Raw genomic sequence first — 111,867 nt, forward strand, 5'->3', positions numbered from 1 at the left:
TGGTGGGTGGATCGAAAAATGCCGTGACTTCGGGTTTGAGCGTGAGATCGACAGGGTGCGGAATTGCAGCCATGGGAGCCTCCGGTAATGCAAAGACTGTCACGCCCGGCGCTTCCAATGAAATCGAAGCGACAGCGGTCTGTGACTAACCTGGATACTGATATAAGATTTTTCTTCTATTTTTCCAGCACTTTGAGGCATCCCAATCCTGCCTTAGCGCCGCACGGAGACGCCACGGCAGCCCCCGCACGCCGACCAGCCGCGGCTCTGGGTACAGCTTACGAGCTGACCTTGCCTTCCTTAATCCAATCGCTCCACGCTGGCCGATCCATCGAGAACAGGTCCGCTGTTCTCGTGTACCAACTTGTTCCGTGCATTCCGCCGATAAGGCGCATCGCAGGCGTGTCGATCAGCGGCGCTTTTGCATCCAACAGGAACTCGTCGCGGATGTGGGCGTGAACGATCCGCCCAAGGATGATCGACTGCTTGGCACCGAGCGGGACAATACTGTGCAGCACGCATTCCAGCGAGATCGGACTTTGCGCAATCCTCGGCGTCGCGATCTTGACCGACGGCGCAGACGCGAGTCCAGCAAGTTCCAACTCACTGACGCCAGCCGGAGCGTCGATGCACGTGACGTTCATCGCAGCGGCTAACTCTTCAGAGACAAGGTTCACGACGAACTCGTTCGTCTGCAGAATGTTCGCAGCAGTATCCTTCATGCGATTATCGGGTGCCGGAAAAACCGTCACCGAAACCACCGGCGGATCGGTACCGGCAAGACCAAAGAACGTGTAAGGCGCTGCGTTACAGTCGCCAGCCGGATTTAACGTGCTGATCAGCGCGATCGGCCTTGGAACCACTGCTCCGGTCAGAAACGCAAAACGCTGCGCCGGCGACATAAGATCAAAATCAAATTCCATAGAATTTCTTACCGGCTTACAAAATCATAGAGCCATCGGCATCGCCTAAACAGGCATCAATCCTCGTGCGCACGCTTCAGCATGCGCACGATAAGATCGTAGTCCTGCGATGTATGCACCGTAACTCTGGCTGCATTTCCAGCGCGGGAATCGAACATCACAATGAACATTCCTGGCTCAGAGCGCGCCGGTTGAATCTCAGCTTCACCGATCTGAACGTCATAGATCGCTTCCTTGATACGCTTTACGGCTTCTCGAGTTTCTGAATTGCGCTCGTTCACGGATCGGCTTCCTTCACATGCGGGAACGACGTCACAATATCGCATTCGTGGCGTCGCACGCGGCTGTGGATTTCACGGAATGGCATCGCAGAACTACGCGCTTTCTCAGCGTTCCGCGGATCGCATAGCGCTAATCGCGTTCCCTTCCGCTTTGAGTAGAACTACGCGGCAAGAGCGATATTAAACGGACTGCGGAAGCGGCACAGTTCTTCTAAAAAATATACAGCGAGACGCAGCGCTCCGCGCTCGCCTGCGATGCTCCAGTTCAACAATAATATAAAACGGAACAACCGATGTCTGATCGCTCATACTATTCACAAGCGTTCCACGGGCCTTTCGAGACCTTCGATCTCGGCCACATCGATCTTGAGTCTGGCTATCGCCTGAGAGGCGCAAAGATCGCGTACCGAACCATTGGCTCGCTCGGCGCCGCCAAAGATAACGCGATCCTGTTTCCGACTTGGTATTCCGGAACATCCGGCATTATCGAGCAAGCATACGTCGGAAGCGGCCGCGCCCTCGATCCAGGCAAATATTTCATCATCATCGCCAATCAAATCGGAAATGGCCTGTCCTCCTCACCGAGCAACACGGCGGCACCATTCGGAGCAGCCGGATTTCCGAGCATCTCGATCGGCGACGACGTCAACGCACAGCACGCACTCCTTACAAGACACTTCGGCATCTCGGAACTTCAGCTCGTTCTCGGCGGATCGATGGGCGCGCAGCAGACCTACGAATGGGCCGTGCGCTATCCCGACTTCGTCAAACGCGCCGCACCCATCGCGGGCACGGCGAGAGCCACCGCTCACAACAAGCTTCTCGTACATACATTTATCGATGCAATCACCAGCGATCCCAATTGGAATTCCGGATCGTATGCGCAGAGCAGCTCCGTGCATCGGGGCCTCAGCCGGCACGCCCGGGCATTCGCCGCATCCGGCTTCACGCCCAAGCTCTATGCGACCGAAGGCTGGCGCGGCATCGGATTTACATCATCCGACGATTTCATAACCGCATTCGTGGAAGCACATTTCGCGCCGCAGGATGCCAACAATTTGCTTGTCATGCTACGTAAATGGCAGAACGGCGACGCCAGCCGAAACACGGGCGGCTGCCTGAAAACGGCATTGTCGAAAATCACCGCGCGGGTGTCTGTGTTGGCGATCGAGGAAGATCACTTCTTCCCGCTCGCGGACATCGAAGCCGAGCAACAGATGATCGCAAGCAGCGAGCTTAAAAAGATTTCGTCGCCTTGGGGCCACCTCGCTCTGTTTGGGACGGATCCCGCATACAATCTCGCGATCGATACGCATCTCAGCGCACTACTGTCCGCCTAACGAAAGAGCCATCTACGTTCAATGCTACGAAAACTTCTCAACCGCCCAGCGCAACGCAAGGGCACAGACGATCCAGCGCAACCTCTTTTGCCAACGACTGAGGCTATCGAAGTCGACGGCTTGGCCGTGCGTTGGATCATGACCGACGGCAAGAAGAATATCGTATGCTGGGCGCGCGCCGCGGCGCTCGAAAAGCTTGAGGCAAACCCAGACCTCGAAAAGGCTTCGTATCTGGAAGCCTTCCATCGGCATCGGCCAAAATTCGAAGCCGCTGCTGCCGCGATCCACAAGCGAGGATTGCTCGACGGCAACGCAATTGTCGTACGGAAAGAAAACGTCTAGCCCGCGTTTGAGAAACCAATAGCGGCATTTGACTAGAACGCGTACCCACAAACAAAAATGGGAGCCCTTCGGCTCCCATTTCTTTAGCTCATGTTCCCTGTCGTTTCAGGCGAACAACGATCTCCACGCGGGAAATGACCATCCCCTCTGGAACCGCTGGCAACTTACCGATCGAGATCGAAGCGTCGTCGATATCATCGATATAGTTTTCGTCTTCGAAAAAGAGATGATGATGCTCGGAAATGTTGGTGTCGTACCAGGATTTCTGGCCTTCGATGCCGAGCTTGCGGATCAATCCAGCTGTCACGAACTGCTGCAGCGTATTGTAGACGGTCGCAAGCGAAACCGGAATCTTGCTTCCCATCGCTTCATCGTACAACGCATCCGCGGTGAAGTGGCGATCTCCGTTTCCGAATAGAAGCTGCGCCAGCTCGACGCGCTGCCTCGTAATCCGCATCCCGGCGTCTTGAAGCTTGCGGCTGACGTCCATCGACTTGCAAACATCAGAGCACGGAACGCAATTCTTGCAGGCTTCCTTCAACGAACACCCAAATGCACTTTCCACCCCCGAAGCCATCTTCTCGCTGTATGTCATGGCACAAATCCTAATTCTCGAGTGCGTGTAGACGTATGCTCAGGCTCGTCCGGCCGGCATGGATGAGGAATCGAGAAACTTATCGAAAAAGATCTGCGATTCCTTGAGACCCATCGCCTTCAGGCGATCAACGGCGGCGTCGATCATTACCGGCGGTCCACAAAGATATGCTTGACTGCTCTGCGGCTCGAGCATGTCGAGCTTGATGGCGTCCGGACAGTTGCCAACCGCGCCGTTCCAGCCGCTTTCGTTCGTCTCGACCGACAACACCGGGACAAACTGGAACTTGCCCTTGGCCTTCGATGCAAACTTTTCAATGTCGTCGAGGCAATACAGATCTTTCTGCGTCCGTGCGCCGAAGATCAACGTGATATCGATCGAACGCCCCTCGTTTTCGATTTGCTGAAGAAGCGCGCGAATGGGCGCAAGTCCGCTTCCGCCTGCGATGAGCAAGATGGGGCCCGACGATTGGCGCAGGTAGAACGCGCCGTGCGGCCCGTCGAGGACAACCTTTTCACCAACCCGATCCGCGGCGTGCAGCCATTCCGTCAACGCACCATTCTTCACGCGCCGGACGAAGAAGCTGACCTGGTTTGGACTCTCGTTGTTCGGAGCCTTCGAGAACGAATACGAACGCGCACGCTCGACGACGCCTGGCAGCAGCACATCCGCATACTGTCCTGCAAGGTAGTCTTTGAATTCGCCATCGAGCTCGATTTGCACCTCGAGGATATCGTGCGTCAGCGGACTGAGACGCGCGATCTTTCCGTTAAGCTTGCGGCTTTTGGCGAGATCAACGCCATCGGCACCGTCGAGCGTTTCGAGTTCGACCTCGATGTCGCTCTTCAACATCGTCTGGCAGGCGAGGATATAACCCGCGTCCAGATCTTCGCCGGAAAGAACGTAGCTGAAGTCGGCGAGCGGCTTGATCTGACCACTCGCCAGACGACATTTGCATGTGCCGCAGCTGCCGACGCGGCAGCTGTAGGGCCACTTAATTCCTGCCTCGAGAGCTGCCTTTAGAAGATTTTCCGACGATCCACTTTTGACAGTTATGACCTGTCCGGAAGGTTGAATCGTTGCAGAAAACGGTCCTTTATTTTTCTTGAAGAAGCCGAACATCAATGCAAGTCCCGATGGGAATTAAGAGGCGTGGATCAGAGATGGACAACGTCCGATTTCAGCGAGTAGAGGATCGCAAGAATTTCATCTCTCTCTCGTTTTCCGACATTGCACTTCTCAAGAGCGTCGAGCACGTCATCGCATGCAGCGACGAACTCTTCCGCGTTGATGTTCATGCCCTTGTGCGCGGCTTTCATTTCCTGGCCGCTGTAGGTTTCCGGCCCGCCAAACCCGGCGCAGCACATTTCCGTCACTAGCCGCTTCACCTTGACTGGATCGCTATTGACGTAGCGCTGCTTGATGGTCGGGTTCGATGTATGATTGCTCCAGATGACTTCGACGATACCTTCAATCCCGGAACGGCGGCCTAGACGATCATAGAGAGACGCATTGGCCCCCGCATCGTTGCTGGTTGCGACGGCTGCTTCACTGCCCATTTTTAATTTCCTCCCGAGTGACGACCCGCCGTGAAGCGGATCGTCGTTGGATGTTTTTTACAGGCGATAGTTAGGCGTAGGTGACTTCGAGGTACTTGCCATCGACCTTGTTCGGATCGAGGTCATAGCCAACCGCTTTGTTGATCTTGGCGGCAATCTTGCGCTCCTCGGGCGACGCGAAATCGCGATCCCAGATGGCAAGCTTGCGACGCATGATGTAGTGCCAAAGCGGAGGAACGAGTGCGATCATGAACTCCGTGTAGTAGCCGATGCGTGCGTTCGGAGCTCCGGTCGGAGGTCCACCAACGCCAGTCAGCTCCCAGAAGTGCGTCTCACCGCGATCGTGGTGGTCCGCCTGACGGCCGATTTCGATGAACGCCCAGCCCGTGAAGAGCGTGTCGTTATCCCACGAATGGCGATACTCGATCGGCTCGCCCTTCACGCGGATCAGACCGTAGTGCTCCATGTAGTTCAGCGCTTCGAGCTCGAAGTTCGAGATGATCCAGACGATGAGCATGATGCCGAGGCCGATCATGACGCCGTGGAGATCGCCGGTAGCTGCGTAACCTGCGTAACTGAACAGTGCGACTGTCGGCAGGCTCATCAGATAGCCGCGAATCCAGCGGTTGGAGAACGACAGGAACGACTTGCCCATACGCTTCAGGCGCTTGGCTTCGGTCATGATGCCGAAATATGACTGACCGACGTGCGAGACGAGGAAGTGCGTGTAGATCGAGCGTCCGCGCGGGGCCGTTGCCGGATCCGTGTCATCGCCCATCTTGTTGTTCTCCGGGCCAAGCCATGCGCGGCCGAGCTCGAGATGGTGATTGTAAACGTGAGCGAAGCAGAAGTGCGCCGTTCCCGAAAGCGCCATCATCCAGCGCGAGACCAGGAAGCCGAAGCCCTTGGTATGAGCAAGCTCATGGCCGAAAATGATGCCAAGACCCTGGTGCATACCCGCGCCGATCGTGGCGGCGATGAGCGTCAGACCGTCGATGCCATTGGTATATTCGATACCGTTCCAGGTCATCGTCTCGATCGGCACGCCAGCCGCGTACTGATAGACGCGCCAGGCAAGAGCCAGCTGCAAGCCGATGAAATTCAACAGCTGAAGGTACATCATGAAGTTGAGTACCGCCGGAACGCCGCTCGGCGAACCGTCGTCATTGGAAGCGGCGCCGCGCAGATGCAGACCCGACGTCAGCGTATCGAGCAGGATGTTCATGCCGAAGATCGCAAGACCCAGCCATGCCCAGTATCCGCCAAGCAAAAGACCTATCGTGCACGCCAACACACCTATAGGCGTGTAAAGATAGACAAGATGGCCGAATATCAGCTTTCTCATTTCCTTCTCCCTTTGAGATATGGACTTTATTATTGATAATCTTCGCCAATCACGAGCCGCTGACAGACTCGGAATTGATCAAACAGACTTCATATTTTTGAGTGTATCTTTGGGAATTTTAGAATCTATCCGTGAGATTACGCGCAATTAGGCGGTTTAATTACGCGGCGCGCGCGATGAACGAAAACGCGCGCGCCCGCTTTTTCTCACGCTGCCCTCAGCTCAGCCTTCCGGAAGATCGACGATGCGAAGATAGGGCTTCAGCTCTTTCCAGCCCTGCGGAAACATCGTTTTCGCCTTCTCGTTAGAGATGCTCGGCGGAATGATCGCCGGCTGTCCCTTTTCCCAGTTCACCGGCGTCGCGACGTGGAACTTGTCCGACGTTTGCAAGCTGTCGACGACGCGCAGGATTTCCTGGAAGTTCCTGCCGGCGCTCGGCGGATACGTCATCGTCAGACGGATCTTCTTGTTGGGATCGATAACGAAAACCGTGCGAACCGTGATCGTCGGATCGCACTCCGGATGAACCATATTGTAGAGGTTGCTCACCGTCTTATCTTCGTCGGCAAGAACCGGGAAATTCAAACATTGGCCCTGCGTTTCTTCGATATCTTTTTCCCAGCCGACGTGATTTTCGCCGCTATCCACCGAGAGGCCGATAACCTTTACGTTGCGCTTCTCCCACTCCGGCATTAACCGCGCAGCTTGCGCGAGTTCCGTCGTGCACACCGGCGTGTAGTCTTTCGGATGGCTGAACAAGATACCCCAGGAATCGCCCAGCCACTTGTGGAATTCGATTTTGCCCCTGCTGCTTTCCTGCGTGAAGTCCGGCGCTGTCTGGCCGAGCATGATCGTCATTTCGTACACTTAGCTCCCATAGTCACTGATGATTTCGCCGCCGAGCGAATCCAAGACACAACCGCCTCACCATCTGAGTGGCAGGCCCGTTTTGGATAGCATCGCCTACGAAGAAGCGACCATCCGTTAGACTACGCGGCATCAAGTAGTTGCACGCTCTCCCGCCTCCCAACGCCATATGCTTTCGTGGAACGGCACTAACTTGAAGTCGCGTGCCGCAGCTTCCGGGAAGGCAAACCAACAAACATTTGGGGAGAGAAATGACCCGAGTTCTTTACATTCAAGCTTCACCCAGGGGCGCGCGCTCCGCCTCCGCGCAAGTCGCGCAGGCCTACATCGATGCATTGAAGAAGAAAGGTGATGTGAACGTCGATCTACTCGACGTCTGGAAAGACGATTTGCCGGCTTTCGACGGCCCTGCTCTGGAAGCGAAATATGCTGGACTTTCCGGCCAAACTCTCGACGAGGCGCAGAAAGCGGCCTGGGTCGCGATAAGTTCGCTTGGTGCCCGTTTCCGCGACGCCGACGAGATCGTTCTGTCGGTTCCGATGTGGAATTTCGGCGTTCCCTATAAGCTGAAACAGCTTATCGACTTGGTCACGCAAAAAGACGTCACCTTTACCTTCGACGAGAACGGTTTCGGCGGAATGCTGAAGAAGCAAAAGGCCGTCGTCGTCTGCGCGCGAGGGCTCGAATATGTCGAGGGAACGCCGGTCTCTGAAGAAAACCTCGACTACCAGAAAGCCTACCTGATTTCCTGGCTCTCCTTCCTCGGCGTCGGCGAAATCAAAACCATCACGGTCGAGAAGACACTGATGGGCGCCGACGCAAGCTCGGCCGCATTGGCATCGGGCATCGCGGAAGCGACGGCTATGGCTGCCTGATTGATGTGCCATGCCTGTGGTCATGGCTCAGCAAGGGGCGGATCCCGCGCATTCAGGACGTACTTTTACGTATACCGCCTGCGCGCCGCCTAGATAAAACTCGCCTGATATCGACGGATCCCGATCTCAGAAAATGCATCTGCGCTTAACAGCGAATTTCGCGAACAAAGAAGATAGGGAGAGAAATACAATGTTGGAGAAGGCACTCCAGAGGGACGCGGAATCCCGGTACTTCGAAAAGGAAATCAAAAAGTTCGGTGAAGTGCTTATGGCAGAGCCGGCTCTTGTCGAGAAGCTTGATACGACGCCGACGAAAAGCGCATTCATCGACATGTACTGCGATCTCGCAAAGGAGCGCGGCATCAGCTTCTCCAAGTCTGATCTGCTCATTGCGGTCCAAGAGCAGAAGCAGGGTCAGGATTGGATCATCCCCAAGAAGGTCCTTCGGATGATCGCGGACCGGTTCTAATTGGAGAGATTGAGATGAGCGACGAAATCAAGACCAACACAGGCCGAACGGTAGGAACCTGGAACGGAGAGTCGGCACAAGACCTGCTGCGCGAATTGACCCGCATCAGACAGGCCCTTGCGACTGAAAAAAGCTCTGAAAAGATCGTACCGCGCGAAATGCCCCATCGCGATCAGCTGCCGGAAGATCTTAAAAATTTCAATGCCTACCCGCTATGGGGATGTGATAAGAAAGGTTCCTGCGTCGTCGGCGCCGGCGCCAACCGCATCGAACCAGTCGAAAAAGTTCTGTCGTTCTCGCTGGTCGAACATCACTGACGCCGATTGCGGCCTAAGCAAAACAATGGAGAGGGGCGGCGCTTCTCTCCTTTAATTGAGTCAACATTCCGAAAGCACTCTTGCATGAATCCCTGGCAAGGCGGCGGTTCAGCATTTCTGAAGAAGGCTGAAGAGATTGCGAAAGATGTTCTTGCAGCCGAAGCGCCAAGAATAGATCGCGATGCGACTTGGCCTGAGAAAGGCTTGAGGACGCTGCTCTCCGAAGGCTTTGGTGGCCTTGTCGTTCCAAGGCAATACGGCGGCAAGGGACAGGGCTTGCTGATGCTCGCCCGCGTCTGCGAAATCCTAAGCAAGGAATGTCCTTCGACCGGCATCTGCTTCGGGATGCATTGCGTTGCGACCTCCGTCATGTCCGTCAACGCCACGGACGCTCAGCGCGAGAACTTCCTCAACCCCATTTGCGAGGGCAAACACATTACCTCCCTCTCGCTGAGCGAGTTGGGAACCGGTATCCACTTCTACCTACCGCAGACGAGTTTGACTGCCGTTTCGCCGGATTGCTATTCGCTGACCGGCTCGAAGGTCTTCGTGACCAATGGCGCTCACGCCGACTCCTATGTGGTCTCCGCCGTCGCAGGCGATCGCGGAGCCCCGGCGGGTCAATTCTCGTGCGTCGTCATCCCGAATAATTCCGAAGGACTGACCTGGGGCAAGCCTTGGGACGGCATCGGCATGCGTGGCAACTCTTCCCGCACCATGACCTTGCAAGACGTCCGCATCCCGCGCGCCAATCTTCTCGGACGCGAAGGCGATCAGATCTGGTACATCTTCAACGTCATCACACCGTTCTTCCTTGTCGCCATGGCCGCCACGTATCTCGGCGTGTCCGACAGCGCCCTCAATGAAGCGCGGACGCATGTGATGCGACGCCAGCACGTGCATACCGGTGGGCTTTCGGGCGCGCCGGTCATACAGCATCGCTTCGGCAAGCTGTGGGGAATGCTCGATCGCACGCGTCGCCTTGTCTACGGGGCCGCGGCAAGCTTCGACAACGGCGATCCGGATGCGCTCATCTCGATCATGGCCAGCAAAGCCGAAGTAGCGGATAGCGCCGTCGAGATCGTCAATGAGGCCATGACGCTCACCGGCGGCCGCGGCTATTCCGAAGGATCGAAACTGTCGCGACACCTGCGCGACGTGCGAGCCGTCCATTTGATGTCGCCTACGACAGATCTCCTTCGAACCTGGATTGGAAGATCTCTCCTCGGCGTTCCACTCCTCGCGGACTGAGTCCTCATTGAACGGCCTGTCGATGGACCTCACAAACGACCGGCGGAGCACGGCGGATAAGCGGGCGAGACATGTCCTTCAATAATCTCGGCTCAGACGTTAATATTCGCCGCCTAGGAATTGGCTCCCGCAGCGACGTGTGCAACCTGCTTTTTGTGAGCGTTGCCCGCGACCTCGCCTTCAATCTCTCGAACAACCTTTCCAAACTCCATCGCATCGAATTCATCTCGGATGATAATCAGCTCGTCGCCAAAGTTCAGGCGCGACCCGAGACGATCGATGTGGTGCTCATCGGCGCGGAGCTCAATAACCCGCTCGGCTGGGCGCAGCGTATCCATACTATGGATAAGCATTTGCCGATCGTGATCCTGGGCTCGGCGGCGAAATGCGGGCAACTTCGCCGCGATCTGATGTTCAGTCCTTTCGTCGGACATGAAATCGTTGTCTGGCCGACAACCGATATCGATGGCCTCACGGACGTTCTGGTCGACGCCGCGCAACGGCGGCAACAGCGGCAGCTCTATCAAGAAGCGGTCATTGCCAACGCGCACGCCCAGATCGAAGTTCTGCCGCTACTGCAGCCCGAAACGGCCGAATACATCGAGGGTCTTTTCGACCACGAACCGATCGGCGTCCTCGCTACCGATCCCGACGGTACGACCATCACCATCAATCGCCAGGCGCGGCACATTCTGCAATTGCCCGAGGACAGCGCGCTCGGGACACCGCTCCCAAAGCTCTTTCCAAAAGAGGAACGCGCACGCGTTTCCAAACTGCTCGCTGCCGCAAACCAAGCGAACGGCAGGTTGCCTCCCGAGCTGTTCGAGTTCCCGATCGAAGGCGGGCGGTCATGCTTCGTCGAAGTAACGGCATCGTCTTTTTCTCATCCTCGCGGCAGGCGTGGCGCGATGTTTGTTTTGCAGGAGGTAACTCTCCGCATTCAGGCTGAAAAGCAGCGCACCGAAGCCGTCGTCGAACTGCGTCTGATCGCGACCGCACTCGCCGCGCTTCACGACATCAATGCCGGAAACGACAATCTTTCCGAGAAAATACGACACTCGCTTCACCTCGGATGCGAGCAATTTGGACTCCCGATCGGCTTGGTCTCGCGCGTCGAAGCCAACAGCTTCAACATTGTCGAATCCGTTTCCGACAATCCGCGATTTGCAGCTGGCCGCGTGCTTAAACTCAACCGCACATACTGCGCGACCGCAATCGACTCGAGCGAACCCATCGCATTCGGCCATGCTGGGTCCACGCCCTGGCGAGAGCACTCGTCGTACAAAGACTCGCGCTTGGAATCCTATATCGGCGTCCGAATTATCGTCGGAAACACGCTGTACGGCACCCTGTGCTTCATGGGCGAAGAACCTCGCCGCATCCCCTTCTCCGCCGCCGAACGCGAAATCGTGAAATTGATCGCGCGATGGATTGCTGGCGAGTTGCTTCGCGAACGCTCGGAAGCTCATATGCGCAAGTTATCGAGCGCAATAGAGCAGGCCGCCGACGCTGTCATCATCACCGATCCCGCCGGCAAGATCGAATACGTAAACCCGTCCTTCGAAGTCCTGACGGGCTACACGCGCGACGAAGTAACGGGCAATAAAGCCCACTTTTTACAGTGCGATGAGGAAGTCCAGGAAGAGTTATGGACGGCCATCCAAAACGGCAACATCTATCGGTTTCTGCTCAGTAATAAAACCAAGAATGGCCGTCTCTATCATGAGCAGATGACCGTCAGCCCCCTCAAGGACAACAAAGGAACGACGGCTCATCTCATCGCGACGGGACAGGACGTCACTGCGCTGATCGAAGCAAAAGAGCAGGACCGCAAACGCCAGGCGGAACTCGCGCACGCCGGTCGCCTCAGCACGCTCGGCGGCATGGTGTCCGGGCTTGCTCACGAACTCAACCAACCGCTTTGCGCAATCATGACGTATGCGCAGACCTGCGTACGCAAAATGCAGGCCGGCGACGCACGTCTCGAGGATCTCCAGCACGGACTTGACCAAATCGTCCGCCAGGCCCAGCGTGCCGACGAAATATTCATGCGCATCCGAAACTTTTCAAAGAAAAGTCAGATCCGCCGCCAGCGCGCGAGCATCCAGGAAATCATTGAGACGACGCTTGGCTTCATAAAATCAGAGATTGCTCACAATCAGATCAAGCTGCAGGTGAAATTTCTGAAGGAGAAGCGCCTTGTTTTCGCTGACAGCATTCAGATCCAGCAGGTCCTGCTGAATTTGGTGCGTAACAGCGTCGACGCACTCTCGACAGTGACCCGCAAGAAGAAAGAAATTTCGATCACGGTTACGTCGGAAGGATCGCACTTTACCAAAATTGTTATCGCCGACACCGGATGCGGCTGTCCCCCGCAGGAGCTGCAGCGCCTTTTCGACCCTTTTTTCACAACGAAAGAAGCCGGCCTCGGCGTCGGTTTGAGCATCAGCCAAGGCATTATAGAAGATCACGGCGGCAAGCTCTGGCTCGAAAATTCATCCGCAAAAGGCTCAACATTCTGCCTTACGATCCCCAACTGGAGAAACTCGGACAATGCAAACCGAGCATCCTAAGAAACCGGCACACACCGTTTTCATCGTCGACGATGACCCAGCCGTGCGCGACGCCATCCGTTGGCTCATGGAACAGGTCAAGCTAAAGACACAGGTCTATTCGTCAGCAGACGAATTTCTCGCGAGCTACGTTCCGGGAGTTCGAGGGTGCTTAATTCTCGATATTCGCATGCCCGGCATGAGCGGCTTGGAACTGCAAGAGAAGCTCAACGCCGCTGGCGCGCTCATTCCCATCATTATCGTCACCGGCCACGGCGACGTTTCCATCGCCGTCCGCGCGATGAAGGCCGGTGCTGTCGAGTTTCTGCAGAAGCCGTTCACCGATCAGCTGCTGCTGGATACGGTCCAATCGGCGCTCACGAAATACAGCGCAATCTGGGATCAGGAAGCCCGCCGCGAAAAATCCAATAAAAGCCTCGCGTCCCTGACCAGCCGCGAGCGCGAAGTTTTGGGATTGATGCGAGCAGGAAAGCCGAACAAAGTCATCGCTTCCATACTCAATATATCAGTCCGAACGGTGGAAGGTCACCGCGCAACGATCATGAGCAAGACGGGATCGCGATCGCTCGGAGAATTATTCGAGATGTTGCACTCGCATTCATAGCGTCAATATATGCAGGCGCACTGCAGCAAAAACGAGATGGACGTGCGGTCAGCCATGCATAGGCGCATAACACCGACGACTTAAAAGAAGCGCATATTTTTCAGTATACTGCACGAATATGGATTACCAGCGCACACGACTTAGGCGGCATTCTGCCCGACGTTGCGCCGCCCAGTACGTACGCGCCCGCGGGTTTTTCCGGGCTTTGACGTGCACATTTCATGACCCATGCTACAATACTTCTAAATTATTGCGGTCGTTCTTAGGCATTGCGGTTTCTCTTCGAGCCGCACACCCGATCGACGATCAAAGATCTGAGGAAAGCCGCTCACGGATTCATTGAACGCTACCAAAAATATCACCTGCGCATTTCCGATAATGAGCCGAATTTGCAAAGCAGACACACCCTCGACTCCAACAACAAGCCAGCTCTCCAAAATCAATAAGGCGGCACTTCACCCGAATGAGCGCAACAGCACAGATAGGAGTGACAACACTCATCGGCGCCGAGCGAGCAGAAGTGATATTTTCCCGCTTTAAAGCCAAGCATCCGGACGTGGCTCTAGAGTATCGCGAAGGGTGCGTCGAGGAGCTTCAAAACATGTTCAAGCTTCGACAAGCGGATCTTATCATTGTACCGCACGACACCGATTTTGAACTCGATGCCGACATCCTGCGCCTGCCGCTCATGCTTGAGCAATTGTTCTTTATTCCACGCTTTTCCGAACGCAGCCGATGGGAAGCCATGGAATGCGTGACGGTCAGCGACATCGCTGCGGAAGCCTTCGTATTGCTTCCGGATAATTGCGGCCTGACGCGAACGACGCGCCATCTTTTCCGCTCACAAGGCCATGCCATTAACGCCTACGAACACCGTGCCACAGGCTATCAATCAATGCTCGATTTTGTCGACGCGTCTCTTTGCTCCGTGACACTGCCCGAGTCAAAAATAAGGGACTACCCCGGCACTGTGATCCCGATTGTCGACAACGGCCGCCCCGTCGCGATCGAATACATTGTTTTTGGACAAGCATCGAATCTGCCACGCAAGAAATTCACGGAACTATGGGACTGCCTGCTCGAAAGCAAACTGACCGTCACGCGGCCGTCGCCGTGCAGCACCACCCGTGCTTTTTCTGGAATAAAGTCTGCAACGAACTAGACGTTCGCGTCTGCATTTCATTTCCAAAATTTTGAAACGCGCGCCACTCGGACGCAGAACTTCGCGCTTTCCGAGAACAGTATTTATACGCTGCATTCCGCGTGTTCTTCACGTGTGAACCTGGCTCTTTTTTTCGACTAACATTCGACGATGACCGCCGGGACGGACAGATTTTCCCGTCGTCGAAGGTCATGTCTGAAGCACGCAATAGCGAGCCCCTCCTCCCAAGATCGATACCTCTCGATTTCAATCGTGAGGGCTGAGGGAAAGCGCCAGCGGAACAAACAAATATTCGGAGGAGACAATTTGATGAAGCGTAGATTAGCACTCGCAATCGCCATCGGCATTGCGGCGCCGTCACTCGCTTTTGCCCATGGCCTCGTTCGCACCGATGAAGAGCTGATCAAAGTTCTGCAGACGGCCGCACCGGCAAAAATCGTCGCCAATGCTACGATTATGAATACCGCAGCCGACGGCACCATGAAGGTCATCCAAAAAGGCACCAACGGCTGGACATGCATGGATCCCGGTACGCATCACACGGGCGAACCGATGTGCGCTGACGCAGCCGCGATGGCCTGGGCCGACGCTTGGCAAAACAAAAAGCCGCCGACTGCCGCAGTCGGATTCATGTACATGCTCAATGGCGATAGCGGCGTGAGCAACACAGATCCGTATGACCACAACACCGAGGCGACGCCGACGAACAATTGGATTCAGACCGGTCCGCACGTCATGATCGTTGGAACGGACGCAAAGACGATGCTGGAAACCTATCCGCGCGATGCCAAGGCGGACCCAACCGTGCCTTATGTGATGTGGCCCGGCACGCCATACGAGCATCTGATGCTGCCGCTCAAATAATATCGGCTTTCAGGTAACTCCCGCTTCATCGCATTGCCGGCTTTGCTGCCGGCAGTGCGTTTTTATTTCAGCAATCAAAAATTGGTTGCACGACTCTCAAGCCGCGTAATTTTTAGTCAGCACACGTATTTATCGCACAGACGACAGTCATCAATTTATTCTCGGAATAAAGCCATTAGAACTTTCAATTTGCGCTTCGCCCCAACTCTTAAGTATTTGCGCTAGGTCAAACCGCCATTCCATCATCCCTCGCTTGTAATACGCAACGGGGCTTCCCGGACTCCGTAGTCAATGAATCTTCTGGTCGTCGAGAGCCATCCCATCATCGTGCTGGGATACCGAAGCATATTCGAGCAAAATCCCGCCGTGTCGCTCTACGACGCGCGAACGATCGTCGAAGCGCGCCCGATGATCGCAAAGCTCCGCCCAGACGTAATCATCATCAACGCCCAGCTTCCGGACGGCTCCGGATTTGATTTCGTTCGCAGGCTGACGAAGCAGAGGCCCAAGCTCAGATCGCTCATCTTTTCGATGCGCGACGATCCCTACTTGGTGATGCGCGCAATCGACTGCGGCGCAAAAGGCTTTTTCAGCAAACGCAGCTCCAACGACGAAATTCGCTCAGCGGTCGACGCTGTCGGCAACGGCAAGACCTGGATCGGCGAAGAATTGATCCAGCAGATCGCATTTACCAGAATAGCCCAGCAGAAATATCATTCTCACTTCACGCGCCGCGAGAAAAACGTACTCAGTCTTCTTCTCAACGGATGCAGTTCCACGCAGATCGCGGCGGAGCTGAACATTTCCTCGACGTTGGTTTCGGGAGATTGCGAAGCTATGCGGAAAAAGCTCAACGCGCGAACGACCGCTGAGATGCTGTCGATCGCTGTCCGCTCCGATCTTAATCTGTGAGTTTCTGAGCAGGACAAGTTGGCGCTGACTGCCTTGGCCAACCCAAATAACTGAGTGGCATTAGCCGCCCGCTCTCGCTCAACAAAGCTAGTGCGCAGTTCTATTTCGCGACCGGCCGCCGAAATTTATCAGCATATCGCGTCTGATCTTGCGATAGCCATCAGCGTCTTGACTATCCATCGCCTGCCGCTCAAGCCGATCCATGCTTGCGCGCCGTGGATTTGCCCCGAGATCGATCACCGACCCCAATCCAGCATACAGATATCGGCTTCCGAAGCTGCTCGAGAGAGCCGCGAACGCCGGCTCGCCCGTGCAGTGGCCGGGCGCGACCCATTGCACGCGATACTGTTCATGAAGCAAGAACGTCAGCCGCGCAATTTCCGCATCCGGCGCCGTCGCCAAATGCATTCCGCCCAAGATTATATGAATGCGTTTGTCGATCGAGACTGCCGCTTCAACGATCCGGTCAATCCCAGGGTGCGAACACCCGACAATGAGAGTCAAGCCCTCGGGTGTTCCGATCGCGAGCGATAACTCTCTCAGTTCCAGCGTTCCCGGCTTATCCGAAACGAGAGAAATCAGCGAAATATCTGGGATAATCTCAAGCGTGTCGTCAACGAGTTGAATATTCGCCTTGGGCCATGCTGTTCCGAACCGCATCGTCGTCGGAGGCGCGCCATTGTAATATCGTTGCTCTGGAGCGAGCGCCGGCGCCTTTCGGTAAAAGCTCGACGGCAAGGAAGAACCGAACACGCCGAACGCCTCCTTCGGCGCATAGATCTTCACTTCCGGATTGACTGACAGAACATACGACAGGCCACCCATGTGGTCACTGTGACGATGCGAAATGACTACGAAATCGAGCCGCGATAGGTCGACGCCTTTTGCCTTCACGTTCCGCTCGAGAACAGTCGGATCGTTGCCCGTATCGAACAGAATGCGCTTGCCGTTGATTTCGATGAGGGCCGCATAACCCCAATCCTTCTCAAGCAACGGATCTTTTCCGAAGGCGTCATAGAGCACCGTCAACCGTGGTGCTTTGACCGGATCGTTGGGGGATTGCGCGATGTTGATTTCGGCGTTCGCCTGCTCCGATGCGATACAGCAGATCGCGAGAAGTAAAGCCATCCTCACAATCTGCCAGAGCATCACATTCCTCCATCGCGAAGCTGGCGGCACTTCCTAACTGCCGAGATTCTGCCAGCCGCGCACAATAACGTAGCTTCCGACGACTGCGATAATGAAAGCGAAGACCTGTGTGAGGAGCGACTTATGAGGCGCCAGCGCGGTTGCCAAGCGCCGCCCGAAAACACCACCAACAATCCCGCCAACGATGAACCACGCGGCGAGCGGCCAATCCACCAAACCCGACAAAGCGTAATTGAAAGCCGTCGTCGTTCCAAAAGCCACGACGGAAACGAGGGACGACCCGATCGCAAAGATCAAAGGCATATCGGTCGCGGCCATCAAGCCGGGCACCACAAGAAACCCGCCGCCTATTCCGAAAAAGCCCGACATCAGGCCGACGCCGGAGCCGTTAAGAAGTAGCAGCGGAAGCAAGCTCTTCGCGCTGGTCTTGTTCAAGCATACGTCCGGATTGCCGTCGGCTCTCTTCTTGAACACCATGAAGGCGGCGATAACCACCATCAGGATTCCAAACAACAGGAGCAAATGCTGTCCGTTGAACGTCTTTCCCAACGACGATCCGATCGCAGCTCCCACCACACCAGCGCTCGCGAAAACCAACGCGCACGGCCATTTCACTTTGTTTTGCCGCGCATGCCCGATCAGTCCCGCGAGAGCACTGAGCGCGACAGCCACCGCGCTTGTACCTATGGCTATGTGAGGAGACTGCACGCCAACGACGTAGACGAGCAACGGTACCGCAAGAACGGATCCACCGCCGCCGATCAGACCAAGAACGAAACCTACCAAAGTGCCAGACAACGTCGCCAAAGGGTCGAAGGAAAAAAACATTTCCTAGCCTTCGACGTTTTGAGCGAGGCGCTGCGACGCGATCTCCTGCAATCGCGTCTCGATATTTTTCAGGTCGTATCCCGCGGCATTTGCCTGAGCCGCGATTTCTTCCAGCGGCCGGCTCGCCGCTTCCGATAGTGCCCACAAAAACGTCGATCTTGTGCCGGTACGGCAGTACGCGAGAATAGGCTTGGGGAGCGCAGCGAGGGCCAGCCGAAACGCCGAAACATCGTCGGGCGCAATCTTGCTTCCAACGACAGGGATGTAGCGAACCTCCATCCCGTTCCGATGCGCTTCCCGACTGATATCTGCGAACGAGGTTTGATCGGGAGCTTCGCCATCAGGTCGATTTGCTATGATCGATCGAAAACCGCGCGCCGCCAGCGTTTCGAGATCGCCCGGAGAAATTTGCGCCGATACGAATAAGTTTTCGCCGAGCTCTTTTATTTCCATCGGTCTAGCCTCACGTGCTCTTCATATGGTCGATGTTGTCGGTGATCTCGGCATCCGAAGCGCCCTTGTGAGACAAGAGCCGTTATGTCGAGAGACGGCGGAAGCGACGCAGATCGGGCGCAATCGAGCAGACATTGATTGCAAACGAGTGGTCGTCGCATTCGACGGTCAGCGGTTTGCGTCGCCCTACGGCCGGATCGCCGGCTTAGCCAGCCACTCATGCCCCTTCAGCATGCCATTCCAGTACACGGACGGCAGAACATGGGCTTTGAGCCACCAGGCCGTGCGCGTCGGCCGCGTGCCTTTGAGAAGCGAAGGAGGAAATGTCGGAGCGAGTTTGCCGCCGTAGCAGAATTCCGCGAGCACGATCTTGCCGCGCTCAACGGTAAGCGGGCACGCACCATAGCCGTCGTAAATCGCCGATCCGCGACCGATGCCCATGTCGGACAGCACATTGTAGGCAACGACTGGACCCTGCTTTCGCGCTGCCGCCACCGTCTTTGCATTCGGCGTATTGGTGACGTCGCCCAACCCATAAATGTTGGAGAACTTCTTGTGCCGAAGCGTTTGCTGATCGACATCCATCCATCCCGCCTGATCGGCGAGCGGACTCTCACGGATAAAATCGGGCGCCGTCTGCGGCGGCACGACATGCAGAAAATCAAACTTGGTTTCGACGACGGACTTCGACCCGTCTGCCGCGCTCTTTTGGAACCATGCGGTCTTCGCCGGTCCGTCCACGCGGATCAGCGTCTCGCCGAAACGAAGGTTGGAGCCGTAGCGCGACACGTATTCCATCAGCGCCGGCACGTAATCTGCTACGCCGAATAGCACGCCTCCGGCGTTGCAAAAATCGATCGAAACGTCTTTGAGGCGACCTTTGCGTCTCCAATGATCGGCAGATAGATACATCGCCTTCTGAGGGGCGCCCGCACATTTGATCGGCATGCCCGGCTGCGTGAAGACAGCGTGACCGGCCTTCATTTCCTGCACCAATCTCCAAGTATAAGGCGCAAGATCATACCGATAATTGGACGTCACACCGTTGCTGCCGAGAGAATCGCGCAGCCCGTCGACGCCATCCCAATTAAGCTTGAGCCCCGGCGACACGATCAGTCGATCGTATTGCACCTTCGAACCGGAACCGAGCACGACCGAATTGTTGGCCGGATCGAACGTAACAACCGTATCTTTGACCCACTTTACCCCTTTCGGAATCATGTTCGCCATCGACCGCCGCGTGTCGGCGATCGAAAAAATACCGCCGCCCACCATCGTCCAACCGGGTTGATAGTAGTGAACGTCTGTCGGCTCGATGATCGTGATTTCCAAGCTCCGCTGCCGCGCCAGCAAACTGGCGGCAACGGATATGCCTCCGGATCCTCCGCCCACAATAACAATACGGTTCGGAGTCGAGACGCGCGCGTTTTGCATGATAAAATTCCGGGTTCGTTAGATGTGAGCTGCGCCTTACAAATATCGTTGGCGCGATGATTTAAAGTGAAGCCCGAATTACTCCATGCCTCGAGCAGCGGACGCGCGCATAATAGGCGGGGATTCCGGAACGCGTAACTCAATCGAAAAAATATAGGCTTGATCTATTTCAGAAATAGATCACTCGCTCAAATGAGCTGCACTCCGGCACAATGAGCAAAGCGGAGCTGACACTACCGTTCACAGCATTCGCAGAGTCTGAATTTGGATTGTGGCGTTCGCGTTCTCTGCAATGAGACGGAACTTCACCCGCGCGCGTATCAAAAATGCGTGTTAAGAGCATACGCTCATACAATGGCGATTGCCGGAAACCTCAACATGCTTTCACCGCCGATCGCGCCGCCAGGTCCGCCACACATCTTCCGCTCGACAGTGAATCTCGTGGTCACAACGATGAGTAGCACATAAAACGCCCACAACTGAAAATGCGTGATCGCGACTTAGGGATACTCCTAAGTGACCACGTGAAAACACCTAGTCGTCTACATTTTGTTTGACTTCGCGGTCCATTTTCCGGCCCTATAAATCATAGATTTTTTGTCTGCGCCGGGCGACTTGCGACAGCGATTTCGACAACACGTGGTGTTGTGATTTTCATACCAGAGGGTTTTCCATGAATCTGCAGCAACTCAGGTATGTTCGCGCCCTCGTCGAAGAAAAATCCTTCGTCGCTGCTGCCGCGCGCTGTTCCGTGACGCAGCCCACATTATCGAACGGCATTGCTCAGCTCGAAACAGAGCTCGGCCAGAGAATTTTCCGGCGAACGACACGAAGCCTGTCGTTGACCCCGGTCGGCGAACGCCTCTTGCCGGCAGTGCTGGAAACGCTCAAGTCATTCGACAAAATCAAAGAACTCGCATCGCAGGCCAGACCGGGTCAACGTTGCGTGCACGTCGGCTTCTCGCCGGTCGTCGGCATAGCTCAAGCAGAAGAATCGCTGAGAGCATTCAGAAAGAAATGCCCGGACGTCGAGATCGTCTATCGCGAAGGCAATCTTCAAGCGATCAGTGAATCGCTCAAATCCGGCGATTTGGATTTGGTGATGGCTCCGCTGAATTTGGAGGCGTGTCAGCTTAGCAATTGCGTATATCGACTTCTCTGCAGCGAACCGCTGATGTTCGTTCCCAAGAAGTCCGATGCCACCCGCTGGCGGAGCCGGACGCAAGTTCGTCTGGAAGAGATCGCCGAGGATACGTTTGTCCTTGTTCCGAACGTGTGCGGACTGACCCAGGTCACGCGCCAGCACTTCGAAAAGGCATCTCTCAGACTCCGGCGCTATCCCGGCGAGGCAAGCAGCTATGCCACCGTTGAAGAATGGGCCGGCTTGAGCCTTGGATCAGCCATATTACCGGCATCGAAGGTCGCGAACGGCATGAACGGCGTCGATCCTATAGCGATCATGGAGAACGGAAAGCCGCTGACGATCGACTACTACGCACTCGGCAAGCCCAATACGGTTTCTCCCGCGGTGTTTACAGAGTTGTGGAGCATGCTTCAGCAGTTCAATCCAGTGGTCGCTGCAAAAGATCCCGAGGCCGATTACGTGCTCGATTGGGCAGTGTAAAATTTTAGCGGCTACCGCGCCCGATGTACTTTTCCCGCACAAATGCTTCGCCCGACGCTACTCCCGTGACAGTGAAAAAGCGTCAGTTGCGCCCATCTTCGTTTCTACCAAGGAGGTGTGGACGAAAACGATGGCAAGACAGGCGCAACTGACGAGGCGGTGGAGAGCGTGACGACGGGTGAAGCTTCGCCTCCAGCCACCAATTGTAGTGACGACGTCCGGTCGCCGGATAATGCGAATCCAATTCAAAAATTTCGGGTGACGTGCGCGACCGCGTCTTAGATCACTGATGCTGCCAACGAAATTTGCGCTCAGTTCGCTGGAATGGACGCGTACGCGGCAAAAATTGAAGCCAACATCGATGGCTCGTCGAGCTCGACTGTCGGTCCGCCGAACGGTGTCGAAAAAGCAATTAGTGAACCGCCTAATATAAGAAATTTTCTCAAGTTTCCTCGCATAATCCGATGCGTGAACGGCTCGCGCAAATTTTGTTTCATGCCATCGCATGCATGAACCAGCTGCGACACTCTAGCTCCGCATCGCCGGCGTCAGAAAATTTTCTTTGAGAATGTTTGTTATTTCACTGGCCTATAGGCCAGAACGACCGTGTACGCATCATCACGAGACATACGATGTTACGGTTGAGCGGAAATGCTTATTGCAACGAAGGAACGGCCGCCGTCGGCGCCGATCGAAAGAATTGCGAATAAGTCATGCGTCCGTCGGCAAATCAATCGAGCGGAAATGCTAAACTATCGATTGCCTGCTTCGCTGCTGGCCGGATGACGGAAGGATCCTTCAGCGCCCAGGCGACGAGACTGGCGCCCTGCAATGTACTCAACAGAACTGTCGCCGAACGCCGTGCCTTCAAGTTGTCCCTGAACTCGCCGGCCTCCAGTCCTTGCTCCAAAATCTCCTCGAGCCAATCGAGATGGATATTGAAGAACTTCTTCACGCGAGCTTGCATCGAAGGCGGCAACTGAGCCGCGTCGGCTGCAAGCGCGCCGCACAGAGGCATCAGGCCATCACGCAGCCCACCGGAAAAGAAATCCGAATAGGACAGCAGCTTGCTTTTTGCGCTCGCACGTTTCTCGGACAATGACTGCAGTTCAAGTTCAAATCGCGCAAGATAAGCATCGATTAGTGCCGCGCCCAACACCTCCTTCGTCGGAAAGTGATGATGAATGCTGGCCTTTCTGATCCCGACGCGTTCCGAAAGATCGGCATAACTGAACGCAGCATAGCCCCGCGTGCGGATAAGGACCTCCGCTTCCGCAAGCAGCGCTGATTTTGTATCCTGGGAAACCATGCATCTGCCTACCAACAGGTAGACAGCGGGTCAAGTTGTGCCAGCATTCAGGCGCGAGCCTCAAATCCCCAACAAGCTCGAAGCATCGAAACAAAAAAGGGAGGAGTTGGAACTCCTCCCTCAAGTTTGGACGTGGAACGAAGCCGTGGAGTGGTACGAGGAAACTTATTGCGTGAGTTTAGATAGAAAGCGTTCAGGGGAAGACAAGTAGGAGGCGTGCTGCAAATTGGCAGACTTGCAGCACGCCGATGGCATCAGAAGTTGATCATGCCGCCTGCAGTCACAACGCTAAGATTGTTGAGGTTATCGAGCTGGTTTCTAGCAACACCTGGGCCCGACACGCTGGGATCATAGTTCTTGTAGTTGACCCAGAGTGACATCGCGGCCGCGTCAATTTCCTGAACGGCACCAAGACCCCACTGCGTGAGACTGCTTCCGGTAACGCCGAAGCCGAGAAGAGCCTCATGGAACATATTGTTGCGCTCACCGTACTCGCCGTAGAGCACGGTATGACCGAGCGGATTCCACTTCTGGCGGATACCGCCTTTCAGATACCAGTTGTCGCCGCTCGGCTGGTTCGCTGTGATGAACGCGGCCGTTCCCGGTCCGCCAGCGCTAACGGTATCAAGCAGCGCTGGATTATAGATGTTGTTATTCCATTCCTTGCCGTAGGCACCGTAGACGAACAAGCCGGTTGCGACATGCTCGACGTAAGCACCGAGCTGCAGGTAGTTGGCATCGGTTTTGAGAGGCGTGAAGAAGCTCAGACCGACCGCATCGTTAAACCCCGGAGAGTTGTTTTCGTCTCCGTTATGAAGATACGAGACGACGCCAGCCACTTTGAAGCCGCCGACCTGGCCGCTGTAGTTTCCGGTCACATCCCAGAAGTCGTCCTCGCCCCAGCTTGCGGAGATCGAGAAGCCGGCAAGCGTCGGCGAGTCGTACCGCACCCCGTTCAGTGGGATCGCGTTACAATCGCCGGCGACGGGCAACTGCGTCGAGCCGCACCACATCAGAGCGCCGGTCGGCATACCAAAGTTGGCAGTCGGGCCCGAATTGCCGGTGCCAAAGTTGTTCGGCAACATAAGCTGCGTTTTACCTCTGGCGAGGTTCACAGCCATGCCGTCCAGCGGCACCCAGTTCGCTTGCACAAGCGAGCCTGAACCATCGACGAGCGCCGCTGCATGCGACGAGGACTGTGGAATGGCGCCGACGCTCACCTTACCAAGCTGCTCGCTCTTCAAGTACCAGAACGAATACAGGACATCGACCGAGTTCCGGACGAACTCGCCGTTGTTTTTGACAATATGCAAACCAGACGGACCGTCCGCACCAGTTGACGTATTTCCGACCGTCAGCGGATCAGAGGAACCGACTTCGAGCTGAAGAACGTATCCGGCGCTCCAATCTTTGGTGATCTGCGCTGCGCCGGTGAATGTAACATGGGAGTTCAACGTCGAGCCAACGCCAGTGATGTAAGCGTTGCTGGCCGCGCCGTTATCGACCCACATGATCTGATTCGCGACAGAGCCCGTTACCGTCAACGAGACCTTGCGATTGCCTTTGCGCGCCGTGGTTGCTTCAAGCTCCGCAATCCGCTCTTCGAGATCGGCGCAGCAATTCCCGCCGAGATCCGCAGCATTCGCTGACATCGAGCCGAGAACGCCGCCCGCAATTGCAAGCCCGGCAGCGGCGGCCACGCACCGCGTACTTAGAAGTTTCACCATTAAGTCCCCCTTTTTTTAGTTTGAGTTCTTGCATTTCGAAGTTCGCCTACAGAAAGGGAAACTCCGTGAGAATGAGGTTAGGGCGGCATAATCAATCGAAATACATAATCAGTACGCATTACATCGCACATATCACAGCAGCAACGATTTGTCGATATCCAAAAGTCGCCTTACGCCGCAATTTACCTCTGCATTGTCGACGATTGAGCACACAGATTTCTCAATGAAATAAGTCTGATAAGAAAAACGCATCGATCCGCGGCAATGTTGACATAAATCAACACGACTAATTCATTCAGAGAATGAATTTGATAGATTTTGAAAATATATCGCTGAAGCTATTGAGACTTGAGGAAGGCCTCAAAGGTGTCTGCAACGGGAGATTCGCTCTAGCGCATCGCCAAGGCTAAAAATGTCCAGCGCCTCGGGAAAAGCAGAACTCCCTGCGCTCCCACTTTCCGCAAAAAATGAGAGAACACAGACGCGACACTTCGCTGTCTGCGGAACGACCTACTCTTTCACCCGCACATACGAGGGCGAAGAAATATCGACGGTCTTCTTATCGGAGATGTAATTCGCGACGACATCCCATATCGCCGGACCCTCCGCATCCTGATTGATGCTTGCCCAGCCGCCAACCAGATAGTCTTTCGTTGCCTCTATCGGCTTACCCGTCTTGAGATGCGTGAGATTCGAAATTCTGCGTCCCATACCTTCAGACACGTCGATCGTGTAGCTGATACCACCACATCGCACCATATCGCCGCCCTGCTGATAGTAGGGATCGGGGTTGAAGATATTATCGGCGACGTCCTCGAGCACAGCCTTGAGGCGTTCGCCGCTCATCTTCATCCGATAGCACGCGGGATAAGTCATCGCCGTCGCGTTCGTGATGTCCTCGAATGTGATAGGCGATTCCGGAAGGATGCTCGGCCCCCACCTGAACCCCGGCGAAAGCGCGATCTCGACATCCCGCTGCGCAAGAATCGCGTCGCAGATCATGGCGTCGAGCGTTCCGTCGAAAGTTCCACGACGATAAAGCAGACTGTTGGCATGCCCCAGATTGCGCTCAAGCTCCGTCTTGTATGGCGCGCGCGATGTTTCAATCGCCGCGCGAACGGCGGGATCGGGAGTGATGGCATCAGAAAAAATCGGGATTAGACGATAGCTGAAGTTCGCGATCTTCTTATCCTGAACATCGAGATCCAACCGGGAAACGAACTTTCCGTTGGAACCGGACGCCACGATAAGCGTCTGACCTACCTTCGTGAGCTGCGGGATCGCATCATGCGTGTGACCCGCGAGAATGACATCAATTCCCGGAACCTTCTCAGCGAGCTTGCGATCGACGTCGAACCCGTTGTGAGACAGCATGACGATGAGGTCGGCGCCGCCCGAACGCAGAGCCTCGACCTCCGCGGCAATCTCTCTCTCACGAATTCCAAACGACCAATTCGGGAACATCCAGCGCGGGTTCGCGATCGGAGTGAACGGGAACGCCTGTCCCACGACGCCGATTCTAACGCCGTTACGCTCAAAAACGTGGGACGCTTCGAATACCTTTTCTTCAAACTCGGTGTCGCGAACATTCTGGGCAAGGAAGGGGAAGCCGAGCTTGTCAATGATCTCGCGAACCCGCTGCTCGCCGAGTGTGAATTCCCAATGCGCAGTCATCGCATCCGGCTTCAACAGGCTCATCGCGTCGATGACGTCCTGGCCCTGAGTTTTCAGCGACACCCAACTGTTGGTCCAGGTATCGCCGCCGTCAAGGAACAGCATCCGATCGCCGCGTTCGGCACGAATGGCATTGACGACTGTCGCAACCCGGTCGAGCCCGCCCATCGCGCCGTACGACTTCGCAAGCTCCTTGAAGTCATCGGACGTCAACGCGTAGGCGAGCGCCGAGTTTGCATCGATCCCGAATTGCTTGCGAAATTCCGCATCGACGATATGGGGCGGAATGCCCTTGGCGGCCCCGACCCCAATATTGAACGACGGCTCGCGGAAATATATCGGCATCACCTGCGCATGCAGGTCCGTCAGGTGAACGAGAGTGACATTTCCGACGCTGTCGAACTTCAGCAGCTCGTCCTGCGTCAGCTTCGCGCCGGCCGCGAGCGCCCGAACGGAAAGGCCCGCGCGTGACGCAACGACAGCAGCTACAGAAGCAGCCGCGATGAACTCCCGGCGCGAAACCATTCCCAATCCCCAATCTGCTACACCGCGACGACGCCGAGCCCGTCAGCTCACCGAAACCTGCTGCTCGGCTTTGTAAATCGTTCCGTCGTCGTCGATCCAAGCGAACTCGAAAAGTCCGCTTTCCGGCACGCGCACAAAAAACGACTGGTAAGGATTGGCCGAAATCGCGGGATACCAGTCGACGCTCAGGATTTCCTTGCCGTTGAAGGAGGCCGTGAACTTATTGATGATGTGCCTCGGCACCAATTTGCCGGCACTGTCCTTGCGCTGACCACTTTCCATCGGGTGACTGATCAACGTCTTCACTTCGATGATATCGCCGGCTTTCGCGGTCGCTGGCATACGCACGCGGGGCTTAACATTGGCTGCCATGATTATGGTCCCTGAAGAGTTTGCGAGTGAGAAGGAATCAGCCGCCGCAGCCGCCAATCGTCACCTTCACTTCCTTTTTCGCGATGTAGGCATCGCCATTCGACATCACCGCGAGCGCCGTTACATTTTGGGTCTGGGCAAGGCGGATCCGAAGCTGAGCGGCAGCCTTCGGCACAAGCGGCGTGAAGGAGAAGTCCGCGAGCTGGACATTCGGGTTCGCTTCAGCGAACAAGTGCACGGATTTCACATAGTCATCCGCGGTCATCGGGCTCTGGACTTCAAAATTCAACGGAACGACCAATCCGTTTTCCGCGATGCTCGGCAGATCGAGCGTTATGCGCCCTTCGCTCGGCTTCTTCCCGCCGGAAAATTTTTGAATGAGCGCATCGACGTCCGCGCTGCTCGCCAGCGAAGGAAGGCCGCTCGCAAGTACAAGGGCGCCGCCCGCCGCCAATTTAATGAAGGCACGGCGCGAGTGCGCGCCGTTTAAACTTTCCATCACGCCATCTCTCCCGGAAGCTGCGATAACGTTCATCCTATAACACATATGAAAATTATCATATGTGAATTATCTATTGCAACGTTACTTGTTTTTCGTCTAGCTGGAGCAGCCTCGCATTCGCATTGAGGCCTGCAGAATTTGGTGACCCATGAAGCGCCGTAGGCCTTATTTATTTTTCCTTGTAACGCTGCTGAGTTCGGTCATCACGATCGTAACACTACGTGCACAAGGCACGGACAATACGGACAAAGAACTCGAGCGATATCGCGAGATGCTCGATGATCCAATGGCCAACCCCGGCTACTTCAACGTCGACCGCGGTGAACAATTGTGGGCGACCGCGCGGGGCAAGAAATCGGTGTCATTGGAAACCTGTGATCTTGGGAAAGGTCCGGGCGTTCTCGAAGGCGCTTACGCGGAGTTGCCGCGGTATTTTGCTGACGCCAACAAGGTAATGGACCTGGAGCAGCGTCTCCTCTGGTGCATGCAGACGATCCAGGACCTTGATATCAAGGACGTTCTCGCACGTAAATTCGGCTCGGAAGGCCACACCTCCGACATGGAAGACCTGGTAACCTTCATCGCCAACAAATCCAATGGCATGAAATTCCATCTCGCCCTGTCGAATGCGCAAGAACAGCAGGCTTACGCGATCGGAAAGGAGCTGTTCTATCGGCGCTCCTCGCTGCTCGATTTCTCCTGCTCCACGTGCCACTCCGAAGATGGCAAGAGAATTCGGCTTCAGGAACTACCGAACCTTTCGAAGCCCGGTGTCGACGCGCAAAAGACGATCGCCTCCTGGCCCACCTACCGCAACTCGCAAAGCCAAACCCGAACGATGCAAAATCGGCTGTATGACTGCTATCGCCAGATGCGAATGCCGCCGCCCGACTATGCCTCCGACGGCATGACGGCGCTGATTACCTATCTCACGAAGCAGGCAGAGGGCGGAGAGATCAATGTCCCATCGATCAAACGCTAAGACCGTTCTACGCGCGTTCGCTGGAGCCGCCGCACTCGCAGTTACAATGACTTACGGCGGATTGTCCGCTGGACTGCTCGCTGACCCGCTGACGGAAAAAAACACCCCGAGCGCGGCCACCATGGAGGGCGTGCTCAAGGGCATGTGGACCGAGGTGAAGAGCGGCTGGGAAGACCGTCTCGTGCAAGACGCCACGCAGAAAACATGCTCGCAGTATCGCAATGATCCGCCCGCGGCCGAAGCCAACGCGATCGTCGAGCGCGAGACGGCCACGATCTTGATGCCGGCAGACGGCAATGTTCTCGGCGATTGGAAGCAAGGCGAGAAGATCGCCAGCAGCGGGCGCGGCGGCCAGTTCAGCGATCCGCCGAATACGGAAAACGGCGGCAACTGCTACGCCTGTCATCAGCTGAGCAAGACCGAATTGTCATACGGAACGCTCGGACCGAGCCTGACGAACTTCGGCAAGGATCGTGAGTTCAACCTTGAGGCCGCGAAAGCGGCCTATGCAAAAATCTATAATGCACAGTCGGTCAACGCCTGCTCGAACATGCCGCGATTCGGCGCGCACAAATTTCTGACTGAGCAACAGATCAAGGACGTGGTGGCGTTCCTGTTCGACAAGGACAGCCCTGTCAACAAATGACGTTCAGGGTGCGCCTGTTGCCTCAGCTTCAGCGAACCCTGTCTGCTGCCTTGATGCTGCTCCCCGTCCTGCTGCCAGTCCGCTCCGCTGACGCGGCCGAAGTGTTGATGTTCGTCCGACCCGGCTGCAGTTGGTGCGAACTCTGGCGCAAGGAGATCGGTCCGATCTATCCGAAAACGCCGGAGGGCCGATTGGCGCCCTTGCGCGAACTCGACATCGGCAGCGCCCCTGCGACGCTGAAATTGAAGTCGCCCCTCGTCTACACGCCGACCTTCGTCGTCGTTAGCAATAATCAAGAGGTCGGACGGGTCACCGGCTACCCCGGACCCGACTTTTTCTGGAGCCTCCTTTCGCGCGTTCTGCTAGACGTACCCCGAGACGAGCCTTGACTTATTCGGCAAAGCTCTGCCCCGTTGAACGACCACTAACGCGACCGAGGGATAGGAATGTCGGGCATCTTGCCAAACGAGGTGATTGCCGCGCTTGAAGCGGACGAGGAAGTATCTCCAGAGCTCAAGCGGCTCGTTCTAAGGGCGCGCAAAGCGAGCGATTTTTTGAAGGCCCTTGCTCACGAATCCCGCCTGCTGATCCTCTGCCTGCTCGCTGAAAAAGAGCGCTCTGCGGGAGAGCTTGAAAACCTTCTTTCCATCAACCAGCCCACCGTCTCGCAGCAGCTGGCGCGTCTGCGTCTGGACGGCCTGGTGCAAGCGCGCCGCGAGGGAAAGGCCGTCATCTACTCGCTGCCGGATGAAACTACGCGTCGCTTCATCGGCGCCATCTACGACAAGTTTTGCCGCGAGGAACCGAGCCGCAAGCGATAGAGAGCGATTCCGATGATCCTGACCGCCGGAGGATTCGTGTGCGGTCTCGTAGCAGGCGCCGCCGCCCGCTACGGACATCTCTGTTCCATGGGAGCCATCGAGGACGCAGAACTCGGCGGGAATTGGCGAGGGGTCAAAGCCTGGGGTCTGGCGCTTGCCACCGCAATCGTAGCTACACAAACGAGCTATTATTTTGGCCTCTTCGATCCGCTGAAAAGCATCTACGCCACCACGTCATTGGACTGGCCGGCGGCATTGCTCGGCGGAATCCTGTTCGGCGTTGGCATGGCGCTCATCGGCACGTGCAGCTTCGGCATGCTCGTGCGCCTCGGAAGCGGGGATCTGCGCGCGTTTTTCACTGCGGTGATCGCCGGCGTCGCTGCCGTCTCTGTAAACAACGGAGCGCTCTCCTCCCTTCGCCTTCAGTTTGAGGGATTATCCACGATCGCCCTCGACTCACCGGATCAGGCTTTTGCGCCGGGCCTTCTGGCGGCGTTCATTGGGACACAGCCCTCGACAATCATCTGCCGTCTTCTGCTTTGCGTCCTCTTCTTATGCGCTGCCTTCGATGAGAAGCTGCTGCGCAGACCTCGCCTTATGATTTCCGCAGCCCTTCTCGGCCTCGCCGTAGCGGGTGGTTGGGTCGTCACGGGTTTGGCCTATGAGGCGCTCGAAACCGCGCGTGTCGAAAGCTTATCCTTCGTCATGCCCGGCGGCCGCACGCTGCTTCAACTGATGAGCGAAAGCCTGCGTGATACCGGTTTCAGCGTTGCCTCACTCATTGGCGTCGTCTGCGGATCGTTTCTCGTCGCCAAGCTTCGGCAAGAAGTTCTTTGGGAAGCCTTTGACGACGTGCGCGAAATGCGCCGCCACATGCTCGGCGCGCTTTTCATGGCGTTTGGCGGCGTACTCGCGAAGGGCTGCACCATCGGCCAAGGCATGAGCGCCGGCAGCGTGCTGGCTCTATCCATGCCCATCGTGGTCCTTGGTATTTTCATCGGAGCCAAGATTGGCTTGGCGATCCTCATCGGCCGGCCCTTTTTAGGCCGGGAAAGATCTCAAAGCTGATAGGTATGCAGGCGATCGCTTGAGCGCTGAGAGCATCCCGCGAACGAACTCACTATGCGATGAGTTCAATCCCGTTGACACCCTTCCCGGCAGCATTTATGCAAAAATTCGAATATAACAATATAATCTCTTTGGAGGGACGACCAACCGTGGCCGATCTGACAATTGATGCCAAGGGCACCAACTGCCCTATTCCGATTTTGAAGGCCAAGAAAGCCATCACGACTCTTCCGAAAGGCGCCGTTCTCGAGATCCTGGCAACCGATCCAGGCGCGCTGCCGGATTTCCAGGCGTTCTGCCGCTCGACCGGCAATACCCTGCTTGAACATGAGGAAACGGCCGGCACGTACCGCTTCCTGATCAAGCACACGTCGGCCTGATCGACAGTTTGCGGAAATCCGCAATCGAGATCGAAATCATCGATCGTATTCGAATAGCACGTTCGACTTCTGCGGAAGCGAACAACGCAACCGGCGCCCAAAACTAGATCCACGTCGATCGTCGCGCCGGATGCGTTCACGTTGCCAAGGAATTCCCCAACGGCGGAGCCGCGGAATTGTCTTTGACATTGTCCCTATCCGAGTACGTCAGCACGGGACCGCGTCCACGTCCTGCTGCTCCGCGCCCGCCGGAAAGGCCGCAACAGCTTCTCTCGCTTTTGTGGACGCTCAATAAGAACCCTCTCGAGGCTTGGCCGCAAAGCCATTACGAAGAACCGATTGTCACCGGCAATACGGTTCTCGGGCGTTTTGCAATGGTCAGCAGCCCTGACGCAATCCGTCAGGTTCTCGTGGAAAAAACCGAAAACTACCGCAAGGACGACCTCCAGAATCTGCTGCTGCGACCCGCTCTGGGAAACGGGCTGCTGACGTCGTCAGGAAATGAATGGCGTATGCAGCGCCGCTCATTCGCGCCAGTTTTCTCCCCCCGCAAAGTCACCTCATATGCACCGCCAATGCTGAACGAAGCCGCTGCGCTGGCCTCGCGATGGCGATCGCTCGATGGAAAAATCGTCGACATCTGCGAGGAAATGGCGAGATCGATGCTCGACACCCTCGCAACGACACTATTTTCGCGCGGCATCGGACGCGATCCAGCCGAGTTCCGCCGCGCGGCGACGCGCTACTTCGAAACGCAGGGCCGTATCGACCCTCTCGATCTCATCGGCGCGCCCGCTTGGCTTCCGCGAATTGGCCGTCTTCTTTCACGCCCAGCTCTCAAGTTCTTTCCGCTTGTCGTGAATGCCATTCTGGAAGAGCGGCGACGTGCTGCTGACGCACCCACAAATCCCGAGGATTGGGATTTTGTCGACACGCTGCTGAATGCGCGCGACGAGGCAACCGGAACGCCGATTTCGGAAGAAGAAATCGCCGCAAACATCATCACCTTCATCGGTGCGGGCTTCGAAACGCCGGCAAACGCGCTGAGCTGGACGCTCTATCTTTTATCCATCGACGAAACCTGGCGCAGAAAAGTTGAGACAGAATCCGATCGGCTTCTGCCCGATTTACAGACGGGTAACGTCAAAACTGATGAATTCATCTACACGCGCGCACTCATTGAAGAGGCAATGCGGCTGTATCCGCCGGTCGCAATTCTAAGCCGGACGGCGTTGCACGATCATGTGCTTTCAGGGCGAAAAATAGTTGCAGGCACGACGGTCATCATCGCGCCGTGGATCCTGCATCGCCATCGCTTGTTGTGGAACGATCCCGATTGCTTCGATCCGGCGCGCTTTCTGCCGGAGAACCGCAGCAACATCGCACGCCTCAGTTACATCCCGTTCGGCGCTGGTCCAAGAGTGTGCATCGGAGCCGCCTACGCGATGCAGCAGATGATCATCACCATTGCGACGCTCGCGCGCCATTATCGGCTCGATCTGGTCCCGGGTCACGCGGTGCTTCCCGTCCACCGCGTGACACTTCGGCCGGAGCACGGCATGAAAATGTCGATCATGCGCCGGCGTTGAGTGAAGAGCAGACGTTGAAGCTCAGCCGCAACCTGCGAAACCTTCAGACGCCATCTTGGCTTCGTATTTGGCCGCAACCTCAGCGCCCGGCGTCAGGGTCGGCTTGACCGACTGCCAATCCGCAGGTTTCAGGATAATGAACCAGCCTATCCCGTAAGGATCCTGATTTGCGATCTGAGGATTGCTGACGAGGCTGTCGTTGATCTCCAAAACCGCACCCGCAGCAGCGGTTTTTGCCGGTCCGACCCATTTTCCGCTTTCGACCGTCGCGCAGCTTTTGCCGGCTTCGACCTGCCGTCCCGCCTTCTTCGGCGTGAACGCCACGAGCTGCCCAGCCATCGCCGTTGCGACCATGGTCATGCCGAGCTTTACATTTCCATCAGGCTGCTCTTGGAACCAGATATGGTTGTCGACGTCATAGAGAAGCTCGTCGGGTAGATTGCATCCCTTCACGACTGGCATAGTTCACTCCGATATTGATGATGAAACTCGGGCTTCATTCGAAACTCATGTTTTCGCGCAGCGGCTTGGACGCGCAGCAAAACTGACCGAGGCTGGCGACTCGCATTTTGCCCGAAACGAAGAGGCAAAGATGCTTGGCAACCATGATCATCAACCGAAGACGACCCGCCGTGTGCGGATGCTCCGGCTCTCCATGAATGAGGTTGTAGTGATACGCGAGTTCACGGCATGTCTCGCGACAAGCATTGAAACTTGGATCGCCGCGCGCGCCCTGACGATGGAGAGCCAGCAGGCGAAAACCCTCTCTCGCGTCCGACGTCGGCGTTTGCCCACGAGCCAATATCCAAACCTGAAGAACTTCCTCGCTCAAGCTCAGGAGATCGGCCGCGATCTGTGACGGCGCTTCTTGAGCCAGACACGACTCCATCTCCTCAATCCGCACCTCGATCTGAGCAAGATGCGCGATCATCTGGTCTTTGACCGCTTGCGCCGAACTCTCGCCCATCGCCGTCACGTCAGACGCTTGTCAATGATCAGATCAGTGCTATCCGAGATATTGGTGTGAATGCCGAGCCTGCGAGGACCGATGCCCAACGCCAGTCCAAGCAATTGCGTGAAATAGAGCATCGTAATGCGCGTCTTCTTGCCGAAGCGCTTTTCCGCACGTACCTGATGCATCTCGAGACCTGAGTGGCACGTCGGGCATTCCGTTGCGATCACGTCGGCGCCTGACGCTTCAGCCGCTTGCAGGATGTTGAGCACGAGCTTCGTCGACGTATCGGAATCCGACAGCGTATGGGCTCCGCCGCAGCACGCGGTCTTCAGCGGAAAATCGACATTCTCCGCGCCGGCTGCCGCCAGCAGATCATCCATGAAATGCGGCCGTGATGTGCTTTCGCTGCCCGGACCCTTGTCCTTCTCCGGGAAGATGTGCCTTGGGCGCACGTACATGCAGCCGTAGTAGTTCGCGACCTTGAGGCCAGCGAGCCGTCCCTTGGTGCGCTTGCGCAAACCCTCTTCGCCGATCGCCGCCTTGATCCAATCGAGAGCATGAATCGTTTCCGCTTGCCCGGCCTGATACGCCTCATGGCCGGCTTTCGCGGACAGCCTGTCGACTGTCTCTTTCGACTTCGGATCGTTCTTGAGATCGTACTCAGCTTTTTTCAGGTTGTGGTAGCAGCCGTTGCACGGCGCCATCACGACGTTGGCGTGATCGATATTGACAGCGTTCGATAGCACGCGCGACGACAGATAGGTTTGAAGCCCCGGGTCGACGTTCTTGACCTCCATCGCCCCGCAGCAGTTCCAATCCGTCACATCCTTGATGCGCAAGCCGAGAGATTTCGCGACAGCGCGCGTCGACACATCATAACCGTTGGCGGAGCCCTCGAGCGCGCAACCGGAATAGTAGGCCACGTCGCGGTACTTCATGATCTTGTCTGTCACGTCGACCATAGTTCCGATTACCTTTTGTTTTTCTTGTTTCCGATTTGCGCTGGATGCTTATTCCGCAGCTTCGAGATGCGTTTGAGGCTTTTGAGGTGTTCGAGCTGCAGCGATCGTCTGCAGCTTTTGCCGGCGCATCTCGTCTTCCTCGTAGATATAGTCGGAGATGGCAGAGCGAACGTTCTTCCAGCGGCGTGCTTTCGGTTTGAAGACCTGCGCCAGGGCCGTCTTGATCCCCCACTTGACGGGAAGCCTGCGCGCGATGCCCCACATGATCGCAACAAGCCAATCCTGGACGAGAGGCTGTTTGGTCTTGCTCAGGAACTTGTGAAGGACCTCTGTGTCCTCGATCTTGCCGCGCTCGATAACCTGGCGCGAAAACTCCTCGTCGAACACATGCGCCGGCGATTTCGGCACGTAGCCTTTATCTTCGAGCCAGAGCGCCGTCGCCTTCATGACGCCTTCGGGCTCGACGCTCCGCGGGCAGATGTTCGTACACTTGTGACACGAGACGCACTGCCAGATGATGTCCTTGTCGCGCAGCAACTCCTGCTCCATCCCCATGCGGATGAGATAGATCCAGTAGCGCGGATTGAAGCGCGGCTCGATTGCGTTGATCGTGCAGGCGTTCGTACACGAACCGCATTGGAAGCAACGATGAATTTTTGAACCGCCAGGAAAGGCCGCAATTTCGAGTTCCAGATTTTCGTTATAATCCGGAACAACGCGCGTCTCGATAAACGTCGACCAATGACCGGAGACGTCGATGCCGTCGATTGCGAGTGTCTCGTGAACCTTGAGGTTCTCGGGACGGATTAGCGATTTCTCATGGATCGGCATGCGGCCCAGTTCCTAATGAATATGCTTGATCGCGAGAGGATGCGTCACCGCATCAATGACGTTGCCACGGTCCGGCGAGCGCCCGACGCGATCGAGGCCCAGAATTCGACGGGTTTGCTCCAACGGATTCGGAGCACTCGAGAAATCGGATCGCAGATAAGACCCGCCCTGTGCGTTGATGTAATCGCCGTAAATTTGCGCGCACAGAAGATCGACATACCAAAGCATGTCGCGAAAAATTCCGTATCCAGAGAGAAACTGGCTGAGCTCTTCGCGTAGGCACAGAAACGTCGATTGGTTGTCCGGAATATCGATTACGACGTGATCGACATTCTCCGCATGCCATATCTCTCTGAGTACGCCCGTATTGACCTTGGCGTCCCACACCCAGCGGCTCATAAGCGGATAGAGTTCCGGATAAACGTTGTGCAACAGCTCCGAAGCAAAATCCCTCACGAAGCGCGTTTCTTTGCCGACCGGAAAATGCTTGCAAAATCGCGCGATGCGCGCGTCGCCCGTGTCCGGAACGTGCGCGTCCGCAAGAAGCTCCGCTATGGCGCTGCGGATCTTGGCCCACCCCTGCTGCTCGATCTGCTTTCCGATGCGCGTCCGCACGGTCGCCATCAACGGCGTCAATTCATCGAATACCGTCAGCTCCAAACGCTCGGCAGCGCCCGCCGCCAGACGCTCACGAAACACATCCGACTTCAATTGCACGGCGGCTGCGAAGCGTTCGATGCCACCAATCTCCTCGCAGGCATGGACAAGAGCATCCACCGCCAAGCGCAGCTTCTCACCCGACAGTTCAAGCGACGGGCGAGATGGGATTTCCGGAGTATTGGTTGCTACGCTGAGCACCATAGCCCTACTCGGCTGCCTCCCTCGGGATGCTGCGACCGAGCGAGAGCGCGCTCATCGCGGCCGCGTTGGCCTGCGCGATAGAGTCATCAATTGTTTCCGGGCCGATAGCGGAGCCTGCAACAAACACGCCGGGCCGCGACGTCGCGCCCATCAGGCCGTAAGTGTCTTTTCTCGCGATATATCCATGCTTGTGCAGTTCGACGCCGAAAATGGCGGAGATCGTCATGTTGTCGACGTTGGGGTCCATACCGATCGCATGCACCACCATATCGAACGGAATGGTGATCGGCCGCTTGACGAGCGTGTCCTCGCCTTTGACGATCAGCTGCTTGCCGTCGCTCGTCACCTCGGCGATACGCGCCTTGATATACTTGACTTTGAATTCCTCTTGCGAGCGCCAGTAATAGTCCGACTCGTAGTGCCCGAACGTGCGGATATCCATGTAGTAGATGTAGACATGGCAATCGGGCAGCTCTTCGCGAATTTCCATCGCAAGATTGGCCGAAACCGTACAGCAGATCTTGGAGCACCATTCCCGGCCGATCTGCCGATCACGCGAGCCGACGCACAATAGGATTGCAACGCGCTTGGGCTTGCGGCCATCCGAAAGACAGCGAACGCCCTTTCCCGAAGAAATCATCTGCTCGACCTGCGTCGTCGTCACGACGTCCGGGAACATACCGAAGCCCCACTCCGGCTTGTTCACGCTATCGAAGTGTGAAAAGCCCGTCGTCAGGATCGCGGATGCACAGTCGATCGACGAGCCGTCCGACAACTTCGCTGTGAAGTTGTTCGGCTGCCCATCGAATGACGCAACTGTCGTGTTCGTCTTGATGCTGATGAGGCTGTCGGTTTCAATGCGCGAAACCATCCCTCCGATCGCCTCATTCGCCCACCGGCCCGAAGGCACGAGCTTGGCGTATCCCGAAAAAATCGGCGCGCCGCCCAGGCGATCTCTCTTTTCAACCAGCACGGAAGGCTGGCCTACATTGGCAAGCGCATGAGTCGCGGCGAGGCCGGCAGGGCCACCGCCAACCACCAGGATCGGCTTCATATCATCCTCTTACACAATCGGCATGCTGACGAAGCGCGCCCACGCGCACTCCGCGTTTCGCGAGCTACTCCGCCGGCGGGGGCGGAATGACTTCACGGCGAATAGGCTGGAAGCCCGGACCCGACGTAATTCTCAATCGCGGATCGTAGAGCTGCTCAGGAGTAGCGCCTTGCTTGATACCCTCGACATAGGCTTCGAAATCAGCCTTTTTCGCCCGCCAATCGACCCCGAGCTTTTCGAGTAATTGTTCGATCGGGCTTGCATGCCAGTGCGTCTGAACGATCCGATAAGGATCGGCGCCGCAAACGAGAGCAGCGAACTGACAGTCCGCCATGACAGGCAGTTCGTAGCCTGCTCCACCCTTGGCTTTCGAAATCCACTGGTTCTTATCGAGCGTCGTGATGCAGCCCGTGTCGTGCCCGATCATGACGTCGGACTTCGCCTCTTGAACCGCGACTTTGATCTTGCGGTCAATCGCGAACGAACGAGTGAATTCACGTTCCGAGATGATGTGGCGGAAGCCAAATCCGCAGCAATCGTACCACGTCTTATAGTCGATCACGTTGGCGCCGAGCGCCTGCACGATTCCGGTCGAAACGGCGACACGATTGCCGTCCAGAACCTCGTCGTCATAAATCACGTCCTGCGGTACCATTTTATAAACATGGCAGGCAGGATGAATCGTCGCCCGAATATTCGAACAGTCGAGCACCTGATGGTTTTGCACATCACGGCGCATGACATGCAGCCATTCCGAATAGTGAACAACCTCTTCCGGAATGAGCAGCTTGCCGTCAACGAGACGCCCGAGTTTGCCGAGAATCTTCGTCACGCTCTCGCGCAGCTTCGACGACAGCAGAAGATACTGGCGCACTTCCTTGTAGTTGCCGAAGCTCGTGCCGCAGTGAACGAGCGGATAGAAGTGCCCGGGATCCAGGCCAAGTGCTTTCGCCGAAACATAAGCCTGATGGAAATTTCGCAGGAATACGGCCGCAAGGCTCTCGATGTTTCCGATGCCGGAACCATGATAGTTCCAGGCCGTGCAGCTCGTTTGGTCCGTCTCATCGAGATAGGATATGCCGAGCTTGTTCTGCAGCCACAGCAGCGAAACCGGATAGCCCGGGATGTTACCACACTGCCCGCAGCTCTTGTGATGCCAAAGCTGGTTGGTCGGAATTTTCTTATCCCAACCGTAAAGCGTCTTCGCCATGCGCGGCTTGTGCGCGTCGGTGATGCGATGAACAACGATCTGTCCATCTTTTTCGAGTTCCCACATCGCATCGCGAACATCTTGCACGCGATCCTTCGAGGTCAGCATCGAACGCCGATCGATCTTCTGCTCTACCCAGCTTGTCGCCAGCTGCGCTTCTGTCGGGGACAGCTGTGTCGGCCGCCACTCGGACCCATGTCCCGTAAAGCGTTCGCCATTCTCGCCGACTACACCGGGTTCGCCAGTTGATTTCATCTGTTTCGGCTCCTTAAATTCTTTCACATAATATTGTGAGGGTCGTCAGTCGTCCTGATCCTCGAGGAAGTCTTTCCAGTCTTCCCGCTTTTCACTCATGATATCGCTGATCACATCGAATAGATTTTCGTCGATACCCTCGAGCTGATTGACGACGCCGCTCATTTCCCAAATCGTGTAGAGCTCGACGGAGGTCTTCAGATTGACTTCCCAGGCGGTGTCTGTCGTGTTGAGCGTCGCCATCGGGATCGCCTTACGCAGCACCTTCAGCGGCGCATCAACCTTCGAAATATTCGGCCCCCAATCCGCGAAGTGCTGCGGATTGATCATGTCCGGCGACAGCTGATTGCCTGTCGAAATCAGCTTGAGCATCACGCGCGAGAACGGACGCAGCACGTCCTTTGCCGACTGCATCTGGTGTTTGATCGCGACTTCGCGCATCAACATGACCAACCCACCCGGCGAATTCCCGAACGGACAGCGCGCCGCGCACGTGTAACACTGCGCGCACGACCAGATCTTTTCCTGCATCGCATCGTAGATGCCTTCGAGATTTTCCGTCCAAAGCAATTGGACGATCTCGCGCGGGGAAAAATCATAGTAGTGTGCCGCAGGGCAGGTCGCGGTGCAGATCCCGCAGTTCAAACAGCCGTTCAACTCGTGGTCGAACCGCATATCGGTCTGAATGTCGTTGAAGATAGACTCGAGCTCAGCCCTATCGACCGCAGGCTTTTCGCTGATCGGATCTCCGATAAAATCCTGAACGCGCGATGTTTCGCTATGCGCCATTTTCCCAGCCGTTCGAAAAATTCAATCAGTATGAAAGTACTTTGCAGCCGCCTTCCATGACTTCTTCGATCATGTAGGCACCTCCGACGATCCCCGCGCATTCGGGAATGAGGTCATCCTTGGTCATGTCGAAGAGATCGAGATTGGGAGAGCAGCAGAAAAATTTTACGCCAGCTTCGTGGGCGTCCTTGATGAATTCATAGACCGACTTCGGCGAGCCTTGCTTCACCACCAGGGCTTCGGCTTCGCCCTTCTTCATCAGGCGTCCGGCAGTCGCTGTGCAAATAACCTCGACATCGTAGCCCATCGCGGCAGCGACAGAGGCTTGAAACAGCGGCGCGCCCAACTCCTCGCCGTTCCGCGGATCGGTATTCGCCATAACAATCAGAAGTTTTTCGGCCAATGCCATCTCCCCGATAAGCGCGGCTTTTTTGTTTTGCCACTTCGTATCTTGTGTAACTTTCTCTTTAGAACCAGTCAATATTACATTCGCATGTTTGAATATTCCATTTTTCTATATGTTCGTCGGATTGGAAAACTTATTCAAATATATCGCGATCGATAGATCAGCGAAGTCATGTCATCCAACCGGTGTGGCGTACGAGGCCGGTCATGATTGGCACGAGTGCATCTTCAATGCGTACATTCCACGCGCCAAGAGTCTCGAGATTGGCAGCGACGCCGTCCGGAACATCGTCCATTTCCATGACAAGATCTTCCATCATCGCGCGCCGAAGTCCGGGATGACCGGAGAAGCCGAACGCATTGCGTCCAATTTGAAATGCAGCGACCGCACCGTCTTCATCGACAGCCAGCGTTTTTGCGTAATTCGGCGGCAACGGACGATCCCGCATGAATACGATGTTGGGAAATGTTGCCGGCATAAAGCCTTCGAGCGCATCCTCACACACGCGCGTGGCCGTCCCGACTTTGAAGGAGAGTGGAGCAGCCTCAACTTGGCCGTCTCCGGCGAGGCTCAGAATTTGTGAACCGACTCCCATCGCAAGCACAGGTTTGTCGAGCATCAAACACGCGCGAACGAGACGAACTTCCTCCTCGAGTGTCGGCAGAATATGCCCCGCGCTCGAAGCGCCCCATCTTCCGCCGCCAACAAGAATGAGACCGTCTCCGAGTACCGTTGGGCTCGGAAATTTGCCGCCATTGACGAACGGCCGAATATAGCTGAAGCGAACGCCGCGGGCTTCGAGATGATCTTCAATATGGCCCAACCACTCCGACTGCGTGTGCTGAATGACCGAGACGTGCTTCATGGCCTCAGTGTCCGCAAGGCCGCGTGAACCACGGTTTTGAAGTCGCCTGGCGCCAACGAAAGCAGTTCCGGCCTGGTCGCGGCAAAAAATTCGTCGATCGCGCCGCTGATGCTATCCAACGGAACGCCACGCAGATTAGCTTCCAGATCCAAGAGTATGCGCGGCGGCGCAACGAAGAAGTCTCCCGTCAGGAGAACCGTCTGAATCCGCAGCGCCTGCTCTTTCCCTTCGAGCCGCACAAGCGCGGTGATGCTGCCCCCAGGCCCGCTCAGCGTTGCCGCACCACAATCCGCCTGAGCTGGCCTCTCGTCGATCGAATAGACAAACTCGTCGGTACCAGTCTCATCATCGTGAATTTTCGCCGCCAACTTTTCTTCGTCGTCGCTCGGATGCTCCAATGAGAAATCAATACCGAATCGCTCCGACAGGCCGCGCAGAATAGCTTCGTGAATACTCTCAATTTCCGGCGCGACACCGCCCATAAGATGTTTGAGGGTAACGAGCCGGTTGGACGCGTTATCGAGATTCCGTTTGCGGAGTTTCTCTTCCGGCACATTCAGGCAAGCCAGAACGCGTTCCGGGTCCGCGTCCACGAGCACCGTGCCCTGATAGAAAAGCGTATCACCATCGAAGAAGCCGCCGGTGCCGCAAAGCTTGCGGCCATCGACCTCGATATCGTTACGCGGACGAAAGCGAGCATCGATCGAAAACGCCTGCGAAAGCCCGCTCGCAACCGCTTCGCAGATTTCCTTCGTGTAATCCTGGAGCGTCGGCAACGGGACGCGCTTTCGCGAAATGACCAGCTCCCAACCCACCTGACCCGGATCGAGATAAATGGCACCGCCGCCCGTGATACGTCGCACGATCCCGATGCCGTTTTCGCGGCAGTAGTCGAGCTTCAGTTCCTTGCCGATCGACTGATGCCGCCCGACGAGAGCGCTCGGCTGAAAGCGCAAAAAACGCACGCTATCGCGAACCATACCGTCCCGGTGCAAATCGATCATGGCCTGATCGAATGCGATCTGCCGCCGCCCCTCTCGAACGCCTGTATCGATCACGCGGAATGCGCGCCGCCCTTTACTCACGAAAGCTCACCCGTCTCGAGTTCTTCTCCAGGAATGTAGGTTTCGCCGGGCTTTTCCATCGCCAGCTGATGACGGATCTTGCGCAGATCCGCGTCCTTCGGATGAAACGGATAGCTTGCAATGTTCGATGGCGGCGAGTCGCCGTACGGCCGATCACAGGCGGAAATATCCGTTCTGAACTTGCCCGGGCAGCCCGACGTCCGGAACGCCGTTCCGTCATCGATGATTGAGTTGACTTCGCTTAGCGGAATACCGAAATCGATCACGCGTCCTTCGTCGTCGAAGCGCATATGCTCGACGCGCACGCCGCGATAGTCGATGAGATAACGCGCAAGTTGCACCCTGCGCCACTGATCGCGCGGAGTCGCTGGCAGATGATCCATCAGCGAGCCTTTTTCCGGGAAGAAGCAGAATAGGTGACTGTGGCCGCCCATATCGACAAGCTGCTGGATGAGCGTCAGAGCTTCATGCTCTGTTTCGCCCATACCGATGATGATGTGCGCCCCAAACTTCTGATCGCCGAAAATATCGCGCGCATCCTGAAGCCTGTCCCAGTACGTCGCCCAACTATGCGGCGACTGAACGCCTTTACCTCGCGTTCGATCGAAAATCTCCGGTGTTGCCCCATCGATTGCGACGGTGAAGATGTCAGCACCCAGCTCGTGCAATCGCTTGACGTCATCGCGCGTCATCGTCGTTGGGTTCGACAGAATCGAAACGGGGACCGTTGAAGGATCGATCTTGTCCGTCCACTGCTTGAGCACCGTGATCGTATCCGCATCCGAATTCGGATGCGTGATCATCGAGATGCACATTCTATGGAACGGCGTGTTTTCGCCGTCCCGGTGGACTTTCTCGATAATCTCCGCCATCGGCACCGCCGGCCAATCGACGCGGATGAAGTTTCGGTCCGCATAATCGCGATCGCCTTCGCGGTGACGCGCCAATCCGCAATAGGCGCAATTGGCCCGGCAGCCTTCAGGATATGTCAGCAGCAGATTGAGACACCGCGTACACCCGCATCCGTGCATCTTGCCCGGCATGACGCCAAGCGTAATCGCCGCGGCCGTCGACATCTGAACGTACTCAGGACTGCGCATATGGGGCGCGAGCCGATTATTGTTCGGCAGATAAACGCCTTCCGGCGGAACGTTCGCGAGCTTGACGCGCGCGCCGTTCTTCGCCTCGCGCGGAATGAGCGGCGCCGCGCGTGGCTGCATCGCTTCTGCTGCGTTGAAATCCGCCCCGCCCGCGCCGACGCGAGATGGCAGAGCAAGTTCTCGCTTTAAACACGTCATCTGACCTCTTCCCGACCGATCTCACGATCTCCAATAGGCGTCGTATGCAATCCACGTCTCTCGAAGCGTGGTCGGGCACGGACGCAAACCCGCCGCGTAAAATGTTTGCAATCGATTGCGCCGCGCCAGCGCGCGGTCGATCGCAGGCTTGAAAAGATCCTCAATCCCGTCGCGATAATCGTTCAGCGCAAACTTATCGCCGTCCAGGAATCTCAGCGCGGCCTCGCCTGCCAGCGCTCCGGAAATAACCGCGGCGTTGATGCCCGCACCCGTAATCGGATTGGTAAGCCCGGCGGCGTCACCCGCCAGCAGCACCGGCGTTGAACCGAGCTGTCCGACTGGGCCCTGGATGCCGCCCACCGGGATTGCGCCGCCTGTAACTTTCAAGACGCTTCGGCCGACACGCTTCTGCTCGATGAGCCTGTCATGAAGGGCACTGAGAAGCGGCTTCAAACGATCCTTGCATCCCGCGGCAACGCCGACGCCAAGGTTCGCGATGTCGTCCTTCGGAAACAGCCAACCGTATCCACCCGCGATCTCGGCCGACAAAAATATATCCGTCGCCGCATACGATCCGCACAGCTTGACGGTGATCTGCCGTGTTTCCGCAAACTCTGTGTTGGTGAAGCCAGCAGCGCGCCCAACCAGCGAGCGCGGGCCGTCCGCCGCGATGATGACGCGGGATTTCAAACGATCTTTCGAACTCGTGATCATGAGCCCGGCATCGTCGATCGCCCGCACCATCGTCTTGAAGCGACACGTCGCACCAGCAGCGATCGCATCCTCGACCAGCTTGGCGTCAAAGTCGGCGCGATCAATCATCTGCCCGGGAAAATTCGGAACGCGATCGCCGCCTTCGTCTTCCACGAACGTCAGCATCTCCGCGACGCGCTGACGAAGCGATCGGCGCACGTCGCCGGCTTCCGATGCGATCAGCTGCGGGATGAGCTCGGCGCACTGCACCGGCGTTCCAGCGGCTTCCTTGCGATCCAAAGCAAGAACCGACGCGCCGCCCTTGGCAATCGCTTGCGCTGCGGAAGCGCCAGCGGGCCCGAGGCCGACGACAATGACGTCGAATGTGTTCATTTCGGTGTCGCCAGCAGTCATCGAATTAACCGGCGCACGCAGCCAAACGAGTATTGGCGGTTTCGCCAATCTTGATCGAGCAGCATGCGTGTTCTTGAAAATACGTTCGGCCGAGAGCCTGGCAGGCTTGAACCGCTCCATCAGCGGGAAACGCGATGCCATCGAGACCCGCCATCACGGCGTAGGCATCGACCACGCGCCGGTGCATGCCCGCAGGGCGAGCACAACCGAGCAGCACCTGTTTATGCGGCAGCCGTTGACGCGCCTCCGAAAAGATTCGCCCGACGTCGTGCGAACTCGGCGTGATGAATTTCCCTTCTTTGCCGAAGAAGGGCATGAGCACGACGAGCACGAGCGATTCGATGTCATGCCGCGCACAAATCTCGAGCGCCGTTTGCTCTCCGAGGATGCGGCCGTAATGCAATCCGATCACGATATGCGGCACGATTTTCATGCTCGTACTGCAGAGCGCGGCAAGTGTGTTTTCAAAATCCGCGACCGGGCGATCGAGGTGATACACCTCACTGATCGTGTCGGCTGAACCGATCACGTCCATCATCGCCGTATCGACGCCCGCGCTTTCCATGAGCTTGGCACGGCGCTCGTCAAGGAGCGCCGAATGGATCGCAACCTTCAAATAGGGATAGTCGCGCTTAAGACCTTCGATGATCGGATAGTACTTTTCGTATTTGATTTCATTTCGGCGGTTCGATCCGCCTGATAGCAGAAACCCGCGCAGATCTTGCAGCAAAATCAGATCCCGCACCTTGCGGTCGAGCATCTCTGGCGTCGTCGCCGGGATCATCGGCTCAAGAATTTTAGCCTGACAATGATCGCAGTCGAGCGCACACGCGCCCGCTGTCACCGAGAACGCTGGAAACGAATTCTTGCCGCAGCCTTTCACGTCCTCGCTGTTGTAGGACTTGAACGTGGGCGTTGAGAATCGGATCGGCCGCAGAAGCGTCGCCGCCGCGTGATGCTCGAGTTCCTCGACAAGCTCACCGTCGAACTCAGCATCTTCGAACGCTTCGATCTCGTGCAGCAGCCCCGCCCAGCGCATGCCCCGCCCTCTGAGAAATGACGCGCACGTCGCGTCAAAAACATATGAACATTCGCATGATGGAATATAACAGCCCTGCCGATCGCACAAGGCTCGCTTTAAACGCGAACGCGTCTTCGCAGCGCACACGCATGCGCTGGACATCCGATCATGTGAAAATTGGGCTGAAGACTCGCTCTAATTCGAGCGTTTTCCCGCACTCGTTGCGCAATAATACTTATGCAGCGTTGCGATGATCTCTTGCGCAGGCGCGCTCGTCAGCGAATACGAAACGAAATAGCCGTTGCGATCGGCCTTGACCAACCCATCGAGCCGAAGTCGCGTGAGATGCTGCGATACGAGGCTCTGTCGCGCACCGATCTTGTCGCAGATTTCGGAAACGGTTCTTTCTCCCTCGAGCAGGAGACACAAAATAGCGAGACGATGCGGACTTCCCAACGCACGCAGCAATGCCGTCGCCTGTTCGATCGACGCGTCGGTAGAGTGCAGCGCCGGTTGCCGCGTCCGCGCTTTACGTACAGCAGGTCGATTGGTGCGTGACTTCACGACAGCCATAGGAGTTGCATCCAAAAAAGCGTGAATATTCGCTCATCACCTACCGATGCAGCAGCGAGCTTGCAACTCAAATCTAAGCATCAACATATTCATATCTTTATATATTTCCGCACTAAGCAGCGTTCTCAAGCGTACGCTGCAATGCGTACCGCACCACAGAGGCCGGCCTTGACGATGCGCTTCCGTTGCGATTTATATTTTCATATAGGAATATTCATATCTGATAGCTGGCGCCGTCATCCAGGCGTGCGCTGAACAATCGACACGAACCCTCGCCGGAAGAGATCGAGCGCCTCAAGGGCACTTCGCTCAATACGTATTTCGGTAGGCAAGCAACAAAAAACCAGGACGGGGCGGGCAATGCGGGAATACGTTGTTGAGAATGCTGCGACGGCACTGTCGGTCGGCGGACTAGTGATTGGGCTCATCTTCGGCTGGATCGTCTACCGCACGAACTTCTGCACGATGGGCTCGATTTCTGACTTCATGTCATTCGGCGACTATCGCCGCTTTCGCGCCTGGATACTTGCAGCTGCGACCGCGCTGATCGGAGCCCAGATTCTCGATGCCTATGGCATCGTAGACCTCAGCCGGTCGATGTACCCGGCCGCCCGCTTCGAATGGTTCGGCAATATCGTTGGCGGGTTCCTTTTCGGGTGGGGAATGGTGTTCGCGGGCGGCTGCGCCAGCCGCAATCTCGTCCGCGCGGGCGGTGGCGATCTGAGATCGCTGATCGTCCTGCTCGTCATCGGACTGTTCGCCTACATGTCCATCGGAGGCATAATCGGACCGATCCGCGCCGAGCTTTCGGATCGGACCGCAATCACGTTGTCGGGCGTGGGCTCGACAGGCATCGACGACATCCTCGCATATCTCACGGGCCTGGGCGCCGCCGACGCCCGTATGGTCGCGACAACGATCATTGCAGGAATCGCGCTGATCTATTGCTTCGTCGATCCGGCGTTTCGCTCGTCTCCGGTGCACATTTTTGCAGGTCTCGGCATTGGCCTCTGCGCAGTCGCCGGCTGGGCGTTGACCGGCCTTGCTTACGACGACATGGCGGCGCAAACGCTCGCGCCAATCTCTCTCACGTTCGTTCGCCCGACGGGCGATGCCGTCGAATGGCTGCAACGCTTCACTGCAGGTCCCGTCCCCGGTTTCGGCGTGACGACGACGCTCGGAGCGCTCTTCGGCGCCTTTATCGCTGCCGTCTCCAGCGGACGCTTCAAGCTCACGTCCTTCGCAAGCCCGAGCGATACGGTTCGCAATCTTTACGGCGCAGCACTCATGGGCATCGGCGGCGTGATGGCGCTCGGATGCACCATCGGCCAAGGTGTGACCGGCGTTTCGACGCTCGCTGTTGGATCGTTCCTCACCTTGGCCGCGATCATCACCGGCGGCATTTTCGGCATCAAGCGCATGGAAGCCATTCTTATGGCGGAAATTTAAGAACGACAGGCGGCCACCGATGAGTCAAGAAACCTGCAGTCTTCCGAAGCCGACAGAGCCGGTCGAGCTTTCGACTTCGGTATGGGTCGGCCCCGCGCCGAACCCTGGCTCGTTGCGTCAGCTTACCGAGGCAGGCTTCCGGTCCATCATCAACAATCAGCCGGAGACCGACGAAGATCTATTGATGACCCCCGACGAGGTCGCAACGGAAGCTGCATCGGTCGGACTGAGCTACGTGCATATTCCCGTCGAAGGACGAAATCCTCTCGAAAAGGATGTCCGCCGCTTCCACGACGCGCTGACCAGCCTGCCCCCGCCAATCTTTGCATTCTGCAAAACCGGCGGGCGGTCGGCCTCCTTGTGGGCGATGGCGAGCGTCGCTGACCTCGATACCGAAACTTTGATTTCGCGATGCCACCACATCGGCTTCGATATCTCCGGCATTCGCCAGAAGATGGATATGCGCCGCGAAATGCTGAAAGATGACGACGAGTGAGTCCGTCGCCTCGTTGGAATTCCAACGGCAGAACGCAAAGGCGACGGAGCCGCACTAACACATCAGGAAGCGAGTGTTCGCGATGCTGGCGCGCCACCTATTCATTGCGATAGTCGCAGCCTGCGCGATCGGCTCGCCGCACAGCGCCTCCTTTAGCGCCGATGGCGATGCCGTCGCAAAGTTCAGAGCGGAAGAGCAGCTCGCTTGGGACAAGTGGAGACTGCAAAAGCAAAAATCCGCTCTTTACGACGCCAACTCTCTGACGCTCGGTGCAACGCAGCCGAAAGTCAGGATCGTCGAATTTTTCGATTACAACTGCCCATTTTGCCGAAGAGCGCAGCCGCGCTTGATGGAGTTTTTAAACAAGAATCCGGACGTGCAGATCATTCTCAAAGATGTGGCTTTCCTGGGCAAGAATTCGCTCGCAGTCGCCAGGATCATGCTCGCCGCCCGCAAGCAGAAAAATACCGCAGAGCTCCATAACGCTTTGATGGACCAGAAAGGCCTGACGACTGAAACGATCGCCCTCGATATCGCGGGCATCCTGGGCTTCGATATTCAGCGGCTTAAGAAAGACGCTGAAGGCGGTGACATACAGGCCGCGATCGAGGAAACGCAAAACCTGGCGCACGAATTGCGTTTCACAAGCGTGCCGATTTTCGTTGGCGGACACACGATCATCTCAGGCGCTCCGGAAGATCTGACCGAAATGCTTTCGAGCATCGCCGAGGACATCCGGAAAAACGGCTGCTATGTGTGCTGAACTAACACCGTAATTCCACGCAGACATCCCGCCGCACTGCCGTTGAAATAGACCTCGAATGAAACTGCTCCGGCCACTGATGCCAAGCCACGGATCGAGGAACCGCCACATGCGGTTTACACATATATTTCTATATTCAAATATACTGTTTCAATTGATTGAACTATGAAGCATTGAAACGCGCCGCAAGCGCGCACTCAATGAAGGTTCAACGAGATGCCTCAGCCCAAGCAAGGCATGCCGATCGCCGTTCGCCTGCTCATTATTTCGGCGGCCACGTTCTTGTACGTTTATTTCAGCCTCGTGCTACTGGCGCCGAGAGTATCTCCGCCGGCGTCCGACAACGCCGCGTCGGTGACGGCGCCCAATAACGCGAATACCGATTAGTTCGACAAGTCTGCGGTCGAACCAATTGATACCGCCCGGCCATATAGAGCTGCAAAGCCAGCAAATGCCGCGATCCAAGCGATGCCGGATATCGGCAACAGCGGCAGCGTCCATTGCGGATAAAGACCTCCTGCCGTCGCCGCCAATCCTGAAACGACCGCCAGGACGTAAAGCGCGATGGTCCCGAACGCGGTCGGCGACCGCCGCGCACGCGAGGCCCACGTTGCGATCGCCAGAGCCAGCGTTCCGATCGAACCCACGGTCCAGGCGTTCAACCCGGCACTCGCAAAATCATAGTCGTCCCAAAGAACGCCGACGGCGGCCAGCACAGAGCCAAGCACGACGAACCCGCACGCAGCATAGAATATCGTCGGTCGCCTCTTTGGCGATGACACCACGCGCCCCGCGATGATCACCAGCAACAGAAGGGCAAATGCCAACGCGATGTCGGCGGCTGACTTCGTTCGACCGAATTCAAACATCTCGTAGTGAAACAGTGCATCGGCTGCTCCGAGACCCAACAGCAGCGCGACGATCGCCAGGCCGCGCCACCCGCCGCTCGGCGGCTGCACACGCGCGGTCAGCACGGCTAGAGCGATCGGAAACGCGACGGAAAGTGCCGCTATCGTCCAAGGGGCCAGATGCGCGGACAGGCCCATGCCGATACGCCCGGCGAGCCAAAGCAAAAAAATCGACCCAAGGATCGCACCGCTCACCGGCTTGCGTGAGGTGTCCCCAGCACTCGCCGTCAGCAACGCTCCGGCAACGATGATCGGCGCAAATCCGAAAGCAAGTTCGTGCAAGAACCACGCTTGCACAGGCCACGCGCTCGGCACTTGGATGAAGCCGAGGAACCACGGCACCCAAAGCGCCATCATCAGAACCGCATACAGTGCACCAGCCAGAAAAAGCGGCTGAACGGCAACCTTGGCGCCAGGGAGCGGACGTTCGGCAACGGCTGCGCTCATCTTGCTTCGACCTCGACAGAGGACGCATTCGTTCGCGGCAGTTCACGGAAGAACGGCCAGTAAACTTTGAGCCACAGCAAAAACGCCGCCGCCCAGACAAGCGACACCGCATAGTATGGCGGCGAAGGCAGTAACTCCGTTGGCCAGACCTCCGGGACGACACGCAGCAGAGTTGCAGCTACGAGCAGTAGCATCGCAAAGCGCGTCTGCCGGACAAGCCCGAGAGCCCTGCCCGTGTGCCGCAAACCCGCGATGGCGAAAATGCTGAGCACGCCAAGGCCAAGGCCACCCATGAACGCCAGATGCAGCCCGGCATAATCCGAGATCGGCGCACCGAGCTGCGCAACGCCGATCAAAATGAGGCCCAGCCCGGCAAACGCGCTCGAGCCGACCAGCGCGAGAATTTCGGCCCGAATGATTTTTTTGCCAATGAATGCTTCCGCGATGCGGTCCATGAATGCAGCACCGGCCGCAACGAACAGGTACCCGGTCGTCGCATCCGACAGCCCAAGCGCCTCGGCCAATACGAGCAAGCCGACAAGGCCCGGTGCCAGATTGAGGCGCCCAGGATGCGGACGGAACGGCGACGTCTCCTCGCTCGGATCAAGCACCAGATTGGTCACCGGCACCGTTACGCGCGCCAACGCGATGCCAAGAATGCCGAGGAAGACGAAGCCTGAGAGCCGCGCTGCACGCTGAGCAAGATCGGCATGCGTTGCGATATCAAGAAACGCATAGCGCGTGACGATCTCAGTCAGAAGCAACGCCGTTATCCAGAACACGAACGCGGATAGCCGTGTGCTTCGCTTTTCGATCGAGATCGAAACAAGATAGGCGACGAGCGCCCCAAGCCAAAGGATATCGCAAACGGCGCTCAGGGCATCCAAGGCCGTAACGCCGATCAAACCAAGCACGCGCGCCGCGGCCCATAGCGCCGCCAGCGCCAGCAACGCGTTACCCTGCAAGCGTTTGGTGTCGGTCCATTCCGGAACGGATGTCGTAATAAACCCAATCAGCGCAGCTCCGAACGTGCCGATGATCATTTCGTGCATGTGCCAGATGCCGGGCGGGATCGAGCTTGCAAGCGGCAGGTTAAAATTGAAAACGATCACCCACAGCAACGGCCAGAGCGCCGCGTGAATGGCGGCCATAGGGAAGAAAAGGCGAAACCCCTCGCGGCTCAAAGATGAGAGCGTCTGAGCAATCGTTCCGGATCGGGCGGTCTGGGTCATCGTCATGGCCTTCGCCGCTCGTCGGTATCGTGGATATGACTGAACAGCGGATCGTCTTTCAGATAGCTCTGCACGGTCGCGAAGACGGACGAGTCGTCTCTCTCGCCGCGTTCGAGCGGAACGAAGCGCTCGCCCGAGATACCGCGCACGCGCTCGTCCAGGACGACGATGCGATCGGCGACGCGCACGGCCTCCGCGAGGTCGTGCGTCACGAAAAGACCGGCGAAGCGGGATTGCACGGCTGATGAAATAACGAGATCCTGCATGCGCCGCTTCAAAGCCACGTCGAGCGCCGTGAACGGCTCGTCGAAGAAAACGAAATCCGGTTCTAGAACCAGCGCGCGCGCAATGGCGGTGCGCTGCCGCATACCGCCAGAGAGCTCGATCGGATATTTTTCAAGATCGCGGCGATCGAGCGAAACGACATCGGCCGCATGCCGGGCGCGCTCCTGCCGCTCCCGCTTTGGAGCACCCGAAAGACGCAGCGGATACGCGATATTATCTTCAACCGTCGCCCATGGCAGCAGGCGAGGTTCCTGAAAGATCATGCCGTGTCTGCGGTAGCCGCTGACGACGCGGCCGCGTTGTGGTTCGATCAATCCCGCCGCGATGTGCACGAGGGTGCTCTTTCCGCAGCCCGACGGACCGACGAGCGCCACGAGCTGCCCCGCAAGCACGTCGAGCTTGACGCGATCGAGAATGGTCCGGCCGAAATAGGCATGCGAAACACCGGCGAGTGTCAGAGCCGTCATCGCTTGACACCCCACGGCCGTGCCGCATCGCGCCAACGCTCAAGCTCGGCGCGGATCGGCTGCACCAGACCATACTCGACGATGAAAATCGCGGCGACCGTCAGCACGATCCAAGCAATCGATTGCGCGACATCGAGATTTGATCGCGCCATCGCCAGCGCGATGCCGATGCCGTTGATGTTGGCGAGAAGCTCCGCCATCACCGCGACTTTGAATGCCGACCCGAGCGAAATCGCCAAAGCCGGAAAATATTGACCCGCGACGGATCGAATGACGATCGTCGAAAGCCGTTGCAAAGGTCCGGCGCCGAAAGCGCGCGCCATGTCCTCGAGCGCACGATCGCGCGTCGCCGTCGCCTCGGCGACAGTCGCGAAGACCAGCGGAAAGCACGCCACGACGACAGTCGCGAGCACAGTTCCCGATGTCGAGCCGAACCAGATCATGGCGAGAACAATCCACGCGATCGGCGGCACGCCCATGATGATCGTCAAAAGCGGACGCGCGAGCCGCATCGCAGCGGCGGAATAGCCGACCGCCAAACCCATCGCACCACCGAGCACGGCAACGAGAAAGAACCCTTCGACCGCGCGCGAAGATGTCGCCCACGCAAGCCGCCACGTTTCCGGCGCACGCACGAGTTCGAGCGTCGCCTGCGCCGTCGCGATCGGAGACGGCAGAATGAAATCGCCGTACGCTTCGTGACCCTGTTGCCAGAGCGCGCAGAATACCGCCATCCCGGCGACGCCGACCCACCCCGACCACAGAAATCGGCCGAGGCGTCCAATCCGATCGAGCACGAGATCAGCCACCGCACCTCACAGGTAGAAGGCGGCATCAGGCAAACGGCCGCCGATGTATCCCGGATTGACGTCCGCCATTGCCTTGAGCACAGCCTCGATTGCGGGCCGTTCTTGCCGCGAAGGCCTCGCCACGAGATTGCAGTATGGAATCGATTTCTCGATGACCGGCCACGGCATCTGCAAAGCGCCTGCGGCGTTGTTCGCAGCCCGCGCCGGGTGCGCATTGACGTCGGCTGCAGCCGCCGACAACCCCTCTTGCATAGCTTCGACAATGCCTGCGTTAGCATCCCGAAAACGATCGGTGACAATGAGGCCCGCCTGCGGCACGGTTTTGTGCTCGCCCGTCATCTTGCCCCACTCAACTTGGAGATCGATGGTCCGATGGATCGTCTTGCCGGCCACGCTGCCCTTGACGACGGCGGCCGACGCGGCAGGCTCCGGAATGAGCGCAGCATCGACGCGCCCGAAAACGAGGAGCTGCATCGCTTCCAGCGGCGTCGCCGTCGGAACAAGCGTGATATCTTTTGCCGCATCGATGCCCGCATGCCGAAACAGCCGCTCGAGCAGCAGGCTTGGCATTTCATTTGGAAACAGCACCGCAAGTTTACGCCCCTTGAGCGACTCGAACGTCGTCAACGCCGGATCAGAGGACATGATGTACAGGATGCCGTTCGTCATGACATTGACGAGGCGCACACCGAGACCGCGATTGTAAAGATTTGCGGCGACCGGAACCGGCACGATGCCGACGTCGAAACTCTTTGACGTAAGCCCGGCCCGAACCTCATCGACCTGACGCCACACGCGCAACGATGGCTTCCGTACGGCGGCATCGAGCCGTCCGGTCGCAATCGCATGCAGCACGACGATCGAAGGACCGGCGGGCGGCCCCCAGATTTCGAGACTCGCAAGCGGCGAGGCTTGCGCCGCACGCCCGAATATCGACGCCGAAAGGGCGGACGTGCCGAGAACCGACACGCCGCCCATCAATGCGCTGCGACGAGATACGAAACCAGAATTCGATCGGCCTAAATCAGCCTTTTCGATCATTAGAACCTTGCCTTCATGCCACCGATGAATGCCCGGCCATCTCCAGGGAGGAAAACAGCTTGGGCGGGATTGGGAGCCTGCTCAACGATCAATGTCGCCGACGCATAAGTCTCGTCGAACACGTTCAACACTTCGCCGTAAAGGCTGAGATTGTCGTTGAGCGCATACTGCGAGCGCAGATTGACGACGACGTACGGATTATTGAAGAGCAGGTTGGCGTTATCGACAGGTGTCCAGCCCGGCACCCAGTTGACTTCGCTCTCGACCCAGAAGCCAGGTGTCAGCGTGTAGCGCAGCGCCGCGTTCACGACATGATTGGGCGCACCCGCGAGGCGGTTATCGCCATACAGCACGTCATCGTCGAAGCGGAAATCCTGATACGTGTAGGCGAGCCGCACGTTGATATCTCTCGTGACGTCGACGGCGCCGCCGATTTCCACGCCAAAATGCGTCGTACGATCGGCGTTGACCGCGCCGAGCGCAACACCGGAAGCATCACGCAGGTTGACGAGTTCATCGTGAACCCACGAGTAGTACGCAATCGCTGACCAGGCCAAAAGGCCGTTGCGACCCTTCCATCCGCCCTCGAGCGTGGTTGCCGTCTGCGCCTTGAGATCGGGCGTTGCGAAGACGGCCGCCCCGGTCGCGCCTGCGCTGCCATTCGGATTGCCGTTGATCGTCGCGATCAGGTCATCCTGCGTCGGCGGCTCGAAGCTGCGGCTTGCCGCCACGAACACGGACTGATCGCGTGTGAGTTCGTAGCTGAGCGCGACGCTGGGGCTCCATCCGGAATAGGAGCGGTCATAACTCGTATCGACGAACGGGCGCGTCCCGGTCACGACGTTCGCCCCCGAAAACATCATGTAGGGACGCGTCGGGTCGGTATACAGGTCGTCATTATCCCGCGTCGCATACGAGTAGGCGACGGAGGGTGACAGCGTCAGGCGGTCAGTCAGCGGAATATTGAATCCGGCGTTGATCGAAAGCGTGCTGGAATCGAACTCGTTGTCTCCAACCAGCGCGCCCTTCTTTCCGCGATTATTAAGGTAATAATGCCGATCGGCGCTGCCGATCGCATACTGCCCGGTGATCTCGAACAGAGGCAGCGCACGGCTGGCATCTGGCGCATACGCATAACGCAAGACGGTCGTGAAATCGCCGCCATCCGTATCGCGAACGCCGCCGGAAATCGGGAAACGGAAACTATCGTCGGTGTACGTGTAGCCGAGCGCTACGTCGAACAGGTTTGCACCATAACGTGCGGACGTCCTCGACCCGATGCGGAACTGATCGGCATCGCGCCGCGGATCGTCGCGTTTCACGTTCGGCCCGGTGCAGCTTGGCGGCCCGAAGCAAATCTGTGTCGGGTCTTTCTCCATCATCGCGCGCGAGATCGGCCCGACGACATCGAACCCGAGATCGGTGTAGCCGAAGAAGAGTCGCGTATTGATGTTCTCGTTTACGCGGGCGCCGACATTGATGTTGACGTTGGTCCGTTCCGATTCATTGTGCTCGCGATAGCCATCGCGCTGCGCAAAGCTGACGCTCGCGTGCGCGTCGACATTACCTTGCTGCGCCCCGGCCGCCGCGCTGGTCGCGAAATGACCGAAGCTCCCGCCCTCGACGCTGACCTCAGCGCCGGGCGACGTAACGCCCGTCGGCGAGACGAAGTTGATCGCGCCGCCAAGCACTGTCGCCCCGAGCCGGTTCGCCGTGTAGCCGCGATAAATTTCGATGAACTCCGCACTCTTCGGATCGGCAAAGCCGACGATATAGGAGCCATCGGCGCGGTTGATGGGCAGGCCATCCTGAAGCACGAGCGTGCCACGTTCCGAGGGGTTCTGCTGCAGTCCCGACCCGCGAATTTGAAGCCGCGGCTGGTCGTTGCTGCCGAAAAAGCTCTGCACGACGACGCCCGGAACATAGGCCAGCGCCTGCTGAAGCGACGCGTTGACGCCAACCGGCATGTCCTGGCGCCCAACGACATCGGTACCGCCGGGAATTTTTTCGAGCCTCTTCGTTGCCTGCTCTGTAGCGGTGAGCCCGCTCTGCGTTTCATCGCCGCCCGAGATTAATTCGGGATCAGCAGCCGCCTCCGCCTGAGACGGGCCCGCCGATTTCTTGGTCGCGGCCTTCTTCTTCGTCTTCGCCTGCGGCGCCTTCTGCGTCGTCGTTACCACGATCGGCGGCAAATCCACAGTTGCACCCGGCGCCGCGGACTGAGCCGAGGCCGGATTTGGAAGCAACGCGAAAATGGCCAGAACAGCGAGACTCGCCCGCACCTCGTTGAGCTTCACACGTTCAATAGAACCCGGTGCAAATTCGGGTTTAGTGACGATCAACTCACCGCGCCGGGCCGCTCGAATTGCTCGCGCCATCGCTCACACTCTCCTCGTTATTTGTGTACCTAATTAATAAACTTTGAGAAGGTGCATTTGCGCCGTATCAAATAGACGGCCACGGAATAACTTCTGTTGCCCGAAAGGCACGCCGACGACATCGCCGGCTTAATCCGGCACAGAATCGCATGACGATAGAAACGCGGTCGACCTCCAATACGCGGGCCGCCGATCGATCCAGACTAAGAATGCTTATAAAAAACGATGCCGGTCGGCCGGATCCCGTCGCACACTGACGAACGAGAGCGCGCTTACGTTAAGCGTGTCCGGCGAGAGCGGCTTCGAGACGCGGCAACATCGTCTCGCTCGGAATGCCAAAACGCAACCAGGTTCGATGATCGGGGAATTGACGCACGTGAATCCCCGCCAGCGCCAGCCGATGCGCAATGTTTTCCGCCTGCGGATGATCCACCAAATGGAACAGAGGCGTCGCACCCGCGATGCGTCCGCCGGCAGCCGCCAGCATCCTATCTAGTTGCTCGGCCGAATTTGCCAGACGATCACGCGTTTGCATGAGCCACACGGAATCCTCGAGTGCGCGACACCCGATCGCGATCGCCGGACCCGACACAGCCCACGGACCGAGCCATGATCGCAAAACTTCCGCTATGCGCCGCTCCGCAATCGCAAATCCGAGACGCACTCCTGCGAGCCCATAGGTCTTCCCGAACGATCTCAGAATAATGCTGGATGGCGGCTGCAGCGGAACCAGACTTTGCTCGGCTCCGAGCAGGTCAGCAAACGCTTCGTCAACGACAAGCAGACCTTGACGGCGCGCCATATCCTCCGCAAGCGCGAGCAATCGACTTGGCTCATAATGGCGTCCCGTTGGATTGTTCGGGTTGACCACGACGACGGCTTTCGCATCGCCGATCTCATCCAGATCCGCGATAACGCGGACAGAATGCCCAAGTCTTTGCCAGCAGCGCGCGTGCTCGCGATAGGTCGGGCCGACAATCGCAACCTCGGACGGCGCGATAAGGCGTGGAACGATCTGGATGAGCGCTTGCGTGCCCGGCGCAGCCACGATCCGCTCGAGATCGAATGTGCCATAGCGCTGCCCAGCAATGCGCCGAAGCTCGTGATCTTCCTCGCGCAACGGAAGCCGCGACCAAAGCTCAGCGGACAACGGCGGGATCGGATACGCAAACGGATTGATGCCCGTCGAGAGATCGATCCACGGCTGCGGCGCGCTCGGATACTTTTTGGCGATGGCATCGATGTCGCCGCCGTGCGTTTCGACATCCTGATGTCCGCCCTCTTGAACGGCAGAAAACAACTTCGCTGCGCCGGGAATGGTCATGAACCTCGAACTCGTATCGGTCGGCCTTGTGGATGGTGGCCACGTCCCCCGTATAAGCCGCGCTTAGCCCCTTGATAAGCACGCGCGGCCAGCCACGACTGCAGACGGACAGACCCAGTCCAATCAGAGAACATCGTAGGGATCGGCCTACGTCTTTGAGCGTTCAGATGGCCGCAACAGGGAAGTTTTGCATTTTCTGAGGTTATTGGCCACTCGCGGCGCGATTACGCCAAAGTTCTGCTTGTTGCGGCTTCAGCCGGCTTCATGATTTATTTCGCTGATCTTCTCGTGGACAAAGGAACGGCATGTCATGCTTGAGGAATTCAAGAAATTCGTGCTTCGCGGAAATGTCGTCGACCTCGCTGTCGGCGTCGTCATTGGCGTTGCGTTCGGCGCAATCGTATCGTCGCTCGTGGCCGACTTGATTATGCCGATCATCGGCGCAGTGACCGGCGGCCTCGACTTCTCGAACTACTATCTGCCGCTGTCCGACAAGGTGCACACCGGCGTTGCCTATGCGGATGCCAAGAAGGAAGGAGCCGTTCTCGGCTACGGCGCATTCATCACCGCACTTCTGAATTTCCTCATCATCGCGGCGGTGCTGTTCATGGTCATCCAGGCGATGAACAGGCTGACGAGAAAAGAAAAGGCGGTCGAAAAGCCTGCAGAACCCAGCGCGGAGTTGAAAATCTTGACCGACATCCGCGATCTGCTCGCAAGAAAATAGTCGGCAAAGCTATCAAAATGGCGGACCCGAACCGGTGTCCGCCACCATCACTTTCCGGCTCTTCCGAAGCGGGCAACATCCTTTTTGGGATACGGCATCGCGCGCGAAAGGAAACTCAGGGCGGACCCTGTGTAAGGAAATAGATACGGGACAGCAACTCCTTCCAATCAGTAAGGATCACGCGAACGAGTTCGTCTGATACGTTCGTGAAATCACATGGTTTGAAATTCACAAGGTCAGAGTGAATAGCCAGGGCTTTGTGCTTAGGGGGCCGAATTTAGGTACAGCGGGCATTGGGCGCTGTTAACGGATTTCGATCCTGTCGGATGGCTGCAGCTGAAGCTCGCGGCGCGCCTGTTCGCAATCTGCGAGCTCGCACCGAACCTTCACGGCCAGACGTTCTGCTTCGTAGAGCTTGCGCATGCCCTTGAACGGCGTGCAAACGCCGATGACGAGCGCGAGAACCGCAAGGTTGACGAGATCTTCAATACCCATTTGGCCCTCGGTTGAAACGTTCGAGGGCAACCTACGCACAAGAGAAACCCATGTAGGTGCGAGGTCGTCCTCGATCCAAAGTTTCATTATCGAATTTGCTGACACTCATTAGAGGGAAACGAATTCTATCGAGGGGAAATCAACACGCAAAATTACCTGCTACGCATTGCGTCAGACTCGTACCGTTGCGAGATATTCTTAATGATTTTTTTAGGCAAAGGAGGAAACCTGAATGGCGTGAATTCCGTGTGCGAGCGTTGTCTCAGCGAATGCGGATTACAAGCCATGACAAAAAGAACGACTGCGATCTTGGGATTGCTGGGCAGCTTTGCCTGCAGCAGCAGCGCGTTCGCGCAAGCGGCGCAACAGGAAATTCAGATATCTGCGACGGTGCCAAAGTCATGCACGATCAACGGCACCTCGAGCGGCGTCGACACGGCGACGATCGGTATTGACGCGTCCGGCGATGTTATCGTCGCTCCCGTAACGCCCACGAATGCGCCTTATCTCAATGTTATTTGCAATACGCCTTCTACGCTTCAGCTCCGATCCGACCAGGGCGCCGTCAAAACCGGAGCGACAGCGAGCGGTTTCGCAAGCATCATTGACTATCAGGCTTCGGCAACCTGGAATGGCCAAACCGCAACACTAGATACGGCCACGATCGCCACGGCGGCCGGCCAGGAGACCGGCTCGGCTAAACCTGTGGCGGCCGGCTCGGGCCAGCTCGATGTTACAATTACGCCGGAAGCTAACATTCAGCCGCTGATCGGCGGCTATTATGCGGATTCGCTTTTCGTCCTGCTGACACCGCAGTAACCGCGTCCGAGACACATTTTTTTCAACGCATTTTTACTCGGTGAGGCATGTCATGCCGCTTCTTCGAACGGTTTTGCTCGCTCTGCTTTGCTGGGATTTACTTACACCGCGCGATGCCTTTGCAATGACGGTGACGCCTACGCAAATCGAGATGACGTCGGCGGGACGGACCAGCCGCGGAGCAATCACCGTTGTCAACAATAGCGTCGCGCCGCTTGCCGTCGAACTCGTTGCCAAGCTCGCGACACTCGACGAGAGCGGCGTTCCAAAAACCACGGCTGCCGACGACGAATTTCTGATCATGCCGCCGCAGGCGATGATCCCACCCGGAGCAACGCAGAATTTTCGCATTCAGTGGCTCGGCGATCCACTGATCGAGGCCAGCAGGACGTTTCTTATTTACGTCAACCAGATCCCCGTGAAGATGACGAAGAAGACCAGTGCTGTGCAGGTCGTCTTTGGCATGGGGGTGATGGTCAACGTCGCTCCGCCCCGCGGTCAAGCCGCGCTCGAAGTTGCTAAGACTGACATAACGACGGACGCGCGCGGTCGGCGACGTCCCGTTTTGACCGTATTCAATCCGAGCAACGTTCACGCGCTGTTTCCTCGCGCAACGGTGCGAGTCTCGGACGGCAGCTGGTCAGAGACCATCGCAAGCGGTGAGCTCGGGCAGAGCATCGGCATCGGGCTTGTTCAGCCGGGCCATCGGCGGCGCTTCGTTCTGCCTGTCGTCGTGCCGCCGGACGTCAAGTCCGTGAGTGCTAGCATTCAGTTTAACGCCAAGCCTTAAGGCGACGTGCTTTGTCTACGATGGCACGGTGCAGAAGCGACCATTATCTGTTTCAGTCTCGCGCCGACATGTTGTCTCCGGACTCGGCAAGGCGAACGCCTCAAGCGCGTTACACGATATTTGCACTTCAAGCTCTGATTGCAGCTTTCGCCGGCCTGCCAAACGGCACAGCTATCGCTGCTGGCATCGAGTACCAGGTGCCGGTCTCCTCTAAGTTAAATACCACGGGCAAGCCGATCGGCATGGACGTCCCAGTGAAAGATGGAGACCGCGATCTCGGCGATGTTGCGATCCGCATCAATGCCGACGATTCAATTCTGGTCAGCCGTACGGGAATTATCCGGCTGATAGAAGCGAGCTTGGGGCCTTCAGCTCGCAAGAGCTTGGCGGCGATCGATGGCGACGCGACGTTCCTTCCGATCGCCGCTTTGGCGTCTGCCGAAATCGGGCTTCGATTTGACCGGGCGGCGCAGGAACTCATTCTGAGCGTTGCGCCCGAGCAGCGCGCGACATCGGACCTTTCGCTTTCGGGCAACCGCCAAGCTCCGCCGAGTTCCGTCTTGGCATCTCCGGCAAAACTGTCCGGATACGTCAATCTTTTCGCCAGCGTCGATCATCAATGGGCAATGCGGTCAGCCGGAGAAAATTTCGCCGAAGAGACGAGCGGCCGCCTCGAGTTCGACTCCGCCGTCCGAGCCGGAAATTTTGTCTTCGAGAATGCGGGTGTTCTCGCCGGAGACGTCGACATCAACGTTTGCCCGACGGCTGCGGTCTGCGCGTATACGCATACTCCGGGCATCAAGCGGTACATGTCTCGCCTCGTCTACGATATGCCGGAGGACCGCATTCGCATGGAAGCCGGCGATGTCGAGCCTCTGGGAACGAGCTTTCAGAATACGCCTAGCCTGCTCGGCGTCTCGGTTGAAAAATCGGGCCGTAAGCTGAGCCCCGGCGATACGTTCGCGCCGACCGGCGGCGGAACGTTTGTGGTCAACAGGCCTTCCGACGTCGAAATCCGCATCAACGGCATCACGCAACGACGCATCCAGCTGCGCCCTGGAACTTACAACATTCGCGACTTGCCGCTGGTCACAGGAGCCAACAACGTGGACATCGTCATCATCGACGATGTCGGGCGTGAGCAGCACGTTTCCTTCACGTCATTCTTCGATACGAATCTTCTTGCTGCCGGCGCGAGCGAATGGGGCATCACCGCGGGCGTGCCGTCGTATCTGCGCGACGAGTCGCGCGAGTACCTCTCCGATTCCTATATGGCGAGCGCCTTTTATCGTTATGGGTTGCGAGACACCCTGGCAGGCGAGGCCGACATTCAGGCCGACACGCACGTCATCATGGCCGGAGCCGGAGTTTTGACCGACTTTGCGTCTGGACTTGCCGGCGTTCGAGGCGCCGCATCAGTAGGAGATGCGGGCTCCGGCTTTGCGGCTGGGGTAGATTGGACGGTATTAAATTTTCGCGGCCTGACGCAGGACAACGCCGAGAGCTTCCATCTTTCAGCCGAATACAGAAGCCGCCGCTTTCAAACCGCGGGCGATATCGATGCTGCGCTCACCGGCATTATCTACCCGCAGTGGAACTATTGGCTGAACTTGGCCGCAACGTACTCGGCCCCCATCGGATATCAAACGACCGCATCGGTGTCCGGACGTTACCAGGTCGCCAACGACGAGGATTTCGCTAGCGCATTGTTCGCCTCGGATAATCGCTACGGCCTCGATCTCACGCTTTCTCGACCCTTGAATGCAGACTGGTCGGGAAGCCTGACGCTTGGCGTCTCAAATGAATCCTATCTCACGGGCATTTCTCCGCGCGCGCCGAGCGGCACCGAATTTCGCGCTGCCGTCCGCTTGTTCGGAAGACCCGATGCGGCGACGAATGTCAGCGTCGGCTATGACACATTGAACCAGCAATCGGACTTGTCCGCTTATCGTTCTGCGGGCAACGGTATTGGACGCTGGGACACGAGCGTCAACGTTCAGCAAAACGCCTTCGATGAGCGAGCATCCGTGAATGGCGTGGTCGGCTATTACGGTAATCGCGCGCAGGTTCGACTTATTCACAACTCCGGCTTCGACGGCGTTTCCATATCGGATTTCCGTGTGCAGCCCGGCCAACAGCGAACATCGCTGCAAGTGGGAACATCGCTCGCATTTGCCGACGGCCACTTTGCGATCGGCGCTCCGATAACGGGAGATGCCTTTGCGCTCGTCTACCCACATGAAAGCATCGCAGACAAAACAGTCGTTGTCGGCAACCCCGACGACGTTCGCGCGATTGCTGATGGATGGGGCCCGGCCGTCGTTACGAACTTACCCGCCTATGCGCCATCAAACATTCCCGTCGATGTGGCAGATATACCTGTCGGCTACAGCTTAGGCGCGGCAACATTCGACACGTTCGCGCCGATGAAAGGCGGCTATGCGTTGGAAGTCGGATCATCGTACTCCGTCTCCGCATACGGCACGCTGCAATCTCGCGCCGGCGCACCGATCAGTCTGCTAACCGGCACCGCCTATCAGGTCGATCACCCCGACAGAACCGCCACCGTTTTTACGAATGCGTCCGGACGGTTCGGCGTCGAAGGATTGGCCCCAGGGCGATGGATAATCGAAATGGAGACGGACGGCACTCCGACGCGCTTCATACTGAACATTCCGGAGACCGTCGACGGCCTGTTCAAAGCCGGCATCCTGCACCCGGTGGACGCGCCATGATGATCAGACAATATCAGATGGTGCTTTTTCTGGTCCTGCTGTTTGGGTGCTCGCACGCCCAACCAGCCAATGCCCTTTGCGCAATTCTATCGGCATCCGCTACGCCGCTGACAGCAAATACCGGGACGTTCGCACCGGGATCCACGCCGTCCGCGCAGCCGGTCGTCATCAACGTCAAAGGAACGTTCATTGCCGCGTTGGGCGATCTCGCCGGCGGATGCGCCGCGGCGATTTCCTTCAACCGCTCGTCGTTGCCCGCATCAATGCTGATCTCTGGAGGCGGTACAGCAACGATGCCCTATCAGCTGAGAGATTCAAGCAACGGCGGCAAATCTTTGCTTTATACGGGCGGCGGCGTTCCAAGCTCGGCAAATGCATTGATGTTCACTTTTCCCGCAGCGATTCTTTCAATTGATAATTTCAACATCAACGTCACGGTATGGGCGCAGGCTCAGCCGAGCGTCACACAACAAGCGGGAAGCTACCTCGACAATATTACAATCGACATTTTCACAAGCACGCTCGCCGGCATCCTGCAGGGGCGAGTTTCGACTCAGGGCTTCACCGTAACGGGAACGGTTCTGAAGTCCTGTACGATCGGCGGCGTCAATACCCCGGCAACAGATACGGCGATCATCCCCATCACCGCGAGCGGCAACGTCAATACTGCGCCGATCAATCGTTCCTACTCGAACGTGTTCTGCAATTCGCCGGCCAACGTGCAGCTGACGTCGGACAATGGCGCGGTTACGACGGGCGGCTCCGGCGGGGGGCTGCAAAGGCTTATCAATTATTCCGCATCGGCGTCGTTCTCCGGCGCGGCAGCATCTCTCAATACGGCCACCTCGCCGGGAGCAACCGGCATCGAGTCCGGCGCCGTATCGCCGACGTCAGGCGCGTCGCCAACGGGAATCCTTGGGGTAACGATCACGCCGCAAGTCAACGCCCAGCCGCTCGCCGCCGGCAACTATGCGGATACTCTGCGGATCACGATCACACCGCAATAGAGCGTCTTTGTATTGAGTTCCGATTATTGTGCTCGGCGTCGAGCGACCTAACCCGCAGTGGCGGTTGGTCGATGATAATACGGCGGGCAAATCGTTACCGTCGCGGTTCGCTTCCGGCATGCCCATTGGCCAGCATGGCTCATGGGACCGCAGCACGCCGAGCGGCTACAAAGTCAACTTTATCCTGTTTGCCAATGGAATGCCGTCCGGCGATCCGGAAGACGTGCTGACCGGATTTCTCGATGCCAATGGAAGCGCGCGCGGCCGCCCAGTTGGTGTGGCGATCGGAGGAGACGGTGAATTGTGGACCTGTTTGTGGACTGAAAGAGAAATGTGCCAGAAAGTTCTTGTATATCAAATGGTCATGGCGGGCCGCGACCGATAGTGATGATCACTACATTTACGCTATAGTCCTATGATTTCCGCTTAACTCTGACACACCTTCGGCGTTCCGGTCGATCCTGCATCGCTAGATCGCGTCTCGCCACCGTGGATCATTACGGCAACCGACATGAATCAAGTTGTCGAGTGTCGATTATCACTATAGCGTTCCTTTCACGAAGGCTTGGTGAGAATCACTGACGATGCACCCAGGAATGACAGTCCGGCAGGATTGCCTTGAAAAGAACGGATTGAGCGTCACCGACGCCGCTCGGGTTCTTGGGGTGGATCGACAGACTCTCAGCAATCTGCTGAACGCCCGGTCTGGCATCTCGCCGGAGATGGCCGTGCGGCTGGAAAAGGCGTTCGGCACACCTGCCCGCGAGTGGCTGATGCGGCAGCTCGATTACGAGTTGGCCGAGGTCATGCGCCGGGCCAAGAAGATCAAGGTCGAGCCTTTCCGTGCATCGACCACGGAAAGCGGAGGAACGCATGAACGCCGTCGAGATTGAAGAGGCCATATCCGCGCTCGCCGAGCAGCCGTTCGACGCGACAGAGTTCCCGTTCGCTTTCCTCGAAGCCTTCGGCAACAAGGCCACGACCATCAAGCGGCTGCGTTCGGGCGCATCGAACAAGTCCGACGTGGGCGGCGTTCTTCAGACCAACAACATCCATATTGCCACCGCCGACGCTGGTAGCGTGACGGAAAAGCTTGCCGCGCTACGAGCCAGCCCGGCCACGACGCGCGGCAAGGCCAAGTTCATCCTCTCTACCGATGGCATCACCTTCGAGGCCGAAGACCTCGAAACCGGCGAAACCGTTGCGTGCGCCTATGCCGATTTCCCGAACCATTTCGGATTTTTCTTGCCTCTTGCCGGGATCACCACCGTCAAACAAGTGCGGGATAGTTCATTCGACATCCGCGCCACAAGCCGTCTCAACAAGCTCTATGTCGAACTGCTAAACGACAATCCCGATTGGGGTAGCGCGGCGCGTCGCCCGGACATGAACCATTTCATGGCGCGGCTGATCTTCTGCTTCTTCGCGGAGGATACCGACATCTTCAACGGCACCGGCCTGTTCACCGCCACCATCGACCAGATGAGCGCACGGAATTCAGCGAACACCCATGAGGTGATCGGCGAGATTTTCCGCGCCATGAACACGCCGATCAAGGACCGGGCGAGCGCCGCGTTATCCCGCTGGGCCGACGTGTTTCCTTATGTCAACGGCGGGCTGTTTTCGGGCAGTCTGGACGTGCCGCGTTTCAGCAAGATCGCGCGAACCTATCTGCTCCACATCGGCAGTCTCGATTGGCGGAAGATTAACCCGGATATTTTCGGGTCCATGATTCAGGCCGTCGCCGACGACGATGAGCGCGGGGCCTTGGGGATGCACTACACATCCGTCCCCAACATCCTGAAGGTTCTGAATCCGCTCTTTTTGGATGATTTGCGCGAGAAGCTGGAGGAAGCAGGCGATAATCCCCGCAAGCTCCTCAATCTCCGCAACCGCATGGCCCGCATCCGGGTTTTCGATCCCGCCTGCGGCAGTGGCAACTTCCTTGTTATCGCCTACAAGGAGATGCGGGCCATTGAGGCCGTCGTCAATGAACGTCGAGGCGAGGAAGGGTGGAAATCGGATATTCCGCTGACCAACTTCCGGGGCATCGAGCTTCGTGACTTCCCCGCCGAGATCGCCCGTCTGGCGCTAATTATCGCTGAGTATCAGTGTGACGTGCTCTATCGGGGCCAGAAAGACGCTCTACAGGATTTTCTGCCGCTCGATGCTCAGAACTGGATCACTTGCGGCAATGCCCTGCGGTTGGACTGGCTGAGTATCTGCCCTCCCACCGGGACCGGCGTGAAGTATCAGGCCGAAGACCTGTTTCATACGCCGCTGGATCAAGCCCAGATCGACTTCGAGAACGAGGGCGGCGAAACCTATATCTGTGGGAATCCCCCATATAAGGGCAGCCAGTGGCAGGACGATGAACAGAAGTCCGACCTAAAAGTCATCTTTGACGGGCGCACGACGAACTGGAAATCGCTCGATTATGTGGCGGGCTGGTTCATGAAGGCCGCAGACTATGGCACCAAAACCACTAGCGTTGCAGCGTTCGTGTCTACAAATTCCATCTGTCAAGGCCGACAAGTGGAAACCCTATGGTCGCTGATACTCGCAACCGGGCATGAAATCGCATTCGCCCATACATCATTCAAATGGGCAAACCTTGCCAGCTACAATGCCGGTGTAACTGTCGTCATTGTTGGAATTTCCAACCACGTTGGGCGAGACCGTCTCTTGTTTTCCGACGCGAGCGGCAATGGCACAACGGTTAGAACTGCCGACAATATCAACGCCTATCTTGTGCCGGGGCCGAGCGTAGCAGTAGGGCAACTCTCTCGCCCATTGAGCAACCAGCATGAGATGACCTTTGGCAATATGCCGAACGATGGCGGACACCTGTTGCTATCTGTTCAAGAGGCCGCGGCCGCCATCGGTGCTGGCGTTAATCCGGCATTTTTGCGCTCCTTCCTCGGCTCTCAAGAGTTCATCAACGGCATTGAGCGCCGATGTGTCTGGATAAACGTTGCCGAATACGACAGTGCTTCAAGCAATCCTTGGCTTCATAATCGCTTCGAGGCGGTGAGAAAGCAACGCGCTACGAGCAGTCGGGCTACAACAGCGAAACTTAGCAGTGTGCCCTTCAGATTCGGCGAGGTGCGTCAGAAGGGTGACGAGACTGTCATTATCGTTCCGAGCGTTTCATCCGAGTCCAGAGCATATCTACCCGTTGGCTATTTGCCGCGTGGGACTATTGTATCTAACCTTGCCTTCGCTCTTTACGATGCCCCGCTTTGGAATCTATCTCTTATCGCTTCACGTCTGCACCTTGTCTGGATTGCGACGGTCTGCGGTAAGTTGGAAACTCGTTACCGCTATTCCAACACGCTCGGCTGGAATACTTTCCCGGTTCCGCCGCTAACCGACAAGATGAAGACCGACCTAACCCATTGCGCCGAGGACATTTTATTGGCGCGAGAGGCACATTTCCCGGCGACCATCGCCGACCTTTACGACCCGGAGAAGATGCCCGCCGATTTACGGGAGGCACATGAGCGCAACGATGAGGTGCTGGAGCGCATCTATATCGGACGACGATTCCGCAACGATACCGAGCGGCTTGAGAAGCTGTTTGATCTTTATACCAAGATGACCGCATCGGCGGGAACAGCGAAGAAACGGAAGGCGGGGGCAACAGCATGACTATCGAAAAGAAATCAGTTCCCTCCGTCTCGGTGTCCTATGCCCGCAATGGCAGCACCAACAAGGCCAATGCGCTTGGCATGAGGCCGATGCAGGAACGCGCTTATGAAAAGCGCGGCGAGCAATATCTTCTTATCAAGTCGCCTCCGGCGTCCGGCAAGAGCCGTGCCCTCATGTTCATCGCGCTCGACAAGCTGGCGAACCAAGGGCTGAAACAGACCATCATCGTAGTGCCGGAGAAAAGTATCGGCTCCAGCTTCGCCGACGAGCCACTGACCAAGTTCGGCTTTTGGGCCGACTGGACCGTGACCCCTAAATGGAATCTCTGCAACGCGCCGGGTGAGGACGGCGGCAAGGTCAACAGCGTCGGGGCCTTCCTTGAGAGCGATGACAAGGTGCTGGTCTGCACCCATGCCACCTTCCGCTTCGCGGTGGACAGGTTCGGCACGGAGGCGTTCGACAACCGGCTGATCGCCGTTGATGAGTTTCACCATGTTTCGGCGAACCCGGACAACAAGCTGGGCCTGCACCTGGGCCAGTTCATCGCCCGGAACAAGGTGCATATCGTCGCCATGACCGGCAGCTATTTCCGGGGCGATGCCGAAGCCGTCCTTGCTCCGCAGGACGAGGCCAATTTCGATACCGTCACCTACACCTATTACGAGCAGCTAAACGGCTATGAGTATCTGAAATCTCTCGACATCGGCTATTTCTTCTACTCCGGCGCTTATTCCGACGACATCCTTGCAGTGCTGGACCCAGCCGAGAAAACCATCATCCACATCCCCAATGTCAATTCGCGGGAAAGCACCGGGCAGAAGATCAAGGAAGTCGAACACATCATCGAGGAGCTTGGCGAATGGCAGGGCATCGACCCGGCCACCGGCTTCCAACTGGTCAAGACGCCGGAAGGCCGCGTCCTTCGCATTGCCGACCTTGTGGACGATGATGCAGCCAAGCGGGATCGTGTGTCCGCCGCGCTCAAAGATCCCGCGCAGAAGAACAACCGCGATCATGTGGACATTATCATCGCGCTCGGCATGGCGAAGGAAGGCTTCGACTGGATTTGGTGCGAACACGCGCTGACCGTCGGCTATCGGTCCAGCCTGACCGAGATCGTGCAGATCATCGGTCGCGCCACCCGCGACGCGCCGGGCAAGACCCGCGCCCGCTTTACCAACCTGATCGCCGAACCTGATGCGGCGGAATCCGCCGTGACGGAGGCTGTCAACGACACCTTGAAGGCCATCGCCGCCAGCTTGCTCATGGAGCAGGTGCTTGCGCCCCGCTTCGAGTTCAAGCCGAAGAATCCCGCGACCAGCACCGCCGAACCCGGCTTTGACTACGGCGACGGTGGCTATCAGCCGGACAGGTGCAATGTCGGCTTCAACGAGGAGCGCGGCGTCTTCCAGATCGAGATCAAGGGTCTTGCCGAGCCCAAAACCCCCGAGGCCGCCCGCATCTGCCGCGAGGATTTGAACGAGGTGATCGCCAGCTTCGTGCAGGACAAGCCTTCTATCGAGCGCGGCCTGTTCGATGAGGAGCTTGTTCCAGAGGAACTGACCCAGCTTCGTTTGGGCAAGATCATCAAGGACAAATATCCCGAGCTGGACGAGGAGGACCAAGAGGCCGTGCGCCAGCACGCCATCGCGGCCCTCAATCTCACCCAGCAGGCCAAGAAGATCGCCCTTGGCGACGACGGTTCCGGCGACGAGCCGGGCGCGAACACGGCGCTGATCGACGGCGTGCGCAAATTCGCAATGGACGTGCGCGAACTCGACATTGACCTGATCGACCGGATCAATCCGTTTCAGGAAGCCTATGCCATCCTCGCCAAGACCATGAGCGAGGAAAGCCTGAAACAAGTCGCCGCCGCCATTTCCGCCCGCCGCACCAGCCTCACCCCGGAAGAAGCCAAGCAGCTTGCCGTTCGGGCAGTCCAGTTCAAGAAGGAGCGCGGACGGCTTCCGTCTATCAGTTCGACCGACGCATGGGAGAAGCGCATGGCCGAGGGTGCCGCCGCTTTCGTGCGGTTCAAGGATGAGGGCCGCTATGAGTGACCTTGACCTTGACGGACTGCGCGACGAGCTGGCCGACTTCGCCCAGCCGGAAAAGAAAGTAGGGCGCGGCCCCCGCGAGGAACGCATCATCGCCGGGTTCGAGGAAATCCAGCGGTTCACCGATGAAAATGGTCGCGCGCCGCAGCATGGTGAGGACCGCGATATATTCGAGCGGCTTTATGCCGTGCGTCTGGACCGACTTCGCACCTTGGAGGAGTGCCGTTCGCTTCTAGCGCCCCTCGACCGTCAGGGGCTTTTGTCCGGTGCGGAAATCGCCGCGCCCGCGATACCCGAGGAAATGGACGCCGACGCTCTCATGGCCGAGCTTGCGGGGGCCGCAGGCGCTTCCGAGATTACCGAACTACGCCATGTCCGTTCCACCGCCGAGAAACGCGCCGCCGAGGAGATCGCCAACCGCGAGCCATGCTCCGATTTCGAGAGGTTCAAGCCCCTGTTCGAGCAGGTGCGGATTGACCTTGATTCAGGTGTTCGCGCCACCCGGCAGTTTGTGAAGGATGCCGGTTTCCTGAAAGCCGACATCACCGAGGGACAGTTTTTCATCCTTGGCGGTCAGGTCGCCTATGTCGCCGAAGTTGGCGAAACCTTCCGTGCCCCGAACGGCGAAACCGATGCCCGCTTGCGCGTGGTTTATTCCAACGGGACGGAAAGCAACCTCCTACGCCGTTCGCTACAACGGGCGCTCTACAAGGACGAGGCCGGACGGCGCATCACCGAGCCGAGCGCTGGCCCGCTGTTCGCCGGGGAAAGCGACGACGAGGATATTGCGAGCGGGACTATCTATGTACTTCGCAGCAAATCCGACCATCCGCTTGTCGCCGCCAACCGCGACGTGCTGCACAAGATCGGCGTGACCGGCGGTGACATTACCCGCCGTCTTGCCAATGCTAGACTTGATCCAACCTTCCTCATGGCCGAGGTCGAGGTGGTCGCTACCTACACGCTCTACAACATCAACCGCGTAAAGCTCGAAAACCTGATCCACCGCATATTCGCTCCCGCCCAACTGGACATCGAGATCAAGGACCGTTTCGGCAATCCTGTAGTGCCTCGTGAATGGTTCCTTGTGCCGCGCTTCATTGTGGACGACGCCGTGGAGCGGATCAAGGACGGCACGATCACGGATTATATCTACGACCCGGCAGCGGCGCGGCTGGTGCGGATGGGGAACTTGGCATGACATTTTTCGCTATTCGGGGAAGCCGACAGCTAACGTCCGAGGAGTTCTTGGCTCACCTAGCCCTCGCGATCCGGCTGGAGAATGTCGGTGTTTTGCTTGGGGCTGGTGCGTCTAAAGGCGTCGGCGGCATGGTCATGACCGATGTCTGGGCGCTCCTAGAGAATGAATATCCCGATCAGGTTCAATTCCTTCGAGACAGTAAGTTTTTAGCGGATGACGAACAGGGCAATGTCGAATTGTTGCTCGACAAGCTGGAAATCGCTTGTCTGGATGGCGAACGGGTTGACGCTGATCTTACTGGCCTCAAAGCAGCCCGCCACGCTTTGCGGAAGGCTGTTCTACGAGCGGCCATTCTTGACGAAAAGCTATGGTCGGAGCCGGATCAGGCGATTTTGCATCCCAAGCTATCGAGCCACATAAGGCTTGTGTCGCGCCTTGCTGGGAATCGTCAGCCGGGACAGGCCGCCCCGTGGGCGTTCACTACCAACTATGATCTTGCGCTGGAATGGTCGGCGGAGGCGCTTGGCCTTCATTGTGTCAACGGGTTTTCAGGAACGCATGACCGCACCTTTCGTCCGAGCAGCTTTGATCTTGGCCTTCGTAATGTGCAGGCACGTGGTGAAGCGCGTTTCGGCACATACAATCTCTATCTTGGGAAGCTACACGGCTCGATTTCATGGACGGCGAGCAAGTCGGGCAGCGTATGCGAGTTGCCCAGTGCCAGTGTGAAACCGCTAGTGGATCAATTCATCGCGTCTGATGAATCTGATGACTGGCCGGGCTTCATGATTTTCCCCGGCGCGTCGAAGTTCGTCCAGACCACCGCATTCGTGTATGGCGAGGTCATTCGCCGTTTCACCGAGTTTCTCTCGCGTCCGAACGCCTGCCTCATCGTCAATGGCTATGGCTTCACGGACGATCATATCAATCGCCTTCTTGTTTCGGCGCTACAGAATCCGACTCTGCAACTCATCATCTACCTTCCCGAAATCGACCGTTTGGGCATCTATGATTCGCTTGCCGCGACGGGCGATGCGATCAAGCCCAACGAACAGCTTAAGCGCCTGCTTTTGGCTCAACTCCCCCAAGTAACGGTGCGGGGTTTTGGGCCGGGTGGCTTTTTTGACGCATTGGCGAACGACTTGCCCGAACCAGCCATGCTGGACGAGGTGTCCGAACGCGCGCGTCAGCTTGAAGCCCTACTCAAACAGGCAACGAATATCCAAGTGGCGAAGAAGCCCGCTGTGGCGGTCAAGGAGGAGGCGGGTGCGGCCCCTCCCGAGGCAGCGCCCGCACCAGGCGACGATCTCAAGGATTTGTTTTGATAAGTTCTCGTCGCCCCATAGGCTATGTGGTCGAAATCGACGGGCCGCAGCTTCTGGTAAATTTGCTTGAGGATTCCCGTGGGCATGTTGCTGGGCACCGGGATGGCTTGTCGACAGTAGAGCAGCCGGGCGATCTGGTCGGGATCGACGCCGGTGCAGAAACCATCATCCTTCGGATCATGACCGTTGCGTTCGCCGAGCCGCGCGAAGTTCATGCAGGACGTGGCCGATCATCGAATATCCCGCAAGAGCCGCTGCGTCAGCTTCGCGGCCGGGTTGTTGGCTTTCTGGCCAAGCGCGAGGGTAGTCTAACCTTTTCGCCGCAGGAATGGCGGTTGCCCGTTCTCGGGGCCAGCGTCTATCCGCTTTCCGACATCGAAACCGTGGCGACAATCGGCGCGAACGGCCTAGCTGCCGAACAGATCAGGCTAGGCGCAGATTCCCGTAATCGCGCCGTTGAGGTTTGCGCCAACATCGACCAAGTGCTGGGGCGCCATATGGCGATCTTAGGCTCGACAGGTCAGGGCAAAACCCACTTTGTTGCGGCGGTGCTGCAACAACTTGTACGCCTGCCCAAGTCGCGGATCGTCGTATTCGACGTGAACGGCGAATACACACCCGCCTTCGCCCATCTTGGACAGCGCGTGAAAGTCACGCAGCTAGGTGGCCCAAATGGCGGGCTTCGGATTCCGTACTACGCCCTTGGTCGGCACGGGTTGTCCCGGTTGCTGATACCGAGCGAGAAAGCGCAAATGCCGACATTGCGTTTTGCGATTGAGCATCTTCGTTTTGTGGAAGCCGATGTGCATGGCGCGAAGCTGGTAGGCGGTCAGGGTAACGTCCTTTTCGATGACTGTCACACAGGCAACGCCGCACATGCCAATCAGGCGATGGCTGCGCTAAGGGCAGGAACAGCTCCCTCGGCGAATGTGTGGCCGCATATGCGCGCACTGTCGTGCCTCGCCACCGAATGGTATGTCCTTAAGCCAAACAACCAAGGCTGGACCCGCGACACCTTTCAATATGGCCATATCCAGTCGATGATTAACCGCATACGCGGTTTGATCGAGGACCCGCAATTTACGTCTATTGTCGAAATCGCAGGCGGTGCTGGGCTAGCAAATCCCTTGAGTATGCAGGACGAATGCGCTGCGCTCGTTAGGGAGGTTTTTGGCCCGCCAGTGTTTGGTCAGAATGATTGGTCAGTTCACGTAGTTGATCTTAGCCGCCTGACCCAAGACTTAATGCCATTTGTCTTGGGGTCGCTCCTCGAAATGTTCGCCGCCGAGATATTCAAGCGCGGCCCCGGTCATACCCATCCGACCATGCTCGCATTGGAGGAAGCACACCATTATTTGCGCCAGCTACCTGGCGAATCGGACGGCGGACAGCAGGCGCTTGCTTATGAGCGCCTAGCTAAAGAGGGTCGAAAATTTGGCCTGTCCCTGCTAATCAGCACCCAACGCCCGTCTGAGGTTTCCCCGACCGTGCTTTCGCAATGCGGAACATGGGCCGTGTTTCGCCTCAACAACGAAGCCGATCAGCGGGCGGTCGCGTCCGCAGCAGAAACAGCGGGGGTGAATGTATCGCGGCAGCTTGCGGGGCTAGGGAGAGGGGAAGCTATCATTTTTGGTGCGGCGCTGCCTGTGCCTACGCGCCTTTCCGTCAGCAGGCCAAATCCCGAACCAGATTCTAAAGACCCGCCTTTCCTTCAAGAGTGGTCATAGCTGCTACGTCAATCAGGTGAAATCACCCCTGCATTGTTTGCGCGGCGTTGCCGCGCGATGGCGGGCGGCGCTGCGATATGTGAGGTCTCCGCACCGCCCGCCATCGGTCACGCCCGATTCAGCAACGGTTATCTCCTGTCTTGCAAGCCTGCTGCACGTTCCGCAGCGAATGCCTCTTTCCCCTTTCCGGCCCACAGTTCCCGCGCCCGTTCGCCGTCCTCGCTGTTGAGCTTTTCAACCATCCAGATCAGCGCGCCGTAGATCATGGCGCGGTCGTCGCTGGTCAAGTCCACGACGCCAGATTTGATGACGAGGCCGCCGAGTTCGATGAGATGCCGGGTGCGCTTGCGGCGCTCGATCTGCCATGTGCGCATGTCATGCCGCGCCTGTGCTGCCCGATGCCGGTTGTGCGCCGCCCGGTTGCGCCGGAGCGCCGCCGTTGTCGCGGTCAGGCGCTGGCGCAGATCGGCGCGACCGGCCCTGAAAGAACACAGCGCCGCGCTTGGCCCATGCCTCCCTCTTTCCGGCCTCGGTCGTTTCCGCCAGCACGATCAGCGCACCGGCCAACTCGTCGGCGGTGAGCGCATCCGCCCCGGTGGCGATCACCAGTTCGCCGAGTTGCTGCACCTTTCGAGTTTTCAGTTCCCGCGCCTTGTCCTCAAGGGCCTTCAGTTCCGCATCATAGTCTCGTGGTTTGCGCATTGCGGTGTCCTTTCCCGATCGCAAGTGGTTGATGCGGTAAGGATAGTTGCGCAGGTGGCAGAACGCAGTATTGTTGCCGGGACGGTCTGGCACGGCCCGGTCCATCCCGAGATTTTTTCGAGGGAGGGCGCGCTTATACGTCGTTCCGACGTGCGCTTTGCCGTGCGAATGCTTGGATCGCGATGGCGATCTATCATCTTCACGTCAAGGTCATTTCCCGCAAGAGCGGATCGAGCGCGGTGGCGTCCGCCGCTTACCGCTCGGCCTCGCGAATGCGCGACGAGCGCCTCGACCGCGATCAGGACTTTTCCAACAAGCGCGGCGTCGTCCATTCCGAAGTGCTATTGCCCGATCATGCGCCCGAGCATTGGACCGACCGTGAACGGCTGTGGAACGATGTCGAAGCCGCCGAGTTGCGCAAGGACGCCCAGTTTGCCCGCGAGGTGGAATTCGCCATTCCCCGCGAGATGACGCAGGCGCAGGGCATCGAACTCGCCCGCGACTTCGCGCAGGCCGAATTTGTCGATCAGGGCATGATTGCCGATCTCAATGTGCATTGGGATATTGGCGAGGATGGACAGCCCAAGCCCCATGCCCATGTCATGCTCACCATGCGCGAAGTCGATGAAGACGGCTTCGGCAAGAAGCAGCGCGACTGGAACCGCACGGAGATGGTCGAGCGCTGGCGCGAGCGTTGGGCAGATCATGTCAACGAGCGGCTGGCCGAACTCGACATAGACGCCCGCATCGACCATCGCAGCCTTGAGGCGCAGGGCATCGGGCTGGAACCGCAAACACAGATCGGCGCACCCGCGCAGCGCATAGAGGGGGAAGGCATCGAGGCCGCCGACCGCGCCGACATGCACCGCGAGATCGCCCGCAACAATGGCGAGCGTATCATCGCCGATCCATCGGTTGCGCTGGACGCGATCACGCATCAGCAATCGACCTTCACGCGCCGAGAGATGGCGATGTTCGCGCATCGGCACAGCGACGGCATCGAGCAGTTCAACGAGGTGATGGGCGCGATGCGCAATTCGCCCGATCTGGTCGAGCTTGGACAGGACGGACGCGGTGAAGATCGCTTCACCACCCGCGACATGATCGAGACCGAACAGCGCCTGCATCGCGCCGCCGAGATGATGGCGGAACGCGAACGCCATGAAGTGAACGAAGCCGACAGAGAGGCAGCACTTACCCGCGCCGAACAGCGCGGCCTTGTCCTTTCCGGCGAGCAGGCCGACGCTCTGGCGCATGTCACCGATGGGCGCGATCTCGGCATCGTGGTCGGCTATGCCGGAACGGGAAAGAGTGCCATGCTTGGCGTGGCGCGCGAGGCGTGGGAAGCGGCAGGTTACGAGGTTCGTGGCGTAGCGCTCTCCGGCATTGCAGCGGAAAATCTGGAAGGCGGTTCGGGCATTGCGTCCCGCACCATCGCCAGCATGGAACACGGCTGGAAACAGGGCCGTGACATGCTGACTTCCCGCGATGTGCTTGTCATCGATGAGGCGGGCATGGTCGGCACCCGGCAGTTGGAAAGGGTTCTGTCCCATGCGCAGGAAGCAGGCGCGAAGGTGGTGCTGGTCGGCGACCCGCAGCAACTCCAATCCATCGAGGCGGGAGCCGCCTTCCGTTCAATCCATGAGCGTCATGGCGGTGTCGAGATCGAAACCGTTCGTCGCCAGCGTGAGGACTGGCAGCGGGACGCCACACGCGATCTGGCGACCGGCAGGACCGGCGCGGCGATCCATGCCTATGACAGTCACGGCATGGTGCATCAGGCACAGACGCGCGAGCAGGCCCGCGACGACCTGATTGACCGCTGGGACCGCGACCGGCAGGCGGCCCCGGACAGCAGCCGTATCATCCTCACCCATACCAATGCCGAAGTGCGGCAACTCAACGAGGCCGCCCGCGACCGGATGCGAAAAGCTGGCGATCTGGGCGAGGACGTGCGTGTCACTGTCGAGCGTGGCGAACGACGCTTTGCCAGCGGCGACCGCGTCATGTTCTTGCAAAACGAACGCGGGCTTGGCGTGAAGAACGGCACGCTCGGGACTATCGAGGACGTCAGTGCGCAGAGCATGACCGTGCGTACCGACGATGGCCGATCCATTGCCTTCGACCTGAAGGACTACGACCGCATCGACCACGGCTACGCGGCGACCATCCACAAGTCGCAGGGCATGACGGTGGACCGCACCCATGTTCTGACAACGCCGGGACTGGATGCTCACGGCAGCTATGTCGCGCTCTCCCGTCACCGTGACGGTATAGACCTGCATTATGGTCGCGACGACTTCGCCAGTCAGGACAGGCTCATCAACACCCTGTCGCGTAACCGGTCCAAGGACATGGCGACCGATTACGACCAGCAGATCGACCCGGCGCAGGATTATGCCGAGCGGCGCGGCATCACTTTCCGCGCCCGTGTCGCCGAGATCATGCGCAAGCTCGTGCCGGAGAATGTCCGCGACAAGATCGAGGAGATCATCGACGGGTTGCGCTCCCCCGGCGACGGCGTGCCTGGCACAGATGCCGTGCAGCACGCGGAAAGGGAGATGGCTGGGAAGGGCGCGGACCGCGAAGTCGCAATAAGGATGCGGGAAACGGAGATCGACCCGGAACAGGCGATACGCCGCGCCCGTGGACAGGCGTTCGTTCGCCATGCCCGTGCCGTGGATGCGATCTTCAAGGCACAGGCGCAGGACATCGCCGCAACGCCCGAGCAGATCGAGGAACTGCAAGAGGCTCGCACGGGCTTCGACAAACTCCGGCCTCATGGCTCCCACGACGCCGAGACCGTTTACAAGAGGAACCCCGAACTTGCGACTGAGGCCGCTTCGGGCGATCCCGACCGTGCCGCGCCTGCAAGACGCGCCCTGCAACTGGAAACCGAGATGCGTAAGAACCCCGACCTGCGCGCGGATCATTTCGTTGAGCGGTTTCAGGAACTCAAGCAGGCAGGGGAGCGCCAATATGCGGCGGGCGATTATTCCGGGTACAAATCCATCCGCGCTGAAATGGGCAACATGGTCATGGGGCTCGAACGCGACCCGCAGCTTGAATCCATCCTCGAAGGCCGCAAGCGTGATCTCGGCATCTCGTTCGACTCAGGCATGGGTATCAGCCGGGACCTTGCCCTCAGTCATGGTCTCGGCAGAGGAAGGGGACGGGATCTCGGCTTGTAGAACAAGCACACCTCAGGTCTATCTGTGGCAACGCATCCAAAGCCTTTTCTTCGTTGCGGTTTAGCGGATATCGTCAAGAACCGTAACGGACATTCCCGCAGGGTCTCTATATTGTGTGATTTATGGCGTCGTCAGGAGATCGCCACGCTTGAACTGGATTGTTTTGCCCGATGCCTACAATGAGAAATCTTGATCTGACCGATATTCATAGAGGCGATTGGGTCGATCGCTTATTGCCGCAGCCGATACGGCCTTATACGCGCCTCGCGCGGCTGGACAGACCGGTTGGTATCTGGCTCACGCTATTTCCCTGCTGGGCTGCGCTGTTTCAGGCAGCGCATGGCCTACCTGATTTGCGCGATCTTATAGTGTTCACGCTTGGCGCATTCCTGATGCGCAGCGCGGGTTCCACCATTAATGATATGGCGGATCGCAATTTCGACGGTCATGTCGAACGCACCCGGTTCCGACCACTGGCGAATGGCGAAATCAGTGTGAACCGGGCAATGATCTTTCTGGCCGTGCAGCTTGCGTTCGCCGCATCGCTACTCATCTTCCTCACGCCCTATGCTCGTCTTCTGGCCGTAAGCGTCTTGCCACTGGTTGTGCTCTATCCGTTCTGCAAGCGCTTTACCCATTGGCCTCAGGCAGTTTTGGGGGCTGCCTTCAATTGGGGGATGCTGGTGGCATGGGCGCAGATCGTTGGACATGTGCCCCCGGGTGCGGTGCTGATGTGGGCCGGAGCCATCGCTTGGCAGATCGGCTACGACACCACTTATGGTTATGTTGATGTGAAGGACGACAAGCGCCTTGGTCTCAAATCAACGGCGATCCTTTTCGGAACTCATGGCAAAGCGCTGATCGGTCTGTTTTACGTGTTGACGGTGTTGGCTTGGTCGCTTGGTGGCTGGATGCTGAATATGTCAGCCCCATACGCAATCGGCATGTTATTGATTGCGGCGCATCTCGGTTGGCAAGCTTGGCGGTTCGACCTCGACCGGCCCGAGATTAGTTTCCGTCTTTTCCTTGCCAATATCTTGACGGGGGCGATTCTTGCGATGGCCGCCCTTGCGGGAACTCATTGAAGTGATGCTAACGGCTGGTATGTCCCGCATGGCTGACACAGCTCGTAGCAAGACGACTATCCTTGCCGACCGCAAGGGCGAACCGGGCAACATTTTGGCGAATCAGGCCGCCGCCTCGGCCGTGAATTCACCTGCAATCATGAATCTCGGCTGAGGTAGAGGCCGAAGTGTTGGACTGTAGAACCGTCCTATTTACCGCCGATAGTACGCCATAGCCCTACGACGGCTAAATCTTTCTTGTGCAACGATAATTCCTTGCTCTGACTGGTCTCAGAAACCGTCAGGAACAACCAGCAGGAGGCATTGTTGCCATGCGCCAGCCAGACCGTATCATCCGCCTTAACACCGTCCGCGACCGCACCGGCCTGTCCCGGTCCACCATCTACCGCAAGATCGCCGAGGGCACGTTTCCGGCCCAACTCAAGATCAGCACCAACGGCGCGGGATGGCGGGAATCCGACATCGACCGTTGGGTCGCCGATCCGGTCAGGTGGCGACCGGAAGGGGCAACCAATGAAGCCCGCTAAGTCCGGCGGGCCTGCTGATCCGGGATATGACCGCGCGGATAATGATGACGGCCCGGACAACGCATCCCGTTCCCGCCGCCCCAAGCGACCGCCCACGGCGTCGGAACAGCTTGAGGAATTGCTGGGCTATCCGTGGCCGTTTCCCGGCAGGCCGCCCAAGCACGACCTCAGCACATGGACCGTCACCGACGACTGGCCCGATCCCGTTCCGGTGACGGAAGCCGAGATCGCGGTGTTCGAGCAATGGTTCGGCGACCTGTTCGATGAACTGTTCGGCCAGGATATGTGAGCCGTTTTCTGTTGCTGCGTGAGCTATTGTGTGGTACATAAACTCATATATGGAGTGAACGATGAACGTAGGCTTTCGGGATGACTGGCTTCGCGCCTTCTTCGTGGACGATGCCCGTTCCCGCAACATCCCGCCCGATCTGGAAGCCCGATTGTTCAGAAAGCTCCAGATGATTGACGACGCTGTGACCGATCAGGACTTGCGTGTGCCGCCCAGTAATCACTTCGAGAAGTTGCGCGGCAATCTCGCAGGTTTCCATTCAATCCGCGTCAACCAGCAATGGCGGTTGATCTTCCGCTGGGATGGCGAACGCGGTGAGGCGGACGGGATTTATCTGGACGATCACAGCTACCGATGAAAGCGAGGCAAACATGCTGACCACCAAGCGCAAGCCGGCGACAGTCGGCGAGATACTGACCGAAGAGTTCATGCAGCCGATGGGGCTGACGCAGGGCGCGCTCGCCGAGGCGATGGGCGTCCAGCGCAAGCACGTCAACGAATTGTGCGGCAACCGCAGGAACGTGACGGCAGCGACGGCGCTGATCCTCGCCCGCGTGTTCGGCAATAGCCCGGACTTCTGGCTCAACGTGCAGCGGCGCAATGATCTTTGGGAGGTGATGAACACGCCCAAGGAGCGCGAGCGCGTCGAGCGCGCCCGCCCGTTGCAGAACGCCGCCTGAACGCGCTTCGGGCCGGAACTGCCATTCGAGAAGGAGACATTGCCCCATGACCGTTCCCTTGCGCGCCGCGCTTTATCTCCGTGTCTCGACGGCGCGACAGGCCGAGCATGATGTTTCCATTCCCGACCAGAAGCGGCAGGGCGAAGCCTATTGCGAGTCGCGCGGCCTGCAACTGGTCGAGACCTTCATCGAGCCGGGCGCATCGGCGACCAACGACCGCCGCCCCGAGTTCCAGCGCATGATCGAGGCCGGGACCAGCAAGCCCGCGCCGTTCGATGTGGTCGTGGTCCATTCGTTCAGCCGCTTCTTCCGCGATCACTTCGAGCTTGAGTTCTATGTCCGCAAGCTGGCGAAGAACGGCGTGAAGCTGGTTTCGATCACACAGGAAATGGGGGATGACCCCATGCACGTCATGATGCGGCAGATCATGGCGCTGTTCGATGAATACCAGTCCAAGGAAAACGCCAAGCACGTCATGCGGGCCTTGAAGGAGAACGCGCGGCAAGGCTTCTGGAACGGCTCGCTTCCTCCTATCGGCTATCGCACCGTCGCCGCCGAGCAGCGCGGAGCCAAGACCAAGAAGAAGCTGGAAATCGATCCGCTGCACGCCGACACGGTGCGGCTGATCTATCGCCTCGCACTGGAGGGCGACGGCACCACCGGCCAGATGGGCGTCAAGAACATCGTCTCCTATCTCAACAGCCGCCGCATCTTCACCCGCGACGGCGGGCGCTGGGGCATCGGCCAGGTTCACCGCATCCTGACCCGGCGCACCTATATGGGCGAGCATGAGTTCAACAAGCGCAGCAAGAGCAAGGAACTCAAGCCCAAGACCGAAATCGTTGTCGTGCCGGTCCCGCCGATCATCGACAAGGAGACGTTCGAGGCGGTTCAGAAGCTGCTCAAGGCTCGCAACCCCAAGGTCATGCCGTCCCGCGTCATCAGCGGCCCGACCATGCTCACCGGCATGATCCATTGCGCCAAGTGCGGCGGGGCCATGACCATCCGCACCGGCAAGGGCGGGCGCTACCGCTATTATGCCTGTTCGATCAAGGCGCGGCAGGGACCGACCGCCTGCGAGGGCATGGCCGTGCCGATGGACAAGCTGGACGATCTGGTCGCCAGTCATCTGGAGGAACAGTTGCTCCAGCCCGAGCGGCTGGAAACGATCCTTGCCAGCGTTCTCGACCGCAGGCAGGAGCAATCGGAGCGCCGCCGCGATCATATCGCCGAACTCAACAAGCGCTCCGCCGAATCGGAACTGCGCCTCAAGCGGCTCTATGACGCCATCGAGGCGGGCGTGGCCGACATCAACGATCCGGCGCTGAAAGATCGCATCGACGGCCTCAAGGCCATCCGCGATCAGGCCAAGGCCGATGCCGAGCGGGCACAGGCTATGCTCCAGAACTCCGGCAGCAAAGCCGTCACGCCGCAGATGCTGCGCAAGTTCGCCTCAACGGCCCGCCAGCGCATCCGCCTCGACGGTGGCGGCTATCGCCGCGATCACCTGCGCGCGTTGACGCAGCGTGTCGAGGTCGCAGACGGCGAGGTTCGCATCATGGGATCGAAGTCCCGGCTGCTTCAGACGCTGGTGGCGAATAATGGAGTAAACTCAGTGCCCACTCAGGGACTGAAGTGGCGGAGACGGAGGGATTCGAACCCTCGATACGCCTTTAAAGCGTATGACGATTTAGCAAACCGTTGCCTTCAGCCACTCGGCCACGTCTCCCCAAACCAGTGGGTCGCAACCCTATAGAGGCGCGCCCGCTGCAATGCAAGCAACCCTCCCTCGTTTCCCTGACCTTTCCCCGAAACAGAAGAGTTGTCCTGTTCGTCGCCGTAAAGTCGTCCTACTGTGCTGAAATCAGTGTCGCTCTCAGCCGGATGGAAGGCGCCGTGTCGACCGCATTGAAATTACAAACTTGCGTCGTTTCGCTGATGCTGGTGACCGGCCCGGCAGGCGCGGCAGACATTTGCGTCAAATGCACCGGCCCCGATGCAAGCTATGATTGCGTCGTCAACGGCTCGGCGTCGGCCGATACGGTCACGAAGCTCTATTGCATCACGGCGCTGGCGAAAGTCGGACCCCACGCAAGTTGCGCCATTGACCGCGCCAGCGTGTCCCCCTGCCAGGGAGAGCGCAAGGAATTCACGCTTCCGGCGAGTGTTGACGGAGCATTCGGAGCCCCGCTCGAGCAAAACGCCGGCAATCCCGCGCTCCCTGCCAACGGCGTCGCACCGGTCGCGGGTCAAGAGCAGGTCGGCGAACAGCCACCACCGCAAGCGGCGAACGACGCGCCGCCAAAAACCGTGAAGGACATGGTCGAGAAGAGCCAGGTCTCCGCGAGCCTTGCGGAGACGCAGAAGTCAGCCGGTGACGCTGCCAAATCGGCCGGAACGGCTCTCGAGAAAGCAGGGTCCGCCGTCGGATCCGCCGCCAAGACATCGTGGAAATGTCTCTCGTCGTTTTTCTCGAACTGCTGAAGGCCGCCAACGTCCGCCGTCGATCGCTGACGCGTGCAATCACTCAGTGGACGGTCGACAGCCATTCGCGCGCGCGCTTCTGCGCCCGCATGATTTCCGCCTTGCTCATATCGCGTGCGAGTTCGAGGCGATAACGCTTGGCCTCGTCATTGCCGCGCATCGCAGCGATATTGAACCACTTGTGAGCTTCGACGAGATCGAGCGTTCCATCGCGGCCCGTGCAAAAGCTGAGGCCCAGTTCGAAAAGCGCGTCGTGGTGACCGCCGCCTTGGGCTGCGTATCCTCCGATCTCACGCGATAACATGTCCATACGCGACATTTTTTTCAGTCTCCATTGAGCGCCACAACGCTGGTGAAGGGTTGCGAAGACTTCGAGCCGTAAGCCGGCGTCGCGCCCTCGCGGCGCGCAATCAGAATTGCAGCGGATGGATGAAATCTCGTAAAAAGCTTCGAAAAATTGCTGTAATACCTAGAGAATCTTCGTTTCCGCACTGACAAGCTTTGGCGGAAATCGGCACATTTCGCCCGAAATGCGGCATACCGTTACGACTGCTTAACGACGGTTGTCATCTTTAGCTAACCATGTTTTGAATCGGGTTATGGGGCAGCCTGTCGGTCGCGCAGGGCAGCGCGACATTCAGCGATGGTTCAGCCTCGGTTCGCTAACCATGATCGCGTTGACGGAGAACGTCTTCGCCGAGGGGGTTCGGAGGGCCGGGACAGAATGTTCCGGACGAGGGATGATGAAGCAGACATTCGTTTGCCGTGCGCTCGCGCTTGCGAGTTTCCTGGCGCTTGCGGGCTGCGCTCAAGATGGTGCATCCCGGCCGTCCTATATCGGCCTCATAGATCTGACGCCGGCTGAAGCCAGCGCTCAGACAGTCGCGGCCGAGCCGCCGTCTGAAGCAACGCGGTACGTGCAATCAAACAAGGTGCTCGGCGCGATGGCATTCCAGCGCATCACCGGACGCACCGTCGATCCGGAACGCCTCAGCAGCAATTGATCGACGTCGTCGCAAAATAACGCCCGCGCCGGATCAACCGGCTTCGGGCTTCTTGAGCGCCAGACCACGTACGACCGCGGGACGTTCCGCAACGCGTGCGAGCCAGGCTTCGATATTCGGAAACTTGCGAACATCCTGGCCGATATCTGCCCAGACGCGGGTCCATGTGAAATTCGCGATATCCGCGATCGAGTAGGCGCCCGCGATGTACTCGCGGCCCTGCAAGCGCTTTTCAAGGACGCCGAACAGCCGCTCGACCTCTTTCCCATAGCGATCGATGGCGTAGGGTATCTTGTCGGGCGCCACATTCTTGAAGTGCTTGTACTGCCCGGCCATCGGCCCGAGGCCACCGACCTGCCAGAACAGCCACTGATCGATCTCCGCCTTCGTACGTTCATTCGACGGATAGAACGCGCCGAACTTGCGCCCGAGGTATTGCAGGATGGCGCCCGATTCAAAAATCGAAAGCGGCTGCCCATCGGGGCCATCGGGATCGACGATCGCCGGGATGCGGTTATTCGGTGAGACCGCAAGAAACTCCGGCGCGAATTGCTCGCCCTTCGTGATATCGACGAACTGCGTACGATAAGGTGTACCAAGCTCCTCGAGCATGATCGCGATTTTGTATCCGTTTGGGGTCGTCCAGAAATAGAACTTGATCGGCTCGTCGAGTCCGTCGTCCTGCATGTCTGCCCTTATGGAACAAGAATGATGGAGCCGGTCGTGCGGCGTCCGGCTAAATCGCGATGAGCTTCGTCAGCTGCCTTCAACGCGTAACGATGGTTGACCGCGATCTTGATTTTTCCCGCCAGCACCATCGCAAACAGATCGGCAGCATTTTGCTCGAGATCTTGTCGTTTCGCGGTATAGGCGAAAAGCGACGGACGCGTGGCGAACAGCGAGCCCTTCAACGCCGTCAGCTCAAACGGCGGAACAGGACCCGAAGAGTTGCCGAACGAAACCCACAGTCCCATCGGCTTCAGACAGTCGAGCGATTTCGGAAACGTGTCCTTGCCGACGGAATCATAAACGACGTCGCAACCAGCGCCGTTCGTCAGCTCCGCCACGCGAGCCACGAAATCTTCGCGCTTGGTATTGATCGTGTGCGTGCAGCCATAGGCTTTCGCCAGTTCGGCTTTCTCATCCGTGCTGACCGTGCCGATGATTGTCGCGCCAAGCGCGCGCGCCCATTGACACGCGATCAGCCCGACTCCGCCTGCCGCGGCGTGAAACAGCATGACCGTCCCCGGACCGACCTTGAACGTCTCGCGCAACAGATAGCGCGCCGTCATGCCCTGCAGCATCATGGCTGCGGCTGTGTCGTAGGTGATGCCGTCCGGAAGCTTGATCAGCTTGTCCGCCGGAACCCGCCGCGTGTCGACGTAAGCTCCCGGAACGCTTCCGTAGGCTGCTCTGTCGCCGACCTTGAAACCTTCGACATCCGGCCCGACCGCCAGCACCTCTCCCGCGCCCTCCGAGCCCAGAATCGCCGGCAGACTCGGCAGCTTGTAGAGACCATCACGCTGATAGATATCGATGAAGTTGACACCGATGGCGTGCTGCTTGAGCAGAATCTCGCCCGGACCCGGATGTCCGGCGTCGACCTGCTCGTATTTCAAAACCTCTGGCCCGCCATAGGCGTGAACTCGCACCGCATACGCCATAATCACGGCTCCTTTTTTCCAGGATTTTCGGTCACATACAGCCTGACGGCGAATCCTTCGTCACGCCAACAGGCAATTCGCCGCTTCATGGCGCGTCCGCCACGAGTCTGCCATGCTCACTTTCTACGGCCCATAAAACTATAAATCGGGATTCGCTTTGACCATTTTGGGATTTACGTCCGACCTCAAAGGACTTCGATTGATCGCAGCGCTCGCGACGTGCTTCGAACTTGCGGGCTGCGCCGGTGTTCCGGACCCGGCATTCGCGCAGCAGCGCGGCCTCAAATGTGTCGACGACAGCAATGTCTGCATCAGCCAGCGCAAGATGGTGTTCGACTCCTACATGGCCGACAAATCCCGCGCCTGGATCAAGCAGCCCGCCGGCCCGCACGAATATGCCTCCGGCGTCCGCCTGATGGCCTACAGCAAGATGCGAAAGGACCTGTCGTGTGAACAGCTTGCCCACGCCAAGGAGGAAGCCGACCGCGGTCCTGCCTCGCTCAGCGGCGGCTCCTATGTCGGGCTCACGACAGCGCAGGTGGCGCGCGGCGCAATGCTCGCCCGCGAGGTATCGCGCGAGCTTGCCAACGAAATGGCGCGCCGCTGCAGATAAGGCCGTCGATCCTTGAAGAAGCGCTTCCGTTTCCTTATGTCGCCGGGACAGCGCTCGACCCGGCCACCCGTCATCGCGGACGTTCGCACCTCGCCCGCCTCAACGCGAAAGCACATTCATGAACGTTCAGGACTTCGTCGATGCCATCGTTACGTTCGTCCGGGCCAACGAAGGCTGGACGGGACCGGTAGCGTTCCTCGTCGCCTTTCTCGAAAGCTTTTGCTTTCTCTCGATCCTTTGGCCGGGAACCGCAATTCTGATCGGCATATCGGCGCTTCTCGCCAAGAGCGGCGTCGAGATGAGCATCATGGGTCCGGCGATCATCTGGGCGGCCGTCGGCGGCTCGCTCGGCTATGCCGTATCGTATTGGATCGGGCTCTATTACAAAGACGGCATCCGCGAGATTTGGCCGTTTAACCGGAACCCGGCGATGGTCGAACGCGGCCAGGAGTTTTTCCAGAAATGGGGAGCGATCGGCGTCTTCTTCGGGCACTTCTTTGGACCCGTCCGCGCCGTAATCCCCGTTGTTGCCGGCATGTACGCTGTGCCGCAGTGGCAGTTTCAACTCGCCAATGTGACATCGGCGTTCATTTGGGCCGCAGGCATCATTGCGCCGACCTACTTCGGGCTGAGCTATTTGCTGAAGTGAGGCGGTAGGACGCTGCGGAAGCTTGCGTCGGCAAGGCCAATCCCTTAGAGGAGCGGTTCGATTTGGCGTCGTACCGGCGCTTTCGCAACCCGCTATGGCCGAGGCCTTTCCATGTCCAAGACATCTCTCAAGAACATTCAGAAGCAGAAGAAGAAGGCGAGCCGCACCATTCCGCGTCCGGCACAATCGCGCATTCAAGGCAATACCGCAGGCGTCCGGAATCGTCTGAAGAAGCTTGCTGGCAAGGCCCGCGCCGCTAAGGCATCGGCCTAAGCGACTGATACAGAAGACCTGGATCAGGCTCAGCTATTCATCGGCTGTGCCTGACCAGTCGCCCCGGCCGGATCGGCATGGTTGGTTGGCGTTCGCAACGTGAACACGATACCACCTCCCGAGAAACTCTACCCCCCGACGGTTCAGCCGCCCGAGCGAGCGCTGCCGTTACCGCGGTTCATTGCTCGCTTCATTCGCAATCCTCTTCAGGCGCTCCCGCGCGCTGTCTATACCGAGCCCGTCGTCACCTACGGCTCGAAGCGCCCGCTGGTCACCTGGGTTACCGATCCGGCGCTGATCGAGCGCATCCTCCTCAAAGACGCTGAGCACTTTCCGAAGACGCCGCTCGACCGCCGCGTGCTCACCCCAATGCTCGGCAACGGCATCCTGACCGCCGAAGGCGAGAGCTGGCGCTGGCAGCGAAAAATCGCGAGCCCGATGTTTCGCTACGCCGAGATCCTGGCTTACGTGCCGGCGATGGTGGAAGCGACCGAGCAACTCCTCGACACCTGGAAGCAGCGCGGGCACGAGTTCACGACCGATGTCGAAGACGCGATGACGGAAACGACGTTCTCGGTCATCGCACGCACGGTGCTGGCAGGCATCGACGAGACCGAAGCGAGCGCAGTCAAACACGCGGCGCGCACGTATCTGGATCGCATTTCGTGGGAAGTCGCAGCCGCGATTTTGCGTCTGCCTCCGACGATGTGGCACCCCGGAAAAGCCAACATGTGCACCTCCGCAAAGGAGGTGCGCACGATCGTCGAGCACCTGCTCGCACAGCGCCGCGCACAGCCCGGATCAGGCAACGATCTCGTTGCTCGCTTGATCAGCGCACACGATCCCGCGACCGGCGAGCAGATGTCCGACGCCACGATCGTCGACAATCTGGCGACGTTCCTGTTTGCGGGTCACGAAACGACAGCCAAGGCTTTGACCTGGACGCTCTATCTGCTCGCACGCGCTCCGCAATGGCAGGACCGCCTTAGGGACGAGGTGCAGCACGCCTTGCGCACTTCGCCACGCGTCGGCCCCGGAACCATCGAACGCTTGCCGTTGACGTTACGCGTCCTGAAAGAGTCGCTGCGCCTCTACCCTCCGGCGCCAGTCATGACGCGGCTCGCGAACCAGGATCTCGACCTCGAAGGCACGCACGTGCCGAAAGGTTCGTTGATCGTCATTCCGATTTTCGTTCTGCATCGCCACCAGCGCTTATGGGACGATCCCGGCCGCTTCGATCCGGACCGCTTTCTCCCCGAGAACGAAGCCAAATATCCGCGCACTCAGTTCATGCCGTTCGGCTTCGGCCCTCGCATTTGCATCGGATCGTCGTTCGCGCTGATCGAGGCGACTGCAATCCTCGCGACGCTATTGCAAGGCGCACGGTTCGAATGGGACGGCCGCCATGCTCCGGAGCCCGTGAGCCGCGTAACGCTCAGGCCCAAGGGCGGCATGCCGCTGATCGTCAAGCCGCTCTGACGCCCGCGCAGGCGCGCTTCGCGCCGTTAGTGTTTCGTTTACCGAAATTACCGCTCCGCGAATTTTCATTTCGCATTTCACGCAATCCCGTGAGCGGGATCGCAATCACTTGCTGCTATGTTTTGTCGCACAAGCAAAAGCTGCCTCCAAAGGAGAGGCTAACGACAATGGCAAAGATCTTTTATGCCCTAGCTGCAATCGCACCAGGCGGATTCATCCTTCTCGCAGCCATCGGAATTCTTCACGTCGTCCGCGTAGGGCTCCGTGAACGCCGGCAGCGTCAGACGGCTGGATTGCCCGCCTGACGTCATCGCCGACGCGCCGCGCTTCAAATGCCGAGCTTGGCCTTCAGGATGTCATTGACCGCGGCAGGATTGGCTTTTCCGCCTGTCGCCTTCATGACCTGACCGACGAACCATCCGAGCATGGACGGCTTGGCTTTCGCCTGCTCGACCTTGTCGGGATTGGAAGCGATGATCGCATCGACGGCCTTTTCGATCGCGCCGGTATCGGTCACCTGCTTCATGCCGCGCTTTTCGACGATCTCGGCCGGGTCTCCGCCTTCCGTCCAGACGATCTCGAAAAGATCCTTCGCGATCTTTCCCGAGATCGCATTCGACGCGATGAGGTCGACGATCGCTCCGAGTTGCTGCGCCGACACCGGGCACGTCTCGATGTCCTTGCCCTCTTTGTTCAGGCGGCCGAACAGTTCGTTAATCACCCAGTTCGCGGCGAGCTTGCCGTCGCGGCCGTTCGCGACACTCTCGAAGTAGTCGGCCGACGAGCGCTCGGCGACGAGCACGTCCGCGTCGTAAGCTGAAAGGCCGAACGACTTGATGAAGCGCGCGCGCTTTTCGTCCGGAAGCTCCGGCAGCTTCGACTTGAGATCGTCCACGTAGTCTTGCGTCAGTTCAAGCGGCAGCAAGTCGGGATCGGGGAAGTAGCGGTAATCGTGCGCCTCTTCCTTCGACCGCATCGAACGCGTCTCGCCTTTGACCGAGTCGAACAGCCGCGTCTCCTGGTCGATCTTGCCACCATCCTCGATGATGTCGATCTGGCGCCGCGCTTCCACTTCGATCGCCTGACCGATGAAGCGAATGGAGTTGACGTTCTTGATCTCGCAGCGCGTACCGAGCTCGTCGCCCGGCTTGCGGACCGACACGTTGACGTCGGCGCGCAGGTTGCCCTTCTCCATGTCGCCGTCGCACGTCCCGAGATAGCGCAGGATGGTGCGCAGCTTCGTGACGTACGCCTGAGCCTGCTTCGACGATCGCAAATCCGGCTTCGACACGATCTCCATCAGCGCCACGCCGGAGCGATTGAGATCGACGTAGGAATAATCCGGATGCTGGTCGTGCAGCGACTTGCCCGCATCCTGCTCGAGATGCAGGCGCTCGATGCCGACCTTGAGCGTCTCGCCATCGGCGTCGATCTCGACCTCGCCTTCGCCGACCACAGGCTGCTTGTACTGCGAGATCTGATAGCCCTGCGGCAGATCGGGATAGAAGTAGTTCTTGCGATCGAACACGCTTTTGAGATTGATCTCAGCCTTGAGGCCGAGGCCCGTGCGGATCGCCTGCGCCACGCATTCCTTGTTGATGACCGGCAGCATGCCCGGCATCGCCGCGTCGACCAGCGACACATGGCTGTTGGGCTCTGCGCCGAACGCCGTCGAAGCTCCCGAAAACAGCTTCGCATTCGACGCGACCTGAGCATGAACTTCCATGCCGATAATGACTTCCCAATCGCCGGTTGCGCCCGCGATCAGGTTGTTCGGCTTGGATTTCACTGCGACTTTCTGAGAGCTCATTCGTCATCTCCAGCCTGCGCCGCCTTCATCCCAAGGCTAAGCGCGAGACAATTCCTAGTTACGATTGCGCTTCGTGAGATAGCCCACGCCGGCATAGACGAAGCCGGCCACCAGCGAGACGATGAAGACGCCCGCGACCGAGCGCCCAAGGGTCGGCGCGTCCCAGATACGAAGCAGCGTTGCGACGTAGAGCACCGCGACGCCCGCGATCGCACCCGCAAAAGCCGCGATCAGTAGCTTGCTCTTTTCATTGGCCTTCTGCCCCAGCATGAACGCGACGACGATCGTTGCCGGGTTGAGAATTCCGTAAAGCAGAACCTCGACCAGAGGCACGGTCTGTTCGAAGTCAGGCACTGCCGTTGTCTCCGCTTTTCACTTTGGCGTCCTGCGCCTGCCGAAGCTTCTCTTCCTCGTACTGCACGAACCAGCCGATCATGTTGCGCCATTGCGCGCCGACCATATCGACCATTTCCGGCGGCATGTTTTTCTCGCTCGCACGCGCCTTCACGCGATCGATGACCTGCTGGATGCGCCACTGAACGACGGCGCCTTCTTGCGTCGTCATTTTAAGCTGCCAGGCGCGATCGACGTAGCCGTAGCGCTCGGCGATGAGGTCGACGAGCGCCGCGTCGATGCGGTCGATCTCGCTGCGCACTTGGGACATGTCTGCGCATTCCCACGGCCGTTTCGGATCCATCGTCTAACCCTTCATCCACCATTTGGCAGGCACCGCGAACCGGCCTGCCGAATCCTCAATCACCTGCGCCGTCCGGAATAGCGTTTCCTCATCGAACGGCTTGCCGATCAGCTGCAGCCCGAGCGGCGTTCCCTGCGAGGAAAGCCCCGCCGGAACCGACATGCCGGGCAGCCCCGCCATGTTCACCGTCACGGTGAAAATATCCTCGAGATACATCGCCAGCGGATCGCCCGACTTTTCGCCGAACGCGAATGCGGGCGACGGCGTCGTCGGCGTCAGCACGACATCGACCTTGTCCCAGGCGAGATCGAAATCACGCTTGATCAGCGTGCGCACCTTCTGCGCCTTGAGATAGTACGCATCGTAATATCCGGCCGACAGCACGTAGGTGCCGATCAGGATACGGCGGCGCACTTCCTTGCCGAACCCGGCCGCGCGCGTTTTTTCGTAGGTGTCCGTCAGATTGTCGCCGCTGACGCGAAGGCCGTAGCGCATGCCGTCGTAACGCGCGAGGTTCGAGGAACACTCCGCCGGCGCGACGATGTAATAGGCAGGCAGCGCGTACTTCGTATGCGGCAGCGAGATTTCATGGATCGTGGCACCGGCCGCCTTCAGCCACGCGATGCCCTCGTCCCAGAGCTTCTGAATTTCGGCCGACATGCCGTCGACGCGGTACTCCTTCGGAATGCCGATGCGCAGGCCTTTGACGCCTTTGCCGACCGCCGCTTCGTAATCGGGAACCGGCGCATCGACCGACGTCGTATCCTTCGGATCGTGGCTCGCCATTGCGCGCAGCATGATCGCACTGTCGCGGACGGTTTTCGAGATCGGCCCCGCCTGATCGAGCGACGACGCGAACGCGACGATGCCCCAGCGCGAGCAGCGGCCGTAGGTCGGCTTCATACCGACCGTACCGGTCAGCGCCGCAGGCTGCCGGATCGACCCGCCTGTGTCGGTTGCCGTCGCCGCGAGACAGAGATCGGCCGCAACCGCCGCCGACGATCCGCCGGACGAACCGCCCGGCACCAGCTTGTCTTCCGAAAGCTTGCCGTCCGCGCCTTTGCGGCGCCACGGGCTGACGACGTTGCCGAAGGCGCTCGTCTCGTTCGACGAGCCCATCGCGAACTCGTCGTTATTGAGCTTGCCGAGCATGATCGCCCCGGCATCCCAAAGATTCTGCCCGACCGTCGATTCATACGGCGGTTTGAAATCGTCGAGGATCTTCGAGCACGCGGTCGTCCGGATGCCCTTCGTGCAGAACAGATCCTTGTTGCCGATCGGCAGCCCTTCGAGCGATCGCGCCTGGCCGGCCGCGATCCGCTTGTCGCTGTCCTTGGCCTGAGCGCGCGCATGCTCCGGCGTCTGCAGAACATAAGCATTGATTGCCGGGTTCGCGGTATCGATCGCCGCGAGAAATGCGTCCGTCAATTCCAAGGCAGAAAAGGACTTGTTCTTGAGGCCGTCGCGAGCCTCGGCCATCGTCAGTTTCGTGAGATCCGTCACTCAACAGTCCCTTTCAGTCCTTTGCAGCGCTCATAAACGAGAGCCTCGCCGTCGCTGGCAACCTTGATGCGGTCGGCATCGAGACGCGTGAACGTCACCGTCTCCTCGTACTCCTCGGCGCCCTCGGAACATTGCATTTTCGTTTCGAAGGTGTTGGCCGAAGTCTCGCGGATCGATTCAAATTTACAGCCGCCTTCCCAACTGCGCGTGCCCTCTTGCGTGAGCGTCAAAGGATACGTCGCGATGTTGGGCGTCGCCTTGCCGCTCTCGATGTCCTTGAGCTTCTTGCATCCGGTTGTCGGCGAGTAGATGCCTTCGCCGACGAATGCGCCCGAAGTCTTTTCTTCGGCGCAATAACCCGCCGTCGAAATCAGACTGAGCCCTGCCGCCAGAACTGCGCTGCGAAGCATTCGCTACTCCACGATTTTCGGTACGACGAAATAATGATCTTCGGTCAGCGGCGCGTTGGCCGTCACCGCGTCGGCGATTTCGCCGTCGTTGACCACGTCGTCACGCATCGCCAGCTCTTGGGTGACGACACGCGTCATCGGCTCGACCGCAGACGTATCGACCTCGTCGAGTTGCTGCGCCCAATCGAGAATGCCGGAAAGTTCTTTTTCCAGGCCCTTGGCCTCAGCATCGCTGATCCGGATCCGGGCGAGGCGCGCGATCCGGCGAACGGTCGCTTCGTCGACCTGCATTTGGAATTCCTTCGAAAAGCTCGGAGAAAGGTCTTCGCTGCTCTCTTACCCGTCCCGGTGCCTCCGAGGCAACCTGCCCGGCGCGTTCTTGCACGGCGACGCCGTGACTGGGACCAAACGTCTTGTTTCCGCTTGCATTTGCGGTGTCGCTGGGCGCGCGGCGCTGCTACTTCCTTGGCAAGCATCAATTCAGAGCGAATGGCGACCCGCATGAGCCAGCCGGCTTCCCCGGAAATAACCGGGCGCACCACGGAAGACCCACAGGAATTTATTGCCGCCGCGACCGCGTCGGGCCGCCTGATCGGCATCGACGGCGGCACGAAGACGCTCGGGCTCGCGCTTTCGGACGTGACTCGTACCATCGCCTCGGCGCTCGAAACCATCCGGCGGACGAAGTTCACAGCTGACGCCGCACGCCTTCTGGCGCTCGCCACCGAGCACGCCGTCACCGGCCTGGTTCTCGGCCTGCCGCGCAACCTCGACGGCACCGAGGGCCCCCGCGCGCAAGCGACGCGGGCCCTGGCGCGCAATCTCAACAAGCTGAGCCCCCTGCCGATCCTGCTCTGGGATGAGCGCCTGACGACGGCGGAGGCCGAGCGCATGCTGATCGACGCCGACCAGAGCCGCAAACGCCGTGGCGAGGTCATCGATAAGCTCGCGGCTACGATTATCCTGCAAAGCGCTCTTGACCGTCTCGGACGCCAGCGCTGAAAAGCCTCGCGAACTTTCTCTTCACGGAACCTTCTACCAGCCGTTAAGGGATTTCCACTACGCCGACGCACCGCGCTTGCGGGCACGCCAGACTCCGCCTATAGACACGGCTTTAATGACATCAAAACCGAACTCGAACGCGCTGAAAGTTTTTCCGCGCCGCCATTTGCTGACCTGCGAGGGGCTGTCAGCGAATGAGATCAATTTTGTGCTCGATCTTGCCGACAAGGCCGCTGATCACATCCGGCAGAACGGCAAGAAGCGCGACGTCCTCGACGGGCGCACGCTGATCAATCTCTTCTTTGAATCCTCGACCAGAACGCAGGCCTCCTTCGAAATGGCGGGCAAGCGTCTCGGCGCCGACGTCATGAACATGAACGTCGCGACCTCCTCGGTCACCAAAGGCGAAACGCTGGTCGATACGGCCGTGACGCTCAACGCGATGCGCCCCGACATCATCGTCGTCCGTCATCATGCCGCCGGCGCGGTCGAGCTGTTGTCGCAAAAGGTCGATTGCTCGGTCATCAACGCCGGGGACGGCGCCCACCAGCATCCGACCCAGGCCCTGCTCGACGCCCTGACGATCCGCCGCGCCAAGGGCCGGGTCGCCGGACTGACCGTCGCGATCTGCGGCGACATCCTGCATTCGCGCGTCGCACGCTCCAATATCAATGTTCTGAACGCGCTCGGCGCGCAGGTGCGCCTCGTCGCACCCTCGACGCTTCTTCCTTCGTCGCCCGAACGGCTCGGGACCGAGGTTTACACCGACATGTGGAAAGGCATCGACGGCGTCGACGTCGTCATGATGCTGCGTCTTCAGCGCGAGCGCATGGACGCATCGTACGTTCCCTCCAGCCGCGAGTTCTTCCACTTCTTCGGGCTCGATCACGAGAAGCTCGCGCGCGCCAAGCCTGACGCGCTTGTGATGCATCCCGGCCCGATGAATCGCGGCGTCGAGATCGCATCCACCGTCGCCGATCATTCCCGCAGCGTCATTCGCGAACAGGTCGAAATGGGGGTTGCCGTGCGTATGGCCGTGCTCGAAGCGCTCTCGGCGCATCTGCCAAGCTTCAAGGACGTCGCCTGATGAGCAAGGCAGCAAGCAAAACCATCGAGAAACCGAAGAACGCCGGGCCGGCAACCGTTTTCATCAACGCGCGCCTGCTTGATCCCGCGTCCAGCCGCGACGAGCCGGGCGGCCTGCTCGTCAAGGACGGCATCATCGCCGACCTCGGCAGCCATCTGCGCCGCAACGCGCCCGAAGGCGCAACGGTCATCGACTGCAAAGGTCACGTTCTGGCGCCCGGCCTGATCGACGCGCAGGTCTTCACCGGCGAACCGGGTTACGAGCACCGCGAAACACTGAAAACCGCCAGCCACGCCGCTGCTGCCGGTGGCGTCACGACCATCGTCGTCATGCCGGACACCAATCCGGTGATCGACCAAGTCTCGCTCGTCGACTTCATCCAGCGCCGCGCCCGCGACAACGCCCTCGTCCACGTTCACACGATGGCGGCGATGACGAAGGGCCTCAAAGGCGAAGAGATGACCGAGATCGGCCTCCTGAAACGGGCCGGAGCGATCGCATTCTCGAACGGAAAGTCGAGCGTCGTGAACACGCGCGTCATGCGCAACGTGCTGAGCTACGCCAAAGACTTCAACGCCCTCGTCGTGCACCACACCGAAGACCCCTACCTCTCGGGCAGCGGCGCAATGAATTCCGGCGAAGTCGCCTCGCGCCTCGGACTTCCGGGCATCTCGAAGATCGCCGAGACGATCACCCTGGAACGCGATGTGCGCATCGTCGAAATGACCGGCGGCCGCTATCACGCCGCGACGATCAGCTGCCAGGAAAGCCTCGACGTCGTGAAGGCCGCGAAGGCGAAAAAGCTGCCCGTCACGTGCGGCGTCTCGATCAATCACTTGACGCTCAACGAAAACGACATCGGCCCGTATCGCACCTTCTTCAAGGTCCGCCCGCCGCTCCGCCGCGAAGAAGACCGCGCGGCGATGGTGCAAGGGCTCGCAAACGGCGACATCGACGTGATCGTGTCGAGCCACGATCCGCAGGACGCCGACACCAAGCGGCGACCCTTCGCGGAAGCGGCCGACGGCGCCGTCGGACTTGAAACACTGCTCTCGGCGGCCTTGCGTCTGGTGCATTCCGGCGACGTCACGCTTCCCGCGATGCTGAAGGCGCTGACCATCAATCCGGCGCGTCTGCTCGGGCTGCACAGCGGCCGTCTTGCAAAGGGCGCGATCGCCGATCTCGTGCTGTTCGATCCCGGCGAGCCCTGGGTCGTCAACAAGGACTTGCTGCGCTCGCGCTCCAAGAACACGCCCTTCGACGAGGCCAAGATGCAAGGTCGCGTGCTCAGAACGGTTGTTGCCGGAGAAACCGTCTACGAATACGCTGGCGTCGAACGCACCTGAGCCTTTCGGCAATTCAACGGAATTCGCTTCGAACATGGACCCCTCGTCCCTCCCCACGCTGCTGCTCGCATTCGGCGTCGGATACGCTTTGGGCTCCATCCCATTCGGACTGCTGCTGACGCGTCTTGCTGGCCTCGGCGACGTTCGCCAGATCGGATCGGGAAATATCGGCGCGACCAACGTGCTGCGCACAGGGCGCAAAGGTCTCGCTGCCGCGACGCTCCTTCTCGATGCTGCCAAAGGCGCAGCCGCAGTGCTGATCGCGCACGCCGCGTTCGGACCGACAGCCGCGACCGTCGCGGGCTTCGGAGCGCTGCTCGGACATATCTTTCCGGTCTGGCTGAAATTCAAAGGCGGAAAGGGCGTCGCGACGTTCCTTGGCGTGATGGCCGCGCTGGCCTGGCACCTGGCGGCGGTCTTTGCGATCGTCTGGCTGGCCGTCGCGGCGACCACGCGAATTTCATCGCTTTCGGCCCTCGTCGCGACCTTCGCCGTTCCGGTCGCGGCGTTCCTGATGGGCTACGAGCAAATTGCTATTGCGGCCGCGCTGATGGGCACGATCATCCTGGTCAAGCACCGCGCAAACATCCGCAGGCTTCTGGCGGGCGAGGAGCCGAAGATCGGTGCCAAAGCCTGAGCAATCCGAGCTTTTCAGTCCCGCACCCTTGCCGATAGCAGCGCTTTCGGACGCCGAACGGCTCGCCTGTTTGCGCTTGATCCGCTCCGAGAACGTCGGGCCAGTTACGTTTCGCGAACTGATCAATCATTTCGGCGGCGCCCAGAACGCGCTTGACGCATTGCCAGAGTTATCGCGGCGCGGCGGCTTCGGCCGTCCCGTTCGCGTTTGCCCGGCGCCCGACGCCGAGCGAGAACTCGAAAACGCCCGCCGCTGCGGCGCTATTTCCTTGTTCACGATCGAGCCGGGCTACCCTGCCATGCTCGCGCGCATCGATGCGCCGCCGCCGATGCTCTACGTAAAAGGCCGCCTCGAGCTTTTGAATAAGCCGGCCGTCGCGATCGTCGGATCACGCCAATGCTCGGCCGCGGGAACACAACTCGCCCAGCGCTTCGGGCATGACTTGGGAAAGTCCGGCCTCGTCGTGGTATCCGGCCTCGCACGCGGCATCGACCGCGCCGCGCACGAGGCTTCGCTCGCGTCCGGCACGATCGCCGTCCTTGCTGGCGGACTGGATTGGATCTACCCGCGCGAACACGCCGACCTGCAACGCGTCATCGGCGAACAGGGGTGCCTTCTCACAGACCGCCCTCCTGGCTTCAATCCGCGCGAAAAGGATTTCCCAAGACGTAACCGCTTCATCGCTGGGCTCTCTTATGGCGTCGTCATCGTCGAGGCGGCGTTGCGCTCCGGAACCCTGACGACAGCCCGCTACGCCAACGATCTCGGTCGCGAAGTATTTGCTGTGCCGGGTCACCCGCTCGACCCGCGCGCGGAAGGCACCAATCGCCTGATCAAACAGGGTGCCACCCTCGTCACCGACGCCGAAGACGTCATTGAAACGCTGCAACCGATTATCGGCCGCCAAGCATTTCGCGAGGCTGTTGATGAAACGGACTTCGCATCGGCGTCAGAAACGCCCCGCACGTCGCTGCAACCAATTTCGCCGACCGTCGCCGTGCGCCGTCAACCGGACGGACCAGAAGACATAAGCGCCGTCCTCGAAGCCCTAAGTCCCGCGCCTATCGCGATCGATGTCATCGCACGCAGCACCGGGCTCACCATTCAGAGCGTCCAGATAGCGCTTTTGGAACTCGATCTGGCAGGTCGCGTCGAACGTCACGGACTTAGCCTCGTGTCGTTGAAAGCCCCCTGACCGAACTCTTCGGCGAAATTTATCGTTAAGAAATTTAGCCCTTCAGCGATTCCGCAATCGCTTCTTCCCGGGACTGCGCGATCAACGCCGGAAGCTTCTCGCAACGTTCGCGTTCGGCGAGCGTCTTGAGTTCGCTCAGGAGATCTGCAAGGTATTCAAGGCGCTCACGCCTTTCCAGGTCGGGCGCTAGAGCGCGCGCTTGAGCCTCGGGCATTCCCATTTCCTCACGTTGAGCATCGTCAGCGTAATGAACGTGTGTTATCTCATTCTTCCTTAGGTTGCAACACGCAAGTTAAATTATCTCTGGTAGCATCCGTGCGGTATTTGACACCGCTGCGGCGATCAACCATGTTCCCCGCCCGCCGCATGGACACCGATGTAAGCGGCAGATTCTCGACCTGGCTCTGAGGCCAGGCGGGCCAGGAGCGAAAACACCACATGAACGTCGTTATCGTCGAATCCGCCGCTAAGGCCAAGACGATCAACAAGTATTTGGGGTCTGGCTACAAAGTCATTGCGTCTTACGGGCACGTCCGTGACCTTCCTGCGAAGGATGGCTCGGTGGAGCCGGACCACGATTTCGCGATGCAGTGGGAAGTCGACAGCAAGTCCCAGAAGATCATGCGCGAGATCGCCGACGCGCTCAAGAACGCCGACAAGCTGATCCTCGCGACCGACCCTGATCGCGAAGGCGAGGCGATCTCCTGGCACATCCTGGAGATCCTCAATAATAAGAAGGCGCTGAAGAAGGGCACCGAAGTCGAACGCGTCGCCTTCAACGCCATCACCAAGCAGTCGATCCTCGCCGCGCTGAAAGAGCCGCGCAAGATCGACGAACCGCTCGTCGAAGCATACCTCGCCCGTCGCGCGCTCGATTATCTCGTCGGCTTCACGCTCTCGCCGGTTCTCTGGCGCAAGCTGCCGGGCGCGCGCTCGGCCGGCCGCGTGCAGTCGGTGGCGCTCCGTCTCGTCTGCGATCGCGAAGCCGAGATCGAAGCCTTCAAGACCGACGAATACTGGACGATCGAAGCACTGCTGACGACGAGCAAAGGCGAAGACGTCAAGACGCGCCTCGTTGCCATTGAGGGCACCGCGCTCAAAAAGCTCGACATCAAGGATGAGGCATCCGCGACCGCGATCAAAGCCGCCCTTGAAGGCCGCGATTTCCGCGTCGCGTCGATCGAGAAGAAGGCGGCAAAGCGCAACCCCTATCCGCCGTTCACGACCTCGACCCTGCAGATGGACGCGTCACGCAAGCTCGGCTTCTCGGCCAAGCAGACGATGCAGATCGCGCAGCGTCTTTATGAAGGCGTCGACATCGGCGGCGAGACGGTCGGCCTCATTACTTATATGCGAACCGACGGCGTTCAGATCGTCCCTGAAGCCGTGAGCCAGATCCGCGACGTCATCTCGGCCGAATACGGCAAGCAGTACACGCCGTTCGCGCGCGAATACAAAACGAAGGCGAAAAACGCGCAGGAAGCGCACGAAGCCATTCGTCCGACCGATCCGCGCCGCAAACCCGATCAGGTTCGCAAGTACCTCGAAAAGGATCAGGCGGCGCTTTACGACCTGATCTGGAAGCGCGCGATCGCGAGCCAAATGGCCCCCGCCGACATGGAACAAACCGCCGTCGAGATCGAGGCCAAAGGCAGCGACGGCAAGAATTACGGCCTGCGCGCCAACGGCTCGGTGCTCCTGTTCGACGGCTTCCTCAAGGTCTACGAGGAAGGCCGCGACGACCGCTTCCGCTACATCGAGAAGGGTAAGGACGATCCGGAAGGCGAAGACGAGGATCGCCGCCTGCCGGCGCTCGCCCAGGGCGATCATCTGAAAGACAAGGAAATCAGCGCGGACCAGCACTTCACGCAGCCACCCCCGCGCTTTTCCGAAGCGACGCTCGTCAAGCGCATGGAAGAACTCGGCATCGGCCGGCCTTCCACCTATGCCTCAACGATGGCCGTGCTCGTCGACCGCGACTATGTCCGCATCGAGAAGAAGCGCCTCGTTCCTGAGGACAAGGGCCGCCTCGTCATCGCGTTCCTCGAAAGCTTCTTCAAGCGCTACGTCGAATACGACTTCACGGCGGAGCTGGAAGAAAAGCTCGACCTCATCTCCAACAACGAGCTGGCCTATAAAGAAGTGCTGCGCGATTTCTGGCGGCAGTTCATCGCCTCTGTCGGCGAGATCAAGGATCTGCGCGTCGGCGACGTTCTCGAAGCCCTGAATGAAATGCTCGGGCCGCACGTCTTCCCCGACAAGGGCGACGGCAGCGATCCGCGCCTGTGCCCGAAGTGCAATCAGGGACGCCTCAGCCTCAAGATTTCAGGCAAATACGGCGCCTTCATCGGCTGCGGCAACTATCCCGAATGCAACTACACGCGCCAGCTTTCTCAGAGCGCCAACAATGGCGAGGCGGCGCTCGACGGCAAGGTGCTCGGATATAACGACGATGGCATCGCCGTCACGCTGCGCACCGGCCGCTTCGGTCCCTACATCCAGCTCGGCGAAGCCGCAGGCGACGAAAAGCCGAAACGCTCGAGCATTCCCAAGGGCATCGACGCGGCGACGCTCGACTTCGAAAAGGCGATGCAGCTTCTCTCGCTGCCGCGCGACGTCGGTGTGCATCCGACCGAAGGCGGCATGATCACCGCGAGCCTTGGCCGCTTCGGGCCGTTCATCCTGCACGAGCACGACGGTGCGAAAACCTACGTCAATCTCGGCAACGTCGAAGACGTGTTCACGATCGGCATCAATCACGCCGTGACTCTGCTTGCCGAAAAGCGCGCGGGCGGCGGCAAGAGCCGCTTCCAGCGGAATGCTCCCAAGGTTCTGAAAGACCTCGGCGCGCATCCGAGCGAAGGCGGCCCCGTGCAGGTGCTCGAAGGCCGCTACGGTCCTTACGTCACGCACAATAAGGTCAACGCCACCGTACCTCGCGGCAAGGACCCTTCTGCGCTGACGATGGATGAAGCCGTGGCACTCATCGCCGAACGCATCGCTAACGGCGGCGGCAAGAAATCGAAAGCATCGCGTTCGTCCGCCAAGCCGAAAGCCGCGAAGGCTGCAAAGCCCGCAAAGAACGAAGCAGCACCCGCCGCAAAACGGACTGCCAAACCGGCAGCGGCGAAGAAAGCGGCTCCCGCCAAGAAGTCAGCAGCCAAACCCGCCGCTAAAAAACTCGCAAAGGCCAAAGCCTGAAGCAGAAGCTACGAGGGAAGACACCGCGCGGCAAACCGCAGGGCGCAGCGCGCGTTGCCACCGATCGCGGTCTGCCGAGCAAAGAACAGATCCTCGAATTTCTGAACTCTGCGCAAGGCAAAGCAGGCAAGCGCGAGATCGCGCGCGCATTCGGCGTCTCGGGCGGCGCGCGCATCGCGCTGAAACGCATCCTCGCCGAGATGGCCGCCGACGGCACGCTCACCGGCGACAAGAAGCACCTCAAGGAAAAGGGCAAGCTTCCGCCCGTCACGACGCTCGAAGTCACCGGCCGTGACGACGACGGCGATCTGATCGCCAAGCCATTGCAATGGGACGAAGACGAGGGCAAGCGCCCCACCGTGCGCCTGTCGCTTTCGGCGCGTTCCGCAGATAGCGAGATTGGCATCGGCGACCGCGTTCTGGCGAAGCTCACCAGACTCCCTCGCGGAACCGGAAGCGGCGCGATCTATGAAGCGACGCCGATCAAAAAACTGCCGAAAGAGAAACGCCGCCTGCTCGGCGTCTTCCGCGCGTCGAAGCGTGGCGGCGGAACGATCGAGCCGATCGACCGCAAGGAGCTGAAAAGCTGGCCGATACTGCCCGACGACATGGGCGAAGCCAGCGACGGCGATCTTGTGCGCTTCGAACTCGTCCGGCGCGGCCGCTTTGCGACGCCGCGTGCGGAAATCGTCGAAAGCCTCGGCAATCCCGACGACCAGCGCCAGATTTCCCTGATCGCCATCCACGCGCACGGCATTCCGGAGGACTTTCCGGAAAGCGTGCTGAAGGAATGCGAAACGCTTTCCGCCCCGACGATGGATCGCCGCGAAGACCTGCGCGCAGTCCCGCTTCTGACGATCGATCCTGTCGATGCGCGCGACCATGACGACGCCGTGCATGCCGAGTTCGACAGCGATCCGAAGAACGAGGGCGGCTTTATCGTGACCGTCGCAATCGCCGACGTCGCGCATTACATCCGCCCCGGCTCGAAAATCGATCGCGAAGCGCAACTGCGCGGCAACTCGGTCTACTTTCCGGATCGCGTCGTGCCGATGTTGCCGGAAAAGATTTCGAACGACCTCTGCTCACTGCGCGAAGGCGAAGAGCGCGCCTGCCTCGCCGTGCATCTTGTATTCGATCGTCACGGCGAGAAGCGTCGCCACAAGTTCGTTCGCGCGATGATGCGCTCGGCTGCCAAACTCTCTTATCAGGAAGCGCAGGCGGCGATCGACGGGCAGCCTTCGGAAAAATGCGAACCGCTGATGGAGCGCGCTCTGAAGCCGCTCTGGGCTGCGTATCGCGCCGTTGCCATCGCACGCGACAAGCGCGGGCCTCTCGATCTCGATCTACCGGAGCGCCGGATTGTTCTCGATGACAAAGGCCGCGTCGCACGCGTTGTCACGCCGGAACGTCTCGACGCACATCGCCTCATCGAAGAATTCATGATCCAGGCGAACGTCGCGGCCGCCGAGACGCTCGAAGAAAAGCGCTTGCCGCTCGTCTATCGCGTGCACGATGCGCCGAGCGCCGAGAAGCTGAAAGGCCTGCGCGACTTCCTCGAAACGCTCGACATGAAGGTTCCGCACGCGGGCGCGCTTCGGCCCGAAGCCTTCAACAAAGTTCTCGAACAGGCGAAAAACCTGCCGGTTCCCGATCTCATCAGCGAGGTGATCCTGCGTTCGCAATCGCAGGCGGAATACACGCCGAAGAACATCGGACACTTCGGCCTGAACCTCGTGCGCTACGCGCACTTCACGTCACCTATCCGCCGTTACGCCGACCTCATCGTGCACCGCGCGCTGATCCGCGCGTTGGACCTCGGCCCCGACGGACTGACGGACGAAGAAATCCCGCACCTCGCGAGCGTCGCCAAGGCGATCTCCGACACGGAACGGCGCGCCATGTCGGCCGAGCGCGAAACGACCGACCGTCTCGTCGCCGCTCACCTCGCCGATCGCATCGGCGCAACGTTCCCAGCGCGCATCGCGGGCGTGACGCGCTCCGGCCTGTTCGTGCGCCTGAAAGACACCGGCGCGGACGGATACATCCCCATCTCGAGCCTCGGCGACGATTATTATCACCACATTGAAGCCTCCCACGCGCTGGTGGGCGCGCGCACGGGCGCCGGCTATCGCCTCGGAGACACGGTCGAAGTGCGGTTACTGGAAGCCATCCCGTCCGCCGGAGCACTGCGATTTGAAATGCTGACGCCCGCCTCGCGCGGGAATTTTGCGGCGCTCAAGGCGGGCGCGCGCGGGGCTCCGAGAAAAAAATTCGGCAAATTCCAGCGTCGTCGATAACGTCGCAGAAACCGCCTACGTATTGACCATGCCGCTTGGACAGCCCATCACCATGAGCATGCATGACTTAAATCAAATGGCAGCACCAGCCGACGATAGCCTGCCGCCTCGTGATGTATGGCAATCGTTGAGGCGCGGATGGCGTCAGAAGTGCCCGTGCTGCGGCAACGGCCGCATCTACGGAAAATACCTCAAGGTCAACGACGTATGCTCGTCGTGCGGCACCGAACTGTTTCATCATCGCGCCGACGATGCGCCGCCCTATTTCGTGATGACGATCACCGGGCACGTCATCGTGGGCGGTATTCTGATGACCGAAAAAATGTTCGCGCCGCCTGTGTGGGTCGAGCTTGCAATCTGGCTGCCCGTCACCGTGCTGCTCAGCCTCTGGCTGCTGCCGCGCGTGAAAGGTGCGCTCATCGGATATCAGTGGGCGCTGCGCATGCACGGCTTCGGCAATCCCGCTTTCGATAACGAAGACCTTTCACGCCTTCCGCCAGCCGAGCCGGAAGCAGCAAAGTAAGCCGAAAGCGATCACGCAATGATCGAGGCGTCGTCATCTCTCGCCGCAGCAGGCCATGTCGAGATTCGCGACGCGGCCTGCGTGGTCGTCATCGATGACGCGAGGCCGGACCCGAGGCTGCTGATGGGCCGGCGCCACGCCGATCAGGTCTTTTTGCCCGATAAATGGGTCTTCCCCGGTGGCCGCGTCGACGATGCCGACCGTGCGCTCGCCCGTTCGTTCGACACGCCTTACCTGCCGCGCGACCTCGTCGCCGAAATTCGTCCCTTCGCATTGGCAGCCGTGCGCGAACTCTACGAGGAAGCCGGAATGCTCATCGGCGCGGAAGCGGCCAGCCATCTGCGGAATGATCTCTGGCCGTCATTCTCGGCTGCAGGCTACGCACCGGCCCCGGTTCATCTTTCGCCGCTGGCGCGCGCCATAACCCCGCCAGGACGCGTCCGCCGCTACGATACGTGGTTTTTTACTGCCTCACGTTCGAAGATCGCGAACGCGCAGTCGACGCCGGACGGCGAATTGCTCGATCTCGATTGGTTTACGCTCGATGAAGCACGCAAGCTCGATCTGCCGAACATCACGCGACTGGTGCTGGACGACGTTTCGCAGCGGCTGGAATGCGCGAACCGGGGAGATTTCACCGGCTCGGACTTGCCGTTCTACTTCGAGGATGCCTGCGGCTTTCAGCGCACCTTGGTCTCGTGCACCATGCCGCAGCCTACACCTTGACATAGAAAATCCCGCGCGTATGTTGCGCGCTCTGCGGCTGACCTGGGTCAGCCCTTTTTCTTTCTAAGCGTGAATCATGGCAAAGCCGGTTACACAAAAGATCAAGTTGTTGTCGTCCGCTGGAACGGGCTTCTTCTACGTCACGAAGAAGAACCCGCGCACGTCGACCGAGAAGCTTGTTTTCAAGAAGTACGATCCCGTCGCGCGCAAGCACGTCGAGTTCAAGGAAACAAAGATTAAGTAATTAGACGCAGGGATTTAACCCGCGTCCGTTTACTCGGAATTCCGTATTTTGAGATTGGTGGGAGCGCTGGCCGCATAAGTGGCCAGGGCTGAAAGCAAACTCGGCAGCGGGGTAAATCGTTCCGAGACAGCTTCACGACCCTGGCCACAACCGGGCGAAGTTCAAAGAGGGCGTTGTTCCTCACCCAGCTTCACGATCGACCCTCTGCAACCGTTCGAGGAGGCCACTCGCGTGGTCACTCGGATCGATCCATCCCCGTCCTACCAGGCTATGCGGCGGGCCCGGCAGATCGGGAACTAAGGACGCCACGAACCCCAACTGGGCATCGTGACGCAAAGGCTCTTCGATTTCTCGTGGCCCCCCTTTGTCAACCGGGTAGTTGGTGCCAGATAACGGTGCAGAAATCAAGAACTGCTTTACCTGTTGCTCTGCAGTCACGATTCGCTTGCGCTGATCGCTCCCGCCCCGACTAATATTCTGGAAATGTGAGCCTTTTCCTTGGCAGCTCTGCGGCCTGAGCAAGGATATATGGCGCCGTCAATCCGAACAGCTGTGCTCTGCGGATGACTATGCGGCGTCTGAAACGACCCGGTTCCGGCCCCGGCGCTTGGCCTTATAGAGCGCGTTGTCGGCCCGCTTGAACATGGACTCGGGTGTGTCTTGCGGGCTTTCGAGCGTCGCGATCCCGACGCTGGCCGTCACGCGGACGGTCTGTCCGCCCTCTATGGTGAACTCATCGGCGGCCACGCACGCCCGCAGCCGCTCTCCGATTTGATACGCGCGTTCAAGATCGGTATCCGGCATGATGATGACGAACTCTTCGCCGCCGAGACGGCAGGCGAGATCAACGCCGCGCGTATTACGCTTCAGCCGGACCGAAAACTCCTTCAGCACCGCATCGCCCGCATCGTGGCCGTGGGTATCGTTGACATCCTTGAAGTGATCAATGTCCGCCACGAGCATCGACAGGCTGCGCCCCGTGCGAATGGCTTCGGAAACCAGGGTCCTGAGATGCCCTTCCATGTAGCGCCGGTTGTGCAGCCCGGTCAGAGAATCCGTAACCGAAAGCTCGACGCTCTCCGCCAGCCGGTGCCGCAGGAAATCCGAATGACGCTTGCGCTTGATCTGCGTTTTGACGCGAGCGAGAAGCTCATGCCGGTCGATGGGACGCATCAGGTAATCGTTGACGCCCATATCGAGCCCGCGCAGCAGCCGCGCTTCGTCGCCCGGTGCGACCAACATGATGATCGGCAAATGCCGCGTGCGTTCGAGCGACCGCACCTGCGAGCACAAACGCAATCCATCGGCTCCGTCCAGCGATAGGCTGACAACCAGCAGGTCGAAATTGCTTTCGGTAAGCTTCGCCAGCGCCGCGTGCATGTCGCGTTCAGCGAAGGCGTCATTGCCTTTCGAAAGAACATCCAATAGGCGCGCCGCCGAACGCTCGTTGTCGTCGACGAGCAACACACGCCCGGAACGAGCCGACAAAGCCCGCGCATACGAACCGTCGTCGGGAATGCCCATGTCGCGGCCTGTCGAGGCCCGCATCATCATTTCATCGTTGAGCATTTTCAGGCGCGCGAGGTTTTTCACGCGCGTCACCAATGCGATATCGTCGACGGGTTTCGTCAGAAAATCATCGGCTCCGCTTTCCAGCCCCTGCACCTTGTCGGAGGGCTGATCCAGCGCAGTCACCATGACGACCGGGATATGATGCGTTGCGTGGCTTGCCTTGATGTGGCGGCAGGTTTCAAACCCGTCCATTCCCGGCATCATGACGTCGAGCAGCACGACGTCGACGCTTTCGCGCTCCAGCAGGTCGAGCGCCTGTCGGCCGCTGTTCGCGGTCAGCACCTCGAAATACTCGGCCTGCAGCCGCGCCTCGAGAAGCTTCACATTGGCGAGAATATCATCGACGACGAGTACGCGGGCGGTCATGGAGCTTTACGATTTCGAGGGACCTATGAATTTGCGAACGGTCTCAAGAAAGGTCATCACCGAAATCGGCTTGGAGACATACGCCTCGCAGCCACCTGATCTGATGCGCTCCTCGTCGCCTTTCATCGCGAACGCGGTAACGGCGACGACCGGAATCCGGCACAGTTCGTCATCGTCCTTGAGCCATTTCGTGACCTCGAGCCCAGAGACCTCGGGCAACTGAATGTCCATGAGGATGAGATCGGGGCGATGCTTCCGCGCCAGTTCCAGGGCTTCGAACCCGTTGCGCGTCTGGATCGTCTTATAGCCGTGGGCCGCAAGCAGATCGTTGAAGAGCTTCATATTGAGCTCGTTGTCCTCGACGATCAGGACCGATTGCGTCGCCACGCGCGGCTCCGCGCCGCGACGCTCGACGTTGGTTCGGGTTTCCTGATACGTCATGGCAACCGCCCACACTCCCTACGGCAGTTTCTGCACCGATTCTCGGCTAAACCATTGACCTACTTTGACGCCAAAAGCCGTAACCAACAGTTAACAGCAGGACGCGCATGCCTCGGTTAAGACCTGATCGAATCACTCCCGACGACGCTGAGACGATCGCATTGCAGGCCTTGGGATTCCTGGCTGACGACCCGCAACGCGTGTCGCGCTTTCTGTCGCTGACCGGGACCGATCCGAGACAGCTACGCGCCGAAGCAAAAAACCGGGATTTTCAGGTGGCAACGCTGGATTACATGCTCAGCGACGAGAGCTTGCTGCTCGCGTTCTGCCAGGAGGCGGGGATTGATCCGATCGCGATAGGCCCGGCGCACGCCCTGCTCAGCGGGCAGACCTGAACCAGGTTACCGCCTCGGAGTTGCATCAGCCGGAGGCTTCAGCCTGTGCTAACGATGATCGAATTTAGCGAGCGCTGGCCGACGCCGGGCACTTACCCGGTTCGAGGAACGTCAGCTCCTTAAGCTCGCCTTTGATCGCGAACTCGCCGTAGTCGATCTTCAGATCGCTGGTCACGCCGTCCTCGAAATACCGGAACGAAAGCTCGTAGGCCGGAAGCTGATCTTCCTGATCCTTGCCGGCATCGAAATAGCTGATCGACATCGGCCACGAGGCAACGCCGGCGAGTTTCTCACCGCCCTTGGCAGCGGCCGAAAGCGGCTTGGCGCCCGGCGCGTACTCGCGCCCGATGGCTGTGCTCGTCAGATAATACTTCTCGCCCTTTTCCGAGCCGTCATAGAGGTTGGCCGTCAAAAGCTTGACGCCGTTCTTCGCCGCCTGAACGAGCGTCGAGGCGTGCTGCATCGGAAAATAAATGTCGTTCGGCAGCGCCACGCGCTTCTTCGACGGCTTCACGAGATCGACACCGACCACTGGCGTCGTGCCTTTCGAGCGGGCGGCATCGCCCTGGCTCGCATCCGCCAACTCGTCATTCTGATACTGCGTCGAAGAAAATCTGAGCTTCTTGCCGTCCGCGTCTTCCCAGCTCGAATTCCGGAGATCGCTCAGCGTTTCGGTGCCTTCCTGGTTCGTCATCACGGTGACGAAGCGCATGTTCTGCGTATAGCCGTCGCACGACGAGCCGTTCAGCTCGTACACCATGCGGCCCGCAACACCCGAGACACCTGCTCCCGCGCTCGAATCCGCGAGCGACAGTTCATAGACCGCGCGATGCGGAGCGAAATGCACCGGCTCTTGCGCTCCTGCCGGAGCCGCCCACGCCAGTCCGGCGAGAGCCGCGAACACGCTCCGGGCGCTGATTTCAATCCGGCTGGTCATCGGCGTTCGCTCACTTTCGCGACAAGGCAGTATTTCATATTGCCCCAATCTAAAGGGTCAATAAAGGCATTGCAAAGAGGCGCCACGACGGCCAATTCTCGCCTGCTCGCTGGAAACTAAAGGAAAAGTCATGTCGGATGCTGAACGGCGCCTCGCGGATCTGGGCCTGAAACTGCCAGAGGCTCCGCAACCCGTCGCCAATTATGTGCCTCACATCGTATCCGGCGACCAACTTTTCATTTCCGGCCAGATCGCCAAGGACGAGACCGGACGCGTGTTAACCGGCTTGCTTGGAACCGACGTCTCGGTCGAGGACGGGCGCATCGCCGCCCGCTTCGCAGCCCTTAGTCTGTTGGCGCAAGCCAAGGCCGCACTTGGAACCCTGGACCGCATCGCCCAGGTTTTGCGCGTGACCGGCTTCGTCGCCTCCGCACCGGGATTTTACGAGCAGCCCACCGTGATCAACGGCGCATCCGATCTGCTCGTCGCCGCGTTGGGAGACGCGGGACGCCACACGCGTTCCGCCGTCGGCGTGGCGAACCTTCCGCTCAACACATGCGTTGAAATCGACGCGATCATCAAAGTCCGTTAGGCCATGCTCGACCGCGCGACATTCCTGCGTCCCATTGCGCATCGCGGACTGCACAACGCGAAACGCGGGATCGTCGAAAATACCGGCCCCGCATTCGAAGCGGCGATCGCCAAAGGCTACGGCATCGAATGCGATGTGCGTCCGGCCGCCGACGGCTTGCCGGTCGTATTTCATGATGAAGCGCTGCCGCGCCTCGTCGCCGGTCGCGGCCCGGTTGCCAAAATCACGGAACGGCAGCTTCAATCGCTACGCCATCGCGTCGGTGGCGCGCCGATCCTGACCTTCGACGATTTGCTCGAACTGGTTTCGGGGCGCGTGCCCTTGCTCGTCGAAATCAAGAGCGAATGGCATCCGCCGCAGAAATCGTTTCTCGCCAAACTCGCCGCGTCCGCCTCCGCCTATCGCGGACCGATCGCGCTGATGTCGTTCGACCCCGCCGTGATGACCGTGATCCGTTCGCTCGCTCCGAAACTGCCGCGCGGCATGATCTCGGGCAGCTATGTTGGCGCGGGATGGTGGTCGCGCAAAATCAGCGCGAAGCGCGGAGCCGCACTGCGCGATCTATTGGAATCCGCTCCCGTCGCACCCGATTTTTACGCCTACGACGTGAACGCGCTTCCGACGCCGGTCACGGAATACGCGCGCATCGTGCAGGGTCTTCCGCTGCTCACCTGGACAGTCCGAACCGCGAAACAGCGGCGCATCGCGGCGAGTTTCGCCGACGCCATGATTTTCGAAGGCTTCGAGCCATAGGTCAGCGCCAGAAATACTGGCTCCGCTGGACATCCGGCGCACACCAGATCTGCCCTCGCGGCGCTTTGATCGGCGATTACGCCATTGCATAAATCCGTTGTGTCCGGTTCAATTCGTTGAGTTCATGCCGACATCATCCGACGCCGTAGTCAAATTCATACCGTCCATTGCAGCAGTCGGCGCTGAGCAATGGGACGCGTGCGCAAATCCTGATCCAACCACGTTCAATCCGTTCGTCTCGCACGCGTTCCTGAAGGCGCTGGAAGTCTCGAACTCAGTCGGCCGTGGAAGCGGCTGGCTGCCGCGCCATCTCATCCTCGAAGATGACACCGGCGCCATTGCCGCCGCCGCGCCCGCCTACGTCAAATCGCACAGCCAGGGCGAATACGTTTTCGACCATGCCTGGGCGGAAGCCTACGAACAGGCCGGCGGACATTATTATCCGAAGCTGCAGATCGCGGTGCCGTTCACGCCGGTGCCCGGACCACGGCTCCTCGTGAAGCCCGGCCCGCGAGCCAACGCGGACGAGCAGTTGCTCGCAGCGGCATCGATCGAGCTTGCACGTCAGGGCGGGCTGTCGTCTGTGCACTTGACGTTTCTATCCGCCGATGCCGCCGAGCGCCTGCGTGGGATTGGTTTTCTGACGCGCACCGGCCAGCAGTTTCACTGGCAGAACCGCGACTACACGTCGTTCGACGATTTTCTCGCAAGCCTCGCCTCGCG

The 111,867-nt window shown here is 58.8% G+C and carries 117 protein-coding genes, 1 tRNA gene and 2 pseudogenes (2 of these 120 only partly in view); 64 read left to right on the plus strand and 56 right to left on the minus strand.

What is annotated here, in order from left to right; all coding sequences use genetic code 11:
• The 3 genes from HYPGJ_RS09920 to HYPGJ_RS09930 all read right to left on the minus strand — a co-directional run.
• Nucleotides 1-73 carry the 5' portion of an MBL fold metallo-hydrolase gene (locus HYPGJ_RS09920; protein WP_046847057.1) on the minus strand. Its footprint begins 821 nt before the window's first position, so only the first 73 of its 894 coding nucleotides appear in the window; the start codon lies at nt 71-73; its stop codon lies off the left edge, out of view.
• 205 nt (nt 74-278) lie between these two features.
• Complete coding sequence (locus HYPGJ_RS09925; RefSeq protein WP_046847058.1) at nt 279-923, minus strand: flavin reductase family protein; 645 nt, start codon at nt 921-923, stop codon at nt 279-281.
• Nucleotides 924-979: 56 nt separating this feature from the next.
• On the minus strand, nt 980-1,204 hold the full coding sequence (locus tag HYPGJ_RS09930; protein WP_046847059.1) for a hypothetical protein: 225 nt from the start codon (nt 1,202-1,204) through the stop codon (nt 980-982).
• A 293-nt stretch (nt 1,205-1,497) separates the two neighbouring features.
• Between HYPGJ_RS09930 and HYPGJ_RS09935 the strand changes: the two genes are divergently transcribed.
• Both HYPGJ_RS09935 and HYPGJ_RS09940 read left to right on the plus strand, forming a co-directional pair.
• Entirely contained in the window at nt 1,498-2,544 is a 1,047-nt protein-coding gene (locus HYPGJ_RS09935; RefSeq protein WP_046847060.1) for an alpha/beta fold hydrolase, read from the plus strand.
• 21 nt (nt 2,545-2,565) lie between these two features.
• Nucleotides 2,566-2,886 (plus strand): DUF1488 family protein, encoded by a 321-nt coding sequence (locus HYPGJ_RS09940; RefSeq protein WP_046847061.1) that lies wholly within the window; start codon nt 2,566-2,568, stop codon nt 2,884-2,886.
• A gap of 88 nt (nt 2,887-2,974) precedes the next feature.
• On the opposite strand, the gene irrA is transcribed toward HYPGJ_RS09940, so the two are convergent.
• The 5 genes from irrA to HYPGJ_RS09965 all read right to left on the minus strand — a co-directional run bounded on the left by irrA (nt 2,975) and on the right by HYPGJ_RS09965 (nt 7,243).
• Nucleotides 2,975-3,376, minus strand: a complete 402-nt coding sequence (gene irrA / locus HYPGJ_RS09945; protein ID WP_200185748.1) for an iron response transcriptional regulator IrrA — start codon at nt 3,374-3,376, stop codon at nt 2,975-2,977.
• Between the two features lie 144 nt (nt 3,377-3,520).
• A complete protein-coding gene (locus HYPGJ_RS09950; RefSeq protein WP_046847062.1) occupies nt 3,521-4,603 on the minus strand; it encodes a 2Fe-2S iron-sulfur cluster binding domain-containing protein in 1,083 nt (360 codons plus the stop codon).
• A gap of 35 nt (nt 4,604-4,638) precedes the next feature.
• Nucleotides 4,639-5,040, minus strand: a complete 402-nt coding sequence (locus tag HYPGJ_RS09955; RefSeq protein ID WP_013214767.1) for a group 1 truncated hemoglobin — start codon at nt 5,038-5,040, stop codon at nt 4,639-4,641.
• 70 nt (nt 5,041-5,110) lie between these two features.
• Entirely contained in the window at nt 5,111-6,385 is a 1,275-nt protein-coding gene (locus HYPGJ_RS09960) for a fatty acid desaturase (RefSeq protein ID WP_200185709.1), read from the minus strand.
• Nucleotides 6,386-6,607: 222 nt separating this feature from the next.
• Nucleotides 6,608-7,243: a peroxiredoxin gene (locus tag HYPGJ_RS09965; RefSeq protein ID WP_046848292.1), complete on the minus strand. Its 636-nt coding sequence runs from the start codon at nt 7,241-7,243 to the stop codon at nt 6,608-6,610.
• A gap of 260 nt (nt 7,244-7,503) precedes the next feature.
• Here HYPGJ_RS09965 and HYPGJ_RS09970 point away from each other — a divergent pair, with 260 nt between their 5' ends.
• The 9 genes from HYPGJ_RS09970 to HYPGJ_RS10010 all read left to right on the plus strand — a co-directional run bounded on the left by HYPGJ_RS09970 (nt 7,504) and on the right by HYPGJ_RS10010 (nt 16,279).
• A complete protein-coding gene (locus tag HYPGJ_RS09970; protein WP_046847063.1) occupies nt 7,504-8,127 on the plus strand; it encodes an NAD(P)H-dependent oxidoreductase in 624 nt (207 codons plus the stop codon).
• A gap of 190 nt (nt 8,128-8,317) precedes the next feature.
• A complete protein-coding gene (locus tag HYPGJ_RS09975) occupies nt 8,318-8,596 on the plus strand; it encodes a hypothetical protein (protein ID WP_013214763.1) in 279 nt (92 codons plus the stop codon).
• A 14-nt stretch (nt 8,597-8,610) separates the two neighbouring features.
• Nucleotides 8,611-8,913, plus strand: coding sequence for a hypothetical protein (locus HYPGJ_RS09980; protein ID WP_046847064.1), 303 nt, complete (start codon nt 8,611-8,613; stop codon nt 8,911-8,913).
• An 84-nt stretch (nt 8,914-8,997) separates the two neighbouring features.
• Complete coding sequence (locus HYPGJ_RS09985) at nt 8,998-10,164, plus strand: acyl-CoA dehydrogenase family protein (RefSeq protein ID WP_046847065.1); 1,167 nt, start codon at nt 8,998-9,000, stop codon at nt 10,162-10,164.
• A gap of 155 nt (nt 10,165-10,319) precedes the next feature.
• Complete coding sequence (locus tag HYPGJ_RS09990; protein ID WP_046848293.1) at nt 10,320-12,737, plus strand: PAS domain S-box protein; 2,418 nt, start codon at nt 10,320-10,322, stop codon at nt 12,735-12,737.
• Nucleotides 12,718-13,341 (plus strand): response regulator, encoded by a 624-nt coding sequence (locus HYPGJ_RS09995; RefSeq protein ID WP_013214759.1) that lies wholly within the window; start codon nt 12,718-12,720, stop codon nt 13,339-13,341. The genes HYPGJ_RS09990 and HYPGJ_RS09995 overlap by 20 nt, the downstream gene beginning before the upstream one ends.
• Before the next feature lie 463 nt (nt 13,342-13,804).
• The gene (locus HYPGJ_RS10000; RefSeq protein ID WP_083984093.1) at nt 13,805-14,503 is read left to right on the plus strand and encodes a substrate-binding domain-containing protein; all 699 of its coding nucleotides are present in this window, start codon (nt 13,805-13,807) and stop codon (nt 14,501-14,503) included.
• A 309-nt stretch (nt 14,504-14,812) separates the two neighbouring features.
• Nucleotides 14,813-15,367 (plus strand): hypothetical protein, encoded by a 555-nt coding sequence (locus HYPGJ_RS10005; protein ID WP_046847067.1) that lies wholly within the window; start codon nt 14,813-14,815, stop codon nt 15,365-15,367.
• Nucleotides 15,368-15,658: 291 nt separating this feature from the next.
• Nucleotides 15,659-16,279 carry a response regulator transcription factor gene (locus HYPGJ_RS10010; RefSeq protein WP_046847068.1) on the plus strand — a complete coding sequence of 207 codons (621 nt, stop codon included), beginning with the start codon at nt 15,659-15,661 and terminating at the stop codon, nt 16,277-16,279.
• Between the two features lie 87 nt (nt 16,280-16,366).
• Here HYPGJ_RS10010 and HYPGJ_RS10015 read toward each other — a convergent pair whose 3' ends face one another.
• From HYPGJ_RS10015 to HYPGJ_RS10030, 4 genes are all read right to left on the minus strand, one after another.
• Entirely contained in the window at nt 16,367-17,428 is a 1,062-nt protein-coding gene (locus HYPGJ_RS10015) for an MBL fold metallo-hydrolase (RefSeq protein ID WP_052750862.1), read from the minus strand.
• A gap of 33 nt (nt 17,429-17,461) precedes the next feature.
• Nucleotides 17,462-18,256, minus strand: coding sequence for a sulfite exporter TauE/SafE family protein (locus HYPGJ_RS10020; RefSeq protein ID WP_046847069.1), 795 nt, complete (start codon nt 18,254-18,256; stop codon nt 17,462-17,464).
• Between the two features lie 3 nt (nt 18,257-18,259).
• Nucleotides 18,260-18,709, minus strand: a complete 450-nt coding sequence (locus HYPGJ_RS10025; RefSeq protein WP_046847070.1) for a TIGR01244 family sulfur transferase — start codon at nt 18,707-18,709, stop codon at nt 18,260-18,262.
• 186 nt (nt 18,710-18,895) lie between these two features.
• On the minus strand, nt 18,896-20,143 hold the full coding sequence (locus tag HYPGJ_RS10030) for an FAD/NAD(P)-binding oxidoreductase (protein ID WP_046847071.1): 1,248 nt from the start codon (nt 20,141-20,143) through the stop codon (nt 18,896-18,898).
• A 673-nt stretch (nt 20,144-20,816) separates the two neighbouring features.
• On the opposite strand from HYPGJ_RS10030, the gene HYPGJ_RS10035 reads away from it, so the two are divergent.
• Nucleotides 20,817-21,767: a LysR family transcriptional regulator gene (locus tag HYPGJ_RS10035; RefSeq protein ID WP_052750863.1), complete on the plus strand. Its 951-nt coding sequence runs from the start codon at nt 20,817-20,819 to the stop codon at nt 21,765-21,767.
• A 730-nt stretch (nt 21,768-22,497) separates the two neighbouring features.
• Here HYPGJ_RS10035 and HYPGJ_RS10045 read toward each other — a convergent pair.
• From HYPGJ_RS10045 to soxY, 5 genes are all read right to left on the minus strand, one after another.
• Complete coding sequence (locus tag HYPGJ_RS10045; protein ID WP_046847073.1) at nt 22,498-23,076, minus strand: TetR/AcrR family transcriptional regulator; 579 nt, start codon at nt 23,074-23,076, stop codon at nt 22,498-22,500.
• 254 nt (nt 23,077-23,330) lie between these two features.
• Nucleotides 23,331-24,803 carry a porin gene (locus HYPGJ_RS10050; protein WP_046847074.1) on the minus strand — a complete coding sequence of 491 codons (1,473 nt, stop codon included), beginning with the start codon at nt 24,801-24,803 and terminating at the stop codon, nt 23,331-23,333.
• Between the two features lie 510 nt (nt 24,804-25,313).
• Entirely contained in the window at nt 25,314-27,002 is a 1,689-nt protein-coding gene (soxB, locus tag HYPGJ_RS10055) for a thiosulfohydrolase SoxB (RefSeq protein ID WP_046847075.1), read from the minus strand.
• A gap of 42 nt (nt 27,003-27,044) precedes the next feature.
• Nucleotides 27,045-27,374: a thiosulfate oxidation carrier complex protein SoxZ gene (gene soxZ, locus HYPGJ_RS10060; RefSeq protein ID WP_046847076.1), complete on the minus strand. Its 330-nt coding sequence runs from the start codon at nt 27,372-27,374 to the stop codon at nt 27,045-27,047.
• A gap of 37 nt (nt 27,375-27,411) precedes the next feature.
• Nucleotides 27,412-27,873 (minus strand): thiosulfate oxidation carrier protein SoxY, encoded by a 462-nt coding sequence (gene soxY / locus HYPGJ_RS10065; protein ID WP_046847077.1) that lies wholly within the window; start codon nt 27,871-27,873, stop codon nt 27,412-27,414.
• Between the two features lie 151 nt (nt 27,874-28,024).
• Here soxY and soxA point away from each other — a divergent pair, with 151 nt between their 5' ends.
• From soxA to HYPGJ_RS10100, 7 genes are all read left to right on the plus strand, one after another.
• Nucleotides 28,025-28,858, plus strand: coding sequence for a sulfur oxidation c-type cytochrome SoxA (soxA, locus tag HYPGJ_RS10070; RefSeq protein WP_046847078.1), 834 nt, complete (start codon nt 28,025-28,027; stop codon nt 28,856-28,858).
• Nucleotides 28,836-29,504 (plus strand): sulfur oxidation c-type cytochrome SoxX, encoded by a 669-nt coding sequence (gene soxX / locus HYPGJ_RS10075; protein ID WP_052750864.1) that lies wholly within the window; start codon nt 28,836-28,838, stop codon nt 29,502-29,504. Before soxA ends, soxX begins: the two co-directional genes overlap by 23 nt.
• 107 nt (nt 29,505-29,611) lie before the next feature.
• Nucleotides 29,612-29,893 carry a thioredoxin family protein gene (locus tag HYPGJ_RS10080; RefSeq protein ID WP_348270898.1) on the plus strand — a complete coding sequence of 94 codons (282 nt, stop codon included), beginning with the start codon at nt 29,612-29,614 and terminating at the stop codon, nt 29,891-29,893.
• A 57-nt stretch (nt 29,894-29,950) separates the two neighbouring features.
• Complete coding sequence (locus HYPGJ_RS10085) at nt 29,951-30,325, plus strand: metalloregulator ArsR/SmtB family transcription factor (protein WP_013214737.1); 375 nt, start codon at nt 29,951-29,953, stop codon at nt 30,323-30,325.
• 36 nt (nt 30,326-30,361) lie between these two features.
• Nucleotides 30,362-31,393: a YeeE/YedE family protein gene (locus HYPGJ_RS10090; RefSeq protein ID WP_159108292.1), complete on the plus strand. Its 1,032-nt coding sequence runs from the start codon at nt 30,362-30,364 to the stop codon at nt 31,391-31,393.
• 98 nt (nt 31,394-31,491) lie between these two features.
• Nucleotides 31,492-31,773 (plus strand): sulfurtransferase TusA family protein, encoded by a 282-nt coding sequence (locus HYPGJ_RS10095; RefSeq protein ID WP_348270899.1) that lies wholly within the window; start codon nt 31,492-31,494, stop codon nt 31,771-31,773.
• 176 nt (nt 31,774-31,949) lie between these two features.
• Nucleotides 31,950-33,362 carry a cytochrome P450 gene (locus HYPGJ_RS10100; RefSeq protein WP_046847082.1) on the plus strand — a complete coding sequence of 471 codons (1,413 nt, stop codon included), beginning with the start codon at nt 31,950-31,952 and terminating at the stop codon, nt 33,360-33,362.
• A 21-nt stretch (nt 33,363-33,383) separates the two neighbouring features.
• Here the strand turns inward: HYPGJ_RS10100 and HYPGJ_RS10105 are convergent, their stop codons facing one another.
• The 15 genes from HYPGJ_RS10105 to HYPGJ_RS10175 form a co-directional block, all read right to left on the minus strand.
• Nucleotides 33,384-33,824 (minus strand): glycine cleavage system protein H, encoded by a 441-nt coding sequence (locus HYPGJ_RS10105; protein WP_046847083.1) that lies wholly within the window; start codon nt 33,822-33,824, stop codon nt 33,384-33,386.
• 34 nt (nt 33,825-33,858) lie between these two features.
• Nucleotides 33,859-34,338 carry a hypothetical protein gene (locus tag HYPGJ_RS10110; protein WP_143440509.1) on the minus strand — a complete coding sequence of 160 codons (480 nt, stop codon included), beginning with the start codon at nt 34,336-34,338 and terminating at the stop codon, nt 33,859-33,861.
• The gene (locus HYPGJ_RS10115; protein ID WP_200185711.1) at nt 34,335-35,279 is read right to left on the minus strand and encodes a CoB--CoM heterodisulfide reductase iron-sulfur subunit B family protein; all 945 of its coding nucleotides are present in this window, start codon (nt 35,277-35,279) and stop codon (nt 34,335-34,337) included. Before HYPGJ_RS10115 ends, HYPGJ_RS10110 begins: the two co-directional genes overlap by 4 nt.
• Before the next feature lie 48 nt (nt 35,280-35,327).
• The gene (locus tag HYPGJ_RS10120; RefSeq protein WP_046847085.1) at nt 35,328-36,110 is read right to left on the minus strand and encodes a 4Fe-4S dicluster domain-containing protein; all 783 of its coding nucleotides are present in this window, start codon (nt 36,108-36,110) and stop codon (nt 35,328-35,330) included.
• A 12-nt stretch (nt 36,111-36,122) separates the two neighbouring features.
• Complete coding sequence (locus HYPGJ_RS18420) at nt 36,123-36,971, minus strand: hypothetical protein (RefSeq protein WP_052750865.1); 849 nt, start codon at nt 36,969-36,971, stop codon at nt 36,123-36,125.
• A 4-nt stretch (nt 36,972-36,975) separates the two neighbouring features.
• On the minus strand, nt 36,976-38,025 hold the full coding sequence (locus HYPGJ_RS10130; RefSeq protein ID WP_046847086.1) for an FAD-dependent oxidoreductase: 1,050 nt from the start codon (nt 38,023-38,025) through the stop codon (nt 36,976-36,978).
• Between the two features lie 64 nt (nt 38,026-38,089).
• Nucleotides 38,090-39,490 (minus strand): heterodisulfide reductase-related iron-sulfur binding cluster, encoded by a 1,401-nt coding sequence (locus tag HYPGJ_RS10135; RefSeq protein WP_046847087.1) that lies wholly within the window; start codon nt 39,488-39,490, stop codon nt 38,090-38,092.
• 45 nt (nt 39,491-39,535) lie between these two features.
• Nucleotides 39,536-40,279: a 4Fe-4S dicluster domain-containing protein gene (locus HYPGJ_RS10140; RefSeq protein ID WP_200185713.1), complete on the minus strand. Its 744-nt coding sequence runs from the start codon at nt 40,277-40,279 to the stop codon at nt 39,536-39,538.
• A 25-nt stretch (nt 40,280-40,304) separates the two neighbouring features.
• Nucleotides 40,305-40,682, minus strand: a complete 378-nt coding sequence (locus HYPGJ_RS10145) for a DsrE/DsrF/DrsH-like family protein (RefSeq protein ID WP_013214725.1) — start codon at nt 40,680-40,682, stop codon at nt 40,305-40,307.
• 172 nt (nt 40,683-40,854) lie between these two features.
• Nucleotides 40,855-41,550, minus strand: coding sequence for a hypothetical protein (locus HYPGJ_RS18425; RefSeq protein WP_052750866.1), 696 nt, complete (start codon nt 41,548-41,550; stop codon nt 40,855-40,857).
• Nucleotides 41,547-42,635 (minus strand): biotin/lipoate A/B protein ligase family protein, encoded by a 1,089-nt coding sequence (locus tag HYPGJ_RS10155; protein WP_046847088.1) that lies wholly within the window; start codon nt 42,633-42,635, stop codon nt 41,547-41,549. The genes HYPGJ_RS18425 and HYPGJ_RS10155 overlap by 4 nt, the downstream gene beginning before the upstream one ends.
• Complete coding sequence (locus HYPGJ_RS10160; protein WP_101536128.1) at nt 42,632-43,933, minus strand: radical SAM protein; 1,302 nt, start codon at nt 43,931-43,933, stop codon at nt 42,632-42,634. The genes HYPGJ_RS10155 and HYPGJ_RS10160 overlap by 4 nt, the downstream gene beginning before the upstream one ends.
• Before the next feature lie 21 nt (nt 43,934-43,954).
• Nucleotides 43,955-45,019 carry an NAD(P)/FAD-dependent oxidoreductase gene (locus HYPGJ_RS10165; protein ID WP_046848300.1) on the minus strand — a complete coding sequence of 355 codons (1,065 nt, stop codon included), beginning with the start codon at nt 45,017-45,019 and terminating at the stop codon, nt 43,955-43,957.
• Nucleotides 45,020-45,044: 25 nt separating this feature from the next.
• Nucleotides 45,045-46,079: a radical SAM protein gene (locus tag HYPGJ_RS10170; RefSeq protein ID WP_046847090.1), complete on the minus strand. Its 1,035-nt coding sequence runs from the start codon at nt 46,077-46,079 to the stop codon at nt 45,045-45,047.
• 177 nt (nt 46,080-46,256) lie between these two features.
• Nucleotides 46,257-46,634, minus strand: a complete 378-nt coding sequence (locus HYPGJ_RS10175) for a metalloregulator ArsR/SmtB family transcription factor (protein ID WP_083984095.1) — start codon at nt 46,632-46,634, stop codon at nt 46,257-46,259.
• Between the two features lie 360 nt (nt 46,635-46,994).
• Here HYPGJ_RS10175 and HYPGJ_RS10180 point away from each other — a divergent pair, with 360 nt between their 5' ends.
• From HYPGJ_RS10180 to HYPGJ_RS19205, 4 genes are all read left to right on the plus strand, one after another.
• Nucleotides 46,995-48,083 carry a YeeE/YedE family protein gene (locus HYPGJ_RS10180; protein ID WP_046847091.1) on the plus strand — a complete coding sequence of 363 codons (1,089 nt, stop codon included), beginning with the start codon at nt 46,995-46,997 and terminating at the stop codon, nt 48,081-48,083.
• Nucleotides 48,084-48,102: 19 nt separating this feature from the next.
• The gene (locus HYPGJ_RS10185) at nt 48,103-48,579 is read left to right on the plus strand and encodes a sulfur transferase domain-containing protein (RefSeq protein WP_046847092.1); all 477 of its coding nucleotides are present in this window, start codon (nt 48,103-48,105) and stop codon (nt 48,577-48,579) included.
• Nucleotides 48,580-48,661: 82 nt separating this feature from the next.
• Nucleotides 48,662-49,342, plus strand: coding sequence for a DsbA family protein (locus HYPGJ_RS18430; protein WP_052750869.1), 681 nt, complete (start codon nt 48,662-48,664; stop codon nt 49,340-49,342).
• Nucleotides 49,343-49,558: 216 nt separating this feature from the next.
• Complete coding sequence (locus HYPGJ_RS19205) at nt 49,559-49,729, plus strand: hypothetical protein (protein WP_159108293.1); 171 nt, start codon at nt 49,559-49,561, stop codon at nt 49,727-49,729.
• Here the strand turns inward: HYPGJ_RS19205 and HYPGJ_RS10195 are convergent.
• The 7 genes from HYPGJ_RS10195 to cobD all read right to left on the minus strand — a co-directional run bounded on the left by HYPGJ_RS10195 (nt 49,726) and on the right by cobD (nt 58,233).
• Nucleotides 49,726-50,697: an NnrS family protein gene (locus HYPGJ_RS10195; RefSeq protein WP_046847093.1), complete on the minus strand. Its 972-nt coding sequence runs from the start codon at nt 50,695-50,697 to the stop codon at nt 49,726-49,728. The genes HYPGJ_RS19205 and HYPGJ_RS10195 overlap by 4 nt on opposite strands.
• Complete coding sequence (locus HYPGJ_RS10200) at nt 50,694-51,935, minus strand: NnrS family protein (protein ID WP_052750870.1); 1,242 nt, start codon at nt 51,933-51,935, stop codon at nt 50,694-50,696. Before HYPGJ_RS10200 ends, HYPGJ_RS10195 begins: the two co-directional genes overlap by 4 nt.
• Nucleotides 51,932-52,681 carry an ATP-binding cassette domain-containing protein gene (locus HYPGJ_RS10205; protein ID WP_046847095.1) on the minus strand — a complete coding sequence of 250 codons (750 nt, stop codon included), beginning with the start codon at nt 52,679-52,681 and terminating at the stop codon, nt 51,932-51,934. The genes HYPGJ_RS10200 and HYPGJ_RS10205 overlap by 4 nt, the downstream gene beginning before the upstream one ends.
• A complete protein-coding gene (locus HYPGJ_RS10210; protein WP_046847096.1) occupies nt 52,678-53,490 on the minus strand; it encodes an ABC transporter permease subunit in 813 nt (270 codons plus the stop codon). Before HYPGJ_RS10210 ends, HYPGJ_RS10205 begins: the two co-directional genes overlap by 4 nt.
• Nucleotides 53,491-53,496: 6 nt before the next feature.
• Complete coding sequence (locus tag HYPGJ_RS10215) at nt 53,497-54,531, minus strand: ABC transporter substrate-binding protein (protein ID WP_052750871.1); 1,035 nt, start codon at nt 54,529-54,531, stop codon at nt 53,497-53,499.
• Complete coding sequence (locus HYPGJ_RS10220) at nt 54,531-56,909, minus strand: TonB-dependent receptor (protein ID WP_052750872.1); 2,379 nt, start codon at nt 56,907-56,909, stop codon at nt 54,531-54,533. Before HYPGJ_RS10220 ends, HYPGJ_RS10215 begins: the two co-directional genes overlap by 1 nt.
• A gap of 277 nt (nt 56,910-57,186) precedes the next feature.
• Nucleotides 57,187-58,233 (minus strand): threonine-phosphate decarboxylase CobD, encoded by a 1,047-nt coding sequence (gene cobD / locus HYPGJ_RS10225; protein WP_083984096.1) that lies wholly within the window; start codon nt 58,231-58,233, stop codon nt 57,187-57,189.
• 310 nt (nt 58,234-58,543) lie between these two features.
• Between cobD and mscL the strand changes: the two genes are divergently transcribed.
• Complete coding sequence (gene mscL / locus HYPGJ_RS10230) at nt 58,544-58,960, plus strand: large conductance mechanosensitive channel protein MscL (RefSeq protein WP_046847098.1); 417 nt, start codon at nt 58,544-58,546, stop codon at nt 58,958-58,960.
• Nucleotides 58,961-59,263: 303 nt separating this feature from the next.
• Here mscL and HYPGJ_RS10235 read toward each other — a convergent pair whose 3' ends face one another.
• Nucleotides 59,264-59,455 carry a hypothetical protein gene (locus HYPGJ_RS10235; protein ID WP_046847099.1) on the minus strand — a complete coding sequence of 64 codons (192 nt, stop codon included), beginning with the start codon at nt 59,453-59,455 and terminating at the stop codon, nt 59,264-59,266.
• A 201-nt stretch (nt 59,456-59,656) separates the two neighbouring features.
• Between HYPGJ_RS10235 and HYPGJ_RS10240 the strand changes: the two genes are divergently transcribed.
• From HYPGJ_RS10240 to herA, 11 genes and pseudogenes are all read left to right on the plus strand, one after another.
• Nucleotides 59,657-60,274: a hypothetical protein gene (locus tag HYPGJ_RS10240; protein ID WP_244466081.1), complete on the plus strand. Its 618-nt coding sequence runs from the start codon at nt 59,657-59,659 to the stop codon at nt 60,272-60,274.
• 124 nt (nt 60,275-60,398) lie between these two features.
• The gene (locus tag HYPGJ_RS10245) at nt 60,399-61,064 is read left to right on the plus strand and encodes a fimbria/pilus periplasmic chaperone (protein WP_244466082.1); all 666 of its coding nucleotides are present in this window, start codon (nt 60,399-60,401) and stop codon (nt 61,062-61,064) included.
• A 197-nt stretch (nt 61,065-61,261) separates the two neighbouring features.
• Entirely contained in the window at nt 61,262-63,799 is a 2,538-nt protein-coding gene (locus HYPGJ_RS10250) for a fimbrial biogenesis outer membrane usher protein (protein WP_244466083.1), read from the plus strand.
• Nucleotides 63,796-64,806, plus strand: coding sequence for a hypothetical protein (locus HYPGJ_RS10255; RefSeq protein ID WP_046847103.1), 1,011 nt, complete (start codon nt 63,796-63,798; stop codon nt 64,804-64,806). The genes HYPGJ_RS10250 and HYPGJ_RS10255 overlap by 4 nt, the downstream gene beginning before the upstream one ends.
• 106 nt (nt 64,807-64,912) lie before the next feature.
• Nucleotides 64,913-65,191 (plus strand): annotated as a pseudogene (locus HYPGJ_RS19320) (hypothetical protein); the annotation flags it as partial.
• A gap of 211 nt (nt 65,192-65,402) precedes the next feature.
• Complete coding sequence (locus HYPGJ_RS10265) at nt 65,403-65,699, plus strand: HigA family addiction module antitoxin (protein WP_280136161.1); 297 nt, start codon at nt 65,403-65,405, stop codon at nt 65,697-65,699.
• Nucleotides 65,680-68,457: a DNA methyltransferase gene (locus HYPGJ_RS10270; RefSeq protein WP_046847106.1), complete on the plus strand. Its 2,778-nt coding sequence runs from the start codon at nt 65,680-65,682 to the stop codon at nt 68,455-68,457. The genes HYPGJ_RS10265 and HYPGJ_RS10270 overlap by 20 nt, the downstream gene beginning before the upstream one ends.
• Complete coding sequence (locus HYPGJ_RS10275; protein ID WP_046847107.1) at nt 68,454-70,517, plus strand: DEAD/DEAH box helicase; 2,064 nt, start codon at nt 68,454-68,456, stop codon at nt 70,515-70,517. The genes HYPGJ_RS10270 and HYPGJ_RS10275 overlap by 4 nt, the downstream gene beginning before the upstream one ends.
• Nucleotides 70,510-71,715, plus strand: coding sequence for a GIY-YIG nuclease family protein (locus tag HYPGJ_RS10280; RefSeq protein WP_046847108.1), 1,206 nt, complete (start codon nt 70,510-70,512; stop codon nt 71,713-71,715). The genes HYPGJ_RS10275 and HYPGJ_RS10280 overlap by 8 nt, the downstream gene beginning before the upstream one ends.
• Nucleotides 71,712-73,040 carry an SIR2 family anti-phage-associated protein gene (locus tag HYPGJ_RS10285; RefSeq protein ID WP_083984097.1) on the plus strand — a complete coding sequence of 443 codons (1,329 nt, stop codon included), beginning with the start codon at nt 71,712-71,714 and terminating at the stop codon, nt 73,038-73,040. Before HYPGJ_RS10280 ends, HYPGJ_RS10285 begins: the two co-directional genes overlap by 4 nt.
• Before the next feature lie 26 nt (nt 73,041-73,066).
• Complete coding sequence (herA, locus tag HYPGJ_RS10290) at nt 73,067-74,767, plus strand: anti-phage-associated helicase HerA (RefSeq protein WP_052750874.1); 1,701 nt, start codon at nt 73,067-73,069, stop codon at nt 74,765-74,767.
• Between the two features lie 128 nt (nt 74,768-74,895).
• Here the strand turns inward: herA and HYPGJ_RS10295 are convergent, their stop codons facing one another.
• The gene (locus tag HYPGJ_RS10295) at nt 74,896-75,141 is read right to left on the minus strand and encodes a conjugal transfer protein TraD (RefSeq protein WP_046847109.1); all 246 of its coding nucleotides are present in this window, start codon (nt 75,139-75,141) and stop codon (nt 74,896-74,898) included.
• 1 nt (nt 75,142) lies between these two features.
• On the minus strand, nt 75,143-75,469 hold the full coding sequence (locus HYPGJ_RS10300; RefSeq protein WP_046848307.1) for a conjugal transfer protein TraD: 327 nt from the start codon (nt 75,467-75,469) through the stop codon (nt 75,143-75,145).
• A gap of 182 nt (nt 75,470-75,651) precedes the next feature.
• On the opposite strand from HYPGJ_RS10300, the gene traA reads away from it, so the two are divergent.
• From traA to HYPGJ_RS18780, 8 genes and pseudogenes are all read left to right on the plus strand, one after another.
• Nucleotides 75,652-78,660 (plus strand): Ti-type conjugative transfer relaxase TraA, encoded by a 3,009-nt coding sequence (gene traA / locus HYPGJ_RS10305; protein WP_046847110.1) that lies wholly within the window; start codon nt 75,652-75,654, stop codon nt 78,658-78,660.
• Nucleotides 78,661-78,830: 170 nt separating this feature from the next.
• Nucleotides 78,831-79,745, plus strand: coding sequence for a 4-hydroxybenzoate octaprenyltransferase (ubiA, locus tag HYPGJ_RS10310; protein WP_046847111.1), 915 nt, complete (start codon nt 78,831-78,833; stop codon nt 79,743-79,745).
• A gap of 28 nt (nt 79,746-79,773) precedes the next feature.
• The gene (locus tag HYPGJ_RS19535; protein WP_280136162.1) at nt 79,774-79,899 is read left to right on the plus strand and encodes a hypothetical protein; all 126 of its coding nucleotides are present in this window, start codon (nt 79,774-79,776) and stop codon (nt 79,897-79,899) included.
• A 157-nt stretch (nt 79,900-80,056) separates the two neighbouring features.
• Nucleotides 80,057-80,272: an AlpA family phage regulatory protein gene (locus HYPGJ_RS10315; RefSeq protein ID WP_046847112.1), complete on the plus strand. Its 216-nt coding sequence runs from the start codon at nt 80,057-80,059 to the stop codon at nt 80,270-80,272.
• Nucleotides 80,259-80,561: a hypothetical protein gene (locus tag HYPGJ_RS10320; protein ID WP_046847113.1), complete on the plus strand. Its 303-nt coding sequence runs from the start codon at nt 80,259-80,261 to the stop codon at nt 80,559-80,561. Before HYPGJ_RS10315 ends, HYPGJ_RS10320 begins: the two co-directional genes overlap by 14 nt.
• 61 nt (nt 80,562-80,622) lie before the next feature.
• Complete coding sequence (locus HYPGJ_RS18775) at nt 80,623-80,919, plus strand: type II toxin-antitoxin system RelE/ParE family toxin (RefSeq protein ID WP_083984098.1); 297 nt, start codon at nt 80,623-80,625, stop codon at nt 80,917-80,919.
• A gap of 13 nt (nt 80,920-80,932) precedes the next feature.
• On the plus strand, nt 80,933-81,241 hold the full coding sequence (locus tag HYPGJ_RS10330) for a HigA family addiction module antitoxin (RefSeq protein WP_046848308.1): 309 nt from the start codon (nt 80,933-80,935) through the stop codon (nt 81,239-81,241).
• Between the two features lie 46 nt (nt 81,242-81,287).
• Nucleotides 81,288-82,907 (plus strand): annotated as a pseudogene (locus tag HYPGJ_RS18780) (recombinase family protein); the annotation flags it as partial.
• On the opposite strand, the gene HYPGJ_RS10335 reads toward HYPGJ_RS18780, so the two are convergent.
• A tRNA-Ser gene (locus HYPGJ_RS10335) sits at nt 82,878-82,970 on the minus strand. The pseudogene HYPGJ_RS18780 and the gene HYPGJ_RS10335 sit on opposite strands and share 30 nt — an antisense overlap.
• 167 nt (nt 82,971-83,137) lie before the next feature.
• On the opposite strand from HYPGJ_RS10335, the gene HYPGJ_RS10340 reads away from it, so the two are divergent.
• Nucleotides 83,138-83,725 carry a hypothetical protein gene (locus HYPGJ_RS10340; protein WP_083984176.1) on the plus strand — a complete coding sequence of 196 codons (588 nt, stop codon included), beginning with the start codon at nt 83,138-83,140 and terminating at the stop codon, nt 83,723-83,725.
• A 43-nt stretch (nt 83,726-83,768) separates the two neighbouring features.
• Here HYPGJ_RS10340 and HYPGJ_RS10345 read toward each other — a convergent pair whose 3' ends face one another.
• On the minus strand, nt 83,769-84,035 hold the full coding sequence (locus HYPGJ_RS10345) for a sel1 repeat family protein (RefSeq protein ID WP_200185750.1): 267 nt from the start codon (nt 84,033-84,035) through the stop codon (nt 83,769-83,771).
• 433 nt (nt 84,036-84,468) lie between these two features.
• On the opposite strand from HYPGJ_RS10345, the gene HYPGJ_RS10350 reads away from it, so the two are divergent.
• Entirely contained in the window at nt 84,469-84,729 is a 261-nt protein-coding gene (locus tag HYPGJ_RS10350) for a hypothetical protein (RefSeq protein ID WP_046848310.1), read from the plus strand.
• A gap of 33 nt (nt 84,730-84,762) precedes the next feature.
• On the opposite strand, the gene HYPGJ_RS10355 is transcribed toward HYPGJ_RS10350, so the two are convergent.
• Nucleotides 84,763-85,416 (minus strand): glutathione S-transferase N-terminal domain-containing protein, encoded by a 654-nt coding sequence (locus HYPGJ_RS10355; RefSeq protein ID WP_046847116.1) that lies wholly within the window; start codon nt 85,414-85,416, stop codon nt 84,763-84,765.
• Between the two features lie 8 nt (nt 85,417-85,424).
• A complete protein-coding gene (locus tag HYPGJ_RS10360; RefSeq protein ID WP_046847117.1) occupies nt 85,425-86,393 on the minus strand; it encodes a quinone oxidoreductase in 969 nt (322 codons plus the stop codon).
• A 157-nt stretch (nt 86,394-86,550) separates the two neighbouring features.
• Here HYPGJ_RS10360 and HYPGJ_RS10365 point away from each other — a divergent pair, with 157 nt between their 5' ends.
• The 5 genes from HYPGJ_RS10365 (at nt 86,551) to HYPGJ_RS19390 (ending at nt 89,712) form a co-directional block, all read left to right on the plus strand.
• Nucleotides 86,551-87,006 carry a hypothetical protein gene (locus HYPGJ_RS10365; RefSeq protein WP_244466085.1) on the plus strand — a complete coding sequence of 152 codons (456 nt, stop codon included), beginning with the start codon at nt 86,551-86,553 and terminating at the stop codon, nt 87,004-87,006.
• A 118-nt stretch (nt 87,007-87,124) separates the two neighbouring features.
• Nucleotides 87,125-87,655 (plus strand): DedA family protein, encoded by a 531-nt coding sequence (locus tag HYPGJ_RS10370; protein ID WP_046847118.1) that lies wholly within the window; start codon nt 87,125-87,127, stop codon nt 87,653-87,655.
• Between the two features lie 111 nt (nt 87,656-87,766).
• Nucleotides 87,767-87,928 (plus strand): hypothetical protein, encoded by a 162-nt coding sequence (locus HYPGJ_RS19325; protein ID WP_200185718.1) that lies wholly within the window; start codon nt 87,767-87,769, stop codon nt 87,926-87,928.
• Between the two features lie 99 nt (nt 87,929-88,027).
• The gene (locus tag HYPGJ_RS10375) at nt 88,028-89,407 is read left to right on the plus strand and encodes a cytochrome P450 (protein WP_244466086.1); all 1,380 of its coding nucleotides are present in this window, start codon (nt 88,028-88,030) and stop codon (nt 89,405-89,407) included.
• A 167-nt stretch (nt 89,408-89,574) separates the two neighbouring features.
• Nucleotides 89,575-89,712 (plus strand): hypothetical protein, encoded by a 138-nt coding sequence (locus tag HYPGJ_RS19390; protein WP_013214682.1) that lies wholly within the window; start codon nt 89,575-89,577, stop codon nt 89,710-89,712.
• Nucleotides 89,713-89,735: 23 nt separating this feature from the next.
• Here HYPGJ_RS19390 and gatB read toward each other — a convergent pair whose 3' ends face one another.
• The 6 genes from gatB to gatC are packed head-to-tail and all read right to left on the minus strand — an operon-like array spanning nt 89,736 to nt 94,118.
• Nucleotides 89,736-91,217 carry an Asp-tRNA(Asn)/Glu-tRNA(Gln) amidotransferase subunit GatB gene (gatB, locus tag HYPGJ_RS10380; RefSeq protein ID WP_046847119.1) on the minus strand — a complete coding sequence of 494 codons (1,482 nt, stop codon included), beginning with the start codon at nt 91,215-91,217 and terminating at the stop codon, nt 89,736-89,738.
• Nucleotides 91,218-91,271: 54 nt separating this feature from the next.
• Nucleotides 91,272-91,571: a hypothetical protein gene (locus HYPGJ_RS10385; protein WP_013214680.1), complete on the minus strand. Its 300-nt coding sequence runs from the start codon at nt 91,569-91,571 to the stop codon at nt 91,272-91,274.
• Nucleotides 91,564-91,881: a chorismate mutase gene (locus HYPGJ_RS10390; RefSeq protein WP_244466087.1), complete on the minus strand. Its 318-nt coding sequence runs from the start codon at nt 91,879-91,881 to the stop codon at nt 91,564-91,566. Before HYPGJ_RS10390 ends, HYPGJ_RS10385 begins: the two co-directional genes overlap by 8 nt.
• A 36-nt stretch (nt 91,882-91,917) precedes the next feature.
• Nucleotides 91,918-93,417: an Asp-tRNA(Asn)/Glu-tRNA(Gln) amidotransferase subunit GatA gene (gene gatA / locus HYPGJ_RS10395; RefSeq protein ID WP_046847120.1), complete on the minus strand. Its 1,500-nt coding sequence runs from the start codon at nt 93,415-93,417 to the stop codon at nt 91,918-91,920.
• Nucleotides 93,414-93,827, minus strand: coding sequence for a hypothetical protein (locus HYPGJ_RS10400; protein WP_046847121.1), 414 nt, complete (start codon nt 93,825-93,827; stop codon nt 93,414-93,416). Before HYPGJ_RS10400 ends, gatA begins: the two co-directional genes overlap by 4 nt.
• A 3-nt stretch (nt 93,828-93,830) precedes the next feature.
• Nucleotides 93,831-94,118 (minus strand): Asp-tRNA(Asn)/Glu-tRNA(Gln) amidotransferase subunit GatC, encoded by a 288-nt coding sequence (gatC, locus tag HYPGJ_RS10405; RefSeq protein WP_046847122.1) that lies wholly within the window; start codon nt 94,116-94,118, stop codon nt 93,831-93,833.
• A gap of 210 nt (nt 94,119-94,328) precedes the next feature.
• Between gatC and ruvX the strand changes: the two genes are divergently transcribed.
• The 5 genes from ruvX (at nt 94,329) to dprA (ending at nt 99,094) form a co-directional block, all read left to right on the plus strand.
• Nucleotides 94,329-94,829 carry a Holliday junction resolvase RuvX gene (gene ruvX, locus HYPGJ_RS10410; RefSeq protein ID WP_200185720.1) on the plus strand — a complete coding sequence of 167 codons (501 nt, stop codon included), beginning with the start codon at nt 94,329-94,331 and terminating at the stop codon, nt 94,827-94,829.
• Nucleotides 94,830-94,944: 115 nt separating this feature from the next.
• Nucleotides 94,945-95,916: an aspartate carbamoyltransferase catalytic subunit gene (locus HYPGJ_RS10415; protein ID WP_013214674.1), complete on the plus strand. Its 972-nt coding sequence runs from the start codon at nt 94,945-94,947 to the stop codon at nt 95,914-95,916.
• Nucleotides 95,916-97,262: a dihydroorotase gene (locus HYPGJ_RS10420; RefSeq protein ID WP_200185722.1), complete on the plus strand. Its 1,347-nt coding sequence runs from the start codon at nt 95,916-95,918 to the stop codon at nt 97,260-97,262. Before HYPGJ_RS10415 ends, HYPGJ_RS10420 begins: the two co-directional genes overlap by 1 nt.
• A gap of 34 nt (nt 97,263-97,296) precedes the next feature.
• On the plus strand, nt 97,297-97,899 hold the full coding sequence (plsY, locus tag HYPGJ_RS10425) for a glycerol-3-phosphate 1-O-acyltransferase PlsY (RefSeq protein WP_046847123.1): 603 nt from the start codon (nt 97,297-97,299) through the stop codon (nt 97,897-97,899).
• On the plus strand, nt 97,886-99,094 hold the full coding sequence (dprA, locus tag HYPGJ_RS10430; RefSeq protein ID WP_046847124.1) for a DNA-processing protein DprA: 1,209 nt from the start codon (nt 97,886-97,888) through the stop codon (nt 99,092-99,094). Before plsY ends, dprA begins: the two co-directional genes overlap by 14 nt.
• 34 nt (nt 99,095-99,128) lie before the next feature.
• Here the strand turns inward: dprA and HYPGJ_RS10435 are convergent, their stop codons facing one another.
• Nucleotides 99,129-99,308, minus strand: a complete 180-nt coding sequence (locus HYPGJ_RS10435) for a hypothetical protein (protein ID WP_046847125.1) — start codon at nt 99,306-99,308, stop codon at nt 99,129-99,131.
• Between the two features lie 224 nt (nt 99,309-99,532).
• Between HYPGJ_RS10435 and topA the strand changes: the two genes are divergently transcribed.
• The 5 genes from topA (at nt 99,533) to rpmG (ending at nt 106,088) form a co-directional block, all read left to right on the plus strand.
• On the plus strand, nt 99,533-102,295 hold the full coding sequence (topA, locus tag HYPGJ_RS10440) for a type I DNA topoisomerase (protein WP_046847126.1): 2,763 nt from the start codon (nt 99,533-99,535) through the stop codon (nt 102,293-102,295).
• Between the two features lie 71 nt (nt 102,296-102,366).
• Nucleotides 102,367-104,595, plus strand: a complete 2,229-nt coding sequence (gene rnr, locus HYPGJ_RS10445; protein WP_046847127.1) for a ribonuclease R — start codon at nt 102,367-102,369, stop codon at nt 104,593-104,595.
• Between the two features lie 76 nt (nt 104,596-104,671).
• A complete protein-coding gene (locus HYPGJ_RS10450; RefSeq protein WP_046848315.1) occupies nt 104,672-105,118 on the plus strand; it encodes a DUF983 domain-containing protein in 447 nt (148 codons plus the stop codon).
• Nucleotides 105,119-105,136: 18 nt separating this feature from the next.
• Nucleotides 105,137-105,844 carry an NUDIX hydrolase gene (locus HYPGJ_RS10455; RefSeq protein ID WP_046847128.1) on the plus strand — a complete coding sequence of 236 codons (708 nt, stop codon included), beginning with the start codon at nt 105,137-105,139 and terminating at the stop codon, nt 105,842-105,844.
• A 76-nt stretch (nt 105,845-105,920) separates the two neighbouring features.
• Complete coding sequence (gene rpmG / locus HYPGJ_RS10460) at nt 105,921-106,088, plus strand: 50S ribosomal protein L33 (protein ID WP_013214665.1); 168 nt, start codon at nt 105,921-105,923, stop codon at nt 106,086-106,088.
• A 567-nt stretch (nt 106,089-106,655) separates the two neighbouring features.
• On the opposite strand, the gene HYPGJ_RS10465 is transcribed toward rpmG, so the two are convergent.
• A complete protein-coding gene (locus HYPGJ_RS10465; RefSeq protein ID WP_046847129.1) occupies nt 106,656-108,026 on the minus strand; it encodes a PleD family two-component system response regulator in 1,371 nt (456 codons plus the stop codon).
• A gap of 6 nt (nt 108,027-108,032) precedes the next feature.
• Nucleotides 108,033-108,467, minus strand: a complete 435-nt coding sequence (locus tag HYPGJ_RS10470; protein WP_013214663.1) for a response regulator — start codon at nt 108,465-108,467, stop codon at nt 108,033-108,035.
• Nucleotides 108,468-108,574: 107 nt separating this feature from the next.
• On the opposite strand from HYPGJ_RS10470, the gene HYPGJ_RS10475 reads away from it, so the two are divergent.
• Nucleotides 108,575-108,862, plus strand: a complete 288-nt coding sequence (locus HYPGJ_RS10475) for a DUF3572 domain-containing protein (protein ID WP_046847130.1) — start codon at nt 108,575-108,577, stop codon at nt 108,860-108,862.
• A gap of 64 nt (nt 108,863-108,926) precedes the next feature.
• Here the strand turns inward: HYPGJ_RS10475 and HYPGJ_RS10480 are convergent, their stop codons facing one another.
• The gene (locus tag HYPGJ_RS10480; RefSeq protein ID WP_046847131.1) at nt 108,927-109,799 is read right to left on the minus strand and encodes a cell envelope integrity EipB family protein; all 873 of its coding nucleotides are present in this window, start codon (nt 109,797-109,799) and stop codon (nt 108,927-108,929) included.
• 130 nt (nt 109,800-109,929) lie between these two features.
• Here HYPGJ_RS10480 and HYPGJ_RS10485 point away from each other — a divergent pair, with 130 nt between their 5' ends.
• From HYPGJ_RS10485 to HYPGJ_RS10495, 3 genes are all read left to right on the plus strand, one after another.
• Nucleotides 109,930-110,391: a RidA family protein gene (locus HYPGJ_RS10485; RefSeq protein ID WP_046847132.1), complete on the plus strand. Its 462-nt coding sequence runs from the start codon at nt 109,930-109,932 to the stop codon at nt 110,389-110,391.
• Between the two features lie 3 nt (nt 110,392-110,394).
• The gene (locus tag HYPGJ_RS10490) at nt 110,395-111,144 is read left to right on the plus strand and encodes a glycerophosphodiester phosphodiesterase family protein (protein WP_046847133.1); all 750 of its coding nucleotides are present in this window, start codon (nt 110,395-110,397) and stop codon (nt 111,142-111,144) included.
• 124 nt (nt 111,145-111,268) lie between these two features.
• Nucleotides 111,269-111,867, plus strand: the 5' portion of a protein-coding gene (locus HYPGJ_RS10495) for a GNAT family N-acetyltransferase (RefSeq protein ID WP_046848317.1). 574 nt of this gene lie beyond the right edge of the window; the window shows 599 of its 1,173 coding nt (coding positions 1-599); its start codon is at nt 111,269-111,271; its stop codon lies beyond the right edge, outside the window.

Origin of the sequence: Hyphomicrobium sp. GJ21 (assembly GCF_001006785.1) — a bacterium.
GTDB lineage: Bacteria > Pseudomonadota > Alphaproteobacteria > Rhizobiales > Hyphomicrobiaceae > Hyphomicrobium_B.

What these genes read in the sequence shown, in the direction of transcription:
- soxA (WP_046847078.1), top strand. Translation starts at nt 28,025, where the DNA reads ATGAAGCGCCGTAGGCCTTATTTATTTTTCCTTGTAACGCTGCTGAGT.
- ubiA (WP_046847111.1), top strand. Translation starts at nt 78,831, where the DNA reads ATGCCTACAATGAGAAATCTTGATCTGACCGATATTCATAGAGGCGAT.
- HYPGJ_RS10275 (WP_046847107.1), top strand. Translation starts at nt 68,454, where the DNA reads ATGACTATCGAAAAGAAATCAGTTCCCTCCGTCTCGGTGTCCTATGCC.
- HYPGJ_RS10195 (WP_046847093.1), bottom strand. Translation starts at nt 50,697, where the DNA reads ATGAGCGCAGCCGTTGCCGAACGTCCGCTCCCTGGCGCCAAGGTTGCC.
- HYPGJ_RS09950 (WP_046847062.1), bottom strand. Translation starts at nt 4,603, where the DNA reads ATGTTCGGCTTCTTCAAGAAAAATAAAGGACCGTTTTCTGCAACGATT.
- HYPGJ_RS10005 (WP_046847067.1), top strand. Translation starts at nt 14,813, where the DNA reads ATGAAGCGTAGATTAGCACTCGCAATCGCCATCGGCATTGCGGCGCCG.
- HYPGJ_RS10295 (WP_046847109.1), bottom strand. Translation starts at nt 75,141, where the DNA reads ATGCGCACATGGCAGATCGAGCGCCGCAAGCGCACCCGGCATCTCATC.
- rpmG (WP_013214665.1), top strand. Translation starts at nt 105,921, where the DNA reads ATGGCAAAGCCGGTTACACAAAAGATCAAGTTGTTGTCGTCCGCTGGA.
- HYPGJ_RS10400 (WP_046847121.1), bottom strand. Translation starts at nt 93,827, where the DNA reads ATGCTTCGCAGCGCAGTTCTGGCGGCAGGGCTCAGTCTGATTTCGACG.
- HYPGJ_RS10205 (WP_046847095.1), bottom strand. Translation starts at nt 52,681, where the DNA reads ATGACGGCTCTGACACTCGCCGGTGTTTCGCATGCCTATTTCGGCCGG.
- HYPGJ_RS10345 (WP_200185750.1), bottom strand. Translation starts at nt 84,035, where the DNA reads ATGGACATGTTATCGCGTGAGATCGGAGGATACGCAGCCCAAGGCGGC.
- HYPGJ_RS19205 (WP_159108293.1), top strand. Translation starts at nt 49,559, where the DNA reads ATGCCTCAGCCCAAGCAAGGCATGCCGATCGCCGTTCGCCTGCTCATT.
- HYPGJ_RS19390 (WP_013214682.1), top strand. Translation starts at nt 89,575, where the DNA reads ATGGCAAAGATCTTTTATGCCCTAGCTGCAATCGCACCAGGCGGATTC.
- soxB (WP_046847075.1), bottom strand. Translation starts at nt 27,002, where the DNA reads ATGGTTTCGCGCCGGGAGTTCATCGCGGCTGCTTCTGTAGCTGCTGTC.
- HYPGJ_RS18775 (WP_083984098.1), top strand. Translation starts at nt 80,623, where the DNA reads ATGAACGTAGGCTTTCGGGATGACTGGCTTCGCGCCTTCTTCGTGGAC.
- HYPGJ_RS10420 (WP_200185722.1), top strand. Translation starts at nt 95,916, where the DNA reads ATGAGCAAGGCAGCAAGCAAAACCATCGAGAAACCGAAGAACGCCGGG.
- HYPGJ_RS09925 (WP_046847058.1), bottom strand. Translation starts at nt 923, where the DNA reads ATGGAATTTGATTTTGATCTTATGTCGCCGGCGCAGCGTTTTGCGTTT.
- HYPGJ_RS10285 (WP_083984097.1), top strand. Translation starts at nt 71,712, where the DNA reads ATGACATTTTTCGCTATTCGGGGAAGCCGACAGCTAACGTCCGAGGAG.
- HYPGJ_RS10080 (WP_348270898.1), top strand. Translation starts at nt 29,612, where the DNA reads ATGTTCGTCCGACCCGGCTGCAGTTGGTGCGAACTCTGGCGCAAGGAG.
- HYPGJ_RS10020 (WP_046847069.1), bottom strand. Translation starts at nt 18,256, where the DNA reads ATGTTTTTTTCCTTCGACCCTTTGGCGACGTTGTCTGGCACTTTGGTA.
- HYPGJ_RS10280 (WP_046847108.1), top strand. Translation starts at nt 70,510, where the DNA reads ATGAGTGACCTTGACCTTGACGGACTGCGCGACGAGCTGGCCGACTTC.
- HYPGJ_RS10270 (WP_046847106.1), top strand. Translation starts at nt 65,680, where the DNA reads ATGAACGCCGTCGAGATTGAAGAGGCCATATCCGCGCTCGCCGAGCAG.
- ruvX (WP_200185720.1), top strand. Translation starts at nt 94,329, where the DNA reads ATGAGCCAGCCGGCTTCCCCGGAAATAACCGGGCGCACCACGGAAGAC.
- gatB (WP_046847119.1), bottom strand. Translation starts at nt 91,217, where the DNA reads ATGAGCTCTCAGAAAGTCGCAGTGAAATCCAAGCCGAACAACCTGATC.
- HYPGJ_RS10320 (WP_046847113.1), top strand. Translation starts at nt 80,259, where the DNA reads ATGAAGCCCGCTAAGTCCGGCGGGCCTGCTGATCCGGGATATGACCGC.
- irrA (WP_200185748.1), bottom strand. Translation starts at nt 3,376, where the DNA reads ATGGACGTCAGCCGCAAGCTTCAAGACGCCGGGATGCGGATTACGAGG.
- HYPGJ_RS18425 (WP_052750866.1), bottom strand. Translation starts at nt 41,550, where the DNA reads ATGAAGCACGTCTCGGTCATTCAGCACACGCAGTCGGAGTGGTTGGGC.
- HYPGJ_RS09935 (WP_046847060.1), top strand. Translation starts at nt 1,498, where the DNA reads ATGTCTGATCGCTCATACTATTCACAAGCGTTCCACGGGCCTTTCGAG.
- HYPGJ_RS10455 (WP_046847128.1), top strand. Translation starts at nt 105,137, where the DNA reads ATGATCGAGGCGTCGTCATCTCTCGCCGCAGCAGGCCATGTCGAGATT.
- HYPGJ_RS10130 (WP_046847086.1), bottom strand. Translation starts at nt 38,025, where the DNA reads ATGAAGCCGATCCTGGTGGTTGGCGGTGGCCCTGCCGGCCTCGCCGCG.
- HYPGJ_RS10200 (WP_052750870.1), bottom strand. Translation starts at nt 51,935, where the DNA reads ATGACGATGACCCAGACCGCCCGATCCGGAACGATTGCTCAGACGCTC.
- HYPGJ_RS10390 (WP_244466087.1), bottom strand. Translation starts at nt 91,881, where the DNA reads ATGTCCCAAGTGCGCAGCGAGATCGACCGCATCGACGCGGCGCTCGTC.
- cobD (WP_083984096.1), bottom strand. Translation starts at nt 58,233, where the DNA reads ATGACCATTCCCGGCGCAGCGAAGTTGTTTTCTGCCGTTCAAGAGGGC.
- HYPGJ_RS10490 (WP_046847133.1), top strand. Translation starts at nt 110,395, where the DNA reads ATGCTCGACCGCGCGACATTCCTGCGTCCCATTGCGCATCGCGGACTG.
- HYPGJ_RS10330 (WP_046848308.1), top strand. Translation starts at nt 80,933, where the DNA reads ATGCTGACCACCAAGCGCAAGCCGGCGACAGTCGGCGAGATACTGACC.
- HYPGJ_RS10465 (WP_046847129.1), bottom strand. Translation starts at nt 108,026, where the DNA reads ATGACCGCCCGCGTACTCGTCGTCGATGATATTCTCGCCAATGTGAAG.
- HYPGJ_RS10095 (WP_348270899.1), top strand. Translation starts at nt 31,492, where the DNA reads ATGCAAAAATTCGAATATAACAATATAATCTCTTTGGAGGGACGACCA.
- soxY (WP_046847077.1), bottom strand. Translation starts at nt 27,873, where the DNA reads ATGGAAAGTTTAAACGGCGCGCACTCGCGCCGTGCCTTCATTAAATTG.
- HYPGJ_RS10105 (WP_046847083.1), bottom strand. Translation starts at nt 33,824, where the DNA reads ATGCCAGTCGTGAAGGGATGCAATCTACCCGACGAGCTTCTCTATGAC.
- soxX (WP_052750864.1), top strand. Translation starts at nt 28,836, where the DNA reads ATGTCCCATCGATCAAACGCTAAGACCGTTCTACGCGCGTTCGCTGGA.
- HYPGJ_RS10300 (WP_046848307.1), bottom strand. Translation starts at nt 75,469, where the DNA reads ATGCGCAAACCACGAGACTATGATGCGGAACTGAAGGCCCTTGAGGAC.
- HYPGJ_RS10030 (WP_046847071.1), bottom strand. Translation starts at nt 20,143, where the DNA reads ATGCAAAACGCGCGCGTCTCGACTCCGAACCGTATTGTTATTGTGGGC.
- HYPGJ_RS09975 (WP_013214763.1), top strand. Translation starts at nt 8,318, where the DNA reads ATGTTGGAGAAGGCACTCCAGAGGGACGCGGAATCCCGGTACTTCGAA.
- mscL (WP_046847098.1), top strand. Translation starts at nt 58,544, where the DNA reads ATGCTTGAGGAATTCAAGAAATTCGTGCTTCGCGGAAATGTCGTCGAC.
- HYPGJ_RS19535 (WP_280136162.1), top strand. Translation starts at nt 79,774, where the DNA reads ATGGCTGACACAGCTCGTAGCAAGACGACTATCCTTGCCGACCGCAAG.
- HYPGJ_RS10215 (WP_052750871.1), bottom strand. Translation starts at nt 54,531, where the DNA reads ATGATCGAAAAGGCTGATTTAGGCCGATCGAATTCTGGTTTCGTATCT.
- HYPGJ_RS10000 (WP_083984093.1), top strand. Translation starts at nt 13,805, where the DNA reads ATGAGCGCAACAGCACAGATAGGAGTGACAACACTCATCGGCGCCGAG.
- HYPGJ_RS10015 (WP_052750862.1), bottom strand. Translation starts at nt 17,428, where the DNA reads ATGCTCTGGCAGATTGTGAGGATGGCTTTACTTCTCGCGATCTGCTGT.
- plsY (WP_046847123.1), top strand. Translation starts at nt 97,297, where the DNA reads ATGGACCCCTCGTCCCTCCCCACGCTGCTGCTCGCATTCGGCGTCGGA.
- HYPGJ_RS10175 (WP_083984095.1), bottom strand. Translation starts at nt 46,634, where the DNA reads ATGGCTGTCGTGAAGTCACGCACCAATCGACCTGCTGTACGTAAAGCG.
- HYPGJ_RS19325 (WP_200185718.1), top strand. Translation starts at nt 87,767, where the DNA reads ATGTCCAAGACATCTCTCAAGAACATTCAGAAGCAGAAGAAGAAGGCG.
- HYPGJ_RS09985 (WP_046847065.1), top strand. Translation starts at nt 8,998, where the DNA reads ATGAATCCCTGGCAAGGCGGCGGTTCAGCATTTCTGAAGAAGGCTGAA.
- HYPGJ_RS09955 (WP_013214767.1), bottom strand. Translation starts at nt 5,040, where the DNA reads ATGGGCAGTGAAGCAGCCGTCGCAACCAGCAACGATGCGGGGGCCAAT.
- HYPGJ_RS10350 (WP_046848310.1), top strand. Translation starts at nt 84,469, where the DNA reads ATGAAGCAGACATTCGTTTGCCGTGCGCTCGCGCTTGCGAGTTTCCTG.
- HYPGJ_RS10485 (WP_046847132.1), top strand. Translation starts at nt 109,930, where the DNA reads ATGTCGGATGCTGAACGGCGCCTCGCGGATCTGGGCCTGAAACTGCCA.
- HYPGJ_RS18430 (WP_052750869.1), top strand. Translation starts at nt 48,662, where the DNA reads ATGCTGGCGCGCCACCTATTCATTGCGATAGTCGCAGCCTGCGCGATC.
- HYPGJ_RS10235 (WP_046847099.1), bottom strand. Translation starts at nt 59,455, where the DNA reads ATGGGTATTGAAGATCTCGTCAACCTTGCGGTTCTCGCGCTCGTCATC.
- HYPGJ_RS10315 (WP_046847112.1), top strand. Translation starts at nt 80,057, where the DNA reads ATGCGCCAGCCAGACCGTATCATCCGCCTTAACACCGTCCGCGACCGC.
- HYPGJ_RS09980 (WP_046847064.1), top strand. Translation starts at nt 8,611, where the DNA reads ATGAGCGACGAAATCAAGACCAACACAGGCCGAACGGTAGGAACCTGG.
- HYPGJ_RS10370 (WP_046847118.1), top strand. Translation starts at nt 87,125, where the DNA reads ATGAACGTTCAGGACTTCGTCGATGCCATCGTTACGTTCGTCCGGGCC.
- HYPGJ_RS10470 (WP_013214663.1), bottom strand. Translation starts at nt 108,467, where the DNA reads ATGACGTATCAGGAAACCCGAACCAACGTCGAGCGTCGCGGCGCGGAG.
- HYPGJ_RS09960 (WP_200185709.1), bottom strand. Translation starts at nt 6,385, where the DNA reads ATGAGAAAGCTGATATTCGGCCATCTTGTCTATCTTTACACGCCTATA.
- HYPGJ_RS10025 (WP_046847070.1), bottom strand. Translation starts at nt 18,709, where the DNA reads ATGGAAATAAAAGAGCTCGGCGAAAACTTATTCGTATCGGCGCAAATT.
- HYPGJ_RS10035 (WP_052750863.1), top strand. Translation starts at nt 20,817, where the DNA reads ATGAATCTGCAGCAACTCAGGTATGTTCGCGCCCTCGTCGAAGAAAAA.
- HYPGJ_RS09995 (WP_013214759.1), top strand. Translation starts at nt 12,718, where the DNA reads ATGCAAACCGAGCATCCTAAGAAACCGGCACACACCGTTTTCATCGTC.
- HYPGJ_RS10435 (WP_046847125.1), bottom strand. Translation starts at nt 99,308, where the DNA reads ATGCCCGAGGCTCAAGCGCGCGCTCTAGCGCCCGACCTGGAAAGGCGT.
- HYPGJ_RS10475 (WP_046847130.1), top strand. Translation starts at nt 108,575, where the DNA reads ATGCCTCGGTTAAGACCTGATCGAATCACTCCCGACGACGCTGAGACG.
- HYPGJ_RS10185 (WP_046847092.1), top strand. Translation starts at nt 48,103, where the DNA reads ATGAGTCAAGAAACCTGCAGTCTTCCGAAGCCGACAGAGCCGGTCGAG.
- HYPGJ_RS10245 (WP_244466082.1), top strand. Translation starts at nt 60,399, where the DNA reads ATGACGGTGACGCCTACGCAAATCGAGATGACGTCGGCGGGACGGACC.
- topA (WP_046847126.1), top strand. Translation starts at nt 99,533, where the DNA reads ATGAACGTCGTTATCGTCGAATCCGCCGCTAAGGCCAAGACGATCAAC.
- soxZ (WP_046847076.1), bottom strand. Translation starts at nt 27,374, where the DNA reads ATGGCAGCCAATGTTAAGCCCCGCGTGCGTATGCCAGCGACCGCGAAA.
- HYPGJ_RS10120 (WP_046847085.1), bottom strand. Translation starts at nt 36,110, where the DNA reads ATGCCGATCCATGAGAAATCGCTAATCCGTCCCGAGAACCTCAAGGTT.
- HYPGJ_RS09965 (WP_046848292.1), bottom strand. Translation starts at nt 7,243, where the DNA reads ATGACGATCATGCTCGGCCAGACAGCGCCGGACTTCACGCAGGAAAGC.
- HYPGJ_RS09970 (WP_046847063.1), top strand. Translation starts at nt 7,504, where the DNA reads ATGACCCGAGTTCTTTACATTCAAGCTTCACCCAGGGGCGCGCGCTCC.
- HYPGJ_RS10170 (WP_046847090.1), bottom strand. Translation starts at nt 46,079, where the DNA reads ATGCGCTGGGCGGGGCTGCTGCACGAGATCGAAGCGTTCGAAGATGCT.
- HYPGJ_RS10220 (WP_052750872.1), bottom strand. Translation starts at nt 56,909, where the DNA reads ATGGCGCGAGCAATTCGAGCGGCCCGGCGCGGTGAGTTGATCGTCACT.
- HYPGJ_RS10165 (WP_046848300.1), bottom strand. Translation starts at nt 45,019, where the DNA reads ATGAACACATTCGACGTCATTGTCGTCGGCCTCGGGCCCGCTGGCGCT.
- HYPGJ_RS10085 (WP_013214737.1), top strand. Translation starts at nt 29,951, where the DNA reads ATGTCGGGCATCTTGCCAAACGAGGTGATTGCCGCGCTTGAAGCGGAC.
- HYPGJ_RS10045 (WP_046847073.1), bottom strand. Translation starts at nt 23,076, where the DNA reads ATGGTTTCCCAGGATACAAAATCAGCGCTGCTTGCGGAAGCGGAGGTC.
- HYPGJ_RS10450 (WP_046848315.1), top strand. Translation starts at nt 104,672, where the DNA reads ATGGCAGCACCAGCCGACGATAGCCTGCCGCCTCGTGATGTATGGCAA.
- HYPGJ_RS10160 (WP_101536128.1), bottom strand. Translation starts at nt 43,933, where the DNA reads ATGACGTGTTTAAAGCGAGAACTTGCTCTGCCATCTCGCGTCGGCGCG.
- HYPGJ_RS10255 (WP_046847103.1), top strand. Translation starts at nt 63,796, where the DNA reads ATGATGATCAGACAATATCAGATGGTGCTTTTTCTGGTCCTGCTGTTT.
- HYPGJ_RS10240 (WP_244466081.1), top strand. Translation starts at nt 59,657, where the DNA reads ATGATTTTTTTAGGCAAAGGAGGAAACCTGAATGGCGTGAATTCCGTG.
- HYPGJ_RS10360 (WP_046847117.1), bottom strand. Translation starts at nt 86,393, where the DNA reads ATGGCGTATGCGGTGCGAGTTCACGCCTATGGCGGGCCAGAGGTTTTG.
- HYPGJ_RS10265 (WP_280136161.1), top strand. Translation starts at nt 65,403, where the DNA reads ATGACAGTCCGGCAGGATTGCCTTGAAAAGAACGGATTGAGCGTCACC.
- traA (WP_046847110.1), top strand. Translation starts at nt 75,652, where the DNA reads ATGGCGATCTATCATCTTCACGTCAAGGTCATTTCCCGCAAGAGCGGA.
- HYPGJ_RS10010 (WP_046847068.1), top strand. Translation starts at nt 15,659, where the DNA reads ATGAATCTTCTGGTCGTCGAGAGCCATCCCATCATCGTGCTGGGATAC.
- HYPGJ_RS10050 (WP_046847074.1), bottom strand. Translation starts at nt 24,803, where the DNA reads ATGGTGAAACTTCTAAGTACGCGGTGCGTGGCCGCCGCTGCCGGGCTT.
- HYPGJ_RS10135 (WP_046847087.1), bottom strand. Translation starts at nt 39,490, where the DNA reads ATGAAATCAACTGGCGAACCCGGTGTAGTCGGCGAGAATGGCGAACGC.
- HYPGJ_RS10140 (WP_200185713.1), bottom strand. Translation starts at nt 40,279, where the DNA reads ATGGCGCATAGCGAAACATCGCGCGTTCAGGATTTTATCGGAGATCCG.
- HYPGJ_RS10480 (WP_046847131.1), bottom strand. Translation starts at nt 109,799, where the DNA reads ATGACCAGCCGGATTGAAATCAGCGCCCGGAGCGTGTTCGCGGCTCTC.
- HYPGJ_RS10115 (WP_200185711.1), bottom strand. Translation starts at nt 35,279, where the DNA reads ATGGTCGACGTGACAGACAAGATCATGAAGTACCGCGACGTGGCCTAC.
- HYPGJ_RS18420 (WP_052750865.1), bottom strand. Translation starts at nt 36,971, where the DNA reads ATGGTGCTCAGCGTAGCAACCAATACTCCGGAAATCCCATCTCGCCCG.
- HYPGJ_RS10355 (WP_046847116.1), bottom strand. Translation starts at nt 85,416, where the DNA reads ATGCAGGACGACGGACTCGACGAGCCGATCAAGTTCTATTTCTGGACG.
- HYPGJ_RS10415 (WP_013214674.1), top strand. Translation starts at nt 94,945, where the DNA reads ATGACATCAAAACCGAACTCGAACGCGCTGAAAGTTTTTCCGCGCCGC.
- gatC (WP_046847122.1), bottom strand. Translation starts at nt 94,118, where the DNA reads ATGCAGGTCGACGAAGCGACCGTTCGCCGGATCGCGCGCCTCGCCCGG.
- HYPGJ_RS09940 (WP_046847061.1), top strand. Translation starts at nt 2,566, where the DNA reads ATGCTACGAAAACTTCTCAACCGCCCAGCGCAACGCAAGGGCACAGAC.
- HYPGJ_RS10180 (WP_046847091.1), top strand. Translation starts at nt 46,995, where the DNA reads ATGCGGGAATACGTTGTTGAGAATGCTGCGACGGCACTGTCGGTCGGC.